Annotated in this window: 101 protein-coding genes, 4 tRNA genes and 1 pseudogene (1 of these 106 only partly in view); 69 read left to right on the plus strand and 37 right to left on the minus strand. The window is 62.8% G+C overall.

Features of this window, described 5'->3' with window-relative positions:
• Positions 1-156: pseudogene (locus ACTJK4_RS15980) on the plus strand (hydrolase); the annotation flags it as partial.
• Positions 157-289: 133 nt separating this feature from the next.
• Here the strand turns inward: ACTJK4_RS15980 and ACTJK4_RS15985 are convergent.
• The 4 genes from ACTJK4_RS15985 to ACTJK4_RS16000 all read right to left on the minus strand — a co-directional run bounded on the left by ACTJK4_RS15985 (position 290) and on the right by ACTJK4_RS16000 (position 2497).
• Positions 290-583, minus strand: coding sequence for a hypothetical protein (locus ACTJK4_RS15985; protein WP_343618963.1), 294 nt, complete (start codon positions 581-583; stop codon positions 290-292).
• A 10-nt stretch (positions 584-593) separates the two neighbouring features.
• Entirely contained in the window at positions 594-932 is a 339-nt protein-coding gene (locus tag ACTJK4_RS15990; RefSeq protein WP_440818367.1) for a hypothetical protein, read from the minus strand.
• A gap of 264 nt (positions 933-1196) precedes the next feature.
• Complete coding sequence (locus tag ACTJK4_RS15995) at positions 1197-1973, minus strand: EAL domain-containing protein (RefSeq protein ID WP_440818369.1); 777 nt, start codon at positions 1971-1973, stop codon at positions 1197-1199.
• A 447-nt stretch (positions 1974-2420) separates the two neighbouring features.
• A tRNA-Pro gene (locus ACTJK4_RS16000) sits at positions 2421-2497 on the minus strand.
• Between the two features lie 164 nt (positions 2498-2661).
• On the opposite strand from ACTJK4_RS16000, the gene ACTJK4_RS16005 reads away from it, so the two are divergent.
• Both ACTJK4_RS16005 and ACTJK4_RS16010 read left to right on the plus strand, forming a co-directional pair.
• The gene (locus tag ACTJK4_RS16005; protein WP_440818370.1) at positions 2662-3087 is read left to right on the plus strand and encodes a nuclear transport factor 2 family protein; all 426 of its coding nucleotides are present in this window, start codon (positions 2662-2664) and stop codon (positions 3085-3087) included.
• Positions 3080-3535, plus strand: a complete 456-nt coding sequence (locus ACTJK4_RS16010) for a MerR family transcriptional regulator (protein ID WP_440818372.1) — start codon at positions 3080-3082, stop codon at positions 3533-3535. Before ACTJK4_RS16005 ends, ACTJK4_RS16010 begins: the two co-directional genes overlap by 8 nt.
• A gap of 25 nt (positions 3536-3560) precedes the next feature.
• Here ACTJK4_RS16010 and ACTJK4_RS16015 read toward each other — a convergent pair whose 3' ends face one another.
• A complete protein-coding gene (locus tag ACTJK4_RS16015; protein WP_440818373.1) occupies positions 3561-4475 on the minus strand; it encodes a cupin domain-containing protein in 915 nt (304 codons plus the stop codon).
• 114 nt (positions 4476-4589) lie between these two features.
• Here ACTJK4_RS16015 and ACTJK4_RS16020 point away from each other — a divergent pair, with 114 nt between their 5' ends.
• The gene (locus ACTJK4_RS16020) at positions 4590-4925 is read left to right on the plus strand and encodes a carboxymuconolactone decarboxylase family protein (RefSeq protein ID WP_232042960.1); all 336 of its coding nucleotides are present in this window, start codon (positions 4590-4592) and stop codon (positions 4923-4925) included.
• A gap of 9 nt (positions 4926-4934) precedes the next feature.
• Here the strand turns inward: ACTJK4_RS16020 and ACTJK4_RS16025 are convergent, their stop codons facing one another.
• A complete protein-coding gene (locus tag ACTJK4_RS16025; RefSeq protein WP_440818566.1) occupies positions 4935-5873 on the minus strand; it encodes an aldose epimerase family protein in 939 nt (312 codons plus the stop codon).
• Positions 5874-6187: 314 nt separating this feature from the next.
• Between ACTJK4_RS16025 and ACTJK4_RS16030 the strand changes: the two genes are divergently transcribed.
• From ACTJK4_RS16030 to hpaI, 11 genes are all read left to right on the plus strand, one after another.
• Positions 6188-6559: a hypothetical protein gene (locus ACTJK4_RS16030; protein WP_232042959.1), complete on the plus strand. Its 372-nt coding sequence runs from the start codon at positions 6188-6190 to the stop codon at positions 6557-6559.
• A gap of 172 nt (positions 6560-6731) precedes the next feature.
• Positions 6732-7802: a DNA polymerase IV gene (gene dinB / locus ACTJK4_RS16035; protein WP_440818374.1), complete on the plus strand. Its 1071-nt coding sequence runs from the start codon at positions 6732-6734 to the stop codon at positions 7800-7802.
• A gap of 191 nt (positions 7803-7993) precedes the next feature.
• Positions 7994-9424 (plus strand): amino acid permease, encoded by a 1431-nt coding sequence (locus ACTJK4_RS16040; RefSeq protein ID WP_440818375.1) that lies wholly within the window; start codon positions 7994-7996, stop codon positions 9422-9424.
• Between the two features lie 529 nt (positions 9425-9953).
• The gene (locus ACTJK4_RS16045; protein WP_024975517.1) at positions 9954-10244 is read left to right on the plus strand and encodes a DUF1488 family protein; all 291 of its coding nucleotides are present in this window, start codon (positions 9954-9956) and stop codon (positions 10242-10244) included.
• A 184-nt stretch (positions 10245-10428) separates the two neighbouring features.
• Positions 10429-11178, plus strand: a complete 750-nt coding sequence (locus tag ACTJK4_RS16050) for a fumarylacetoacetate hydrolase family protein (RefSeq protein WP_440818376.1) — start codon at positions 10429-10431, stop codon at positions 11176-11178.
• Complete coding sequence (locus ACTJK4_RS16055; protein ID WP_440818377.1) at positions 11175-11945, plus strand: fumarylacetoacetate hydrolase family protein; 771 nt, start codon at positions 11175-11177, stop codon at positions 11943-11945. Before ACTJK4_RS16050 ends, ACTJK4_RS16055 begins: the two co-directional genes overlap by 4 nt.
• Complete coding sequence (gene hpaE / locus ACTJK4_RS16060) at positions 11942-13423, plus strand: 5-carboxymethyl-2-hydroxymuconate semialdehyde dehydrogenase (RefSeq protein WP_440818378.1); 1482 nt, start codon at positions 11942-11944, stop codon at positions 13421-13423. Before ACTJK4_RS16055 ends, hpaE begins: the two co-directional genes overlap by 4 nt.
• 42 nt (positions 13424-13465) lie before the next feature.
• A complete protein-coding gene (gene hpaD / locus ACTJK4_RS16065) occupies positions 13466-14335 on the plus strand; it encodes a 3,4-dihydroxyphenylacetate 2,3-dioxygenase (RefSeq protein WP_440818379.1) in 870 nt (289 codons plus the stop codon).
• Positions 14336-14345: 10 nt separating this feature from the next.
• Positions 14346-14735, plus strand: coding sequence for a 5-carboxymethyl-2-hydroxymuconate Delta-isomerase (locus ACTJK4_RS16070; RefSeq protein ID WP_440818380.1), 390 nt, complete (start codon positions 14346-14348; stop codon positions 14733-14735).
• A gap of 3 nt (positions 14736-14738) precedes the next feature.
• Entirely contained in the window at positions 14739-15542 is an 804-nt protein-coding gene (hpaH, locus tag ACTJK4_RS16075) for a 2-oxo-hept-4-ene-1,7-dioate hydratase (protein ID WP_440818381.1), read from the plus strand.
• A 36-nt stretch (positions 15543-15578) separates the two neighbouring features.
• Complete coding sequence (hpaI, locus tag ACTJK4_RS16080) at positions 15579-16385, plus strand: 4-hydroxy-2-oxoheptanedioate aldolase (RefSeq protein ID WP_440818382.1); 807 nt, start codon at positions 15579-15581, stop codon at positions 16383-16385.
• Positions 16386-16391: 6 nt separating this feature from the next.
• On the opposite strand, the gene hpaR is transcribed toward hpaI, so the two are convergent.
• The 6 genes from hpaR to ACTJK4_RS16110 form a co-directional block, all read right to left on the minus strand.
• Positions 16392-16856, minus strand: coding sequence for a homoprotocatechuate degradation operon regulator HpaR (gene hpaR, locus ACTJK4_RS16085; protein ID WP_147214547.1), 465 nt, complete (start codon positions 16854-16856; stop codon positions 16392-16394).
• Positions 16857-16868: 12 nt separating this feature from the next.
• A complete protein-coding gene (gene xth, locus ACTJK4_RS16090) occupies positions 16869-17678 on the minus strand; it encodes an exodeoxyribonuclease III (protein WP_260802371.1) in 810 nt (269 codons plus the stop codon).
• A 149-nt stretch (positions 17679-17827) separates the two neighbouring features.
• The gene (locus ACTJK4_RS16095) at positions 17828-19942 is read right to left on the minus strand and encodes a M3 family metallopeptidase (RefSeq protein WP_440818383.1); all 2115 of its coding nucleotides are present in this window, start codon (positions 19940-19942) and stop codon (positions 17828-17830) included.
• 94 nt (positions 19943-20036) lie between these two features.
• Entirely contained in the window at positions 20037-20906 is an 870-nt protein-coding gene (gene folD, locus ACTJK4_RS16100) for a bifunctional methylenetetrahydrofolate dehydrogenase/methenyltetrahydrofolate cyclohydrolase FolD (protein ID WP_260802373.1), read from the minus strand.
• Positions 20907-21000: 94 nt separating this feature from the next.
• Entirely contained in the window at positions 21001-21636 is a 636-nt protein-coding gene (locus ACTJK4_RS16105; protein WP_024975528.1) for a response regulator transcription factor, read from the minus strand.
• Between the two features lie 40 nt (positions 21637-21676).
• Positions 21677-24205 (minus strand): PAS domain S-box protein, encoded by a 2529-nt coding sequence (locus tag ACTJK4_RS16110; protein ID WP_232042948.1) that lies wholly within the window; start codon positions 24203-24205, stop codon positions 21677-21679.
• 362 nt (positions 24206-24567) lie between these two features.
• Here ACTJK4_RS16110 and aceE point away from each other — a divergent pair, with 362 nt between their 5' ends.
• The 4 genes from aceE to lpdA all read left to right on the plus strand — a co-directional run bounded on the left by aceE (position 24568) and on the right by lpdA (position 31614).
• Positions 24568-27258: a pyruvate dehydrogenase (acetyl-transferring), homodimeric type gene (aceE, locus tag ACTJK4_RS16115; RefSeq protein ID WP_316871183.1), complete on the plus strand. Its 2691-nt coding sequence runs from the start codon at positions 24568-24570 to the stop codon at positions 27256-27258.
• Between the two features lie 152 nt (positions 27259-27410).
• Positions 27411-29096, plus strand: a complete 1686-nt coding sequence (gene aceF / locus ACTJK4_RS16120; protein WP_440818384.1) for a dihydrolipoyllysine-residue acetyltransferase — start codon at positions 27411-27413, stop codon at positions 29094-29096.
• A gap of 105 nt (positions 29097-29201) precedes the next feature.
• Positions 29202-29774: an MFS transporter gene (locus ACTJK4_RS16125; RefSeq protein ID WP_004635945.1), complete on the plus strand. Its 573-nt coding sequence runs from the start codon at positions 29202-29204 to the stop codon at positions 29772-29774.
• A gap of 58 nt (positions 29775-29832) precedes the next feature.
• On the plus strand, positions 29833-31614 hold the full coding sequence (lpdA, locus tag ACTJK4_RS16130) for a dihydrolipoyl dehydrogenase (protein ID WP_440818385.1): 1782 nt from the start codon (positions 29833-29835) through the stop codon (positions 31612-31614).
• A 112-nt stretch (positions 31615-31726) separates the two neighbouring features.
• Here lpdA and ACTJK4_RS16135 read toward each other — a convergent pair whose 3' ends face one another.
• Entirely contained in the window at positions 31727-32287 is a 561-nt protein-coding gene (locus ACTJK4_RS16135) for a hypothetical protein (protein WP_440818386.1), read from the minus strand.
• Between the two features lie 338 nt (positions 32288-32625).
• Positions 32626-33207, minus strand: coding sequence for a phasin family protein (locus ACTJK4_RS16140; RefSeq protein ID WP_024975535.1), 582 nt, complete (start codon positions 33205-33207; stop codon positions 32626-32628).
• Positions 33208-33564: 357 nt separating this feature from the next.
• Here ACTJK4_RS16140 and ACTJK4_RS16145 point away from each other — a divergent pair, with 357 nt between their 5' ends.
• The 5 genes from ACTJK4_RS16145 (at position 33565) to pbpG (ending at position 38348) form a co-directional block, all read left to right on the plus strand.
• Entirely contained in the window at positions 33565-34572 is a 1008-nt protein-coding gene (locus ACTJK4_RS16145; RefSeq protein ID WP_440818387.1) for a histone deacetylase family protein, read from the plus strand.
• Entirely contained in the window at positions 34569-35486 is a 918-nt protein-coding gene (locus tag ACTJK4_RS16150) for a DMT family transporter (RefSeq protein WP_260802378.1), read from the plus strand. Before ACTJK4_RS16145 ends, ACTJK4_RS16150 begins: the two co-directional genes overlap by 4 nt.
• A gap of 58 nt (positions 35487-35544) precedes the next feature.
• The gene (locus ACTJK4_RS16155; RefSeq protein ID WP_232042940.1) at positions 35545-35988 is read left to right on the plus strand and encodes an acyl-CoA thioesterase; all 444 of its coding nucleotides are present in this window, start codon (positions 35545-35547) and stop codon (positions 35986-35988) included.
• Between the two features lie 15 nt (positions 35989-36003).
• The gene (locus ACTJK4_RS16160; protein ID WP_232042939.1) at positions 36004-36711 is read left to right on the plus strand and encodes a nitroreductase; all 708 of its coding nucleotides are present in this window, start codon (positions 36004-36006) and stop codon (positions 36709-36711) included.
• Between the two features lie 440 nt (positions 36712-37151).
• Entirely contained in the window at positions 37152-38348 is a 1197-nt protein-coding gene (gene pbpG / locus ACTJK4_RS16165) for a D-alanyl-D-alanine endopeptidase (protein ID WP_232042938.1), read from the plus strand.
• Between the two features lie 57 nt (positions 38349-38405).
• Here pbpG and ACTJK4_RS16170 read toward each other — a convergent pair whose 3' ends face one another.
• Positions 38406-39203 carry an IclR family transcriptional regulator gene (locus ACTJK4_RS16170; RefSeq protein WP_232042937.1) on the minus strand — a complete coding sequence of 266 codons (798 nt, stop codon included), beginning with the start codon at positions 39201-39203 and terminating at the stop codon, positions 38406-38408.
• A 239-nt stretch (positions 39204-39442) separates the two neighbouring features.
• Here ACTJK4_RS16170 and ACTJK4_RS16175 point away from each other — a divergent pair, with 239 nt between their 5' ends.
• From ACTJK4_RS16175 to ACTJK4_RS16195, 5 genes are all read left to right on the plus strand, one after another.
• Positions 39443-40168 (plus strand): (Fe-S)-binding protein, encoded by a 726-nt coding sequence (locus ACTJK4_RS16175; RefSeq protein WP_440818388.1) that lies wholly within the window; start codon positions 39443-39445, stop codon positions 40166-40168.
• Positions 40169-40206: 38 nt separating this feature from the next.
• A complete protein-coding gene (locus tag ACTJK4_RS16180) occupies positions 40207-41616 on the plus strand; it encodes a LutB/LldF family L-lactate oxidation iron-sulfur protein (protein ID WP_440818389.1) in 1410 nt (469 codons plus the stop codon).
• Positions 41613-41894 carry a hypothetical protein gene (locus tag ACTJK4_RS16185; RefSeq protein WP_232042934.1) on the plus strand — a complete coding sequence of 94 codons (282 nt, stop codon included), beginning with the start codon at positions 41613-41615 and terminating at the stop codon, positions 41892-41894. Before ACTJK4_RS16180 ends, ACTJK4_RS16185 begins: the two co-directional genes overlap by 4 nt.
• Before the next feature lie 69 nt (positions 41895-41963).
• The gene (locus ACTJK4_RS16190) at positions 41964-42278 is read left to right on the plus strand and encodes a TM2 domain-containing protein (RefSeq protein ID WP_232042933.1); all 315 of its coding nucleotides are present in this window, start codon (positions 41964-41966) and stop codon (positions 42276-42278) included.
• Positions 42279-42291: 13 nt separating this feature from the next.
• On the plus strand, positions 42292-42459 hold the full coding sequence (locus tag ACTJK4_RS16195; protein WP_232042932.1) for a hypothetical protein: 168 nt from the start codon (positions 42292-42294) through the stop codon (positions 42457-42459).
• Between the two features lie 3 nt (positions 42460-42462).
• On the opposite strand, the gene ACTJK4_RS16200 is transcribed toward ACTJK4_RS16195, so the two are convergent.
• From ACTJK4_RS16200 to ACTJK4_RS16220, 5 genes are all read right to left on the minus strand, one after another.
• Positions 42463-43227, minus strand: a complete 765-nt coding sequence (locus ACTJK4_RS16200) for an arginyltransferase (protein ID WP_414560704.1) — start codon at positions 43225-43227, stop codon at positions 42463-42465.
• Positions 43214-43960 (minus strand): leucyl/phenylalanyl-tRNA--protein transferase, encoded by a 747-nt coding sequence (gene aat / locus ACTJK4_RS16205; RefSeq protein WP_440818390.1) that lies wholly within the window; start codon positions 43958-43960, stop codon positions 43214-43216. The genes ACTJK4_RS16200 and aat overlap by 14 nt, the downstream gene beginning before the upstream one ends.
• A gap of 24 nt (positions 43961-43984) precedes the next feature.
• Positions 43985-44572, minus strand: a complete 588-nt coding sequence (locus tag ACTJK4_RS16210; RefSeq protein ID WP_092970156.1) for an NUDIX hydrolase — start codon at positions 44570-44572, stop codon at positions 43985-43987.
• A gap of 192 nt (positions 44573-44764) precedes the next feature.
• Positions 44765-44841 (minus strand) — tRNA-Met (locus ACTJK4_RS16215).
• Positions 44842-44869: 28 nt separating this feature from the next.
• Positions 44870-44946: transfer RNA gene (locus tag ACTJK4_RS16220), tRNA-Met, on the minus strand.
• 229 nt (positions 44947-45175) lie between these two features.
• Between ACTJK4_RS16220 and ACTJK4_RS16225 the strand changes: the two genes are divergently transcribed.
• Positions 45176-46210 carry a quinone-dependent dihydroorotate dehydrogenase gene (locus ACTJK4_RS16225; protein WP_440476555.1) on the plus strand — a complete coding sequence of 345 codons (1035 nt, stop codon included), beginning with the start codon at positions 45176-45178 and terminating at the stop codon, positions 46208-46210.
• 12 nt (positions 46211-46222) lie between these two features.
• On the opposite strand, the gene ACTJK4_RS16230 is transcribed toward ACTJK4_RS16225, so the two are convergent.
• Positions 46223-46462 (minus strand): hypothetical protein, encoded by a 240-nt coding sequence (locus ACTJK4_RS16230; RefSeq protein WP_440818391.1) that lies wholly within the window; start codon positions 46460-46462, stop codon positions 46223-46225.
• A 392-nt stretch (positions 46463-46854) separates the two neighbouring features.
• Between ACTJK4_RS16230 and ACTJK4_RS16235 the strand changes: the two genes are divergently transcribed.
• Complete coding sequence (locus ACTJK4_RS16235) at positions 46855-48756, plus strand: potassium transporter Kup (RefSeq protein ID WP_440818392.1); 1902 nt, start codon at positions 46855-46857, stop codon at positions 48754-48756.
• Between the two features lie 82 nt (positions 48757-48838).
• Here ACTJK4_RS16235 and ACTJK4_RS16240 read toward each other — a convergent pair whose 3' ends face one another.
• Both ACTJK4_RS16240 and ACTJK4_RS16245 read right to left on the minus strand, forming a co-directional pair.
• Positions 48839-49297, minus strand: coding sequence for a hypothetical protein (locus ACTJK4_RS16240; protein ID WP_440818393.1), 459 nt, complete (start codon positions 49295-49297; stop codon positions 48839-48841).
• Positions 49298-49484: 187 nt separating this feature from the next.
• Entirely contained in the window at positions 49485-51818 is a 2334-nt protein-coding gene (locus tag ACTJK4_RS16245; protein WP_440818394.1) for a Tex family protein, read from the minus strand.
• A gap of 110 nt (positions 51819-51928) precedes the next feature.
• Here ACTJK4_RS16245 and ACTJK4_RS16250 point away from each other — a divergent pair, with 110 nt between their 5' ends.
• From ACTJK4_RS16250 to ACTJK4_RS16260, 3 genes are all read left to right on the plus strand, one after another.
• Entirely contained in the window at positions 51929-52693 is a 765-nt protein-coding gene (locus ACTJK4_RS16250) for a hypothetical protein (protein ID WP_232042924.1), read from the plus strand.
• Positions 52694-52727: 34 nt separating this feature from the next.
• The gene (locus tag ACTJK4_RS16255) at positions 52728-52931 is read left to right on the plus strand and encodes a DUF465 domain-containing protein (protein WP_232042923.1); all 204 of its coding nucleotides are present in this window, start codon (positions 52728-52730) and stop codon (positions 52929-52931) included.
• Between the two features lie 84 nt (positions 52932-53015).
• Positions 53016-55160 carry an ATP-dependent DNA helicase gene (locus ACTJK4_RS16260; RefSeq protein ID WP_440818395.1) on the plus strand — a complete coding sequence of 715 codons (2145 nt, stop codon included), beginning with the start codon at positions 53016-53018 and terminating at the stop codon, positions 55158-55160.
• Between the two features lie 66 nt (positions 55161-55226).
• Here the strand turns inward: ACTJK4_RS16260 and ACTJK4_RS16265 are convergent, their stop codons facing one another.
• Positions 55227-56096, minus strand: coding sequence for an outer membrane protein assembly factor BamD (locus ACTJK4_RS16265; protein ID WP_313903694.1), 870 nt, complete (start codon positions 56094-56096; stop codon positions 55227-55229).
• A 15-nt stretch (positions 56097-56111) separates the two neighbouring features.
• Here ACTJK4_RS16265 and ACTJK4_RS16270 point away from each other — a divergent pair, with 15 nt between their 5' ends.
• A complete protein-coding gene (locus ACTJK4_RS16270) occupies positions 56112-57224 on the plus strand; it encodes an RluA family pseudouridine synthase (protein ID WP_440818396.1) in 1113 nt (370 codons plus the stop codon).
• Complete coding sequence (pgeF, locus tag ACTJK4_RS16275) at positions 57208-58017, plus strand: peptidoglycan editing factor PgeF (protein ID WP_440818397.1); 810 nt, start codon at positions 57208-57210, stop codon at positions 58015-58017. Before ACTJK4_RS16270 ends, pgeF begins: the two co-directional genes overlap by 17 nt.
• Before the next feature lie 4 nt (positions 58018-58021).
• Here the strand turns inward: pgeF and ACTJK4_RS16280 are convergent, their stop codons facing one another.
• Entirely contained in the window at positions 58022-58258 is a 237-nt protein-coding gene (locus ACTJK4_RS16280; RefSeq protein ID WP_316871202.1) for a hypothetical protein, read from the minus strand.
• Positions 58259-58528: 270 nt separating this feature from the next.
• On the opposite strand from ACTJK4_RS16280, the gene phaC reads away from it, so the two are divergent.
• The 9 genes from phaC (at position 58529) to ACTJK4_RS16325 (ending at position 69268) form a co-directional block, all read left to right on the plus strand.
• Complete coding sequence (gene phaC / locus ACTJK4_RS16285; RefSeq protein WP_433864467.1) at positions 58529-60322, plus strand: class I poly(R)-hydroxyalkanoic acid synthase; 1794 nt, start codon at positions 58529-58531, stop codon at positions 60320-60322.
• 89 nt (positions 60323-60411) lie between these two features.
• Positions 60412-61593 (plus strand): acetyl-CoA C-acetyltransferase, encoded by a 1182-nt coding sequence (locus ACTJK4_RS16290; protein WP_232042917.1) that lies wholly within the window; start codon positions 60412-60414, stop codon positions 61591-61593.
• Positions 61594-61715: 122 nt separating this feature from the next.
• Positions 61716-62456, plus strand: a complete 741-nt coding sequence (locus tag ACTJK4_RS16295; RefSeq protein WP_440818398.1) for a 3-ketoacyl-ACP reductase — start codon at positions 61716-61718, stop codon at positions 62454-62456.
• 407 nt (positions 62457-62863) lie between these two features.
• Positions 62864-63418, plus strand: coding sequence for a polyhydroxyalkanoate synthesis repressor PhaR (gene phaR / locus ACTJK4_RS16300; protein WP_024975563.1), 555 nt, complete (start codon positions 62864-62866; stop codon positions 63416-63418).
• Between the two features lie 198 nt (positions 63419-63616).
• Entirely contained in the window at positions 63617-64597 is a 981-nt protein-coding gene (locus ACTJK4_RS16305) for a tRNA dihydrouridine synthase (RefSeq protein WP_440818399.1), read from the plus strand.
• Positions 64598-64663: 66 nt separating this feature from the next.
• The gene (gene rimO, locus ACTJK4_RS16310) at positions 64664-66025 is read left to right on the plus strand and encodes a 30S ribosomal protein S12 methylthiotransferase RimO (protein WP_009240757.1); all 1362 of its coding nucleotides are present in this window, start codon (positions 64664-64666) and stop codon (positions 66023-66025) included.
• 87 nt (positions 66026-66112) lie between these two features.
• Positions 66113-67297 carry a beta-ketothiolase BktB gene (gene bktB / locus ACTJK4_RS16315; protein WP_440818400.1) on the plus strand — a complete coding sequence of 395 codons (1185 nt, stop codon included), beginning with the start codon at positions 66113-66115 and terminating at the stop codon, positions 67295-67297.
• The gene (locus ACTJK4_RS16320; RefSeq protein ID WP_440818401.1) at positions 67272-68015 is read left to right on the plus strand and encodes a hypothetical protein; all 744 of its coding nucleotides are present in this window, start codon (positions 67272-67274) and stop codon (positions 68013-68015) included. Before bktB ends, ACTJK4_RS16320 begins: the two co-directional genes overlap by 26 nt.
• 41 nt (positions 68016-68056) lie before the next feature.
• Complete coding sequence (locus ACTJK4_RS16325) at positions 68057-69268, plus strand: cystathionine beta-lyase (protein ID WP_440818402.1); 1212 nt, start codon at positions 68057-68059, stop codon at positions 69266-69268.
• Positions 69269-69342: 74 nt separating this feature from the next.
• On the opposite strand, the gene ACTJK4_RS16330 is transcribed toward ACTJK4_RS16325, so the two are convergent.
• The 4 genes from ACTJK4_RS16330 to mfd form a co-directional block, all read right to left on the minus strand.
• Complete coding sequence (locus ACTJK4_RS16330; RefSeq protein ID WP_440818403.1) at positions 69343-70404, minus strand: PDDEXK nuclease domain-containing protein; 1062 nt, start codon at positions 70402-70404, stop codon at positions 69343-69345.
• A gap of 6 nt (positions 70405-70410) precedes the next feature.
• Positions 70411-71268 carry a phosphoserine phosphatase SerB gene (gene serB / locus ACTJK4_RS16335; protein WP_232042911.1) on the minus strand — a complete coding sequence of 286 codons (858 nt, stop codon included), beginning with the start codon at positions 71266-71268 and terminating at the stop codon, positions 70411-70413.
• A 114-nt stretch (positions 71269-71382) separates the two neighbouring features.
• On the minus strand, positions 71383-72576 hold the full coding sequence (argE, locus tag ACTJK4_RS16340; RefSeq protein WP_322016768.1) for an acetylornithine deacetylase: 1194 nt from the start codon (positions 72574-72576) through the stop codon (positions 71383-71385).
• 37 nt (positions 72577-72613) lie between these two features.
• Positions 72614-76045: a transcription-repair coupling factor gene (mfd, locus tag ACTJK4_RS16345; RefSeq protein ID WP_440818404.1), complete on the minus strand. Its 3432-nt coding sequence runs from the start codon at positions 76043-76045 to the stop codon at positions 72614-72616.
• A gap of 173 nt (positions 76046-76218) precedes the next feature.
• Here mfd and ispD point away from each other — a divergent pair, with 173 nt between their 5' ends.
• Positions 76219-76977: a 2-C-methyl-D-erythritol 4-phosphate cytidylyltransferase gene (gene ispD, locus ACTJK4_RS16350; protein WP_433867520.1), complete on the plus strand. Its 759-nt coding sequence runs from the start codon at positions 76219-76221 to the stop codon at positions 76975-76977.
• Positions 76974-77480 carry a 2-C-methyl-D-erythritol 2,4-cyclodiphosphate synthase gene (ispF, locus tag ACTJK4_RS16355; protein ID WP_440818405.1) on the plus strand — a complete coding sequence of 169 codons (507 nt, stop codon included), beginning with the start codon at positions 76974-76976 and terminating at the stop codon, positions 77478-77480. The genes ispD and ispF overlap by 4 nt, the downstream gene beginning before the upstream one ends.
• A gap of 81 nt (positions 77481-77561) precedes the next feature.
• Here ispF and ACTJK4_RS16360 read toward each other — a convergent pair whose 3' ends face one another.
• The 4 genes from ACTJK4_RS16360 to ompR form a co-directional block, all read right to left on the minus strand.
• Complete coding sequence (locus ACTJK4_RS16360) at positions 77562-78083, minus strand: carboxymuconolactone decarboxylase family protein (RefSeq protein WP_440818406.1); 522 nt, start codon at positions 78081-78083, stop codon at positions 77562-77564.
• A 76-nt stretch (positions 78084-78159) separates the two neighbouring features.
• Complete coding sequence (locus ACTJK4_RS16365) at positions 78160-78708, minus strand: peroxiredoxin (RefSeq protein WP_440476566.1); 549 nt, start codon at positions 78706-78708, stop codon at positions 78160-78162.
• A gap of 283 nt (positions 78709-78991) precedes the next feature.
• On the minus strand, positions 78992-80353 hold the full coding sequence (locus ACTJK4_RS16370; RefSeq protein ID WP_232042906.1) for an ATP-binding protein: 1362 nt from the start codon (positions 80351-80353) through the stop codon (positions 78992-78994).
• Between the two features lie 33 nt (positions 80354-80386).
• Positions 80387-81109 carry an osmolarity response regulator transcription factor OmpR gene (gene ompR, locus ACTJK4_RS16375; protein ID WP_004627064.1) on the minus strand — a complete coding sequence of 241 codons (723 nt, stop codon included), beginning with the start codon at positions 81107-81109 and terminating at the stop codon, positions 80387-80389.
• A gap of 190 nt (positions 81110-81299) precedes the next feature.
• Between ompR and ACTJK4_RS16380 the strand changes: the two genes are divergently transcribed.
• The 4 genes from ACTJK4_RS16380 (at position 81300) to ACTJK4_RS16395 (ending at position 87016) form a co-directional block, all read left to right on the plus strand.
• On the plus strand, positions 81300-81746 hold the full coding sequence (locus tag ACTJK4_RS16380; protein WP_232042905.1) for a hypothetical protein: 447 nt from the start codon (positions 81300-81302) through the stop codon (positions 81744-81746).
• A 69-nt stretch (positions 81747-81815) separates the two neighbouring features.
• On the plus strand, positions 81816-83441 hold the full coding sequence (locus tag ACTJK4_RS16385; protein ID WP_440818407.1) for a DUF1800 domain-containing protein: 1626 nt from the start codon (positions 81816-81818) through the stop codon (positions 83439-83441).
• A 25-nt stretch (positions 83442-83466) separates the two neighbouring features.
• The gene (locus tag ACTJK4_RS16390) at positions 83467-84651 is read left to right on the plus strand and encodes a DUF1501 domain-containing protein (protein WP_414560687.1); all 1185 of its coding nucleotides are present in this window, start codon (positions 83467-83469) and stop codon (positions 84649-84651) included.
• Positions 84652-84874: 223 nt separating this feature from the next.
• The gene (locus ACTJK4_RS16395) at positions 84875-87016 is read left to right on the plus strand and encodes a glycoside hydrolase family 28 protein (protein ID WP_440818567.1); all 2142 of its coding nucleotides are present in this window, start codon (positions 84875-84877) and stop codon (positions 87014-87016) included.
• Positions 87017-87022: 6 nt separating this feature from the next.
• Here the strand turns inward: ACTJK4_RS16395 and hpnD are convergent, their stop codons facing one another.
• Positions 87023-87856 (minus strand): presqualene diphosphate synthase HpnD, encoded by an 834-nt coding sequence (hpnD, locus tag ACTJK4_RS16400; RefSeq protein ID WP_440818408.1) that lies wholly within the window; start codon positions 87854-87856, stop codon positions 87023-87025.
• Positions 87857-88042: 186 nt separating this feature from the next.
• On the opposite strand from hpnD, the gene ACTJK4_RS16405 reads away from it, so the two are divergent.
• From ACTJK4_RS16405 to ACTJK4_RS16420, 4 genes are all read left to right on the plus strand, one after another.
• Positions 88043-89251 carry an efflux RND transporter periplasmic adaptor subunit gene (locus tag ACTJK4_RS16405; protein ID WP_440818409.1) on the plus strand — a complete coding sequence of 403 codons (1209 nt, stop codon included), beginning with the start codon at positions 88043-88045 and terminating at the stop codon, positions 89249-89251.
• 42 nt (positions 89252-89293) lie between these two features.
• Positions 89294-92413: an efflux RND transporter permease subunit gene (locus ACTJK4_RS16410; protein ID WP_414560685.1), complete on the plus strand. Its 3120-nt coding sequence runs from the start codon at positions 89294-89296 to the stop codon at positions 92411-92413.
• Between the two features lie 150 nt (positions 92414-92563).
• A tRNA-Leu gene (locus ACTJK4_RS16415) sits at positions 92564-92650 on the plus strand.
• 229 nt (positions 92651-92879) lie between these two features.
• Positions 92880-93284, plus strand: a complete 405-nt coding sequence (locus ACTJK4_RS16420; RefSeq protein ID WP_440818410.1) for a VOC family protein — start codon at positions 92880-92882, stop codon at positions 93282-93284.
• A 137-nt stretch (positions 93285-93421) separates the two neighbouring features.
• Here ACTJK4_RS16420 and ACTJK4_RS16425 read toward each other — a convergent pair whose 3' ends face one another.
• Entirely contained in the window at positions 93422-93610 is a 189-nt protein-coding gene (locus ACTJK4_RS16425) for a CsbD family protein (RefSeq protein WP_232042898.1), read from the minus strand.
• 219 nt (positions 93611-93829) lie between these two features.
• Positions 93830-95149, minus strand: a complete 1320-nt coding sequence (locus tag ACTJK4_RS16430; RefSeq protein WP_232042897.1) for an MFS transporter — start codon at positions 95147-95149, stop codon at positions 93830-93832.
• A 160-nt stretch (positions 95150-95309) separates the two neighbouring features.
• Between ACTJK4_RS16430 and cyoA the strand changes: the two genes are divergently transcribed.
• The 5 genes from cyoA to ACTJK4_RS16455 all read left to right on the plus strand — a co-directional run bounded on the left by cyoA (position 95310) and on the right by ACTJK4_RS16455 (position 100003).
• Positions 95310-96362, plus strand: coding sequence for a ubiquinol oxidase subunit II (cyoA, locus tag ACTJK4_RS16435; protein WP_322016754.1), 1053 nt, complete (start codon positions 95310-95312; stop codon positions 96360-96362).
• A 115-nt stretch (positions 96363-96477) separates the two neighbouring features.
• Positions 96478-98481: a cytochrome o ubiquinol oxidase subunit I gene (gene cyoB / locus ACTJK4_RS16440; RefSeq protein WP_440818411.1), complete on the plus strand. Its 2004-nt coding sequence runs from the start codon at positions 96478-96480 to the stop codon at positions 98479-98481.
• Complete coding sequence (gene cyoC, locus ACTJK4_RS16445) at positions 98474-99139, plus strand: cytochrome o ubiquinol oxidase subunit III (RefSeq protein WP_440818412.1); 666 nt, start codon at positions 98474-98476, stop codon at positions 99137-99139. The genes cyoB and cyoC overlap by 8 nt, the downstream gene beginning before the upstream one ends.
• A complete protein-coding gene (gene cyoD / locus ACTJK4_RS16450; RefSeq protein ID WP_232042893.1) occupies positions 99136-99561 on the plus strand; it encodes a cytochrome o ubiquinol oxidase subunit IV in 426 nt (141 codons plus the stop codon). Before cyoC ends, cyoD begins: the two co-directional genes overlap by 4 nt.
• Before the next feature lie 16 nt (positions 99562-99577).
• Positions 99578-100003, plus strand: a complete 426-nt coding sequence (locus ACTJK4_RS16455) for a GNAT family N-acetyltransferase (protein WP_440818413.1) — start codon at positions 99578-99580, stop codon at positions 100001-100003.
• A gap of 9 nt (positions 100004-100012) precedes the next feature.
• Here the strand turns inward: ACTJK4_RS16455 and ACTJK4_RS16460 are convergent, their stop codons facing one another.
• Positions 100013-100909 (minus strand): LysR family transcriptional regulator, encoded by an 897-nt coding sequence (locus tag ACTJK4_RS16460; RefSeq protein ID WP_316871221.1) that lies wholly within the window; start codon positions 100907-100909, stop codon positions 100013-100015.
• 117 nt (positions 100910-101026) lie between these two features.
• Between ACTJK4_RS16460 and ACTJK4_RS16465 the strand changes: the two genes are divergently transcribed.
• The 9 genes from ACTJK4_RS16465 to lon form a co-directional block, all read left to right on the plus strand.
• Positions 101027-102790 carry an acyl-CoA dehydrogenase family protein gene (locus ACTJK4_RS16465; protein ID WP_440818414.1) on the plus strand — a complete coding sequence of 588 codons (1764 nt, stop codon included), beginning with the start codon at positions 101027-101029 and terminating at the stop codon, positions 102788-102790.
• The gene (locus tag ACTJK4_RS16470) at positions 102787-103974 is read left to right on the plus strand and encodes a CaiB/BaiF CoA transferase family protein (RefSeq protein ID WP_440818415.1); all 1188 of its coding nucleotides are present in this window, start codon (positions 102787-102789) and stop codon (positions 103972-103974) included. The genes ACTJK4_RS16465 and ACTJK4_RS16470 overlap by 4 nt, the downstream gene beginning before the upstream one ends.
• Before the next feature lie 80 nt (positions 103975-104054).
• Positions 104055-105461 carry an MFS transporter gene (locus ACTJK4_RS16475; RefSeq protein ID WP_440818416.1) on the plus strand — a complete coding sequence of 469 codons (1407 nt, stop codon included), beginning with the start codon at positions 104055-104057 and terminating at the stop codon, positions 105459-105461.
• 101 nt (positions 105462-105562) lie between these two features.
• Entirely contained in the window at positions 105563-105757 is a 195-nt protein-coding gene (locus ACTJK4_RS16480; protein WP_316871226.1) for a hypothetical protein, read from the plus strand.
• A 294-nt stretch (positions 105758-106051) separates the two neighbouring features.
• Positions 106052-108070 carry a bifunctional tRNA (5-methylaminomethyl-2-thiouridine)(34)-methyltransferase MnmD/FAD-dependent 5-carboxymethylaminomethyl-2-thiouridine(34) oxidoreductase MnmC gene (gene mnmC, locus ACTJK4_RS16485; RefSeq protein WP_440818417.1) on the plus strand — a complete coding sequence of 673 codons (2019 nt, stop codon included), beginning with the start codon at positions 106052-106054 and terminating at the stop codon, positions 108068-108070.
• 244 nt (positions 108071-108314) lie between these two features.
• Positions 108315-109658, plus strand: a complete 1344-nt coding sequence (gene tig, locus ACTJK4_RS16490) for a trigger factor (RefSeq protein ID WP_092970246.1) — start codon at positions 108315-108317, stop codon at positions 109656-109658.
• Between the two features lie 41 nt (positions 109659-109699).
• On the plus strand, positions 109700-110347 hold the full coding sequence (clpP, locus tag ACTJK4_RS16495; protein WP_024975598.1) for an ATP-dependent Clp endopeptidase proteolytic subunit ClpP: 648 nt from the start codon (positions 109700-109702) through the stop codon (positions 110345-110347).
• 197 nt (positions 110348-110544) lie between these two features.
• Positions 110545-111819: an ATP-dependent Clp protease ATP-binding subunit ClpX gene (gene clpX, locus ACTJK4_RS16500; RefSeq protein ID WP_009238059.1), complete on the plus strand. Its 1275-nt coding sequence runs from the start codon at positions 110545-110547 to the stop codon at positions 111817-111819.
• A gap of 170 nt (positions 111820-111989) precedes the next feature.
• Positions 111990-113677 carry the 5' portion of an endopeptidase La gene (gene lon / locus ACTJK4_RS16505; RefSeq protein ID WP_232042883.1) on the plus strand. Its footprint extends 727 nt past the window's final position, so 1688 of the gene's 2415 nt are visible here — the first part of the coding sequence; it begins with the start codon at positions 111990-111992; the stop codon falls past the right edge of the window.

Genomic DNA, 113677 nt, shown 5'->3' on the forward strand with positions numbered 1-113677 from the left:
GCCGGTGCGCAACTGATGACGTGGTTCGGCGTTGCATGCGAACTGCATCGTGATTGGCGCAACGATATCGAAGGTTTGGGCTCGCTTTTTTCGAACCACATTCCCGATTACCGCAACCTGATCACGAGCTTCACTGCGCTGACGGCGTCGAAATAACGCTGGATAGCAGCTCGAACCCACGCTCTGCTGAGTCGAGGAGCGCGGGCTTCGGAAAAAGCAGGCGTCGAAAGGCGTCTGCCAATCGTTCGACATCGTGCACCCCAGGCATCGGGATACGCCGCATGGCGGCTTACCAACCGTCGCTAGGGCCGCGCTTGCCTCTGACCTTGTCGATCATCTCTGACAGCCAGCTCTCTTGTCGCAGCACCGCCCGCAAGGCTAAAAGCGCGGCGCCGAGCGGGTTGTCGGGGTAGACAAAATACTCTTCCGCTTCTACGCGCCAGGCGTGGTAGCCGACGTTGTGGAGCGCGCGGATCTCCCAGAGGAGCCGCATCACGGTTTCGTTGTCGCGGTGTTCTTCGGCCAGCTTGTGAAGCTCGGCCAGGGTGAGCGCGGGAAAGCGCTCGCGGATGTATTTCGCCATGGGTGCACCGTCACCATTTGCGAGCGTTGCGCATGGCTCGGCGGTCATGCGGGGAGGGCTCGGCGGCGAGGGACGCGCGGTATGCCTCATTGCGCGCAACGTCCTCGTGGAACCATGTCTCCGCCGCGAGCTCTTCGTGCAGCGCTGCGACGGCAATGCCAAACGCGTCTGTTCGTCCGCCGGGGCCTGCGGCCTGAGCGACCTGGTGCACGCGGAAGACGAGGTTGCGCAGGGCCTGCACTTCCATGACCAGCCGCCGCACGACGGGGTCGTGGCCATAGCGGTCGCCGATGGCCGTCAGTTGCTCGGTGCTGAGCGCGGGGTATTGGATGCGTAGGGGGTAGGGCATGGCGCAAATACTGTATGGATATACAGTATCGTAGGCCGGGTGCTAGGCGTCAATGTAGACAATGCAGACGTGAGCTATGCGCCATCCAGAGCTGCGTGTCCCTCTTACCGTCGTCTGTACGCCACGTTTGTACACAAAAAAATGTATCTAACTTAATACATTCGGCATTGATGCTGATACATTTGCCTTGAGAGCTCGCTCTCCCCACAGCCTTCAAGGCGGTCCACTTCTCTCCGGACCGCCTTTATTTTTTGCCCCGTCCAGTCAGCCAGCGTTTGATATCACTGGCATTACTTTGAACGCTGGCTTGGCGAACAGGTAGCCTTGCATCAGCGTGACACCCGCGGCAGAGAGGAAGTCGCGTTCCGGTGCGGTCTCGACACCTTCGGCGATGACGCGAATCCCGAGGTCGCTGCAGATGCGGAGCACGCCGCACACAATGCGTTGGCGCACCACATCTGAATCGATTCCTCGGATAAGTGCCATATCCAGTTTCACCAGGTCGGGCTGGAAATCGGCGAGTAGGGTGAGCCCGGAGTGGCCCGCACCGAAATCGTCAATCGCGGTTTGGAAGCCGAACGACTGGTACGCCCGGAAGATCTCCAGAAGGTGGGGGCGGTTGATGATGTCTTCGCCCTCGATGGTTTCGAAAATGATCCGGTTGATCGGAAAGCCGAATTTTTCGGCCGCATCAAACGTTGTACGGATACACGCGGCAGGCTGATACACCGCATTGGGCATGAAATTGATGGACAGGAAGGTGTCCATGCCAATCGCCGCTGCCTGCTCGATAGCAGTGGTGCGGCACCGCTGGTCAAACCGGTAGCGGTTTGCTTCGTCCACTTGCGCCAGCACCGATGCAGCAGGCTCGCCGTTCAGTCCACGTACCAGCGCTTCGTGTGCGTAGGCGTCGCCCGTGCTCAGATCAACGATCGGCTGAAATGCGAACGCCATCTCGATAGAGGTGCCGTCATCGGAACTGCATCCGGAGCAGCGGTTGTTGGGTTCCGATGGTCGGCTTGCGCCATGGATTGGAATCATCTTGGCACTCGAAGAGCAGTCCAGCGCGACTAGGGGTCGAGGCGAGCTAACTTTGCGCACATGGCGGGTGAGGGGGCACTTGGATCATAGATCAATATACCCCTTCCTCGCGGTGCGCCCTTAGGCGGCACAGAGGGGGGCGCCCCTACTAGCCGCAGCACGCTTGGTTTGACGGCAAGTTTCAGGGACGCGTTCGGAGTCATCGAGCGCCGCGCGTGGCTCGATGGTGTTTTTGTCGTGCTGGTTGAATGCGAACGTGCGCCGCTGAAAAGAAGCTACTCGTACGAGCCGCACGGGCGCGAGACGGGCGTGGAATAGTGAAGGTGCGGCAAGGGTTGACGGGTCAGGGCGCTCGAATATTGGACACTGTCAAATATTCGGCCCCCACCGCGCGGCGCGGGGAAATAGAAAAGCCAGTGTAATCGCTTGATTACACTGGCTTTTGTTTGGTCGGGGCGAGAGGATTTGAACCTCCGACCACCTGCACCCCATGCAGGTACGCTACCAGGCTGCGCTACGCCCCGAAGCTTGAAAGTATAACAGAGGCGTGGCGCCGATGACTAGTAGTTCGCTCACAGTTCGAGCACTTGCCGTGTGGTCGTGTTCCGTATGGCTGCGGCAAAGAAAGTCCTTGCGCTAGAGTGCGCTCTAGCACCTGTAATCGGAGCATTCACACTAGGAGGCTCCCATGAACGCGCTCGAGAACAAGCAGATCTTGCAGGCCGCTTTTGCCGAACTGGCTGTGAGCAACGCCAAGCCATTCGTTGATCTCATGACGGATGATTTCTGCTGGGTTTGCACCGGTACGACGCAGTGGTCTCGTCGCTATGCCGGTAAGCAGACGGTGCTGGATGAGCTGTTCGCGCCGCTGCGCGCGAAGCTCGGTCGCATCACGACGGTTGCCAATCGCTTTATTGCCGATGGCGATACCGTGGTCGTAGAGGCGCAAGGTCGCAACACGACGCGCGATGGCGTTGCCTATAACAATCAGTACTGCTTCGTCATCCACATTCAGGAGGGCAAGATGCGCGAACTGATCGAATACTTCGACACCGATCTCGTCAACCGGGCGCTTGGCCATCCGGCAGCTGTCTCCACCGAGTTCCATGGCTGAGCGCGATTCGGCTCGGTTGCTGATCGGTGCCTTGGCTGAGCGCACGGGCCGCAGCATTTATACGATCCGCTGGTACGAGGCGCAGGGGTTGATTCCTGGCGTTGCGCGCGATGCAACGGGCCGACGTATTTACACCGAGCAGCATGTCAACTGGCTCGAGTTGATGGAGCGCCTGCGCAACACAGGGATGTCCGTCGCGCAGATGCGCGAATACACGGCGCTGGTGTGCGAGGGCCGTAGTACCTTGAAAGCTCGACATGCGTTGCTGGTGGCACATCGCGCGCAGGTGACGCGGATGATCGCGGAGTGGACGCGCTCGCTTGCGCTGATCGACGGCAAGATCGATTTCTACGGCGAATGGGTGGCCACGGGAACGCGGCCCGCACGCGAGCCTAGCCTGTCGCAAAGCACCACGAAAACGCGCACGCATCGCAAGCCCAAGCGCTAGCGATGGCGGGGACGTTGGCGGATGATCAACCCGGCGCGCGCCGATACCGCGCCGGCGTCATTCCCAGTTGCTGCTTGAACGCCTTGCCGAATGCCGCCTCGGATTGATAGCCGACGCGCGCCCCGATTTCTCCTGCACTGAGCCGCGTATGGACCAACGCGTCGCACGCGAGCGTCATGCGCACGCGCGTGAGAAAGTCCCACACCGTCATGTCGGCGCGCGCCTTGAAGTGCCGCGCGTAGGTGGCGCGCGACATGGCTGCCAGATCGGCGAGGGTGTCGATGGTCCACGCACGCTCTGGCGCGCTGAGCATGGCTTGTACGGATGGTCCGAGGCGCGCGTCTGACAGCAGCGTCAGCGTGCCGGGGCTCGCGTTTTCCTGCTGGCCATACACGCGCAGTGCCATTGTCAGCAACGCTTGGCTCAACGAGGTAACGATCGCCAGCGCGCCGGGCGCGCGGGTTTCGGCTTCGTCGCGCATCAGTGCGATGAGCGCCTGCAGTGCCGGATACGACGCGCTATCACTCAATGACACGTGCAGCGGATCAGGCAGCGTACGCACCAGCAACGTGGTCGAGCCGTGCTCGTGAACGAAGCGGCCGCAAAGCAGGTCGACGTCGGCGGCACCCCGGCCGGTTTGGCGAAGCGGCAGCATGCCGTCATGCGAGTTGCGGGGTTTCCGGGTGGGTGCGTCGGCAGCGCTGAGGTCGTGAATGGTGTGTGCCGCGCCACGCGGGAACAGGATGAAATCGCCTTCGCGCAGCGTGAGCGTGCCGCCGCCAGCGTCGACCAGGCAACTGCCCGACAGCACCAGGTGGAACAGCACTTGCCCATTCGGCTCCGGATCATGCGGGATCGAGAAGGGCCCTTGGAACAGGCAGCGCAAATCGAGGCTGGCCTGCGGCCGGGTGAGTTGAATGAATTGGCTGAGCGCATCCATTGAGACGATTTCGATAGAAATTGCGTTTATCAAGTATTCAACGGATCGCACGTCAAGGCAATACTCTTCCCAACGGCGCGGCATCGGGCCAGCGCCACACCACCGGAGCACATCATGCTGAACTGGGTCGAGTATCGGAAGGAATTGCTGGGTCGCATTGGCGAGATCGGTCGGATCACGCCGGATACGGTCAAGGGCTACAAGACGCTGTCGGCGGCCACGACGGGCAGCCTGGACGCGAAGACCCGCGAACTGATCGCGCTGGCCGTGGCGGTGACCGCGCGTTGCGATGGCTGTATCACCGTGCACACCGCCGAGGCGGTCAAGCATGGTGCAACGCATGAGGAGATTGCCGACGCGCTGAGCGTGGCGATTTCGCTCAATGCCGGGGCCGCGTTGGTTTACTCGGCGCGCGTGATGGATGCGGTGCAGGCCTACGAGAAGGCCTGACCACGTCCGCTACCGAGCGATCCGCAGGCGGCAGGTTGCCTGTCGGGTCCCGCCGGGGGAGAGCAGGTGCAAGCCTTCGCCGTGGTGGATCGCATTCGGCAGGCCCATCCAAGGTTCGACGCAGTAGAAGTCCGACGTGGCGTTTTCCGTCCACGTGGTGATGGCGTGCCAGGGCACCGGTGCGCCGTCGACCTCGAAACGAATGCGCCGGCCGAGCGGTGCTTCTGCATGCGGCGGGATGACGAGCGTGGCCGCGCCGGCGTCATCGAGCAGGTGATAGCGATCTTGGAGCGCCGGGTCGTCGAGCTGGTAGGTCCTGCGCCCTGGCTCGGGTCTGTCCAGACTGCCATCGGGCAGTTGGCGCGACAGCCGCGCCGGCGGCATCGACAGCTCGGTTGCGCCACGCAGCGCGTGCGGTAGCGCCAGGTAGAAATGATGGCCCGCGTAAAAGGGCATCGGCGCATGCGCGTCGCCTTCGTCCAGATGCTTCACGGAGAAGGTCGCCTCCAACCCGTCGTCAATCAGCCGGTACGTCACGCGAAATTCGAAGGCGAACGGATAGCCTTGGCGCGTTTGAGGGCTGTCACGCAGCAGCATGACGATGTGTGCGTCGCTTGCGTCTTCCACCTCGAACGGCATGTCGCGAGCAAAGCCGTGTTGCGGTAGCGCGTGAAGTTGTCCGCGCGCGTCGCGCCAGCGGCCGACTTCGCCATCTACAAAATGCCGGCCGATGAAGGGAAATAGCAGCGGATTGCCGCCGCGCACTTTGGCCGGATTCGACCAGTCGGCTGTTTCGGGCCAGAAGAGGATGTCTTCACCGCGATGGCGCCAGCGCACCAGCCGACCGCCGGCTTCCGGTGCGAGCAGCAGCATGGAGCCATCGGCGCGCGTGTCACCGATGCGGATGAGCGTGCGATCCTGAAAGCGGGCGGTGGGCAGGTCGTGCATGGGTTGGGCGGAGTGACTTGTTGGCATGGGAATCGCATACTAGATTGTCAATGCGTTTTGCCCGGAGGGAAACCATGTCCGTCAATTGCGTGCTGCCCGCTCATACCGTTCCCCCGCCCGACGAGCCTTCGCCGCCGGGAATCCCGCCCGATCTGCCATCTCCCGATGAACCGCCGCCGCCAGTCGAGCCACCGGAGCTGTCGCGGAAGTAATCTGCTGTTACCAATCGTCACAGCTTTGCGTGAAGCGGTTCGTAAGATAGCGCCAGTTCTCGCGCGACTGCGCGTTTCTACAACCACAATACGAGCCAAATCATGTCGATTCTTCCGCGTCTGACCCTGTGCGCAGTGCTGGCGGCCTCCCTGGCCGGTTGTGTCGTGGCGCCACCGCAGCCCACGCGCACGGTGGTGGTGCGTGAGCCGGTTCCCGTTGCGGCGCCGGTGGACCCGCGCGCGCGCTTTGACCAAATCCAGGGCCGCCTCGCGGAAGAATTCCACCGTATCGACGTTCGCCAATCGCAGGGCTACATCGATCCGTACCGCGCTGACGGCCTGCGCGACCGCCTGCGCCGCATCCGCCAGGAAGCCAACGACATGGCCAGTCAGCATCGCGGCGGTTTGTCCGGCGATGAGCAGCACGCGCTGAACGACGAACTCGGTGCCGTGGCGCACGATATCGGCCGCTAAGCCGCATTCTTCCGGTCTCCTCATTCGCCGATGTTGCGTTGCAATATCGGCGAAATGCATTGTTGCGCGGCGTTGCGTGCGCAGCCGGCGGAAGCTGATACGCTTGCGTTCCTCCTGAACGAGCAAGCCCGACACCGACGCGGCTTCCAGCGGCCGGTTCTGGCCTTGTGCCGTGCGAAAGATCATCCACTGCGACTGCGATTGTTTTTACGCTGCCATCGAAATGCGCGACGCCCCGCGCCTGGTGGGCAAGCCGCTGGCCGTCGGTGGGCGACCGGAGCGGCGCGGTGTAGTCGCAACCTGCAACTACGAGGCGCGCAAGTTCGGCATCCATTCGGCCATGCCCATGGCGCAGGCCGTAAAGCGTTGCCCGGACTTGCTGATCGTGCCGCCATCCATGGAAAAGTACCGCCAGGTTGCGCGCCAGATCTTCGCCATTTATCACAGCTATACGCCGCTGGTGGAGCCGCTTTCGCTGGACGAGGCATACCTGGACGTGACCGACAGCCCGATGCTGGCGGGCAGTGGCACCCGCATCGCTGAAGACATCCGCCGCCGGGTGCGCGAAGAGATCGGCATTACCGTGTCGGCCGGCGTTGCGCCCAACAAGTTCATCGCCAAGATCGCCAGCGACTGGAACAAGCCTGACGGCCTGTTCGTCGTGCGGCCGGAGCAGATCGACGCGTTTGTGGCGGAGCTGCCGGTCGATCGCCTGTTCGGCGTGGGGAAGGTGACCGCTGCCAAGCTGCGCCGCCTGGGTGCGGAAACCTGTGGTGATTTACGCGGCTGGGGCACCGATCGCTTGCAGCAGCATTTCGGCGTGTTCGGTTTTCGGCTTCACGACCTTTGTCGCGGCATCGACCACCGGCAGGTGCAACCTTCGCAGATCCGCAAGTCGGTCAGTGTGGAAGAGACCTACGCCACCGATCTGCGCACGCTCGATGACTGCCAGCGCGAGTTGATCATCCTCGTCGAGCAGTTGGCCGCCCGCGTCGAGCGCGCCCGCGCAGGCAACATGATCCACAAAACCTACGTCAAGCTGCGTTTTGCCGATTTTCGTGGCACGACGGTGGAGTGCATCTCGCCGCAGGTGTCCTTGCCGGTGTTCTCCAAGCTGCTGGCGCAGGGGTTTGAGCGCCGCGGCATCCCCGTGAGATTGCTTGGCGTGGGTGTGCGGCTGTATGAATCGGATGCGCATGCGCGCCAGCAACCGCTGTTTGCGGAAGACCCCGCCGCCGGGTGAAATTGAGCCCATCGACCCGGCAATTGGGTACGAATTGTCCTATTTTCCTGTCTGCACTACGGCGATAGAAGGGCGGAATGTCGCCTGCGGGTAGAATGCCCGCTTTTTTGCATAATCCGCCGCCGCGCATCACACGTGCGCGACAGTGCATGCCGTCACATTCGGCAGCGCGCAGACAGGAGACGCAGTCAATGAGTTTGTTTCGTACCAAAAACGTCGATCACATGATCCGCACGGGCCACAGCAATACGGGCCTGAAGAAAGTCCTCGGACCCCTCGACCTGACCTTTCTGGGTGTTGGCGCCATCATCGGTACCGGCATCTTCGTTTTGACCGGCACCGGCGCGCTCACAGCTGGGCCGGCGCTAACGTTGTCCTTCATATTCGCCGCGCTCGCCTGCGGGTTTGCCGCGCTGTGTTACGCCGAATTCGCCTCGACCATCCCCGTGTCGGGCTCCATCTATACGTACGCCTACGCCACGATGGGCGAACTGGTCGCCTGGATCATCGGCTGGGATCTGATGCTTGAATATGGCCTGGCCACGTCCGCTGTTTCAGTGGGGTGGTCCGGCTATTTCCAATCGCTGCTGTCGGGTTTCGGCCTCCATCTGCCTGTGGCGCTCACCGCTGCGCCGGGCGCTATTCCGGGCGTGCAGACGCTGTTCAACCTGCCGGCGCTGGTGATCATGCTGCTGATCACGACGCTGCTGTCGTTCGGCATTCGCGAGTCGGCGCGCGCCAACAACATCATGGTCGCCATCAAGGTGACGGTGGTGCTGCTGTTCATCGTCGTGGGCGTGCGCCACGTGCAGCCCGCCAACTGGCAACCGTTCATGCCGTTCGGCATGGAGGGCGTGTTCGGCGCGGCGGCCATCGTGTTCTTTGCTTTCATCGGTTTCGATGCGGTCACCTCGGCCGCCGAAGAGGTGCGCAACCCCAAACGCGACTTGCCGATCGGCATCATCGGTTCGCTGGCGGTGTGCACGATTCTTTACGTGCTCGTGGCCGCCATCATGACGGGCATCGTGCCGTTCGCGAAGTTTGCGGGCGTGGATCACCCCGTGTCGCTGGCATTGCAGATGGCCGGTGAAGGCTGGGTGGCGGGTTTTGTCGATCTCGGTGCCATCATCGGCATGACGACCGTGATCCTGGTGATGGCGTATGGCCAGACACGCATCATCTTCGCCATGTCGCGCGACGGGCTGCTGCCTAAGCGTCTGTCGCACATTCATCCGCGCTATGCGACGCCGTTTCTGAATACCTGGGTGGTCGGCATAGTCTTCGCGGTGATCGCTGCATTCGTCCCGCTGAATGTATTGGCGGAGCTGATCAACATTGGCACGCTGGCGGCGTTCTCGCTGATTGCCATTGCCGTGCTGGTGCTGCGTCGTACGCGCCCGGACCTGCATCGCGGCTTCCGCTGCCCCGGCGTGCCGGTGGTGCCGCTGCTGGCCATCGGCATGTGTCTGTTCCTGATGAGCCATCTTCAAAGGGTTACCTGGATCGCCTTTGTGGTGTGGGTAGCGATCGGCTTGCTGGTGTACTTCGGCTATGCGCGCCGTCGTTCGCTGCTGCACACGTCGGAACATGGCGCTGCGCCAGCTTCCGAAACGGTCCACTGATCGATAACGCGCGTCCATTCCCTGACGACATGGCTGCCACGCGGCCAACACTGTCGTTCAGATCGCCGGCTGAGGTGGTTTTCCCTCAGTCGGCGCGCAACTATTACAACGCCGATGTATTGCGTTCAACCGCCGCTCTTTTTTTGCGACGGTTCCAGCGCATCCGGCGCTGACATCAACGTGTCGCAAACCATGTGGTTGCATGAGCAGGCACAGTTTGGCTTCACGTCCGGCACGCGCCTTGCATGTGGCTTTCGCTTTGCTCAAACGAGCAAGTGCTCAACCCTGACAAAAAAGCATAGCTGCGACGAAGGGCGCGCGAAGCCTGATGCCGCCTGGGGTGGCGGCCGCAAGCCACCATTCACCGGCAGCGATGCTGCAAATGACGCTCGCACGTGCATCGCAAGCTGTGGTTAAAATGATCTGTGCAGCCAGACACAATGTCTGACGAAACCTTGCCGGCCCCCCCGCAAAGTTTCCACGCAACAGCGTGTGCGTTGTTGTCCATTGCAATCGGAGGGCTTTGACGATGGAAATCAAGTTCGAAAAGAAAGAGGCGTACGACATCAACAACGAAGGCCTGCTGTTCGACGCACTGGTCGACGGTGAAAAGGTGACTTGCGTGGCAACGCGCGAGGCGCTTTGGGAAGGGCTGGAAGGTGATCAGGTGTTGTCGCTTCAGGCAGCCTTCGAGGCTGGCCAAGAGCGGATCCAGGATGCCGCCCGTGTGCTTATTGCAGACTGCGTGCAGCGATCTCATGGATTAGATGACTTGCCGCAACCGATCGTGGTCAAGCGCGCGCATATTGCGGTGATCTGAGTCTGATCGATTGCCTGCGTAGACATCGGCGTGCCCGATGCTCTGCATGGCGGACACATCGTCCGCCGACTGAAAAGCCGGTCCGCGTGGCCGGCTTTTTCATTGCGCCGCAGTTTCCCCACTTGACATGGCTGCAATCCGATCAGATGATTAACATGTTAATTATATGGGGGCGGGAGACGCCATGCTGCGAGGCAGAGTGGTATTGCCGGAAGGTCAAGTCGTGGAGACGGTGTTTGCATCCGCCGCGGAGTGTGCCAGTTCGTTTCGTTGGCTGCCGCCGGTCGAAGGTACCGTCGTCGGCGCGTTACTGAACTACCGCGACGAACTGGATGCGCTTGGCAACGCGCTATCTGCGCCGCCTTACCAAGCGCCGCCTAAGGCGCCAATCCTCTATCTCAAACCGGCAAACACGCGCATTGGTCATGGCCACGATGTCGTGCTTCCGGCAGACGTCGACGGCGTTTGGGCCGGTGCCTGCCTGGGCGTGGTGATCAGTCGTACAGCCACGCGCGTGCCGGTGTTGCGCGCCGCGGATTTCATCGCCGGCTACACGATCGTCAATGACCTGACCGTGCCGCATGCGAGCTACTACCGCCCGGCGATACGCCACAAGTGCCGCGATGGCTTTTGTCCGATGGGGCCATGGACAGTCGATCGCGATGATGTGCCTGATGCTGATGCGCTCGATATCACCGTGCGCATTAACGGTGAGATCAAACAGCGCGCAAATACATCGACGCTGGTGCGGCCCGTCGTACAACTGCTTGCCGACGTGACGGCATTCATGACGCTTGAAGCGGGCGATGTGCTGCTCGTTGGCATGCCGGAGAATCCGCCGCTGGCGCGCGCAGGGGATCGCATCGATATCGACATCGCCCGCATTGGCACACTGACGACCACGTTGATCTGCCAATCGGAGGTTTCGCGATGAAACACGCGCGTATTGCCTATGACGGCGCGATCCGTCACGTCACGGCCATGCCCGGCGACGACACCCGCCTCAGACTGGCCGACGGCCGCGTCTTGCACGAAACCGAAGTCGTCTGGTTACCGCCGCTCCAGCCACGCACGGTCTTCGCGCTGGGCCTGAACTACGCCGACCATGCCAAGGAATTGGCCTTCAAAGCGCCCGAGGAGCCGCTCGCGTTCCTGAAAGGGCCAAATACGCTGATTGGCCATCGCGCCCACACCGTGCGCCCGCTTGGCGTCACGTTCATGCATTACGAATGCGAGCTGGTCGTGGTGATCGGCAAGACCGCGCGCAATGTGCCGCGCGAGCACGCCTATGAATACGTGGCTGGATATACGGTGGCCAACGATTACGCCATCCGCGATTACCTCGAGAACTACTACCGCCCGAACCTGCGCGTGAAAAGCCGCGATACCTGCACGCCTATCGGGCCATGGCTCGTCGACCGCGACGATGTGCCCGATCCGATGCAACTCGCGCTGCGTACCACCGTCAACGGCCGTGTCACGCAAGAGGGCAACACGCGCGACATGATTTTCGACGTTCCGGCGCTGATAGCGTGGTTCTCCAGCTTCATGACGCTCAGCCCCGGCGACATGATCCTGACCGGCACGCCCGAGGGTTTGGCCGATACGCAACCCGGCGACGAAGTCATCACCGAAATTGAAGGCATCGGCCGGCTGGTGAGCACCATCGTTGCCGAAGAACCGAACAAGGAGCCCGCATGAGCCGCGTCAACATGGACCCTGTCAAGCATTGGATCGACGGTCGCCAGGTCGACAGCGTCGAGCGTTTCGTCACGACCAATCCGGCGACGGGCGAGGCCATAGCCGAGGTCGCATCGGGCGGTGAGGCGGAGATCAACGCGGCGGTAGCGGCGGCCAAGGCTGCATTCCCGGCCTGGGCCAACACGCCGGCCAAGCAGCGCGCCAAGCTGATGCGCCGCTTGGGCGAGTTGATCGAGCAGAACGTGCCGCACCTGGCTGCGCTGGAAACGATGGACACCGGTCTGCCGATCGCGCAGACGAGCAAGCAGCTCATTCCGCGCGCTTCCGAGAACTTCCATTTCTTCGCCGAGGTGTGCACGCAGGTCAACGGCCGCACATATCCGGTCGATGACCAGATGCTGAACTACACGCTGTATCAGCCGGTGGGCGTTTGCGCGTTGATCTCGCCGTGGAACGTGCCGTTCATGACAGCCACCTGGAAGGTCGCGCCGTGCCTGGCGCTTGGCAATACGGCGGTGCTGAAGATGTCGGAGCTGTCGCCGCTGACAGCGGATCAACTCGGCCGCCTGGCGCTGGAAGCCGGTGTTCCGCCGGGCGTGCTGAACGTGGTGCAAGGCTATGGCGCCACGGCCGGCGACGCTCTGGTGCGCCATCCGGATGTGCGGGTGGTGTCGTTCACCGGCGGCACGACCACCGGCAAGCGCATCATGGAGCGCGCTGGCCTGAAGAAATTCTCGATGGAGCTGGGCGGCAAATCGCCCGTGCTCGTCTTCGACGATGCGGACCTGGATCGCGCGCTGGATGCGTCGCTGTTCACCATCTTCTCGATCAACGGCGAGCGCTGCACAGCCGGCTCGCGCATCTTCGTGCAAGAGAGCATCTACGACGATTTCGTACGCAAGTTTGCCGAGCGTGCCAAGCGGCTTGTGGTGGGCGACCCAGCGGATGAAAAGACCCATGTTGGCTCGATGATCACGCGCGCGCATTGGGAGAAGGTCACGAGCTACATCCGCCTGGGCGAACAGGAAGGCGCGAAGATTCTGGCCGGCGGTGCAGAGAAGCCCGCAGACCTGCCCGACCACCTGAAGAACGGCAACTTCGTCGCGCCCACGGTGCTGGCTAACGTCGATAACCGCATGCGAGTCGCCCAGGAGGAAATCTTTGGCCCTGTGGCCTGCCTGATCCCCTTCCAGGATGAAGCCGATGGCCTGAAGCTCGCCAATGACGTGGAATACGGTCTGGCCTCGTACATCTGGACGCAGGATGTTGGCAAGGTGCACCGCGTGGCACGCGGTATCGAGGCCGGCATGGTATTCGTCAACAGCCAGAACGTGCGCGATCTGCGTCAGCCTTTTGGCGGCGTCAAAGCATCCGGCACCGGGCGCGAGGGCGGCGAGTACAGTCTGGAGGTGTTTGCCGAGATCAAGAACGTCTGTATCTCGATGGGTAGCCACCACATTCCGCGCTGGGGCGTTTGACGCACCGCCGGAGACACCACAACAAGGGCGGAAGGAGACACCATGGGCAAGCTGGCTTTGGCCGCGAAGATCACCCACGTGCCGTCGATGTACCTATCGGAGCTGCCGGGCAAGCATCATGGCTGCCGCGAGGCGGCCATCGAGGGCCACCGCATCATCGGACAGCGTTGCCGCGACTTGGGGGTGGACACCATCGTCGTGTCCGACGTGCACTGGCTCGTCAACGCCGGCTATCACGTCAACTGCAACGCGCGCTTCGAAGGCGTTTACACGAGCAACGAGCTGCCGCATTTCATCAAGGACATGCGGTATGCGTATCCGGGCAACCCGGCGCTTGGCCGATTGATTGCAGAGACGGCAACGGCGCGCGGTGTGTTCACGCGTGCGCACGAAATCGACAGCCTTGAGCTGGAGTACGGCACGCTGGTACCGATGCGATACATGAACAGCGACCAGCACTTCAAGGTTGTGTCGATCGCGGGCTGGTGCGCGTGGCACAAACTGGATGAAAGCCGCCACTTCGGCGCCGCGCTGCTCGAAGCCATCGAGGCGAGCGACAGCACCGTCGCGTTCCTCGCCAGCGGATCGCTCTCGCACCGCTTCAACGATAACGGCAGCCCCGAAGAATCCATCCACCAGATCAGCCGCGAATTCTTCAAGCAGGTTGATCTGCGTGTGGTCGAGCTTTGGAAGCAGGGCGACTGGAAGACCTTCTGCGCGATGCTGCCCGAATACGCGTCGCTGTGCGAAGGCGAGGGCGGCATGCACGACACGGCCATGCTGCTCGGCCTGCTTGGCTGGGATGCCTATGACCGGGGCGTCGAAGTCGTCACCGAGTATTTCGCCAGTTCTGGCACGGGGCAGATCAACGCGATCTTTCCGTTGCCCACGCGTGGTCAAACTGGAGTTTGAGGAGGTCGCCATGCCGCATGTGATCGTCGAATACACCAACAACCTGGGCGACGACGCCCGTATCCCGCAATTGCTGCAGACGGTAAACGAGACGCTGATGGCGCAGAACGGCGTGTTTCCGACCGGGGGTATCCGTTCGCGCGCCATCAAGCTGACCGACTACCGCGTGGCCGACGGCAAGGAGGACGACGCCTTCGTCCACGTCACGCTCAAGATCGCAGCGGGCCGTACGCCCGAGGTCAAGAAAGCCGCGTGCGATGCGCTGTTCGAGGCAATCAAGGCGCATTTTTCGGAAGCCTTCGCGCGCCGCTATCTGGCGCTGTCGATGGAGCTGACCGAGTTCGACGAGGGCGGCAGCTACAAGCACAACAACATCCACGCGCGTTTTCGCAAGGCTTGACGCATGCTCGACGCCACGACCATCCAGGCCATCGCGCGCCGCTTGCACCAGGCCGAGATCGACCGCAAGCAGATCCGCCAGGTTTCGCTTGACCACCCCGACATCACCATCGACGACGCCTACGCCATTCAGCGCGAATGGGTCGCGATGAAGCTTGCAGAGGGGCGGCGCCTGAAGGGCCACAAGATCGGATTGACGTCGCGCGCCATGCAGCAGTCTTCACAGATCGACGAGCCGGACTACGGCGCGCTGCTTGACGACATGTTCTTTGCCGAGGGCAGTGAGATCCCCGCCAGCCGCTTCATCGTGCCGCGCGTGGAGGTGGAGCTTGCCTTCGTGCTCGGCAAGCGGCTGGAAGGGCCGGAGGTGACGCTGTTCGATGTGTACGACGCGGTGGACCACGTGATACCGGCGCTGGAGATTATCGACGCGCGTTCCCAATCGATCGATCCGGACAGCGGGCGTCCGCGCAAGGTGTTCGACACAATCGCCGACAACGCCGCCAATGCCGGCGTCGTGATGGGCGGCCGACCCATCCGTATACGCGATGTGGACCTGCGCTGGGTCAGTGCGATCTTTTCACGCAATGCCGTCATCGAAGAGACGGGCGTGGCGGCCGGCGTACTGAACCACCCGGCCAACGGTGTCGTGTGGCTGGCCAACAAGCTGGCGCCGCACGGCGGGGCGCTGGAACCGGGCCAGGTGATCCTTGGCGGATCGTTCACGCGGCCAGTGCCGGCGCGGCCGGGTGATACATTTCATTGCGATTACGGTCCACTTGGCAGCATCGCCTGCCATTTTGTCTGACCGTCAACCGTCTAACGCTCAAAGGATGTCTTCGCGATGCAGCTCCCGGTGAACAACTTCAAGCGTGCGTTGGCAGAACGCCGGCCACAGATTGGCCTGTGGCTCGCAATGACGCATCCGTACCCGGCAGAGATCGTGGCCGGTGCCGGCTTCGACTGGCTGCTGATCGACAACGAGCATGCGCCCAATCAGCTGCAATCGACACTCGCGCAATTGCAGGCGGTTGCGCCGTATGCATCGCATCCCATTGTGCGGCCCGCGTGGAACGATCCGGTCGAGATCAAGCGCCTGCTCGATATCGGCGCGCAGACCCTGCTCGTGCCGATGGTCCAGAACGCCGACGAGGCGCGTGCCGCCGTCGAAGCGATGCGCTATCCCCCGAACGGTATTCGCGGCGTTGGCAGTGCGCTGGCCCGTGCTTCACGCTGGAACCGGGTGGATGATTACCTGCACCAGGCCGACGCGCAGATGTGCACGCTGATTCAGGTCGAAACTGCTGAGAGCCTGGAGCATCTCGACGCAATTCTTGCCGTGCAAGGCGTCGACGGCGTCTTCATTGGCCCTGGTGATCTCGCGGCATCCATGGGGCACCTCGGCGCGCCGGGGCATCCGGAAGTCCGCAACGCGATCGACGGCGCGATTCAACGCATCGTCGCGTCCGGTAAGGCGGCGGGCATTCTGTCGACCGACCAGGCGCAGGCGAAGCACTACCTGTCGCTCGGTGCGACCTTCGTGGCGGTGGGGACGGATGTCACGCTGCTGGCGCGTAGCGCCGAACAGTTGGCCCAGGCATTCAGGGGGGAGGACGCTGCCAAGCCGCAGGCGGGCGGCAGCGTGTATTGATGGGCGTTACTCGTCGCCAGTGAAACGCCCCATCGGCGTGTGCGTTTCCATGACGTGGATCGATTCGTCGATGGCGGCGTAGAGCGCGTCCAGCCGTGCGCGGCCCAACTGCGCTTCGATGCGTGCGTATTCCGCATCCACTTGCGGCTCCACATCGGCCAGGAACTGGCGGCTCTTGGGCGTGAGCGAAATCACCTGCCGGCGCTGGTCTACCGACGACTTTGTCCGCACGATCATCTCGGACTGTTCCATTGCGGCCAACATACGCGTCAGGCTCGGACTCAGGATCAGACATGCATCGGCGAGCTGGTTGGGCTCCATGTCGCCGGTATCGTTGAGCGTACGCAGCACGCGCCATTGCTGCTCGGTGATGCCGTGCTCGCGCAGGATCGGCCGAAAGCGCGCCATGAAGGTCTCACGGGCGCGCAGCAGGAGATGCGGAAGATTGCGGTGCTTGAAAGCAGAAGCCATGCGGGGCGCTCCTTATGCGCGGCGCAAGGCGGCGACGACGGGGGTGTGGTCTGAGGGCTGCTCCCACGTGCGCGGCACGCGGTCGATATGGCACGACTCGCACAGCTTGGCGAGCTCAGGGGACAGCATGATGTGGTCGATCCGCAGGCCGGCATTGCGCTTGAAGCCGAACATGCGGTAATCCCACCATGAGAACAGCTTGTCTTCCTGCTCGAACATGCGGAAGGCATCGACCAGCCCGGCGCCTTGCATCGCACGAAACGCCGCGCGTTCTTCCGGCGACACCAGGTTCTGGCCCTCCCACTTTTTCGGGTCGTGCACATCGCGGTCTTCGGGGGCGATGTTGAAATCTCCCAGCAACATCAGCCGTGGGTTTGCCGCCATCTCGCTCGTCAGCCACGCCTGCAGTGCTTCCAGCCAGCGCAGCTTGTAGACGAACTTGTCGGAGTCGAGCGCCTGCCCGTTCGGAATGTAGGCAGAAATCACGCGGACCGGCCCACCGTCCACGTCATACGTGGCGGCCACGATGCGCTGCTGATCGTCGGCAAAACCGGGGATGTTCTTCACCACATCGCGGCCTTCAGGCACCGACGCCTTGCGCGCGAGGATGGCGACACCGTTGTACGTCTTCTGACCTGTGAACAACGATGAATAGCCGGCGGCGTCCAGCTCGGCCAGCGGATAGCGATCGTCGGGCAGCTTGAGTTCCTGCAGGCAGAGCAGGTCGATGGGCGTTGCGTCGGCTTCGCGCTCGGCCAGCCATTGCAGCACGTGCGGTAGGCGGACCTTCAAAGAGTTAACGTTCCAGGTTGCGACACGCATGAGGGCTCGGTCCTTGCAAATGGCGACGGCGCACAGTTTGGCGCCGTTCAGGGGTGCGATATTGTGCCATCAAGCGCTGCGGGCTCGAATGAAAACGCCGCTTCGGCGTTAGCACGAAGCGGCGTTTTCATGGCTGGCATAACAGACCGTTACGCGGCTTCCGCCATCATGCCGCCATGGCGCAACAGTGCGTCGATGCTGGGTGCGCGACCGCGGAAGGCCGTAAACGATTCGATGGCCGGGCGGCTGCCACCAACGGCCAGCACTTCACGGCGATAGCGTGCGCCGGTTTCCGCATCGAGCACCGAGCCGCCCAGCTTGCTGGCCTCTTCAAAAGCCGCATAGGCATCTGCTGACAGCACCTCGGCCCACTTGTAGCTGTAATAGCCCGCCGCATAGCCGCCCGCAAAGATGTGGCTGAACGTGTTCGGCCAGCGCGACAGCTCTGCCTGCGGCACCACGTGGAAGCGATTGTTGATCTGACGCGACAGATCTAGCACTGACGTCGCGCCCTTCGGATCGAAGTCCGTGTGCAGGTGCATGTCGAACGTCGAGAACACGATCTGGCGCAGCGTCGCCATGCCGTTCTGGAAGTTCTTCGCGGCCAGCATGCTGTCGTACAGCTTGCGTGGCAGAGGTTCGCCGGAATTCACGTGGCGCGTCATGCGCGAGAGCACCTCCCATTCCCAGCAGAAGTTCTCCATGAACTGCGACGGCAGCTCCACTGCATCCCATTCCACGCCGTTGATGCCCGACACGCCCAGCTCATCCACTTGCGTGAGCATGTGGTGCAGGCCGTGACCGAACTCGTGGAAGAGGGTGATGACCTCGTCGTGGGTGAACAGCGCGGGCTTGTTGCCAACCGGGCCCGAGAAGTTGCAGGTGAGGTAAGCCACCGGGGTTTGCACGCCCGCTTCGCCCAGCAGCTTGCGGCCACGTGCGTCGTCCATCCACGCGCCACCACGCTTGCCTTCGCGCGCGTACAGGTCGATGTAGAACTGCGCCAGCAACTCGCCCTGTGCCGATTCGACGCGGAAGAAGCGTACGTCCGGGTGCCATACTTCAGCCGCCTCTGGCTGGATCTTCACCGAGAACAGCGTCTGCACGACGTTGAACAGGCCATCCAGCACGGCGGGTTCCGGGAAGTACTGCTTCACCTCCTGCTCGGAGAATGCGTAACGTGCCTCGCGCAGCTTTTCCGACGCATAGGCCATGTCCCATGGTTCGAGCTTGTCGATGCCGAGCGTGGTCTTGGCGAAGGCCTGCAACTCTTCCCAATCCTTCTCCGCGAACGGACGGGCGCGGTCGGCCAGCTCACCCAGAAAGCGCAGCACGTCTTCGGGCGAGTCGGCCATCTTCGGCACGAGCGACACCTCGCCGAAATTGCGATAGCCGAGCATGTGCGCTTCTTCGGTGCGCAGCGTGAGCTGTTCGGCCATGTTGGCGGTGTTGTCCCACTCGGCCTTGCCGCCGCCGTACTGCGCGCCCAGTTCGGACGCACGCGTGACGTTGGCTTCGTACATCGTGCGGCGCAATGCGCGATCGTCTGCGTATTGCAGCACCGGAAAGTACGACGGGAAGTGCAGCGAGAACTTCCAGCCGGTCGCTCCCGGATTGTCGCGGCGAGCCGCTTCCTGTGCTGCCTGCTTGGCGTCGTCGGGCAAGCCGGCCAGGCGGGCTTCGTCGTTGATGATGAGTGCGTAGGCGTTGGTGGCATCCAGGACGTGGTCGCTGAAAGCCTTGGTCAGTTGCGCCTGCTGTTCCTGAATGGCCGCAAAGCGCGGCTTCTGGTCTTCGGGCAGTTCTGCGCCGCCAAGGCGGAAGCCGCGCAGTTCGTTCTCAAGCAGCTTCTTGCGTGCGGGCGACAGCGTGGCGTATTCGGCGCTGTCGGCAATCGCCTTGTACTTCTCGAACAGCTCCAGATCCTGACCCAGGCCCGACCAGAACTCGGTCACACGCGGCAGATTGGCGGCATGGGCTTCGCGCAGTTCCGGCGTGTCGGCGACGGCGCTCAGATGGCTGACGATGCCCCAGGCGCGGCCCAACGGCTCGGTCGCCTCTTCCAATGCGGTGACGACGGTGTTCCAGCTGACAGGCGTGGCGGGGTCCTTGACCTGCGCCACCGCCGATGCGGCACGCTCAAGCAGTACGTCGACGGCCGGCGTGATGTGTTCGGGACGGATGTCCGCAAAGCGCGGCAGACCAGAAAAATCGAGCAGCGGATTGTTGGCCGGGGTAGCAACCTTGGGCGAAATGTCGGTCATGGCGGGCTCGGTAGAGAAATTCGGGGGACAAAAAAAGCGTCCGATCCAACAGGTGGGGACGCTTTTTCCGTTTCCAACTGGATCAGGGTGAAGCTTACGCCGCCAGGGCGGCTCCTTGGGCAGCGCGCTCGGCGGCTTCCAGGGTGTTGATCAGCAGCATCGTGATCGTCATCGGGCCGACACCACCCGGCACGGGCGTGATGTAGCCGGCGACTTCCTTGACACCGGCAAAGTCGACGTCGCCGCACAGCTTGCCGGCATCGTCGCGGTTCATGCCCACGTCGATGACGACTGCGCCGGGCTTGACCATGTCGGCGGTGATGATGTTGCGGCGGCCCACGGCGGCCACGATGATGTCGGCCTCACGTGTGTGCGCGGCCAAGTCGCGCGTCTTGCTGTTGCAGATGGTGATGGTGGCACCGGCTTGCAGCAGCAGCATCGCCATGGGCTTGCCGACGATGTTCGAGGCGCCGACCACCACCGCATTGGCGCCGCGCACCGGGTAGTTGATCGATTCCAGCATCTTCATGCAGCCGTACGGCGTGCACGGACGGAACAGCGGGGCGCCGGTCATCAGGGCGCCGGCATTGGCCACGTGGAAACCGTCCACGTCCTTCTCGGGCGCGATGGCTTCGAGCACCTTGTGGCTGTCGATGTGCTTGGGCAGCGGCAGTTGGACCAGGATGCCGTGGATGCGCGGGTCGCGGTTCAGCGCGTCGATGCGGCCGAGCAGGTCGGCTTCGGACAGGTCAGCGGGGTAGCGGTCGAAGCTTGACAGGAAGCCGTTGTCTTCGCACGCCTTGATCTTGTTGCGCACATAGACCTGGCTGGCCGGGTCTTCGCCGACGAGGATCACGGCGAGGCCGGGCTGGTGGCCGCGCGCGGTCAGGGCGGCGGCGCGTTGTGCGGCCTCGGCGCGGAGTTGTTTGGCAAGCGCGTTGCCGTCAATGAGTTGGGCGGTCATGGCTGGGCGGAGGAGGGAGAGGGCAAACCACGATTATAAATCGCCGCCTTCCTTCCAGCCGCCCAGATGAGCACTTGGTCGTGCCTGCGGCCTATCAGGCGTTGCGCGACAAAGCCAGACGCAGCAGGTCTGCCACGGTGTTCACGTTGAGCTTTTCCATGATGTTGGCGCGGTGCGCTTCCACCGTCTTGATGGAAATGCCCAGGTCGTCGGCGATCTGCTTGTTCAGGCGGCCGGCGACGATGCGCTCCAGCACTTGCTGCTCGCGTGTGGTCAGGCGGCCGAGAAGGTCCTTGGCAGCTTTTTGCTCGCGGGCGACCGAGTCTTCGCTGCGGGCCTTGCTGAGCATGCGTTCAACCAGCTCGCGCAGTTCGGATTCGTCGAACGGTTTTTCGATGAAGTCGACCGCACCTTTCTTCATGGTCGACACCGCCATCGGCACGTCGCCGTGGCCCGTGACGAAGACGATCGGCATGCGGCTGTTTTCGGCCAGCAGGCGATCTTGCAGCTCGGGGCCGCTCATGCCTTGCATGCGCACGTCGAGGATCAGACAGCCGACGCCTTCGCCACGCTTGTCGTCGACCAGGAATTCTTCGGCACTGCGGTAGGTGCGGACGGTGTAGCCGTTGCCTTCGAGCAGCCACGTCAACGAGTCACGCATGGCTTCATCGTCATCGACGACGAACACGGTTTCGTTGCGCGGCGCAACTGCGGCGGGCGTTGTGCTCATGGAGGAGTCCTCGGTCTACGTTCTATGTTTTAAAAACGATCTACAGCGGATTCAGCGGCAGGATGATTTTAAACGTACAGCCGATGCCATCGGCGTTGTTTTCTACCCAGAGCCTGCCGAGGTGGGATTCTATGATGGAGCGGCAGATATTCAGCCCCATGCCCATGCCGTCGGATTTTGTACTGAAGAACGGCTCGAACAGCCGCTCCTTGGTGCTGTCGTCTACGCCCGGGCCCTGGTCGATCACCTCGATCAGCACAGAGTTTTCGGGGTCGTTGATCAGGTTGGCGTGCAGGCGCAGGACGCTGGCGGCGCGCAGGCGCGGGTGGGCGGCCATGGCTTCTGCAGCGTTCTTGAGCAGATTGACAAGCACCTGCTCGATCAGCACCGGATCGACGTACAGATGGGGCAGGTCGCCCGGCAGGCGGGTCAGGATGGTGATGCCGCGCCGGGTGGCCTCCAGTTCGGCCAGGCCCACGGCGTCGGCGACGATGTCGCGCAGGTCGGATTCGCGCCGCTGCGGCTGACTGCGTTTCACAAAGCCGCGGATGCGCTGGATGATGGTGCCGGCACGCACGGCCTGGGCGGAGGTCTTTTCCAGCACCGGGATCAGCTCTTCCGGCGTGCTGCGCCCGGACTTCAGACGGCCGACGGCGCCCATGCAGTAGTTGTTGATGGCAGCCAGCGGCTGGTTCAGCTCGTGTGCCAGCGACGAGGCCATCTCGCCCATCGTCGTCAGTCGGCTGGTGAACTGCAGGCGTTCTTCGTGCTGGCGGGTCATTTCTTCAGCGGCCTTGCGCACGGTGATGTCGGTGGCGATCTGCATCTGCGCAAGGTGGCCGTCCACCCACTGGATGTAGCGGCGCCGGACTTCAAACCACTTCTGCATCGACGGCACGTAGATTTCCCGCGCATCTGCAGCGTGAGGCGTCAGTTCGGAGGCGGGCAGGCCGGCGTAGGCGTCCACAAGGTCCAGTGCATCGCTGGAAACGTCTTCGGTGTTGACGTCGTTGCCCGAGAGCTGCAGATGGCCGAACGCTTCCCAGCCGAAAAGCTGGCGGTAGTAGCGGTTGGCGAACAGCAGCTCGGCCTTGTCGGTCGAGAGCACCGACACGGCCGCGTCCAGGCTCTCGAGCACCGTGGTGAAGCGGTCGTGCGCGGCGGCCAGATCTTCGCGGGCGCGCTTGGGCTCGGTGATGTCCGTGATTGAGCTCATCCACCCCGTGTGCCGGCCGCGTGCGTCGATCAGCGGCGAGACGTACATCCGCGCATAGAAGCTCGTGCCGTCGCGGCGCATCATGCGCAGCTCCATGCCGTTGGCGGGGGCCTTGCCACGCAGAGTCAGCTCGATGTGCTTCTGCATCTCGCCGATCTCGTTGGGCGGCCAGTATGGGAACGGCGGCATGCGGCCGACCAGCTCAGCCTCCGTCCAACCGATCATGCGGCAGAACGCCGGGTTCACGTAGGTGATGCGGCCGTTGAGGTCGAGCGAGCGCATGCCGATCACCATGGAGTTCTCCATGGCGCGGCGGAATGACGTTTCCGCCAGCAGTGCGCGCTGTGCTTCCGAACGGCGGCTGGTGTGGCGCCACACGCTCCACAGGCTCCAGATCACGAAACACGACAGGCCCGCCACCAGCCACATCAGCATGTTGTTGGGCAGGTTGGACGGCGCGGGATACGCCTCGGCCCGCAACGACAGCGAATGCCCCGGCGGGTCGAGCAGGACCTCGTACGATGCGGCCGCCTTGGGCACCGGCCGCAACGACGTGCTCGCGCGGATCACGTTGTTCTTGTCGACCAGCGAGAAGCGGTAGCGGTCCGTCAGCTCGCCCGGCAGCAATTGCGTGAGGATGCCCGTGACCGAATACATGGCGCCCACCGTGCCCAGGAATTCGTTGTCGCGCACGATCGGCACTTCCATGAGCATGAAGCTCTCGCCCCGCTCGTTCTGGATGGGGCGCGAATAGACGGCGCGCTGCGTCTCACGGGCGGCGTCGTAGGCGGACTGGATTTCGGGCTCAAGCGGATGGTCGCGCGTTTCGCGCACGCGCGCGGTGAACTCGGAGGTGGACGGGAACGCCCAGCGCGGGCGGCGCGTGGCGTCCAGCCAATTGATGAAGACCAGCTCGGGGTTCTCGCGCAGGAGCTGGCGGGCGGCATCGCGGTAGGCGCTCGGATCAAGCTGCGCGGCACCGATATCGCGCGCCAGGGCGGCCACTTGATCCTGATTGCTTTGCAGTGACAGGCGCACCTTCTGCTCGGCCCAGGCGGCATCGCGGTAGAGCGCGTCGCGCTGCTGCTGTACCTCCGTGGCGTGCAACTGGTACAGGATGAAAATCATCGCGCCGGCAAACAGGACGATCGCCACCAGCGGGATGAACATGAACCAGTTGGTCGACCACAGCCGGGCCAGGCGCGTCAGCCACAGGCGGCGAGGCATGTTCGGGCGCACGATTTCGTCTGATGGCAGTTCAGACGCGTTTGCGGAAATGGGCGCAGGCGCAGCAGGCGTTGGCGGCTCGGACTTGGCGGCCGGGTCCTGTGAAGCGTGGGAGGGGGCAAGCATGATGGGCGGACGGACGCCGGAATTCTGCGGAGGTAAAGGAGTGGGCATCTGTGCAACTGCGCAAAACCAAGTGTAACGGCAATCAACTTGCGGGTCGCTTGGGGAAACCGATTGGTGAGCTGTCTTGTTCGCTCAGAAAATGCTGCACTGCAATGTCAAAAGTGATTTGTTTTGCGTTGCGGCAATATTCCGCATTATAAAAAACCATATCGCAATTTGAAAATTCCGCTTGTGCTGCGTTTGTGGGTGCCCATAGAATCAGCGCAAAAGTCGGGGTGGCCCTTGCGTGCGTGCAAACGCGTGTAGCAGTGGGGCACCTCACAAGAGACGCAACTATCGTTACTGCTACCAAGGAGACCGCCATGTCGGCCGTACCAGAACAAGTCCTGGGTGCCACGAGCGCCAGCGACGTTGATCCCCAGGAAACCAAGGAATGGCTGGAGGCGCTGCAAGGCGTCATCGGCGCGGAAGGCCCGCAACGTGCGGCGTTCCTCCTCGACAAGCAGATCGAATACGCACGCATTAACGGCGTGACGTCTCCGCTGCACGCAGAAACCCCCTATATCAATACGATCCCGGTTGAGAACCAGGACCGCATTCCTGGCAACCAGGAAATCGAGCACCGCATCCGCTCGTACACGCGCTGGAACGCCATGGCGATGGTGCTGCGTGCGAACAAGGACACGAACGTCGGCGGTCATATCTCGTCGTTCGCTTCGGCGGCCACGCTGTATGACGTCGGCTACAACCACTTCTGGCACGCCCCGTCTGACAAGCACGGTGGCGACATGGTGTTCGTGCAGGGCCACTCGGCGCCGGGCGTGTACTCGCGCGCTTTCCTGCTGGGCCGTCTGAGCGAAGAGCAACTCGACAGCTTCCGCCAGGAAGTCGACGGCAAGGGCATCTCGTCGTACCCGCACCCGTGGCTGATGCCGGATTTCTGGCAATTTCCGACCGTGTCGATGGGCCTGGGCCCGATCATGGCGATCTACCAGGCGCGCTTCACCAAGTACCTGGCTAGCCGCGGCCTGATCCAGAACTGGGAAAACCGCAAGGTCTGGGCTTTCCTGGGCGATGGCGAAACCGACGAGCCGGAATCACTGGGCGCGATCGGCATGGCTGGCCGTGAAAAGCTGGACAACCTCGTCTTCGTGATCAACTGCAACCTGCAGCGCCTGGATGGTCCGGTGCGCGGCAACGGCAAGATCATCCAAGAACTGGAATCGGAATTCCGCGGCGCCGGCTGGAACGTCATCAAGGTCATCTGGGGCAGCCGCTGGGATCAACTGCTTGCCCGCGATACGAAGGGCCTGCTGATGAGCCGCATGATGGAATGCGTCGACGGCGAGTACCAGACCTTCAAGTCGAAGAGCGGCGCTTATGTGCGCGAGTTCTTCTTCAACACGCCGGAACTGAAGGCCATGGTGGCCGACTGGTCCGACGACGACATCTGGGCGCTGAACCGCGGCGGCCATGATCCGCACAAGATCTACGCGGCATTCCAGTCGGCAAGCAACCACAAGGGCCAGCCGACCGTCATTCTCGCCAAGACCATCAAGGGCTACGGCATGGGCGAAGCCGGCGAGGCGATGAACATCGCCCACCAGCAGAAGAAGATGCCGGTGGACGCCATCCGCAAGCTGCGCGATCGCTTCAACATCCCGGTTGCCGACGATCAGCTCGAGCACGTTCCGTACGTCAAGTTCGAAGAAGGCTCGAAGGAACTCGAATACATGCGCAAGGCGCGCATGGACCTGGGCGGCTACCTGCCGGCCCGTCGCCAGAAGGCCGACCCGCTGCAGATTCCGGCGCTGGCCGCGTTCGACGCATTGCTCAAGGCCACCGGCGAAGGCCGTGAAGTGTCCACGACGATGGCGTTCGTGCGCATTCTGAACATCCTGCTGAAGGACAAGAACATCGGTAAGCACGTCGTGCCCATCGTGCCCGATGAGTCGCGCACGTTCGGCATGGAAGGCCTGTTCCGCCAGGTTGGTATCTGGAACCAGGAAGGCCAGAAGTACGTGCCGCAGGATCACGACCAACTGATGTTCTACAAGGAATCGCAGACGGGTCAGGTGCTGCAGGAAGGCATTAACGAAGCCGGCGCCATGTGCGACTGGATTGCCGCCGCCACGTCGTATTCGACGCATGGCGTGGCGATGATCCCGTTCTACATCTACTACTCGATGTTCGGCATCCAGCGTATCGGCGACCTCTGCTGGGCCGCTGGCGACATGCGTTCGCGCGGCTTCCTGCTGGGCGGCACCGCAGGCCGTACCACGCTGAACGGCGAAGGCCTGCAGCACGAAGACGGCCACTCGCACGTGTACCACGCAGCTATCCCGAACTGCATTTCGTATGACCCGACCTTCCAGTACGAACTGGCGGTGGTGATGCAAGACGGCCTGCGTCGCATGTATGTCGAGCAGGAAGACGTCTATTACTACTTGACGGTGATGAACGAAAACTACGAGCACCCGGAAATGCCGGCGGGTGTCGAGGCGGACATCATCAAGGGGATGTATCAGTTCAAGAAGGGCGTCGAGAACAGCAACGCACCGCGCGTGCAACTGCTGGGCTCGGGCACGATCTTCCGTGAAGTGATTGCTGCGGCCGAGTTGCTGAAGAAGGACTGGGGCGTCGAATCCGACCTGTGGGGCTGCCCGAGCTTTACCGAGCTGGCCCGCGAAGGCAACGCCACCGCACGCTGGAACCTGCTCAACCCGACGGCTCCGCAACGCGAGTCGCACGTCGAGAAGCTGCTCAAGAACGCACGCGGTCCGGTCATCGCATCGACCGACTATGTTCGTACCTTCGCCGAGCAGATCCGCGCCTTTGTGCCGCGTCGCTACGTGGTGCTGGGCACCGACGGCTTCGGCCGCTCGGATACCCGCGAGAAGCTGCGTCACTTCTTCGAGGTGGACCGCTACTGGGTGACGGTCGCGTCGCTCAAGGCGCTCGCCGACGAAGGCGTGCTGCCGCGCGAAAAGGTGGCCGAGGCACTGAAGAAGTACAACCTCGATCCGAACAAGCCCAACCCGATGACCGTATAACGGAGCCGCCGGGCGCGTGGGTTGCGTCCCGGCCGGGCACCGTCCCGACAGACTTCCCGCAACGTGCATTTGCCTGCACGATGCGGTAGCCTGCGGGGCAACGCGTGTCCGCCGCCGGATGCTCTCGCCGCCAGACCTCTGGAGACAGAAGAATGAGTCAAGTCGTAGAAATCAAGGTGCCGGACATCGGCGACTACAAAGACGTCCCGGTGATCGAAGTGCTGGTCAAGGCGGGCGATACCGTCAACGCCGAGGATTCGCTGGTCACGCTGGAATCGGACAAGGCGACCATGGACGTGCCCTCGCCCAAGAGCGGCGTCGTCAAGGAAGTGAAGATCAAGGTTGGCGACACCGTGTCGGAAGGCTCGCTGGTGCTGCTGCTCGAAGAGCAGGGCGCTGCTGCCGTGCCGGCCCCGGCGCCCCAAGCTGCACCCGCGCCGGCTCCGGCCGCTGCTGTGCCGGCGCCCGCACCTGCCGCACAAGCGCCTACCCCTGCGCCGGCTGCCGCAGGTGGCGGCGCCGTTGAAGTGAAGGTGCCGGACATTGGCGACTACACCGACGTGCCGGTCATCGAGATCAGCGTGAAGGTGGGCGACAAGGTGGAAGCCGAGCAATCGCTGATCACGCTCGAGTCGGACAAGGCCACGATGGATGTGCCTTCGCCGGCCGCTGGTGTCGTCAAGGAAATCCGCGTGAAGGTTGGCGATGCCGTGTCGCAAGGCACGCTGATCGTCGTGCTGGAAGGCGCAGGCGGCGCTGCCGCTGCACCGGCACCTGCACCTGCACCTGCACAAGCTCCGGCCCCGGCCCCGGTTGCCGCTGCACCGAGCCCGGCCCCTGCGGCTGCGCCCGCAGCCGCTCCGGCCGCAGCGCCCGCTACGTACACCGCGGATACGGTTGGTACGGTGGGCAAGGCCGCGCACGCCAGCCCGTCGGTGCGCAAGTATGCGCGTGAGCTGGGCGTGGACGTCCACCTCGTTGGCGGCACGGGCCCGAAAAACCGCATCACGCAGGAAGACGTGCAGCGCTACGTCAAGGGCGTGATGAGTGGCCAGGCCGCGGCGCCTGGCAAGGCTGCGGCGGGTGCGCCGGCCGGCGGTGGCGAGCTGAACCTGCTGCCGTGGCCGAAGGTCGACTTCACCAAGTTTGGCCCGATCGATCCGAAGCCGCTGTCGCGCATCAAGAAGATTTCCGGTGCGAACCTGCACCGCAACTGGGTCATGATCCCGCACGTCACCAACAACGACGAAGCGGACATCACCGAGCTGGAAGCCTTCCGCGTGCAGATGAACAAGGACCACGAAAAGGCCGGCGTGAAGTTCACGATGCTGGCGTTCGTGATCAAGGCAGTCGTTGGTGCGCTCAAGAAATTCCCGACCTTCAACGCTAGCCTGGACGGCGACAACCTCGTCTTCAAGCAGTATTTCCACATCGGCTTTGCGGCCGATACGCCCAACGGGCTGGTGGTGCCGGTGATCCGCGATGCGGACAAGAAGGGCCTGATCGACATCGCCAAGGAAATGGCGGACCTGTCGAAGGCTGCCCGCGAAGGCAAGCTCAAGCCGGACCAGATGCAGGGCGGCTGCTTCTCGATCTCTTCGCTGGGTGGTATTGGCGGCACGAACTTCACGCCGATCATCAACGCACCGGAAGTGGCCATCCTGGGCCTGTCGCGCGGCTATCAGAAGCCGGTTTGGGACGGCAAGCAATTCGTGCCGCGCCTGACGTTGCCGCTGTCGCTGTCGTACGATCACCGCGTGATCGACGGCGCGGAGGCTGCGCGCTTCAACGCGTATCTGGCCAGCGTGCTGGCGGACTTCCGCCGCGTCAGCCTGTAAGCCCACGCGGGCTCGGCACGCATCTGGCTTCGAGCCTGTGCGTGCCGGCCCGCATGGGTTTGCAGCGGTCGGCGGACTGGTCAGTAGACTGATGGCGAGGACGACATGACGACGTGCGTGGTGGTCAAGAAAGACGGCGAAGTGGCGATTGCGGCCGATTCACTCGTGACGTTCGGCGATACGCGCCTGGCGCGCGGCTACGAGCAGAACCAGAAGATCTTCCAGGTGGGCGATTCGCTGATCGCGCTGGCGGGCACGACGGCCCACTTTCCGGTCATGCGGAGCCTGCTGGCGGGGCTGGCCGATGAGTGCCGCCTCGGCACGCGCGACGACGTCTTCCGAACCTTCCTCAAGGTGCACGAAAAGCTCAAGGACGAGTATTTCGTCAACACCAAGGAAGACGACGACGACCCGTACGAGTCGTCGCAGATCACCTGCCTGATCGCCAACGCAACCGGCATCTACGGCGTCTATTCGTACCGCGAGGTGTTTTCGTTCGACCGCTTCTGGGGCATTGGCTCGGGGCGCAACTTTGCGCTGGGTGCGATGTCGGCGGTGTTCGATATGCCGGGCAAGTCGGCGGCGGACGTTGCACAGGTGGGCGTGTCGGCAGGCGTGGAGTTCGACAAGAGTTCGGGCGGCCCGATCGAAGTGCACACAGTCCGTCTGCAGGATTGAAAAGCGTCAGCGGGCCCGGGCGATGCCGGGTGCCGACGACAAGAACAAGGAGTCAGGAATGAGCGTGGTGGAAATCAAGGTGCCGGACATCGGCGATTTCGATGCGGTGGAAGTCATCGAAGTGCTGATCAAGGCGGGCGATACCGTGGCGCCCGAGCAGTCGCTGATCGTGCTGGAATCCGACAAGGCCAGCATGGAAGTGCCGTCGGACGTGGCCGGCAAGATTGTCGACGTGAAGGTCAAGGTGGGCGACAAGGTTAGCAAGGGCACGGTGATCGCGACGGCGGAAGCCGGCGCTGCTGCTGCTCCGGCGCCTGCTCAAGCTCCGGCTCCGGTGGCGGCGCCTGCTGCCGCACCGGCAGCATCGGCCCCCGCACCGCAAGCGGCCAAGCACGCCGGCGGCGCTGACATCGAGTGCGACATGCTCGTCCTCGGCTCCGGCCCGGGCGGTTACTCGGCAGCCTTCCGCAGCGCCGATCTGGGCATGAACACCGTGCTGGTCGAGCGTTTCTCCACGCTGGGCGGTGTCTGCCTGAACGTGGGCTGCATCCCGTCGAAGGCGCTGCTGCACACGGCCGCCGTGATGGACGAAGTCAAGGCCATGGCCGCACACGGCATTGTCTACAGCGAGCCCACGGTTGATATCAACCAACTGCGCAAGCACAAGGAATCCGTCATCGGCAAGCTGACGGGCGGGCTGGCCGGCATGGCCAAGGCGCGCAAGGTGCAAGTCGTGCGCGGCGTCGGTACGTTCCTCGATCCGAACCATCTGGAAGTCCAGCTGACCGATGGCGCCGGCAAAGCGGCCACCGGTGAGAAGAAGGTCATCCGCTTTGCCAAGGCGATCATCGCTGCAGGTAGCGAGGCCGTGAAGCTGCCGTTCATCCCCGAAGATCCGCGCATCGTCGATTCGACCGGCGCGCTGGAGCTGCGCGAGGTGCCGGCCAAGATGCTCGTCATCGGCGGCGGCATCATCGGCCTGGAAATGGCCACGGTGTACAGCACGCTGGGCGCTCGCATCGACGTAGTGGAAATGCTCGACGGCCTGATGCAGGGCGCTGATCGCGACCTCGTCAAGGTGTGGGACAAGATGAATAAGGGTCGCTTCGACAAGGTCATGCTCAAGACCAAGACGGTCGGGGTGGAAGCCAAACCGGACGGTATCTACGTCAAGTTCGAAGGCGAAGCCGCACCGGCCGAGCCGCAGCGCTATGACATGGTGCTGGTGGCCGTGGGCCGCGCGCCAAACGGCAAGCGCATCGGCGCGGAAAAGGCCGGCGTGGCCGTGACCGACCGCGGCTTCATCGACGTGGACAAGCAGCAGCGCACGAATGTGCCGCACATCTTTGCGATCGGCGACATCGTCGGGCAGCCGATGCTGGCACACAAGGCCGTGCACGAGGGCCATGTGGCGGCCGAGGCCGCACATGGCGAGAAGGCGTATTTCGATGCCAAGCAGATTCCGTCGGTCGCCTATACCGATCCGGAAGTGGCCTGGGCAGGCCTGACCGAAGACCAGTGCAAGGCGCAGGGCATCAAGTATGGCAAGGGCGTTTTCCCGTGGGCTGCGTCGGGCCGCGCAATTGCCAACGGCCGCGACGAGGGCTTCACCAAGCTCATCTTCGACGAGGAAACCCACCGCATCATCGGTGGCGGCATCGTCGGCACGCATGCGGGCGACCTTATCGGCGAGGTTTGCCTGGCCATCGAGATGGGCGCGGATGCTGTGGATATCGGTAAGACCATCCACCCGCACCCGACGCTGGGTGAGTCGGTAGGTATGGCTGCAGAAATCTATGAGGGCGTTTGCACGGACGTGCCGCCGGCTCGCAAGCGTTGAACTGCAATTAACTGCCAGAATTCGGAGACAACTTCGAAATCTAGCTGACAAATCGAAGGGGAAGGGCCGCTCAATTGGGCGGCCCTTTGCCTTTGGAGTGACCGTTGGCCGGTCAGTGTCGAGGTTCGGCTCGGCGCCGATGGCGGCGCAGCAGGCGCACCGCTGCGATCAGGCGGCGCCACATCTGTTGCATTAGCCCATGCCGCCGGGCGCGCCAGACGGCGATTCGAACCTGAAGGGCTTGCCAGGTCGGCGTTGCCTGCAGGGCGGCAATCATGCGCTGCTTCCATGCCAGAAACGCGGATTCCCAGCGCGCATACCACGCGATCGTGTGCAACTGTGGCCGAACGGCGGAATAAATGCGCACGCCCAGCCCGGTACTGACGATTTTCGCCACAACCAGAACCAAGGCGCCTGCAATGAGATGGCCCCGCGCCAGGACGTAGACGGCCGCAAGCTTGAACGGCAGCAATGCGAGCATGGGAAGGGCAAAGGCGCAGAGGGCTTCGATCGGCTCCAGCTGCGCCAACTTCCGCTCCGCCGCTTGGACCCAAGGGAGCGCCGCCAGACGGGCGGTTGCCTGCTGCATGACGTTCCATATCCACTCTTCTAACAGCAGGATAAGCGCAGCCGCGACGATCAGACTTCGCTTGGCGAGGGATTCGCGAGACATTGGGCAGGGGAGGAGGGCGGTGAGCCGCAATACAGGATGGAGCGTCGGCTGCGTGCAAAAGTTCGCAATTTGAAGAGCGAGACGTTTCAGGCGCACACAAAAAACCCGGCCGAAGCCGGGCTAAAGGTACCCACTGATCACCACTGAGGACAGGTTTCGGTAGCGGGACCGGGGAGACAATCGAACGAACACGGTGGAATGGACCACCACCCGCGCATTTGGGTTCCGCGCAAATGCACGCAAACGACGTGTTTGGAAGAATGGCTCGACGGCCAAAACAAAACGGGCCTCCCGGAGGAGGCCCGCTTGAACAAGCAGGTAGTGCAGCAGCTTAGCGCTTAGGCAGCGGTCGTTGCCGACTTCTTGCCGGTAGCAGCGCGCGCTTGGGCGGATGCTTGGGCGGTTGCCTTGCTGGCAGCGTTGGCAGCAGCGTGGAAGTTGCTTTCAGCCAGTTCCACAGCTTGCTTGGTAGCCTTCTGCACCGAGTCGTACGCGTTGTTGGCGGCCGACAGAGCCGACTTCACCAGGGCAACTGCCGATTCCGAACCGGCCGGAGCGTTCTTCGACACGTTGTCGACGAGCGCTTGCAGCTTGCGGCTGTTTTCAGCGATTTGCACTTCAGCTGCCTTGCTGAATTCGGTTTGCGTGTCCGAAGCGATTTCGTACAGGTGACGGCTGTAAGCGAGAACCTTTTCAGCCAGGGGTTGCACGGCGGCGGTTTGCACCGACAGTAGCTCTTGGGCGTCCTTGGCGGTCAGTGCCTTCTTGGCATGTTCGACGTTCTCGGCCAGGGTAGCCTTGACGACCTGCAGGTTCAGTTCGACCAGCTTTTCGACGCCTTCAAATGCCTTGTTGGTCAGGCCGAAGAAGGTTTCCAGGTTGGCCTTGTGCGCCGCAGCGATCTGTTCCTGAGTCAGCATGTTGTCTCTCCAAATACAAAGGTGGGTCGGGGAATCAAAATGAAAATTTAGATCGCCCAGATGTACAAAGCATGACGGTCTGCGTCGGGCCTTCCAGGCGACATCGCGATCAAATTAGGGATGGTGCATCGCAACAATTTCATTGTTGTTGAATGTTCAACCAGTGTCAAGCGCCATTTGTGCATCGCACAAAAATCAAAAATCGTTGATTTTTTATGCACAGGAATTGCGCCGCAAACCGTTTGGCGGGATTTTTTGTGGCAGAAAAATGCGTGTCTGTGGTGCAGGCGAAATGCATTTGACCACTTCCGGCGGTAAATCCGTCTCAAAAAACACACGAGTGCAGCGTAGGTTAGGATGCGCCCGAGTGCCATTTTTGTTGCGTTGCGATTTCTGATTCACATGCGGGCGTTCTATACCGACCATTTTGTCTTGCCGCTGCCGCCTGGCCATCGGTTTCCGATGCGCAAGTACAGCGACCTGCGTGCACGGGTGTTGGCCGATGTGCCGGGGCTGTCCATGCATGAGGCGCCGCGCGCCGAGGACGACGCGTTGCTGCTAGCGCACACGACCGAATATGTTGAGGCCGTAAGCGCCGGTCGGCTTGACCCGGCGCGCCAGCGCGAGATCGGGTTTCCTTGGTCGCCGGAAATGGTGGAGCGCAGCCGCCGTTCGGCGGGTGCAACGATGGCCGCAAGCGCAGCCGCGTTGGCGGATGGGATTGCCGTCAACCTGGCGGGCGGGACTCACCATGCCTATGCGGACAAGGGCGGCGGCTTCTGTGTATTTAATGACGCAGCCATCGCCTCGCGCTGGATGCAGCGCCAATCAGGCAGGTCGGCGGCGGATTTCCCGGTCGCCATCATCGATCTGGACGTGCATCAGGGCAACGGCACGGCGTCGATCCTGCGCGATGACGCCACCGTTTTCACCTTGTCGCTGCACGGCGAGAAGAACTACCCGTTCCGTAAGGAGGCGTCGGATCTGGACATCGGCCTGCACGATGGCTGTGGCGACGAGGACTATCTGCAGGCGCTGACTGGCGCACTCGACATCCTGGCCGGGCGCTTCAAGCCGCAGTTGATCATCTATCTGGCCGGCGCGGATCCCCATGAAGGGGATCGCCTCGGCCGGCTCAAATTGACCCTGCAGGGTCTGGCCCGGCGCGATCAGGAAGTCTTCGACTTCGCCTATCAGCGTCGCATACCGATTGCCGTTACCATGGCGGGCGGCTACGGCAACAATATCGACGATACCGTGGCCGTCCACGCGCAAACCATCGCGCTGGCTGCCCGGCACGCACAGCGTTGGGCGGCTCGCCACGAGGCTGCCGCCGCATCGAACTTTCTTCCGCTTTCCGCATGACCCCAGCGTCTTCCGTCGCGCCAGCCTCAGCGCGCGGCTCCCTGTTTGTCGTCGCCATGCCCTGGCTATTCGTGCTGATCTGGAGCACGGGCTTTATCGTGGCCAAGTACGGAATGCCGTACGCCGAGCCGATCACGTTCCTGTTTTTCCGCTTCGTTGGCGTGCTGGTGTGCTTGCTGCCGCTGGTATGGCTGGCGCGCGTGCCGCTGCCGCGCCGCGCCGGCACGGCCGAGACCGATTGGGTGACGGTCGGTCACATCGCGGTGGCTGGTCTGCTGATGCAGTGGGGCTATCTGGCAGGTGTATGGGCGGCGGTCAAGCTGGGCATGCCGGCAGGCATGACGGCGCTGATCGTCGGCATGCAGCCGATTCTGACGGCCCTGTATGTCTCGATGCGCGGGGAGCGTGTGTCGCGCCGCCAATGGGCGGGTCTACTGTGCGGCATCGCAGGTGTAGGCCTCGTGGTAGCGAATAAGCTGCATCTGGCGGGCGTTGGCGCGACGACGCTTGCACTTTGCGTGGGCGCGTTGCTCTCGATCACCGTAGGCACGCTGTATCAAAAGCGCCATTGCCCGGTGTTTGATCTGCGGATGGGCGCGTGCATCCAGTTCGGGGCGTCGGCGCTGCTGTGTCTGCCGTTCATGTTTCTGTTCGAGACGCGCGAGGTGCATTGGACGCTGCCGATGATCGGGTCGCTGGTGTGGTCGGTTCTCGCGTTGTCAATTGGCGCGATCTCGCTGCTGTTTGTGCTGATCCGCAAGGGCGCGGCCACCAAGGTGACGTCGCTCTTGTATCTCACGCCGCCGACGACTGCCGTGATGGCGTGGGCGCTGTTCGGCGAGCGTTTTCCGCCGCTGGCAGCGCTCGGCATGGTGATTGCCGCTTGTGGTGTGGCGCTCGTTATCCGCAAGTGACCGAGGTTCGGGGGCTGGCGTATCCTGATCACTTTCCATTGCCACCCGCCTGCTGCCCATGAGTACGCCACGCCAGACGCGCGACGACTACCGCCACTTCCACACCATCACCACGCGCTGGATGGATAACGACGTCTACGGCCACGTCAACAACGTCGTCTATTACAGCTACTTCGACACCGTGGTGAACGCCTACCTGATCCAGCAGGGCGTGCTGGATCCGGAGCATAGCGACACCATCGGCCTTGTCATCGAGACGCAATGTAATTACTTCGCGCCGCTGTCGTTTCCCGACCCGGTCGTGGCAGGCCTGCGGGTTGCGCGCCTGGGCAACACGAGCGTGCGCTATGAGGTGGGCCTGTTCCGCGGCGACGCGCAAGAGGCCGCAGCGCAGGGCCATTTCGTGCACGTCTATGTCGACCGCGAAACGCGTCGACCGGTGCCGCTGCCCGATGCGCTGCGTGCCGTGCTTGAGCCGCTTGCATCCAATATCACCGCTTGAATGTTGCGCATCGCCATGACCGACCGACGTCCCGTCTCCGCAGAAGTCGAACTCGTGGATCAGGCAATCACTTCGCGCCGGTCCGTGCGCGCGTTCCTGCCGACGCCCGTTGCTCGCGAAGACATCGAAGCGATCCTCGACGTGGCGCGCCGTGCGCCGTCCGGCAGCAATACGCAGCCGTGGAAGGTCTATGTGCTGACGGGTGAATCCAAGGCGCGCTTGTCCGAGTCCGTGTTGGCGGCGTATGACCATCCGGAGGTCGATACGCTGCATCGCGAGGAGTATCCGTACTACCCGCGCACGTGGATTGATCCGTACCAGAGCCGGCGCCGCAAGGTCGGCTGGGATCTCTATGGCTTGCTCGGTATCGAGCGCGCCGACAAGGAACGCATGCACGCGCAGCACGCGCGCAACTTCCGCTTCTTCGATGCGCCGGTTGGCATCATCTTTACGATCGACCGCGTGATGGAGCAGGGCAGTTGGCTCGATTACGGCATGTTTCTAGAGGCCGTAATGGTGGCGGCGCGTGCTCGCGGCATCGATACGTGTCCACAGGCCGCTTTCACGCAGTTCCATCGGATCATCGCTGAGCATCTCGCGCTGACCGAAGATGAGATGGTCGTCTGCGGTATGTCGATGGGTTATGCGAACCTCGCTGCCATCGAGAACACGCTCATCACCGAGCGCGCACCTGTCTCCGACTTCACTCGCTTTCTCGATTGACGTCGTCATCGCGCGACCGCCTGCTCGCTACAGCGCACATCTTCGTGCAAAGCGAGAATTGGCGGAGAAAAGTCGTCGAATTATGTCAACAGATACGGCCGATCCGTCGTTAGACTTTGGTCTGCGACTCAGCGTGCGACGTGCGCGTGTTGTGAGGAGGTGTTGGAGCGAGTTGTATACCGTGATTGTCGGCATGCACGACGGAGTTCACGGGCTACGCTCTCAAATTCCGGTGCTGATTCCGCACTGCCGCTCATGTGCAGCTTGCGCAACTTTCTTCACGATTGGGATTCTGCTGCGGCAGACAATTGCGTCGAAATGATGACCGAATGATAAGGCTCCCGAGGTCAAACTTTAAGGCCGTGAGCTAAGTCCTTCATCTTGCTAAGAATTTTGTTTTTGCCTACACTTGCGCCATCTCACGCGCGGGTGATCGAACCATGTCACGGTCTGTTTCCTCATTTTTTCGACGTCTCGGCTTCGTTTCGCTGATGACCGTCGCGCTCGCTGCCGTCTCCGTCGCTACCGTGGCCAACGCTGCCACGACCGACAAAAAGCCCGCTGCCAGCAAGAAAGCCAAAGTCAAATCCAAGGGTAAGACCGTCGTCAATCGCAAGGCCAGCGCCAAAGTCGCGGCTGCGAGCAGCGATGAGGTCGCCTCCACCAAAGTCCGCAAGGTTGTTACCGTCAAAGGCAAGCGCCGCGTGATCATGGTCGAGCGCGGTGCGCGTCCGGTGCGTGCGTCGTTCGTGCCGGCATCCCCGACGCTTGGTGAAGCGATGGGTTTGCGTTCGACGCCCGATGCGTTGGCGCTGCGTTCCTCCGTCGCCCTGGTGATGGACCAGAACAACGGCGAAGTGCTGTTCCAGAAGAATTCGTCGGCTGTGTTGCCGATTGCGTCGATCACCAAGCTGATGACGGCGCTGGTCGTGACCGATGCACATCAGCCGATGGACGAGCTGCTTGAAATCACCGATGAGGATCGTGACTACGAGCGCAACACCGGCTCGCGCCTGCGCTTCGGCACGATGCTCACGCGTGAAGACCTGCTGCTGCTGGCGCTGATGTCGTCGGAAAACCGTGCAGCCTCGGCGCTGGGTCGCAACTATCCGGGCGGTCGTCCTGCATTCGTTGCCGCCATGAACCGCAAGGCGCATGAGCTGGGCATGAACGACACGCACTATGTGGATTCGAACGGCCTGTCGAGCAGCAACGTGTCGAGCGCGCAGGACCTCGCCAAGATCGTGATGGCTGCCTACAAGGTGCCGCTCATTCGTCAATTCACCACCACCCCTGAACATACGGTCAACGCCAACGGCCGCACGCTGCACTACGTCAACACCAACCGTCTGGTGCGTGGCGGCGAGTGGGATATCGGTCTGCAGAAGACCGGCTTCATCAACGAAGCTGGCCGCTGCCTGGTGATGCAGGCCAACGTGCATGGCCGCAACGTCGTGATGGTGTTCCTGGATTCGGCTGGCAACCTCACGCGCTTTGCAGACGCCACACGCGTGCGCAATTGGCTGGAGCGCAACCCGCACATCGAGCCGGCCACGCAAGCTGCTGCGCCGTTGCGGAATGTACCTGTGTCGACCCAGCCGGCAACCGTGCTGGCCTCGGAGCAGCACGGCGCCTGAGCCGCGGCATCGNAGCGCGTCATCGAACGCGCTTTTTTGTTGGGCGAAACCAGCGGCTCACTCTGCGCGCACGGCGTCCCCTTCGTATGTGTAGCCCATGCCTTTGGAGATCTGTAGCGCGGTGTCCTTGAGGTTGTCGAGCCAACTCTCCTGCAACCGGTCTGCCGGCGCAGACAGCGACAGACCTGCTACCAGCCGCCGCGAATCATCGTAGATTCCGGCAGCGATACAGCGCACGCCGAGTTCCAGTTCTTCGTTGTCACGTGCGTAGCCATTCGTGCGTACCCAGTTGAGTTCGCGTTCGAGCTTGGGCAGGTCCGTGATCGAGGTGCGAGTGTGGCCTGACAAACCGGTACGCGTGGCATAGGCTCGCACACGGCCGACTTCGTCTGCAGCCAGGAATAGCTTCCCGACCGAAGTCAGATGCAGCGGTGCGCGGCCACCGATGGCGCGCACCACCTGCATGCCCGAGCGCTCGGAATATGCGCGCTCGATGTAGACGATTTCATCGCCCTGGCGCACCGAAAGATTGACGGTCTGGCCGGTCAGGCGATGCAAGGCGCGCATCGGAGCGAGGGCCGCTTCACGCACCGAGAGGCGTGCCTTGACGAGGTTGCCCAGCTCCAGCAGACGCATGCCCAGACGGTAGCTGCCCGGGTCGGAGCGATCGACGAAGCGGCAAGCCACCATGTCGTTCAGGATGCGGTGCGCGGTAGACGGGTGCAGGCCGGTGCTGGCGGAGAGCGCCTTCAGGCTGACCGGATCTGCGTGGTCGGCAAGCGCGTCGAGCAGCATCATCATGCGTTCGATGACCTGAATGGACGTCTTGCCGGGGTCCTTGTCTGCTTCTGCCATGGGTGCAGTGGGTTGCGGATGCGATGCAAAATTCTATCCCACGATGTGAAAATGCGCACCATCCCGACGCATGATTCCCGGTATTTTTGAGGAATTTCTCGGTCGGCCGGCTACTGTGCTTGACGGGCCCCGTGAAGCGCACTCACGACTGGCATGAAGAAGTTCTGTGCCTTGAGGGCCGCGCCGGACATGGCAGCGGGCGCATAATGGCGGCTTCCCGCAGAACACAAGAGACTCCCATGCGCGTAGGTTTGTTCGTCACTTGCCTCATTGATCTGATGCGGCCCGACATCGGGTTTTCGGTGCTTAAGCTGCTGGAAAAGGCCGGCTACGACGTCGTCGTGCCGCCCGCGCAGACCTGCTGCGGCCAGCCCGCCTACAACTCCGGCGATCGGCCGCTGGCGCGCGATCTGGCGGAGAAAACGCTCAAGGAATTCGAGCAGTTCGACTACGTCGTCATCCCGTCTGGCTCGTGCGGCGGCATGATCCGTAAGGGCTACGCCGATCTCTTTCGAGATGATCCGGAGCTCGCGGGCCGCTACGAGCGCCTGGCGCCGCGTGTGTACGAATTGACGGACTTTCTCGTCAACGTGGCCCGTGTCGAGACGCTCGATTCCCAATTTCACGGCCACGTGACGTACCACGATTCGTGCTCCGGGCTGCGCGAGCTGGACGTGAAAACACAGCCGCGAGAGCTGCTCGGCAAACTGGAGGGTGTGCAATTGACCGAGATGCCCGCCTGCGAAGCGTGCTGCGGCTTCGGCGGCACGTTCTCGATCAAGTACGGCGATATCTCCACCGCCATTGCGGATGAGAAATGCGCCAACATCAAGGCCAGTGGCGCCGATGCCGTCGTGCTCGGGGATGTGGGCTGCATGCTCAACATCGAGGGCCGGCTGCGCCGTACGGGCGACACGCAAACGCGTGTGCTCCACATCGCGCAAGTCCTTGCCGGCGACGCGTAAATCGCAACTGCCCTAGAACACGACGGAGACGCAATCGCATGCAAGTCCGCAGCATGGAATTCAAGGCGCGCGCCGGGCAGAAGCTCGCCGACAAGCGCCTGCAGCAGAACCTCACCAAGCTCTCGACCAAGTTCGTCACCGCGCGCGCGGCGGCCATCCAGGACATCGATTTTCCAGCCACGCGTGAAGCGCTGAAGGAGCGCCGCAACCGCGCGCTGGAGAACCTCGATGTCTGGCTCGCCACGTTCGAGGCGGAGGCCACGCGCCGTGGCGCCAAGGTCCTGTTTGCGGAAACCACGGCAGATGCCGCGCGCCTGGTCGCAGAAATTGCCCGCAAGCACGAGGTGAAAAAGGTCATCAAGAGCAAGTCGATGGTGACCGAAGAGATGCGCCTGAACCAGGTGCTCGGCGAGATGGGCGTGCAGAGCATCGAGACCGATCTTGGCGAGTACATCCTGCAGATCAACGACAGCGAGCCGCCGTCGCACATCATTGCGCCGGTGGTGCACAAGGACAAGGAGGAGATTGCTGATCTCTTCGCCAAGACGCACAACAAGCCGCGCCTGACCGATATTCCCGAGATGACGCGCGAGGCGCGCGAAGTGCTGCGGCCCGAGTTTCTGTCCGCTGACATGGGCGTGACGGGCGGTAACTTCATCATTGCCGAGACGGGTTCCGTTGCCGTCGTCACCAACGAGGGCAACGAAGGCATGTGCACGATCATGCCGCGCGTGCACGTTGCCGTGACGGGTATCGAGAAGGTATTGCCGACGCTTGAAGATTTGGCGACCGTCATGCGTTTGTTGCCGCGATCGGCCACCGGCCAGGCGATCTCGAACTATTTCTCGCTGCTGACGGGGCCGCGCGCGCCCGGCGAGAAGGATGGCCCTGAGCATATGTACTTCGTCATCGTCGACGGCGGCCGCAGCGGTCTGATCGGCGGTGAATTCCAGGAGATGCTGCGCTGTATCCGATGCGGCGCGTGCATGAACCATTGCCCGGTCTATCAGAAGATCGGCGGTCATGCGTATGGCTGGGTGTATCCGGGCCCGATGGGTAGCGTGCTGACGCCTAGCTACGTTGGGCTGTCGAACGCGTTGGACCTTCCGCAGGCGGCCACGCTGTGCGGTGAATGCAATCGCGTGTGCCCTGCGTCCATCCCGTTGTCGGATCTGCTGCGCACGCTGCGCGAGAAACAAATGGAGCGCGAACTGCGCCCGCAAGCTGAGCGCTTTGGCTTGCGCGTGTGGGGCTTCGTAGCACGGCGACCGGCGTTGTACTCGGCTGGCACGTGGGTCGCAGCACGCGTGCTGCGCTGGATGGGCGGTGACAAGAAACTGATCCACTCGCTGCCAGTCGGCAAAGGTTGGACCGATACGCGCGACATGCCGGCTCCAGCAGGCAAAACGTTCCGCGAGTTGTACCGTGAAAAGAAAGCTCGAGCATGACTACTGCTGAATCTCTCCAGACGCTGCGCGCCGCGCTCGATCGTCACGCCAAGTCGCCTGACCTGCCGCGCCTGCTCAACCAGTGGCGCGACGATGCAGTGCTCGCGCCGTTGGCGGTCTTGCCGCCGGCGTACGACCAGGTGCGGCGTTCCTTGCTGCAGCGGCTGGACATGGCGGTGTCGTTTGGCGAGGAAAGCTGCTCGTTCTCGCCATCGTCGTTGCTGGCCGAAATGCGTTTGTGGACGGACAAGGCTGAGGCCAAGCTCGGCAGCATGTAATCGTGGGGCGACATGGAACGCGGGATGCGTGCTAGTGTCTGACAGGTTATTCCCGTGTCAGCCCATGCCATGAATCAGACCGCTCGCGAAATCATGCTGTACGACGCCCAGAAGAAGAGTTCGGGCGTAGCCTATCTCTGGTGGTTTCTGTTGGGCTTTCTTGGGGCACATCGCTTCTATCTGAAGCGGCCGGGCAGCGGTATTGCACAGGCCATTGCCAACATCGGGGGCACATGGCTGGCGTTTCGTGACATGGGTAACACCGCAGGCTGGGTGCTGGCCGTCATCGGGGGGCTGTGGGTGCTGGTGGACATGTTCCTGATCCCGGGGATGGTCCGCGCATACAACACGGTCCTCGCCGAGCGGCTGTCGACCGCCCCCTGAAAGGAATCGACCTATGAGCAAAATGACTTTGTGGAAGCGCGTCGCGCTGTGGGCGGCAGGTTTGGCTTGCGTGGGCGGCGCCTTGGCAGGTTGTACGACTTCGCGAGATCAATACAGCCAGAGTTCCAACATCAGCACGTACGGCGTAGTCGACGTCGGGATCGAGCGCACGTCGCGCTGATCGTCATTTCGTGGCTGGTGGCGCTACGTCTTTAAACTGCCGCCACTCGCCATTGACGAGCAGTTCCAACGGCTGGAACAGCGCCTTATAGGCCATCTTCCGGCTCTGCTCTATCCAGTAGCCGAGATAAACGTAGGGCAGGTCCAGCGCCTGCGCCTGGGCGATCTGCCACAGCACGTTGTAGGTTCCGTAGCTCGCCTTCAGTTCGATCGGGTCGTAGAACGTGTAGACCGACGATAGCCCGTCTTCCAGCACGTCGATCATGCTCACCATGCGCAGCTTGCCCGCCGATGGCGATTCGGGTGGCTCTCGAAACTCCACCAGACGCGAATTCACGCGGCTCTGTAGCAGGAACTGCTCGTATTGATCGCGGCTGTCGTGGTCCATGCCGCCGCCCGCGTGACGGACGGACTGGTACAGGAGATAGAGCTGATAGTGCTCTTCGACATAGGTAAGCGGTGCAACCAGCGCCTCAAGCCCTTGATGCCGCTCGGCGGCACGCCGTTGCGCACGCGATGGCGCATATCGATCAACGACGACGCGGCATGGCGTGCATGCATGGCAGTCGTCGCAATGCGGGCGGTAGGTGAAGATGCCGCTACGCCGGAAGCCGGCGCGCACGAGCTTTGAATAGACGTCGGCATTGATCAGGTGCGCCGGCGTGGCGACCTGCGAGCGCGCCAAGCGGCCATCGAGATAGCTACATGCGTAAGGCGCGGTGGCATAGAACTGCAATGCCGAGAGGGGGAGTTCCTTAAGCTTGCTCATTGCGCACGGTCCACCGGCGGAGCACCGATTTGTCGAAGTGCCACGGCACAATGGCCGGCGCGTTGGCCGCTTCCCGCACATGTGCGAGAAACGCCGCGCGAGGCACCGGGGCACCGCCCAGCGACGCCAGATGCTCGGTCTCCTGCTGGCAGTCTATCATCGCGACGCCCTGACCGCCGAGGAAGGCACAGAGCGCCGCGAGCGCGATTTTCGAGGCATCGGTACGGCGGGCAAACATCGATTCGCCGTAGAACATGCGGCCGAGCGCCACCCCATACAAGCCACCCACGCGTTGGCCGGCGTGCCACGTCTCGACGCTATGCGCGTAGCCGCGGCGGTGCAGGGCGGTATAGGCCTGAATGACGTCTTCAGTGATCCACGTGCCGTGCTGCCCAGGGCGCGCTGTGGTGGCACACGCGACCATCGTTTCGCGGAAGGCGTGGTCGATGCGGATTTCCCAGGCTGGGTCGTCAAGCACACGGCGCAGCGTCTTGCGAAAGGTGGTTGAGACGCGAAAATCCTCGGGGCGAAGCACCATGCGCGGGTCTGTGCTCCACCACAGCACCGGCTGGCCCTGGGCATACCACGGAAAAATGCCTTGCCGATACGCGATCAGCAGCCGCTGCGGCGATAGCTCCGCGCTGGCGGCCAGTAGCCCCGGCGCTTCGGATTCCGGCCCGAGCGCGCGATCGACCGGCGGGAAGGAATCGTGCGGATCCAGCCAGGCGATCATGATGCAGACAACGTGAGGTAGGCGTTACGGCGTCGTGGCCGGCGTGTCGATCGCGGCCGAGCGCATCGGCTTGTAGATGTCGAGCGTGTGGAGGCGGAAGCTGCCGTCGGCAAGCTTGCCAGCCGCGCGATCGGCGAAGAAGCAACGCAGCGTGTGGATGACGGTCGGGAAGGCCAGATCATCCCACGGGATGTCGGCTTCATTGAAGAGCGCGACTTCAAGGCTTTCTTCGCCCGGCGCGAAATCCAGATCGTTCAGCTTGGCTAGGTAGAACAAGTGCACTTGATGCACGTGCGGCACGTTGAGTACCGAATACAGCTCGCCGATTTCGACGTTGGCGCCGGCTTCTTCCTGGGTTTCGCGGTTGGCGGCCTGGGCGGTGGTCTCCCCGATTTCCATGAAGCCTGCGGGCAAGGTCCAGAAGCCGTAGCGCGGTTCAATGGCGCGCTTGCACAGGAGAATCTGATCGTTCCAAACGGGCACGGTGCCGACCACGTTGCGCGGATTCACATAGTGAATCGTATTGCAATGGTCGCAAACGTCGCGCAGTCGGTTGTCACCGGCGGGAATGCGCGAGACGACTGACTGGCCGCAGTTGGAACAGAATTTCATGGGGAATCGTCGCGGGTGGAATATCTCAGTGTATCACCGCAGCGAGGCGGCCCCGCGCAGCGCGGGGTGGGACGGCAGTATCGACTGAGTTGCCCGCAAAACGGTGCGTGGAAACGTAGAAAAGCAAAAAGCCCGCTGTGTGCGGGCTTGATGATTTGGCTCAGGTCTTGGAGCGAGCCGTTCTACTTTGGCTGGTTGCGGGGGCAGGATTTGAACCTGCGACCTTCGGGTTATGAGCCCGACGAGCTGCCAGACTGCTCCACCCCGCGTCCGTAGAAACGCATTCGACTTTCTGGCTGGTTGCGGGGGCAGGATTTGAACCTGCGACCTTCGGGTTATGAGCCCGACGAGCTGCCAGACTGCTCCACCCCGCGTCCGTCGAATAAAAAATTATAGCGACATCTGTGCGGCGATGCAACACTTTTCTCGTCTGCATGCATTTTGATGGTGCGTATTGCCCCTGTAACGGGCCCGCGAAGTCAGGCGAGGACTGGCCTTTGGACACTTCGTGCCTAGCCGCGTTCGAAAGCGGCGCGCACGGTGCATTGCGGCGTGCCGGCCGTTTACAATGCCGCCTTTCGCGTTCTTCTCTTGATTCCGATCGTGCTCAACGCCCTGTACCCGTTTGCCCGCCCGCTGCTGTTTTCGATGGATCCCGAAGACGCGCATCACTTCACGCTGAACCAGCTCAAGCGGGCACACGCGATGGGGCTCTCAGGCTGCATCGGTGCACGCGTAGCCCCGCAGCCGCGCACGGTGATGGGCGTTAAGTTTCCTAACCCGGTTGGGCTGGCGGCTGGCTTGGACAAGGACGGTGCGTATATCGATGCACTCGGCGCGCTCGGCTTCGGTTTTATTGAAGTCGGCACGGTCACTCCGCGCGCGCAGCCAGGCAACCCGCGCCCCCGCATGTTCCGCTTGCCGGCGGCCAATGCGCTCATCAACCGCATGGGTTTCAACAATGGCGGTGTCGATGCATTCATCAATAACGTGAAGGCATCGAAATGGCGTGAGGCGGGCGGCGTGCTCGGCCTGAACATCGGCAAGAACGCAGACACGCCGATCGAGCGTGCTGTCGACGATTACCTGCATTGCCTTGAGCGTGTGTATCCGCACGCGAGCTACGTGACGGTGAACATTTCATCGCCGAACACGAAGAACCTGCGTCAGCTCCAGGGCGCGAGCGAGCTGGATAGCCTGCTCGGTACGCTGCGCGATGCACAACAGCGTCTTGCAGACCAGCATAAGCGCTACGTGCCGGTGGCACTGAAGATTGCGCCAGACCTGGACGACGACCAGATTGCCAACGTTGCCGACGCGCTGCTGCGCCACAAGATGGACGGCGTGATTGCAACCAACACGACGATCAGCCGCGAGGCTGTCGCCGGTCTGGCACATGCGGAAGAGGCGGGCGGACTGTCGGGTCAGCCTGTGCGTGAAGCCTCGACGCGGGTGATTCGCGCATTGCATGGTTTGCTGGGCGATGCGGTGCCCATCATTGGTGTGGGCGGCATCCTCGCCGGGGAGCATGCACGCGAGAAGATCGACGCTGGCGCGCAGTTGGTACAGCTGTATACGGGGTTGATCTATCGCGGGCCGGCGCTTGTGGCGGAATGCGCCCGCGCACTGGCGCGTTGAAGGCGGCCGCGCTCAGCGGCGAAGCAGGAAGAGGATGAGCGCGCTGGTGGCCACCACGGCGGCTGCCAGGTCGTACGGCCCAGCGTAATCGGCCCACACAGTTGGGTCGAGCCGCTGCATGAAAGCCGGTTGTGCCAACGGCAGGATCATGCGCGGGATCGCAAACAATAGGGCGGCCACGACCAGCAGCACAATCAATGCGGTCAGCGAAGGCTTGGAGCGCCCCAAGATGCGGATGAATGATTGGGGCAAGGCCGTCCCCGTTTTGGAAGCGTCGGGCAGCTGATTGCCAGCTGCTCAACAAAAATTTGCAATGAACGTTTGTCAGGCATTTTCCTACAAAGTTCTGTCGGTTGCAGTCCTACTTTCGGCTACGTGTAGCAGAGCCTACATAATGTGTTGCCCTTGAACCGAGGTGGCCGACCCGCGCTGCACAATGTGCTTTATTCGGGAGTTTGTGTGCCAGGGCAACGTTATTTCGGCCCTACAGAACGCTTTATTTGCATGGCTGTGCATCGTGATGCACCGCGGCAACGAATGCCCGTCTGAGGGGTTGGCGTGGCGGAGGCGGGGAGTACAATCCGCCCTCATTGTGCAATGCACGATTTTTTGAGCGGCCAGCCATTCGGCCGATTTCCAAGTTCATGAGTCAAGCTCTCACAGCAACCGGGTCGCCCCAGACCAACGTGAACCTGCGCGCTATGGTGATCGGCGCCGTGGGTGTGGTGTTCGGAGACATCGGCACCAGCCCCCTGTATTCGCTCAAGGAGTGCTTCAGCCCCGATCACGGCATTCCTTTCTCCAGCGGTGCTGTGCTCGGCATCATCTCCATGCTGTTCTGGGCGATGGTGATCGTGGTGTCGCTCAAGTATGTGCTGTTCGTCATGCGCGCCGACAACAACGGCGAGGGCGGCATTCTTGCGCTGATGGCACTGTCGCTGCGTACGGCCAATACCAATTCCAAGCGCATGTCGCTGCTGATGATGCTGGGCGTCTTCGGTGCCTGCATGTTCTATGGCGATGCGGTGATCACGCCGGCCATCTCGGTCCTGTCGGCCATGGAAGGTCTTGAAATTGCCGCGCCCGCATTGACGCCGTTCGTCTTGCCCATCACGCTCGTGATTCTGGCGGTGCTGTTCTTCATCCAGCGAAGCGGCACGTCGGTGGTCGGCAAGTTGTTCGGGCCGGTAATGCTGCTGTGGTTTGCCGCGCTGGCCGCGCTGGGCATGATGAATCTGGTGAAGGCGCCGCAGATCCTGGTGGCCGTCAACCCGATGTATGCGATTTCGTTCCTGCACGACCATGCGCTGCAGGCGTTCATCGTGTTGGGTTCGGTGTTCCTGGTGCTGACTGGCGCTGAGGCGCTGTACGCCGACATGGGCCACTTCGGCGCCCGTCCGATCCGCTGGGCGTGGTTCTTTATCGTGGCGCCCAGCCTGCTGCTGAACTACTTCGGCCAAGGGGCGATGTTGCTGACTGACCCAAGCACCATCGAAAACCCGTTCTATCGTTCGGTGCCCGAAGCACTGCAACTCCCGATGGTGGTGTTGGCTGCGGCGGCTACCGTCATTGCCTCGCAAGCTGTGATTTCGGGCGCGTTCTCGCTGACGAGCCAGGCGATCCAGCTGGGTTTTGTGCCGCGCATGCGCATTCGCTACACCTCAGAAGCCGAGATCGGCCAGATCTATGTGCCGATGGTCAACTGGATGCTGCTGATCCTGGTGGTTGGCGTTGTGCTGGCGTTCAAGAAGTCCGACAACCTGGCCGCCGCCTACGGCATTGCCGTGACCACAACGATGGTCATCACCACGGTGCTTGCGGCAGTGGTGATGCGCTCGGTCTGGCGTTGGCACCCAGCGCTGGTGACGCTCGTGAGCCTCTGTTTCCTGGTGGTCGACATGGCGTTCTTCTCGGCCAACCTCTTGAAGATTCGCGATGGCGGTTGGTTCCCGTTGACGCTGGGCGCCGGTGTGTTCTTCCTGCTGATGACCTGGTACAAGGGCAAGAAGCTTTTGCGGGCTCGCAGCCTGGAGGATGGCATTCCGCTCGAGCCGTTCCTGGCGGGGTTGCTGGCGCATCCGCCGCATCGTGTCGAGGGCACGGCCGTTTTCCTCACCGGCAATACTGAATTCGTGCCGGTGTCGTTGCTGCATAACCTCAAGCACAACCGCGTGCTCCACGAGCGCGTGATCTTCATCAGCTTCGTCACGCGCGATATTCCCTACGTGGACGACAAGCAACGCGTGTCCGTGCGCGATCTGGGCAGCGGCATCTACATCGTCAAGGCGGAGTACGGCTTTAAGGAAACGCCGGACGTGTACCGCGTGCTCGAACTGGGGCAGCCGCAGATCGGCATGCGCTGCGAGCTGATGGATACGTCGTTCTTCATCGCGCGCGAATCGGTGGTGCCGTCCAAGCTGCCGGGCATGTCGATGTGGCGTGAGCGTCTGTTTGCGTGGATGCATCAGAATGGCGCCAAGCCCTCGGACTTCTTCCACATCCCAGCGAACCGCGTGGTGGAGTTGGGTACGAAGGTCGAAATCTGACAGACTGTACCGCTGCATAACAAACGGCCCGTGCGAGAGAAACGCACGGGCCGTTTTGTTTGGGTGTCAGGCGATGTTCGGGTTAGATCTTCGAGGCGTCGTGGTCGCGTTTGTGCACTTCATGGTTGCGCGCGTGTACGTCGTGGTTGCGATCCTTGACGTCGGCGTGCAGGTCCTTGCGGTCCTGGTGCAAATCACGGCGATCGGCATTGACCTGATGCTGATCTTGAGCGCGTTGCTTGCTCCAGTATTCGGCACCCTTGACGTTGCCGTTCGCCAGGTCGCGATCTTCGCGGCGTTGCGCGGTATTGCGCTCAGCGCGTTCGTCAGTCAGCGCGGCCTTGTCGTTGCCGATATCGGCACGGTCGTGGCGGATGTCGCGGTTGTCGTGGCGGATGTCACGGTTGTCCTGATGGATCTTCTGATTGTCTTGCTGGACTTGGGTAACAGGCGACACAGGAGCCGGCGGCGTGGTCTGCGCGAAAGCGGCGGTACCGGCAACAGCAAGCAGGGCAGCGATCAGGGTGTGGCTCGTCTTCATGGAGTTTCTCCTCGTGGGTGCCAGGCGGTGTGTGCCTGTGTCTCCATAACGGGCCGAAAAGACACGGCGACGACGCGCGAGTGTTAGGAAAGATCCATGCGCGTAAGGACTTGTAACGACCGAGCTCAGCCATGAAAAAACCCGCCGAGTCCGAAAACCGGGCGGGTTCCGATAAACAGGGTCTGCTTTAGCGCTTGAGCTTGGCGAATGCTTCGGCCATGGCGCCGGATGGTTCCGGCGCGCGACGTTGCTGGCCGCCGTGGCGACTGCCGCCGCTGCTCGGCCGGTCGCCGCCTCCGGTGCGCGGGGCCGCCTGACCCGGCTCATCCGACAGGCGCATCGTCAGGCCGATGCGGTTGCGCTTCACGTCCACTTCCATCACCTTGACCTTGACGATCTGGCCGGGCTTGACCACCTCGTGCGGGTCGCGAACGAATTTGGTCGACAGCGCCGACACGTGTACCAGACCATCCTGATGCACGCCGATGTCGATGAACGCGCCAAACGCCGCCACGTTTGTCACTACGCCTTCGAGCACCATGCCGGGCTGCAGGTCCTTGATGTCTTCCACGCCGTCCTGGAATGTCGCCGTCTTGAACTCTGGGCGCGGGTCGCGGCCGGGCTTTTCCAGTTCAGAAAGAATGTCGACCACGGTCGGCAGGCCGAACTTCTCGTCGGTGAAGTCGCGAGCGGTCAGGCCGCGCAGCGCCTCGCGGTTGCCGAGCACGTCCCCGATGCCCTTCTTGATGCTGTCCAGGATGCGCTTGACCACCGGATACGCTTCCGGGTGCACCGACGAGCGATCGAGCGGATTGTCGCCGTCATTGATGCGCAGGAAGCCGGCGGCCTGCTCGAAAGTCTTGTCGCCCAGGCGCGGCACTTTCTTGAGCGCGTCGCGGTTGGCGAACGCGCCGTTGGCATCGCGGTACTCGACGATGTTCTTGGCGAGGATCGAATTCAGCCCTGACACACGCGCCAGCAGCGGGGCAGAGGCCGTGTTCACATCCACGCCGACTGCGTTCACGCAATCCTCGACGATGGCGTCCAGCGCGCGGGCCAGCTCGCGCTGGTTGACGTCGTGCTGATACTGGCCAACGCCGATCGACTTCGGGTCGATCTTCACGAGTTCGGCCAGCGGGTCTTGCAGGCGTCGTGCGATCGAAACCGCGCCACGCAGCGACACGTCCAGCTCCGGGAATTCCTTGGCCGCCAGCTCCGACGCCGAATACACCGACGCGCCGGCCTCGCTCACCACGATCTTGGTCAGCTTCAGCTCCGGCGCGTTGCGCATCAGGTCTTGCACCAACTTATCGGTCTCGCGGCTGGCTGTGCCGTTGCCGATGGAAACCAGTGCCACGCCGTGTTGTTTCGCCAGCCGCGCGAGCGTGGCGAGCGAGCCGTTCCAGTCGCGACGCGGCTCGTGCGGGTAGATCGTGGCCGTTTCCAGCAGCTTGCCGGTGTGGTCGACCACGGCGATCTTGCAGCCCGTGCGGATGCCTGGGTCGATACCCATCACCGCCTTGGCGCCAGCCGGCGCCGCCAGCAGCAGATCGTGCAGATTGCGACCGAAGATCTTGATGGCTTCGGCCTCGGCGGATTCGCGCAGCTGCGTGAGCAACTCGGTTTCGATATGCGGCTGGACCTTTACGCGCCAGCACCAGCGGCATACATCCGACAGCCACTTGTCAGCCGCGCGGCCCTTGTTTTCGATGCCGACGTGGCGCGCGATCATGATTTCGCACGGGTGCGGGTTCAGCGCGTCCTGTTCTTCGCCCAAACCGAGCTTCACAAACAGCACGCCCGCGTTGCGGCCGCGGAACAGTGCCAGCGCGCGGTGCGACGGCACGTTCCGGATCGGCTCGCTGTATGCGTAGTAATCGCGGAATTTTTCTTCTTCGGCGGTTTCCTTGCCTTCCACCACGGTCGACGAGACCTGCCCCTGATTCCAAAGGTGGTCGCGCACCTTGCCAAGCAGCTCCGCCGTCTCGCCAAATTGCTCGGAGAGGATGTCGCGCGCGCCGTCCAGCGCTGCCTTCACGTCCGGCACGCCACCATCGGCAGTCGGGTTGCCGTTGACGAACTTGGCGGCTTCCGTTTGAGGATCGAGCGTCGGGTCGGCCAGCAGGGCCTGGGCCAGCGGCTCCAGGCCGCATTCGCGGGCGATCTGGGCGCGCGTGCGGCGCTTGGGCTTGTAGGGCAGGTAGAGATCTTCCAGCACCTGCTTGGTTTCGGCCGCCTCGATGGCGGTGCGCAGGGCATCGGTCAGCTTGCCTTGCTCTTCAATGGAAGCCAGGATGGCCGCGCGGCGGTCTTCCAGTTCGCGCAGGTACAGCAGGCGCTCTTCCAGATTGCGCAGTTGCGTGTCGTCCAGGTTGTCCGTCACTTCCTTTCGGTAACGTGCAATGAAGGGCACGGTGGCGCCTTCGTCCAACAGTTGCACGGCGGCGGCAACCTGCTGCGGCCGGACCGCCAGTTCAATGGCGATGCGGGAGACGATCTTCTGCAACACGGAATCAGTCATTGCTTCCAGAGAGTGCGATGGAAAGCCGCGCATTTTGCCACAACGCGAACCCTGTTCCTGAGCTGAAATCCGTGGCCGCGCGGCGTTTGCCGCACAGGCGCGGTGATAAAATGCGCGTTATGCCTACGCTCCTGTTTTCTGCCCGTCGCCGCGCAGCTGCGCGCCGCGCCTCCCGTCTGGTTCTGCCGGCGTCCATGCTCAGTGTTGCGCTGCTTGCCGCGCCCGCATGGAGCCAGTCTTCGCCGGCCTCCGCGCCAGCCGCGGCGGTGCCCGCCACGCAGCCCGATTTCGGCGCCGAGCACGATCGCATTACCAGCGCCAAAGCCTGGGCGGAATACCGCTACGCCCAGGCCGAGCGCGCTTGCTACGACAAATTCCTCGTCACGCGCTGCATCGACAAGGCCAAGGATGTGCGTCGCACGGAGCTCCACACCATCCGCGAACGCGAGCTTGCACTGGACGAAGCCGAACGTGCCGACCGCGCTGCCCGCCGCGACCAGGAGCGTGCCATCCGCGAGGCTCAGTACAACGCCGAGCGCCCCCAGCGCGAAGCCGCCGAGCAGAAGAATCGCACCGATTTCGCGAACAAGCAGGAGCAGCAGCGTCTGAATGAAGCGCAGCGCCAGGCCGAAGCGCCGCAGCGCGCCGCCAATGCGCAGGCTGCGGCCAAGAAGCAAGCCGATTACGACGCCAGGCTGAAGGCGGCGCAGGAGCAGGGCGCCGCCAATGCCGCCAAGCGTGCGGAAAACGTCAAGCAATTCCAGGAAAAGCAGCAAGACGCGGCCAAGCGCCAGAAGGAACTGGAAGAGCGCCGCGAACAAAGCAAGCACCGCAAAGAGCAAAACCAGAACAACACCAGTCCGCTGGGGTTCTAAACTTCAGCCAAGGCCGGGTTTCCGGAGGAGAGCGATGGACAGCGATCTGAATACGATCTCGCGTCGCATCATTGAATTGCAGATCGAGCACCGCGATCTCGATTTCCTGATCGACCGGCTGGCAGCGACCGTCGGTCACGACGAATTGCAGTTGCGCCGCCTCAAGAAGCGCCGTCTGAAACTCAAGGACACCATCACCCTGCTACAGTTGCAGGTTGAGCCGGACGTGCCGGCTTAACGCCTGCCCAAAGCGGGTTCGACTCTCATCCCGAGAGGCCGCAATCACGTGCGGCCTCCGTCATTTGACCCCACGGATTCCGCGTTGACTTCGCTTTCCCCGCTGGCCGAGCCGTCGGCTGATTCCGACGCCGATACCAGCGACGCTTCGGCTCCCGCTGCCTCTGTCCCTGCCGATGCCCATCATGCCGAGCTGGCGACGCTGTTCGCCGACGAAGGCACGCTGGCCAAGGGTATCGATGGCTATCGGCCCCGCAGTGCCCAACTAACGATGGCGCAGGCCGTGGCCAACGCCATCGAGGCCGCCGATTCGATCATCGTCGAGGCTGGCACGGGCACCGGTAAAACCTACGCTTATCTGGTCCCGGCGATGCTCTGGGGCGGCAAGGTGATCCTGTCGACCGGGACGAAAAACCTGCAGGACCAGCTTTTCCTGCGCGACATCCCGACCGTGCGCAAGGCGCTGAATGCGCCGGTGTCGGTGGCGCTGCTCAAAGGGCGCGCCAACTACGTTTGCCATTACCACGTAGAGCGCACGTCGCAGAACGGGCGCCTTTCTTCGCGCCAGGACGCCGCGTGGCTGCGCCAGATCAATCTGTTCCTGAAGACCACGAAAACGGGCGACAAAGCTGAACTTGCGAGCGTGCCCGAGAACGCACCGGTGTGGAGTCTCGTCACGTCCACGCGCGACAATTGCCTGGGTTCGGACTGCGCGTATTACAAGGACTGCTTCGTCATGCGCGCCCGCAAGGAGGCGCAGCAGGCTGACGTGGTGGTGGTCAACCATCACCTGTTCTTCGCGGATGTGATGTTGAAGGACACCGGCATGGCTGAACTGCTGCCCGCCGCCAACACGATCATCTTCGACGAAGCCCATCAGCTGCCCGAAACCGCCACGTTGTTCTTTGGCGAGACGATCTCTACGAACCAGATTCTCGAGCTTGCGCGCGACAGCGTGGCCGAAGGTCTTTCGCACGCTCGCGATGCGGTGGATTGGGTCGCGATTGCGGCACCGCTTGAGCGTGCCGCGCGTGATCTGCGCTTGGTTTTCCGTCAGGACGGCTCACGCCTGTCGATCAAGCAGATTGACAATGATGCAGCGCTCGCCAAGCCGTTCTACGAGGTGCTGCCCAAGCTGGAGCAGGCGCTTTCCGACTTTACCGGCGCGCTGGAAGCCCAGGCCGAACGCGCCGAGACCATCGAGCAATGCCATCGCCGTGCGGTTGCGCTGTGCGAGAAGCTTGAAGCGTGGGCCGATCCCAAACCGCCCAAGGCGCCCAAGAAAGAAGGGGATGCTGCGGGCGCGGACAGTGAGAGTGCGGGCCCCGTTGACGAGCGTGTGCGCTGGGTCGAGGTGTTTGCCAATTCCGTGCAATTGCACCTGACACCGTTGTCGATCGCGCCAATCTTTTCGCGCCAGCGTGCCGGTCAGCCGCGGGCGTGGGTCTTCACCTCGGCCACGCTTTCGGTGCGCGGCAACTTCACGCATTACGCCGCGCAACTGGGCCTGGATCGTGATCGCTCAATGACGCTCGACAGCCCGTTCGATTACGCAGCACAAGGTTTGCTGTATGTGCCGCGCGATCTGCCGCAGCCGAGCGATCCGCGCTTTACCGATGCGGTGCTCGACGCCACCTTGCCCCTCATCGAGGCGGCGGGCGGCAAGACGTTCCTGCTATGCACAACGCTGCGCGCAGTGAATCGCGCCGCCGAGCGGTTGTCAGATGAATTCGCTCAACGCGGCTGGGATTTCCCGCTGCTCGTGCAGGGCCAGGCCAGCCGTACGGAATTGCTGGACCGTTTCCGCGCGCTCGGCAACGCCGTGCTGATCGGCAGCCAAAGCTTCTGGGAGGGCGTGGACGTACGCGGCGAGGCGCTCTCGCTGGTCGTCATCGACAAATTGCCGTTTGCCCCGCCCGACGATCCGGTGCTGAGCGCCCGCATGGAAGCGCTGGAGAAAAAGGGGCTGAGCCCGTTTGCCGTCCACCAATTGCCGCACGCGGTGATCACGCTCAAGCAGGGCGCAGGGCGGTTGATTCGCTCCGAGACCGATCGCGGCGTGCTGATGATCTGCGACCCGCGGCTCGTTGAGAAGAACTATGGTCGCCAGATCTGGCAGAGCCTACCGCCGTTCAAGCGTACGCGCGAGGCGCAGACGGCTGCCGAATTCCTGCGTTCGCTGCGGCCGGAGAGTTCGGGGGATCTGCCTGCCGGTAACACTGAAGACTGATTCGCACGCACAAACAAAAAGCCCGGCCAATCGACCGGGCTTTTTGCTGTGCTATTCAAGCCTTGTTTACCACCACTGGTACCAGGGCTTGTCTTTCTTGCGCTGGCCGTAGGCGAGGAAGTCGCTCTTCGGGTAGTTCTGCTTGATGATGCGCTCGGTGTCGTCGCGCATGTCTTTCATGCCCAGCGCCTCGTACGACTTCATCATGATGTACAGCGCTTCTTCCACAGCGGGGGCGCGGTCGTAATCCTTGATGGCGTCTTGCGCGCGGTTCACGGCCGCGAGGTACGCCCCACGGCGATAGTAGTAGCGCGCGGCGCCCACTTCATGCTCGGCCATCGCGTTCACGATGTACTGCATGCGTTGCGTGGCGTCCGGCGTGTACTTGCTGTTCGGGAAACGCGTGATCAGCGTCTTGAACGCGTCATAGGCAGCACGCGCGGCCTTCGGGTCGCGCTCGCTCAAGTCCTGGTTCGAGAAGCGGCCGAGCCAGCCCAGGTTGTCGTTGAAGTTGATCAGGCCCTTGAGGTAATAGGCGTAATCGACGCTGGGATGATTTGGGTGCAGCTGAATGAAGCGATCCACCGCGGCCAGCGCGGCAGCCGTCTCGCCATCCTTGTAGTTGGCGTAGGCGGTTTCGATCTGGGCTTGTTGGGCGTACGGGCCGAATGGATAGCGGCTTTCGAGCTTTTCGTAGTACTTGACCGCCTTGGCGTAGTCGCCGCCGTCGAGCGAGTCCTTCGCTTCCGAATATAATTTGTTGGCTGACCAGCCGGCAGTTTCGTCTTGCTGCTCCGGCAGGATGCCGCAGGCCGAGATAGCCAAGCATGCAACGCCTGCCACCAACACTGCTCCGATTTGTGCGCGGATCCGACTGCCGATTCGGCTGCCGATTCGATTACCAATACGCGCCTGCTTTACGCTCGTGACCGACATGGGCACCTTTTCTGAATGAAAAATCGCATCAAGCATTATAGCCCAAGCCCTGTGTCAGACGACGCAGCAGCTGACGTTTCCCTCACTGTGCAGGAGACGGAAGACGCCCTCGATGATGAGGCGCTCGATTTGCCTACGGCCGGTGCGGCCCAGGCCGCCGAGCCGATCATCGTGGAGATCCCTGAAGCCATGCACGGCGAGCGCCTGGACAAGGCGCTTGCCAAGCTGCTGCCCGACTATTCGCGCAGCCGTCTCCAGCAATGGATTGATGCCGGGGCGGTGCGCCTGCATGGTGAGGTGGTGCGCCCGCGTGCGGCCATCTCCGGCGGTGACCGCATCGAAGTCGTCCCGCAACGCGCGGCCGACGAAAACGCCTTCGTTGCCGAGCCTATCGATCTGGATGTGGTGTACGAAGACGACACGCTGCTCGTCATCAACAAGCCGGCCGGGCTGGTGGTGCATCCCGCTGCTGGCAACTGGAGCGGCACGGTGCTCAACGGCCTGTTGCACCGCTATCCCGATGCCGCGGAGTTGCCGCGTGCCGGCATCGTCCACCGCCTCGACAAGGACACGTCCGGCCTGATGGTGGTCGCCCGTACGCTGCCAGCGCAAACCGATCTCGTGCGCCAACTGCAGGCACGTACCGTCAAGCGTACTTATCTCGCGCTCGTGTGGGGCGAAACGCCGGAAGAGGCCACCATTGACGCCCCGATCGGCCGTGACCCGCGTGACCGCACGCGCATGGCCATCATCGAGACGGCCAGCGGCAAGCCGGCGCGCACGCATTTCAAGACGCTGGACGTGGTAGGCCTCGGCCGAGCGCAGGTATCGCTGGTGCGCTGTCAGCTCGAGACTGGCCGTACACACCAGATCCGTGTGCATTTTGAATCGGAGGGGCATCCGCTGCTTGGTGATCCGGTGTACACGCGCAATTTCCGTCGTGGCCAGCCACAGACGATCAAGGCACCGCTGCCGGTGCCCTTTACGCGGCAGGCGCTGCACGCGGTGCGCCTCGGGCTCGTGCATCCCGCCTCGGGCAAATCGGTGCATTGGGAGGCAGGTGTACCCGACGATTTCGCCGCTCTGCTGGAAGCCCTCGACCTGGATCCCGATGCCGACATCAACTGACTGGATCGTTCCCGACTGGCCCGCGCATCCGCGTGTCAAAGCGATTGCCACGACTCGCCCGGGTGGCGTCAGCGCCGGGCCGTACGGGTTGGCTGGCGGGTTGCCCGGTGGCCTGAACCTTGGCCTGCACGTCGGGGATGCGCCGGAAGCCGTTGAACAGAACCGCCGCATCCTGCGTGCAGCGCTGCCGGCTGAGCCGACGTGGATGGAACAAGTGCATGGCACCGGTGTCGCTGATCTTGATCAACTTGTCGGTACGTCGGCGCCTGTAGTGGCCGATGCTGCGGTGGCTTCCTGGCGGGATCGGGTCTGCGTGGTCATGACGGCAGATTGCCTGCCTGTCTTGCTGAGTGACGCTCGCGGCGTCACGGTGGGTGCGGCGCATGCGGGCTGGCGTGGGCTATGCGGCGGCGTGATCGAGCGCACGCTGGATGCGATGACGCAACGATTGCGCGCCAGCGGCCAGGAAGCCGATCCAACGTGGTTGGCATGGCTGGGGCCGGCCATCGGGCCGACATGCTTTGAAGTGGGTGCCGAGGTGCGCCAGGCCTTCATCGAGGCGGCCCAGCCCGGCGAATTACCGGCCACCCAGGCGGCCTTCGTGGAAGGCGCACCCGCCGACAAGTTCTTCGCTGATCTGTATGCGCTGGCCCGGCTGCGGCTGGCACGCGTCGGCTGTACTGACGTGTACGGCGGCGGCCTGTGCACGATGACAGACGCCGAGCGCTTCTATTCGTACCGCCGGGAGCGCACCACGGGCCGCATGGCCACGCTGATCTGGCGCGCAGAGTGAGCGTTCAGACGGCGCCATCGCCTCCATCGCTGCTCAGTGTGGGGGCGGTGTCCGCCTGGTCCTGCGCGGCTTCCTGAGCCTTGCGGCGGCGCCTGCGTGCCGGCGTGCCGACAATCCAGAGGAAGAGCGATAGCGGTGCCACGCCGTAGAAGACAAATGTGCCGATGCCGGCAATCCAAGATTGCTCAGTCAAGGACATCATCAGCACGACGTAGAGCCAGGCGATGGCGACGATATACATGGGAAAAAGCGGTGCCCGGCATTGGCGCAATGCGGCAGTCTCGCACGAAATTGCGCAAATTGGACCATAGCCCCGGTTCTGCGCTTAACCATTTGGTCGGAGCCGTTTTCGGTGAATGTGGCAAAACCCGCGCTGGCTCTACGTTTCCGGCCGATCATTAACTAACTCCGATTGACAGCCTTGAAACGGCAAGGCAACAATGCCCCGCAATACTACGAGTTGCGCCGCCGTTCCAACCGGAGCGGCGCATATCGTCGGATCGAGGGCACTATGGCATCGCGTCAATCGACATCATCCAAAGCATCTAGCGCCCACACTCAAGCTCCCTGGCAGGGCTTGTCGGACCCTACGCAGTGGGCAGAGCAGTTCAAGCAATGGCAAGCCTTTGCGGGCACCTTTGCACAACCCGGTGCGGCGGCGCCTGGTCTTGGCCAGTTCAACGGCGCAGCGATGGGCGAAGGCGCGGCTCCTTTCGCGCTGATCCCGCACGAGCGCCTGGCCGAAATCCAACAGAAATATCTCGAAGAGTGGCTCCAGATCTGGCGCCACATGAGCACCGGCGAAAGCGCCGAGGCCGTGGCGCCGTCTGATCGCCGTTTCTCGAACGACGCCTGGCGCAAGAGCCCGCTCTACGGCTACGCCGCTGCGTTCTACGTGCTCAACGCCCGCACGCTGATGGAAATGGCGGACGCCGTGCAAGCGGACGCCAAGACCCGCGAGCGCGTGCGTTTTGCCGTATCGCAATGGACGGCCGCCATGTCGCCGTCCAACTTCCTTGCGACCAACCCAGAGGCACAGAAGCATCTGATTGAATCGCGTGGCGAATCCCTGCGCACCGGCATCCTGAACATGCTGCAGGACATGGAGCGCGGCAAGATCTCGCAGACGGACGAAACGGCATTCGAGATCGGCCGCAATGTCGCCAACAGCGAAGGCGCCGTCGTCTTCGAGAACGACTATTTCCAGCTCATCCAGTACAAGCCGCTGACGGCCAAGGTGCATGCGCGCCCGCTGCTGCTGGTGCCGCCGTGCATCAACAAGTTCTACATCCTGGATCTGCAGCCGGCCAATTCGCTCGTGCGCTATGCGGTGGAGCAGGGCAATACCGTGTTTCTGGTGTCCTGGCGCAATCCGGACGCGAGCATGGCTTCCCGCACGTGGGACGACTACATCGAAGGCGGCGCGATCGAGGCCATTCGTGTCGCACGCGAGATTTCTGCGCAGGACCAGATCAACGTGCTGGGTTTCTGCGTGGGCGGGACGATCCTTTCCACTGCCTTGGCGGTACTGGCGGAGCGCGGCGAGCATCCGGCCGCAAGCTTGACGCTGCTGACCACGCTGCTCGACTTTACGGACACCGGCATTCTCGACGTGTTCGTCGATCAAGCCCAGGTGGAAATGCGGGAGAAGACCATCGGCAGCAATGCTCCGACCGGCCCGGGGCTGCTGCGTGGCGTGGAGCTGGCAAATACGTTCTCGTTCCTTCGACCGAACGATCTGGTCTGGAACTACGTTGTCGAGAATTATTTGAAGGGCAAGACGCCCGCCCCGTTCGACCTGCTGTACTGGAATGGCGACTCGACCAATCTTCCAGGCCCGTGGTACTGCTGGTACCTGCGCCATACGTATCTGCAGAACGACCTCAAAACGCCGGGCAAGCTGAAGGTGAACGGGACGCCGGTGGATCTGGGCAAGATCGACGTGCCGGTCTACATCTACGGCTCGCGTGAAGACCACATCGTCCCGTGGAAGTCCGCTTATGGCTCGGTGCCGCTGCTCAAGGGCAAGCGGCGTTTCGTGCTCGGTGCCTCGGGACATATCGCAGGCGTGATCAACCCGCCCGCGGCCAATAAGCGTTCGCACTGGATCAATGCCAAGCTGCCCGATACGGCTGATGCGTGGTTCGAGGGTGCCAAGGAGCATCCGGGCAGCTGGTGGCCGGATTGGTCTACCTGGCTGGCATCGCACGCAGGCGCGCAGAAGGCTGCACCCAAGAGCTACGGCAATGCGGACTACCCGGCCATCGAGCCGGCGCCTGGCCGCTACGTCAAACAGAAAGCGTAAGATCGCGCGCATGAATCCCCGTTGCCGTCGCGGCTTCGGCCGCTGACGGTGTCCAACGACCCTCTCTTTCGACAGTGGAAGGTAAGCAAATGACCGATGTTGTGATCGTATCGGCGGTACGCACCGCCGTGGGCAAGTTTGGTGGCTCGCTGGCGAAGATCGCTGCGCCTGAGCTTGGCGCAACCGTGATCCGCGAAGCTCTGGCGCGCGCCAAGGTGGCGCCGGACCAAGTGAGCGAAGTCATCATGGGCCAGGTGCTGACTGCCGGCTCGGGCCAGAACCCGGCGCGCCAGGCTGTCATCAAGGCGGGGCTGCCGAACATGGTGCCCGGCCTGACCATCAACAAGGTGTGCGGCTCGGGCCTGAAAGCCGTGATGCTGGCCGCCAACGCCATCATGGCGGGCGATGCAGAGATCGTCGTGGCCGGCGGCCAGGAAAACATGTCCGCCGCGCCGCACGTGCTGCCGGGCTCGCGCGATGGTTTTCGCATGGGCGATGCCAAGCTGATCGATTCGATGATTGTGGATGGGCTGTGGGACGTCTACAACCAGTACCACATGGGCATCACGGCCGAGAACGTCGCCAAGGAATACGGCATCACGCGTGAAGCGCAGGACGAGTTTGCCGTGGCTTCGCAGAACAAGGCGGAAGCCGCGCAAAAGTCGGGCCGCTTCAATGATGAAATCGTTCCGATCCTGATCCCGCAGCGCAAGGGCGATCCGATTGCCTTCGCACAGGATGAGTTCGTTCGCCATGGCGCCACGCTCGAATCGATGGCTGGGCTGAAGCCTGCTTTTGACAAGGCCGGCACGGTGACGGCGGCCAACGCCTCGGGCTTGAACGATGGTGCCGCCGCTGTCGTCGTGATGTCCGCCGCCAAGGCCAAAGAACTGGGCCTGACGCCGCTGGCTACGATCCGTGCATACGCGAGCGCCGGCCTGGACCCGAAGGTCATGGGCATGGGGCCGGTACCGGCATCGAAACGTTGCCTGTCGCGTGCCGGCTGGTCCGTGGGCGATCTGGACCTGATGGAGATCAACGAGGCGTTTGCCGCTCAGGCGCTGGCCGTGCATCAGCAGATGGGCTGGGATACGTCCAAGGTCAACGTCAATGGTGGTGCGATTGCGATCGGTCACCCGATCGGCGCGTCGGGCTGCCGCATCCTGGTCACGCTGCTGCACGAAATGCAGAAGCGCGATGCGAAGAAGGGCCTGGCCTCGCTGTGTATCGGCGGCGGCATGGGCGTGGCGCTGGCGGTTGAGCGTCCGTAAGTTTTTTGCAGTGGGATTGGCGTGGGGTGGAACGAATACCGCACACGCCAATCCGAGACACCTGAGCATCCGCTGCCGGGCAAGAGGCCAGGCAGTTCTAACAACAAGGACTAGGAGTGGACATGACCAAACGCATTGCATACGTCACCGGTGGCATGGGCGGTATCGGAACGGCGATTTGCCAGCGCTTGGCGCGCGACGGTTTCACCGTGGTCGCGGGCTGCGGCCCGAACTCGCCGCGCAAGGCAAAATGGCTCGAACAACAAAAGGCGCTGGGGTTCGATTTCGTGCCGTCCGAGGGCAACGTCGGTGATTGGGAGTCGACCAAGGCCGCGTTTGACAAGGTGAAGGCCGAAGTGGGCGAGGTGGATGTCCTGATCAACAACGCCGGTATCACGCGCGACGTGGTGTTTCGCAAGATGACCCGCGCCGACTGGGATGCGGTGATCGATACCAACCTGACGTCGCTGTTCAACGTGACCAAGCAGGTCATCGACGGCATGGCGGATCACGGCTGGGGCCGCATCATCAACATCTCGTCGGTGAATGGCCAGAAAGGTCAGTTTGGCCAGACCAACTACTCGACGGCCAAGGCTGGCTTGCATGGCTTCACGATGGCGCTGGCGCAGGAAGTTGCTACCAAGGGCGTCACGGTCAACACGGTGTCGCCGGGCTATATCGCCACCGACATGGTGAAAGCGATTCGTCAGGATGTGCTCGACAAGATCATTGGCACGATCCCGGTCAAGCGCCTGGGCGAGCCGACCGAGATTGCGTCGATCTGCGCATGGTTGGCGTCTGAAGAGTCTGGCTTCTCCACCGGCGCGGACTTCTCCCTCAACGGCGGCCTGCACATGGGCTGACGCTCCCACGCCCATGCTGCGGCGATGCTGCAGCATGGGTGCAGCAATTTTCCCCCTTGCTTTGCCCTGCATGCTGCGATGCTCGATTGCATTGCAGCAGGCCTGTTGCCGCCTTTCCAGGCAACTGCCCGTGTGCATGAGCCGCATCAAAATGCTGCGGGTTTTTACCGGGGGAGGTCGCCTTTTCTTTGCAGGGCGATCCGCATAGAATCCAATCACGGAGGCGCTCCGCAGGGAGACACGGGGCGTCCGATCATAACCGGATGCATCTGCGCTGCTATTGAATGCAGCATTCGCGCGCAGATCGGAATAGCCGGGCAACCGCGTAATTTGCTGCATCGCTCGGTGCAGTCATTTCGCACTGCATCGGCTGCACCGCAGCAGCATCGCCAACACGGAAAGGCACGATGGCCACCAGCAAGAAGGGCACCGAACGGCTGATCAAGAAATATCCCAACCGCCGGCTGTACGATACCCAAACCAGCACATACATCACGCTCGCAGACGTCAAGCAACTCGTGATGGAAACCGAAGAGTTTCGCGTCGTCGATGCGAAATCCGGTGAAGACCTGACCCGCAGCATCCTGCTGCAGATCATCCTCGAAGAGGAAACCGGCGGCGTGCCGATGTTCTCCGGCGCGATGCTCGCTCAGATCATCCGTTTCTATGGCAACGCCATGCAGGGCATGATGGGCACGTACCTGGAAAAGAACATCCAGGCGTTTGTCGACATCCAGAGCAAGCTGGCTGAAAACTCAAAGGATCTGTACAGCGGCAACTCCTTCAACCCCGACATGTGGTCGCAGTTCATGAACATGCAGGGGCCGATGATGCAAGGGATGATGAGCAACTACATCGAACAGAGCAAAAACCTGTTCGTGCAGATGCAGGAACAAATGCAGAGTCAAGCCAAGAACATGTTCGGGACCTTCCCGTTCAATCAGCCGCCCGAGAAGAAGTAAGTTCGGCGGGCTGGCAAAACAAGGCGAATCGCAGGGCGGTTCGCCTTTTTTGTTAGGCGCACGCCGCAGAGGACGGCAAGGTAAAATGCCGGTCTTTCAGGTGAGGTGGGCGCCTCACCGACGATCACGTTTCCCGCTCCCGTCTCCCATGTTTGATGTTCGCTTCCGGCCCATGCGCCGGCCGTCCTCCCTTTTCGCATGAGCCGTCTTTTGCTTGCCCCAATGGAGGGCGTCGCGGATTACGTCATGCGAGACGTGCTGACCCGGGCCGGTGGCTACGACGGATGCGTTTCTGAGTTCGTCCGGGTGACGGGCTCGCTGCTGCCAGCGCGCACATACGAACGTGAGACGCCCGAGATCCGCAACGGCGGCTATACGGCTAGCGGCACGCCGATGACCATCCAGCTCCTCGGCAGCGATCCGGAATGGCTGGCCCGCAATGCAGCGTACGCGGCAACCCTCACGCCGCATGGCATCGACCTCAACTTCGGCTGCCCGGCCAAGGTCGTGAACCGCCACGGCGGCGGCGCCATGCTGCTCGCTACGCCGGAAGTGCTGTACGACATCCTCCACGCCGTGCGGGCCGCGGTGCCGGCCAATATTTCGGTGACGGCCAAGATGCGGCTCGGCGTTTCCGATACGTCCCGCGCGATTGACTGTGCAACGGCGCTGGCGGAAGGCGGTGCCGAATCGCTCGTCGTGCATGCCCGCACGCGTGACCACGGCTACCGTCCGCCCGCTCACTGGGACTGGATCGCGCGCATCGCCGACGCCGTGCGCATTCCGGTCACCGCCAACGGCGAAGTCTGGACCGTGGCCGACTGGGAGCGCTGCCGGGCCGTCAGTGGCTGTAGTGACGTGATGATTGGGCGTGGTGCCGTGTCTGATCCGTTCCTGGCCCAGCGCATTCGCGGGCAGATGAACGAGGCGCCGTCCGCGGCGGAATGGCCGGTTGTGCTGGGCCATCTCGCCGATTATCTGAAGAAGCTGCATGCGCGCATCTCGGCCAAGCATGAGCATGGCCGGGTCAAACTGTGGCTGAGCTATCTGAAGCGGACGTGGCCGCAGGCCGCAGAACTGCACGATGCTATTCGCAGGCTGCAGGACGCGCTGGAAATCGAGCGCGTGATTGAACAGATGCAGCTTCGGCTTGGTCGCCCAAACGCGGCGAACGGTTAAAATACGCAACCGCGCGGCACACCCCACGTGCGCAGCGCAAATCCTCTCCCACATCAGGTTGTTCCCATGTCCGACGTCAGTACCCAGAGCCCCAAGGTGGGGTTCGTCAGTCTCGGTTGTCCCAAGGCCTTGGTCGATTCCGAGCAGATCATCACCCAACTGCGCGCGGAGGGGTATGAGATCTCCGGCACGTACGGCGGGGCGGACCTGGTGGTCGTCAACACCTGCGGCTTCATCGACGAGGCCGTGCAGGAAAGCCTGGATGCGATTGGCGAGGCGCTGGCCGAGAACGGCAAGGTGATCGTCACCGGCTGCCTGGGCGCCAAGAAGGACGCGGCGGGCCAGGACATCATCACCAGCGTGCACCCGAAGGTGCTGGCTGTGACGGGCCCTCACGCGCTGGGCGAGGTGATGGAAGCGGTGCACACGCACCTGCCCAAGCCGCACGACCCGTTCATCGATCTGGTGCCGCCGCAGGGCATCAAGCTCACGCCCAAGCACTACGCGTATCTGAAGATTTCCGAGGGCTGCAACCACCGTTGCAGCTTCTGCATCATCCCGTCGATGCGCGGTGATCTCGTCTCGCGCCCGGTGGCCGAAGTGATGCTGGAGGCGGAAAACCTGCTGAAGGCCGGCGTCAAGGAGCTGCTCGTCATTTCGCAGGACACCAGCGCTTATGGCGTCGACGTCAAATTCCGCATGGGCTTCTGGAACGGCCGCCCGCTTAAAACGCGCATGACCGAGCTGGTCGGTGCGCTGGGCGAGCTGGCGTCGCAGTACGGTGCCTGGGTGCGCCTGCACTACGTCTATCCATACCCGAGCGTGGATGAGGTGATGCCGCTGATGGCCGAAGGCAAGGTCCTTCCGTATCTGGACGTGCCCCTGCAGCACGCTCACCCCGACGTGCTCAAGCGCATGAAGCGCCCCGCCAACGCCGAGAAGACGCTAGACCGCATCCGCGCCTGGCGCGAGGTGTGCCCGGAGCTGACCATCCGCAGCACATTCATCGCCGGCTTCCCCGGTGAAACGGAAGAAGAGTTCCAAACGCTGCTCGACTTCATCGCCGAAGCCGAACTGGACCGCGTGGGCTGCTTTGCCTATTCGCCGGTCGAGGGCGCCACCGCCAACGACCTGCCGGGCGCATTGCCCGACGAGGTGCGCGAGGAGCGCCGCGCGCGCTTCATGGAAGTCGCCGAGCGCGTGTCCGCCCGCCGCCTGCAGCGCAAGGTGGGCAAGTCGCTGCGCGTGCTGGTGGATGAGGTGAATCAGGACGGTGGCATCGGCCGTTCGTCGGCGGATGCGCCGGAGATTGACGGCCTGGTTTATATCGCACCGCCGTCGAAGCCGTACAAGCGCTACAAGGCGGGCGATTTCGTGTCGGTCAAAATTACCGGCGCCGATGGCCACGACCTCTGGGGCGAGGTCTGATCCCCTTAGGTAGTCGTACCTAAATTTTGCGAACGGTCGTGCGTTTATACTGGCCGCCATCCAATTTCGATGGCACAGGAGACAGCAATGGCACGTGAAGTGGTGGTGGTCAGCGGCGTTCGTACCGCAATCGGGACGTTTGGCGGCAGCCTGAAGGATGTGGCGCCGTGCGAGCTGGGTGCGCTCGTCGTGCGCGAGGCGCTGGCCCGTGCCAGCGTGAAGGGCGAAGAAGTCGGTCACGTGGTGTTTGGCCACGTGATCAACACCGAGCCGCGCGACATGTATCTCTCACGCGTGGCCGCTGTGAACGGTGGTGTGTCGGCCGAAACGCCCGCATTCAACGTCAACCGCCTGTGCGGTTCGGGCCTGCAGGCTGTGGTGAGCGCGGCGCAGACCATCCTGCTCGGCGATGCCGATGTCGCCATCGCCGGCGGCGCCGAAAGCATGAGCCGTGCGCCGTACCTTGCGCCCGCGGCCCGCTGGGGTTCGCGCATGGGCGACGCCAAGATGGTCGACATGATGCTGGGCGCGCTGCACGACCCGTTCCACACGATCCATATGGGTGTGACGGCAGAAAACGTCGCCCGCGAATTCGGCATCAGCCGCGAGCAGCAGGACCAGACCGCGCTCGAATCCCACCAGCGTGCCTCGCGTGCCATCCAGGCCGGGTACTTCAAGGATCAGATCGTTCCGGTGACGATCAAGTCGCGCAAGGGCGACATCCAGTTCGATACCGATGAGCACGTCCGCCACGACGCAACCATCGACGACATGACCAAGCTCAAGCCGGTCTTCGCGAAAGAGAACGGCACGGTCACGGCTGGCAATGCCTCGGGCCTGAACGATGCGGGCGCGGCACTGGTGCTGATGGAGCGTTCGGTGGCCGAGAAGCGCGGCCTGAAGCCGCTGGCACGCCTGGTGTCATACGGCCATGCCGGCGTGGATCCGAAGATCATGGGCATCGGCCCGGTGCCGGCTACGCGCAAGGCGCTGGAGCGCGCTGGCCTGTCGGTCAAGGATCTGGACGTAATCGAAGCCAACGAGGCGTTCGCCGCCCAGGCCTGCGCGGTGACGAAGGAACTCGGTCTGGACCCAGCCAAGGTCAATCCGAACGGCTCGGGTATTTCGCTTGGCCACCCGATCGGCGCAACGGGTGCGCTCATCACGGTCAAGGCGTTGCACGAGTTGCAGCGCATCGGCGGTCGCTACGCGCTGGTGACCATGTGTATTGGTGGAGGACAAGGCATTGCGGCGGTGTTCGAACGCATCTGAACGCATTTTCTCGATTGAACGCCTGATTCGGCCCGTCGGCGCGCTGCTCGCGCTGATGCTGGCCGTAGGCGTGGCGCCAGCGTCTGCCCAGACGCGGGCCGCCAACAACGGCTACGACGTGTCGACCGGCAGCGCCAACGTGCAGCCGGGTGACCTTGGCCTGAACCGCGCCATTGCCGATGGCGACAAGCGCCGCGCTCAGGCCAGGAAGGGCGACAACGGGTTCTCTGCACAGACTGCGCCGCCGCCTGTGCTGCAACCGCAACCCGACTACGCGAAATATCCCATCTATACCGGTGTGATCGGCGACATGCCGATCCGCATGCGTCTTGGCCGTAAGGCCGGTGAAATCGATAGCGTCCACGGCGAATACGTCGCCGGCAACGCGGCAGGCGTGCGCTTGGTGACCGGCGAATACGAAAACGGCGGCTTCCTCATGGAGGAGTCCGATGACGGTACGCACGTCACCGGCACTTGGGAAGGCGCCATTGACGGTCACGGCGTCGTGCGCGGCACGTGGACGGACGTCGGCCACGACGGTCATACGCTGCCGTTTGTCCTGCGGCCCGTCGCGGTGGTGGTGATGCCGCCATACGATGCCGCAGCCAACAGCAATGCCGCAGTGCCCGCAACGCCAATGACGCCGCTGGTGCCCGCTGCGCCGGGTCAGATTGCGCCACCGTCCAGCAATCCAACGCGATCAAGCGCGCACTGGTAAATGGCCGGCAATCGCTCATACGCCATCAAACAGGAAACCTCGTGAACGACGACACCAAGCTCCCGCCCATGTTTCCCGCGACCCAGGCTGTGCATCCGGAACTGCGGATTCCGCCGGGCTTCACGGCGTTCTCGCATGCCACGCATCGTGCGTCCACGGTGGTGTTCAAGAACCTCGCCGACATGCGCGCCTTCGGTAGCGGCAGCGTGGTGCACTGGCGCTACGGCCTGCATGCCACGCCGACCTCCGACACGCTGTGCCAAGCGCTGGCACAAATCGAAGGCGGCTCGCACGCGCTGCTGCTGCCCTCGGGACTGGCAGCGATTTCGCTGGTGTATTTCTCGCTGATCAAATCCGGCGACGACGTGCTGATTCCGGACAACGCCTACGGCCCGAACCGTGACCACGGCGAGTGGATGGCGCGCCAGTTCGGCATTACCGTGCGTTACTACGACCCGATGATCGGCGCCGGCATTGCCGACCTGATGCGCCACAACACGAAGCTCGTGTGGCTCGAAGCGCCCGGTTCGGTGACGATGGAAGTGCCCGACTGCACAGCCATCGCCGAGGTGGCGCGCAAGGCCGGCGCCATCACCGCCATCGACAATACCTGGAGCGGCGGCGTGTATTACCAGCCGTTCGAGCACGGCATCGACATCTCCGTACAGGCGCTGACCAAGTACCAATCGGGAGGCAGCGATGTGCTGATGGGCGCGGCTATCACCAACGATGAAGCGTTGCATCACAAGCTGCTTGCCACGCGCATGCGCATGGGCTGGGGTGTGTCCGCGGACGACTGCTACTTTGTGCTGCGCGGCCTGCCGAGCCTGCCGACGCGTCTGGCTGCGCACGACGCGCACGCCCGCGAAGTGGCCGAATGGCTAGCAGACCGACCCGAAGTCGTGCGCGTGCTGCACCCGGCGCTGCCCGATTGTCCGGGCCATGAAAACTGGAAGCGCGACTTTACCGGCGCAAGCGGGTTGTTCTCGATCGTGTTGCACGAACGCTATTCGCAGGCGCAGATCGACGCCTTTATCGAAGGCCTGCGCTACTTTGCGATCGGCTTTTCGTGGGGCGGGGCGCACAGCCTGGCGCTGCCATACAACATTCCGTCGATGCGCACGGCGACTGCCTGGCCGCCGGCCGATTGGGAGAACGCGGGCGGTTTTGTGCGGTTGTATATCGGTCTGGAAGACCCGCGTGATTTGATTGCGGATTTGAAGCAGGCGATGGAGACGCACCTGCAGGCTTGACCTTTCAAGCTTTGGCGGGCGGCGATGGCGGGGCGTGCGAGTCAATCGCATCGCCCCGTTTTTAATGGCCGCGGCTACAGTGTTTCAAGCAGGCGCGCAATGATTTCAGGCGAAGGCAACTGGTCCTGCAACTCCTTCGGCAGGCTCTTGGTGATGGCGTAAGTCGCGACGCCAATCGGTTTTCTTGCATCGCGCAGAGCGTATTCGACGATGGTGCGCTTCTTTTCCTTGCACAGGATGATGCCGATGGACGGGTTCTCGTCGTCCTGGCGAACCTGCTCGTCGAGGGCTGCGAGGTAGAACTGCATCTTGCCGACAAACTCAGGTTCGAATTTACCGATTTTCAGTTCGATGGCGACCAGCGAGCGCAAGCGGCGGTGGAACAGGAGCAGATCGATGAAATACTCGTCGCCATCCACTTCAAGCCGGTACTGGCTACCCAGGAAGGCAAACATGCCGCCCATTGCGCGCAGGAAATCTTCGATGCGGGTGATCAGCGCGCGCTCCAGCTCCCGTTCGCTATGCTGGTCGCCGAGCTCGAGAAAATCAAAGGCGTATTCGTCTTTTACCGCCAGCTTGGCTTGCGCGCGCAGGGTTGGCGTCAGCGCCTTGTCGAAATTGGTCTGGCCCAGGAGTGATTTTTCGTAGCTCTGGTTATCGATCTGATGGGCGAGAACGTTCTTTGACCAACCGAATTTGCGCGTCATGCGCAGGTAAAACTCGCGCTCTTGAGCGTCTTTGCAGCGCTCAAGGATAAGCAGGTTATGGCTCCAACCGATTTCTCGCACCAGTGGTGCGAGTTTTGCCGCGCCGCGGTAGGTCTCGAAGAAACCCTTCATCCGCCACAGGTTGGATGCTGAAAAACCGCCCGTGCCTGGAAAGCTCGCCTGCAGGTCTGCGGCGAGTTGCTGTACGACGGCTTTACCCCACCCTTCGGTTTGCTGCCGCGCCACGATCAGTTGTCCGATGTCCCAATACAGGCCCACCAGCTCTTTGTTGACCGCCCGTAAGGCCGCGTATTGCGCAGCGTGAATGCGCGCCCTGACCTCGGTGAGCAGGGCTGCGTAATCCCGCGCATCTACCGTTTCTCGCACCACCGGTGCGAGTTTTCTGCGGGCGGGTTGGCGAGTCGCCATCGTGGCTTACTGCTGCGGGAACAGATTCAACAGCCCATCCAGGCCGACAACATTGAACGCCACGTCGGCCTGCGCCTGCACGATGGGCTTGGCGCGGAACGCGACCGACAAACCGGCCACCCCCATCATCTTGAGATCGTTCGAGCCGTCGCCCATGGCGATGGCGTTGTGTGGCGATACGCCCAGATCCTGGCAAAACGCCTTGAGCGTCTGCGCCTTCACATCCGCATTGACGATCTCGCCGAGCACCCGGCCGGTGAGCTTACCGTCGACGATCTCCAGGGTGTTGGCGCGCGTGCGGTCAAGGCCCAGACGCTCCTGCAGGCGCGAGGTAAAGAACTCGAAGCCGCCCGATACCAGCAGCGTGCGGATGCCCAGTGCCTGCACGGCCTTGAGCATCTTTTCTGCGCCCAGGGAGAGCTGCAGGCGCTCGGCATAGACGCGCTCCAGCACGCTCGCATCCAGGCCCTTGAGCAGTTCGACGCGCCGCGTCAGGCTTTCGTTGAAATCCTTGATTTCGCCGCGCATCGACGCTTCGGTGATGGCCGCCACTTGCGGCTTGAGCCCGCAGAAATCCGCAATCTCGTCGATGCACTCAATCGTGATGAGCGTCGAATCCATATCCATCGCCAGCACGCGAAAATCGCCGAACGTCCATTCGTCCGGAATCCACGCGTAGTCCATCTTCAGGTTGGCACAGATGGCATCAAGCTGGACGCGCAATTCGCTGGGCAGTTCGTGCACCCACTCGATGGCGGCAACGTTGGGGGCGCGCAGCTCGTAGGTGGCGCTGCCGAACAGGCTGCGGACGGATTCAATGTCGCCAGAGGACAGCGGCGACGGGCTTTGCAGGATGACGGGCATGGAGTGACAGGAGCGGGGGAGCGGGCAGTTCGACGCCGAAGGAAGCCCACTATTGTAGCGAACGCCCCGGGCAGAACGCGCCCCACCAAAAGGTGAGGCGTTGCTGTGTAAGCATCAGGCGGACGCGGTTTCGACCATCAGGCTGCGCGCCACCTTGGCGAGGAAGCGGTCGCACGCGTCGAGCTGGGCGAGTTCGACATATTCGTTGGCCTTGTGCGCCTGTTCGATGTTGCCCGGGCCGCACAGCACGGCAGGAATGCCGGCGCGCTGGAAGAGCCCCGCTTCAGTGCCGTAGGCGACCTTGCGTTTGTCGTTGTCTTCAGTCAGCACGCGCACAAGCTGCGTGATGGCGGCTTGCTCAGAGGCGTCCAGCGACGGCGCGGCGGCAATCTCGTCCAGTTCGATGCGGGCGTCCGGGTGTTCGCGCCGCATGGCGGGCTCGATGGTTTCGCGCACGTAATGCTCGACGCGCGCGCGGATGGCCGGCGCATCCACGCCCGGCAGGTTGCGGAATTCAAACACCAGCTCGCACAGCGCAGGGATCGTGTTCAGCGCAATACCGCCGTTGATGAGGCCGGTCGATGCCGTGGTGAAGGGCACGTCAAATGCATCGTCGAACGGGCCCTTGGCGCGGAATTCATCGGCCAAGTCGCGCACGAAACAGATGATGCGCGCGGCGTATTCGATGGCGTTGACGCCCTGCGGCGTGAGCGACGAATGCGCAGCGCGGCCGTGCACGCGGCAGCGGTAGGCGTTGATGCCCTTGTGCGCGACGATCGGGCGCATGGAGGTGGGCTCGCCGACGATGCAGCCGGCGGGCTTGATGCCGCGGGCGACCAGGTCTTCGATCATGCGCGGGGCGCCCACGCAGCCGACTTCCTCGTCATATGACAGCGCGAGGTGCACAGGCTCGCGCAGCCGGGCCTGCAGCAGCGACGGCACCAGCGCCAGCGACGAAGCGATGAAGCCCTTCATGTCGCACGTGCCGCGCCCGTAGAGCTTGCCGTCGCGCACTTCCGGTGCAAACGGGTTGCTGTCCCACTTCTGGCCATCCACCGGCACCACATCGGTATGGCCTGACAGAACGATGCCGCCTTGCACGCTGCCGTCCGCTGCCGGGATCGTGGCGAACAGATTCGCCTTGTTGCCATCGTCGTTGTGCGAGAGGTGCGATTCAAGACCGACGCCGCGCAGGTAGTCGCGCACGGTTTCGATCAGCGCCAGGTTGGAGCCGCGGCTGGTGGTGTCGAAGCTGACGAGCTTGTTCGTCCAGTCGAGGGTGGAGAACGGTGTGGGGGCGGTGCTCATGATGGTTTCCTTGTTCTGATTGGCCGATCCTACTGGATCACGTCAATTGCCGCATGGCGTGGCGAATGGTCTGCGCCAGCGCGCCGAATTCGGCCGGAATGTTTTCGATACGCAGACGATCTTGCCCCGCCAGCTTGATCTGCCGGTTCTTCTGCACGAGATCAATGATCTTGATGGCGTCGACAGGCGGGTTCGGTATGAACTGCAGCGTGACGGCGTTCGTGCCCGTGTCGATCTTGCGGATGCCCAGCGGCGCGGCGGCAATGCGCAGCCGGTGCGTTTCGATGAGCGATTGCGCCTGAGGCGGCAGCTTGCCGAAACGGTCGATCAGCTCTTCCTGGATGTTGTCGATCGTCTCGCCGCTTTCGCAGTTGGCCAGGCGCTTGTACAGCGACAGGCGCTCCTGCACATCGCCGCAATAGTCTTGCGGCAACAGGGCGGGCGTGCCGAGGTTGATCTCGGTTGTGGCCGCAAGCGGCGCCATCAGATCGGGTTCCTTGCCGGCCTTGAGCGACTTCACCGCCTGGTTGAGCATGTCGGTGTAGAGCTGGAAGCCGATCTCGGAAATCTCGCCCGATTGCTTGTCACCCAGCACCTCGCCGGCGCCACGGATTTCCAGATCGTGCATCGCCAAGTAGAAGCCTGCGCCGAGCTCTTCCATCTGCTGAATGGCTTCAAGGCGGCGTTGTGCTTGCTTGGTCAGACCGTCGACGTCATGCACCAGCAGATACGCATACGCTTGGTGGTGCGAGCGCCCGACGCGACCGCGCAATTGATGCAGTTGCGCCAGGCCGAACTTGTCGGCGCGGTGGATCAGGATCGTGTTGGCGGTCGGCACGTCAATGCCGGTCTCGATGATCGTCGTGCACAGCAGGATGTTGGCGCGCTGCGCCACGAAATCACGCATCACACGTTCCAGTTCGCGCTCGTGCATCTGGCCGTGGGCAACCACCACGCGCGCTTCCGGAATCAGCTCTTCGAGTTTGGCGCGCTTGTTCTCGATGGTCTCGACTTCGTTGTGCAGGAAATAGACCTGGCCGCCGCGCTTCAATTCGCGCAGGATGGCTTCGCGCAGCACGCCGTCTTCCTCGCGGCGCAGGAATGTCTTGATGGCCAGGCGCTTTTGCGGCGCGGTTGCGATCACCGAGAAATCGCGCAGGCCTTCCAGCGCCATGCCCAGCGTGCGCGGGATCGGCGTAGCGGTGAGCGTAAGCACGTCCACCTCGGCGCGCAGCGTCTTGAGCGCTTCCTTCTGGCGCACGCCAAAGCGATGCTCCTCGTCGATGATGACGAGCCCCAGCCGGTCGAATTTCACGTCCGGCGAAAGCAGCTTGTGCGTGCCGATCACGATGTCGATCGTGCCGGCGTTGATGGCTTCGATCGCGGCGTCGATCTCTTTCTTGTTCTTGAAACGCGAAATCTCGGCAATGCGCACCGGCCAGTCGGCAAAGCGGTCGACCAGCGTCTGGTAGTGCTGCTCGGCCAGCAGCGTGGTCGGCGCCAGGATGGCCACCTGCTTGCCGCCCATCACCGCAACAAATGCGGCACGCAGGGCGACTTCCGTTTTGCCGAAGCCGACGTCGCCGCAGACCAGGCGGTCCATCGGCTTGCCCGACGTCATGTCGGCGATCACGGCGGCGATGGCGGCGGCCTGGTCGGGCGTTTCTTCAAAGCCGAAGCTCTCGGCGAATGTGGTGTAGTCCTCCGGCGTGAGCGGGAACGCAAAGCCCTGGCGCAAAGCACGTCGCGCGTACAGGTTCAGCAGTTCGGCGGCCGTATCGCGAATCTGCTGCGCCGCCTTGCGCTTGGCTTTTTCCCACTGGCCGGAGCCGAGCGAATGCAGCGGCGCGGTTTCCGGATCGGCGCCCGAGTAGCGCGAGATCACATGCAACTGGTGCACCGGCACGTACAGCTTGCTGCCCTTGTCGTAGTCGAGGTGCAGGAATTCTTCCTCGCCGTTGCCCATGTCGATGGAGACCAGCCCCTGGTAGCGCCCGATGCCGTGTTCGCTGTGCACCACCGGATCACCGATCTTCAGCTCGGCCAGATCGCGCACCATCGAATCGACGGCGGTGGCCTGTTCCTGCTTGCGGCGACCGGCGCGGCGCACGGTCTGCGCGTACAGCTCGGTTTCGGTGATGAGTGCGATGCGTTCGTCGCCGAGGATGAACCCCTGGTACAGCGGTGCCACGCCCAGCACGAACTTGGCATCGCCGCGCATCAGATCGGCGAAGTCCGCGACGCCCTCGGGGTGCAGGCCGCTGGTGGCAAGCATTTGCGCAAGCGTCTCGCGGCGGCCTGCGGATTCGGCGCAGATCATCACACGGCAATTGCTGCGCATGAGGAACGATTCGAGATTGACCAGCGGGTCTTCTGCGCGGCGGTTGACGGCCACGTTCGGCAACGGCAGCGAAAGCGGTGCATCACCCGGCTCGGCGCGCAACACCAATCGCGCGTGCGGCTTGGCCGCGACGAAGAACGCCTCTTCATCCAGATACAGCGTGGAAGGCTGCAGCAGCGGCCGCTCGCGGTCGTGGCGCATGAAGTTGTAGCGCTGCGTGGTGTCGGCCCAGAAGCGGCGCACCGCGCCTTCGATGTCGCCAACAAAGGCGAGATGCGTGGCGCCCGGCAGGTAGTCGAACAGCGTCGCGGTCTCTTCAAAGAACAGCGGCAGGTAATACTCGATGCCGGCACTCGGCACGCCGTTGCCGATGTCCTTGTAGATGGGCGAGCGCGTCGGGTCACCTTCGAACACCTCACGCCAGCGACCGCGGAAGGCCGTGCGCGAGGCTTCGTCCATCGGAAATTCGCGGCCCGGCAGCAGGCGGACTTCGTTCACCGGGTAGAGACTGCGCTGCGTGTCCGGGTCGAACGAACGGATGGTCTCGATTTCGTCGCCAAACAGGTCGAGCCGATATGGCAGCGGTGAGCCCATCGGGAACAAGTCGATCAGACCCCCGCGCACGGAGTATTCGCCCGGGCGCATCACGGCGCTGACGTGCTCGTAGCCGGCCAGCGTGAACTGCGCTTTGAGCGCAGCTTCGTCCAGCTTTTCGCCCTTTTTGAAGAAGAACGTGTAGGCGGCCAGGAATGATGGCGGCGCCACGCGTTGCAGCGCCGTGGAGGCCGGCACGAGGAGGATGTCGCACGCACCGTTCTGCAGGTCATGCAGCGTCGCCAGCCGCTCGGAGATCAAATCCTGGTGCGGCGAGAAATTGTCGTACGGCAGCGTTTCCCAGTCCGGTAGCAGCTTCACGCGCGCCTGCGGGGCAAACCATCGCAGCTCTTCCGCCAGGCGCTGGGCATCGACGGCATTGGCGCAAACCACCGCCAGCATCGGCACGGCGGCGCGATGCTGCTCCAGGTAGCGCGCAAGCAGCAGGGCGTCGGCCGCGCCCTGCAGGCCGCTGAAGACGAAGCGCGAGCCCGGTTTGACGGCGGGCAGGGCGGAGAGCGAAAAATCGGACATGAGGTGTCAGGTTTTGTGGGGCAAGACTGCAAGACAAAGCACGACACCCCGCCGGCATGTGCAGGCGGGGTGTCGTGGCGCAGACCGCTATTATAAAATCCGCGGCAGTCGCGCGCTTGGCGAGGGCCAAAAACCACGCAAATGCCGCGCCCACGTTCACATTCCCGCCTGCCATGTCGATTTCCTTCCCCGGCCGACGCCGTTTTGCGCTGATTCCCTCGGCGGGCACCGGCTCGCGTGCCGGCGGTGACCTGCCCAAGCAATATCAGGTGATCGCCGGGCGGCCGATGCTGTGGCACACGGCGCAGGCGTTCCTGGCCAGCCCCGAAATCGACTCCGTGCTTGTGGTGACAACGCCCGGCGCACAACCGCTGGTGCAGCGATTTCCCGACGGTGGTTTTGACGCGCCCGAGCTGGTGGAGGTCGATTGCGGTGGCGATTCGCGCCACGCATCTGTCGCCCACGGGTTGGCGGCGTTGCGAGGTTTGGGTGCGCACGACGACGATTGGGTGCTGGTACATGACGCGGCGCGCCCGGGCCTGACACCGGCCCTGATCGCGCGTTTGGTCGCGGCGGTAGAGGCCGAAGGCACGCAAGCTGCGGGGGGCATCCTTGCACTGCCCGTGGCTGACACGCTCAAACGTGCCGATGCAGCACAGCACATCGGCGCGACCGTGCCGCGCGATGGACTGTGGCAAGCGCAGACGCCGCAGATGTTTCCGCTTGGCCTGCTGGAGCGCGCCTTGCGGGAAGCGCTGTCGCAACATCGCATCGTCACCGATGAAGCCAGCGCGATTGAAGCCGCCGGTCACTCGCCGCTGCTTGTGCCGGGGGCGCTGCGCAACTTCAAGGTGACGTATCCCGACGATTTCGCGCTCGCCGAGGCCATCCTCGGGCAGAACGCACAACCCAACGAGGCATCGCAAGCATGAACTGGATGGACATCCGCATTGGCCAGGGCTACGACGTGCACGCGCTGGTGGAGGGCCGCAAGCTGATCCTGGGTGGCGTGGAGATCCCGCACACGCGCGGCCTGCTCGGCCACTCCGATGCTGACGCGCTGCTGCATGCGATTACCGATGCGCTGTTCGGCGCCGCCGGCCTGGGCGACATCGGCCGGCACTTTCCCGACACCGATCCGGCTTTTGCCGGTGCCGACAGCCGCGTGCTGCTGCGCGAAGCTGTGCGCCGCGTGCACAAGGCCGGCTATGCGGTCGGCAATGTCGACGCCACCGTCATCGCGCAGAAGCCGAGACTCGCGCCACACGTGCCAGGCATGGTGGCCAACCTTGCCGAAGACTTGGGCATTGCGCCTGAGCGGTGCAACGTCAAGGCCAAGACCAACGAGAAGCTCGGCTTCGAAGGCAAGGAAGAAGGCATCGTTGCGCAGGCGGTGGTGTTGATCTATCGCGCAGAAGCCGCCGAGCAGGACTGAGTTCGGGGCGCCATCACGCCAAGGCAGACGGCAGCACCGGAGCGAACCGGGCTGCCGTTTTCGTTTGTGCAATCGGTGCGATTATTCGGCCGCAATGACCTGCGCCGCCGCATTGATGGCCGCCGCAATGCGGCCGACGTCGCGCAATTGCTGCGCGCTCATGCCCTGGTGATTCTTCAGCAGTTCGTAGTGCGATTTGATGCAGAAATGACATTTGCCGATGATGGAAGCGGCCAGCGCGTACATCTCGAACCGGCGCTTGTCGACGCCGCCGTTGTTGGCGTAGGCATTCATGCGCAATTCCGCCTTCTGCTGCGCAAGGTCGGAGTCATCAGCCATCTCGACGTACGGATACCAGACGTTGTTCATGCCCATGAGGGCAGCGGCGGTCAGTGCCCCGGTCACCTCCTCGGGCGAGAGCACTCCCGCGTTGCGGATGGCGTCGGTCAGCACCTTGCTCTTCGTGGCAAACGCGGCCGCCAGCGCGACGCCCACCGCGTCATTGCCCTCTAGCGACGAGCGCGCGATCGTGCTGTCCAGGTTTAGGCGGATGTCTTTGGCGTAGTCGGGAATCCGGCCCTTGATCGTCTGCAGAAATTCCATCGATTCCTCCTGTCAGCGGGCACTGAAAACGAAAGCCCGCGGCAAGGGCGGGCTTCGGCTGAGCGCTGCGCGGCCGTTACAGCGTCGAGCCGCCAACCGCGCGGTTGCACGGGCACAGCTCATCTGTCTGCAGGCCGTCGAGAATGCGCAGCACTTCGTCCGGGTTGCGACCCACGTTCAGGTTGTTGACCGACACGTGCTGGATCACGTTGTCCGGGTCGACGATGAAGGTCGCGCGCAACGCAACGCCGGCCTCGTGCTCGCGTACGCCAAGCTGGTCGACCAGCGCACCCGTGGAGTCTGCAAATGACCACTGATTCAGCTTGTTCAGGTCTTTGTGCTCGCGGCGCCATGCAAGCTTGACGAATTCGTTGTCGGTCGAGCCGCCAAGCACGATCGTGTCGCGGTCGGCAAAGTCATCGTTCAGTTTGGCGAAGGCGACGATTTCGGTCGGGCAGACGAAGGTGAAGTCTTTCGGATAGAAGAAGATGACTTTCCATTTGCCTGGGAACGAGGTCTCGGTGATGTCTTCGAACGCCGACGCGCCGTTCTCCTCGTGATTGTTGAACCCGGGCTTGACGCCGACGACCTTGAACGGTTCGAGCTTGTCACCAATGGTCTTCATGAGCTTCTCCTGGAGTTGTGTGGCAATGGGTAAGTAACCCAAAGGGGACTGGCAGACACACGCTCACCGGCCGCCCGGTCAGGCTGGGGCATCCGGACGGATACGAAGAACGCGCAGGCGTGCAGCCTGGCGGCTGGAGTATTGGCGATGAATTGAAAACCGGCCAATTGATATTCTCAACGCCGGCCATAGCGCCGCCCGCCGCCGCACCTTATCGGCGACGCATGAAAGTGGTGGGAAGCAGGGGGTGTGCCCGGACGCGCCGGCCAGACGGTGTGCCTGATCAGGCGCGTGCGTAGCAGGCGCTGACGAGCAGTCCCGTTTCGGGCGGAGTGCGGTTCTCGAGCACAAGGCGGCCGCCGCTGCGCTGCAGGATGCGATTGACGATCGACATACCCAGCCCGGCGCCCTTGGCTTCGCTGCGCGCCGATTCAAGGCGGTAGAACGGTCTGGTGAGCAACGCAAGCTGATCCGTCGGCACACCCGCACCGCGATCGGCCACGCACAATACAACCTCGTTGCCTTGCAGGAACGTGCTGACGGTAATCTCGGCGCGGTTCGTGCCTGGGGTCTTGCCGTAGCGCCGTGCGTTTTCGATCAGGTTGTCGAGAATGCGCTGCGTTTCCATGCGGTTGCAGCGGGCGATGGCCTCGGGCGCGAGCTTGAGCGTGAGGTCGATATCGTCGTGTGCCGAGTAGACGGGCGCCGTGTCGCGCACGAGTTCGGTCAGGTCCACGTCTTCGAGCATTTCGCCGCTGGGGCGCGCGTAGTCGAGGAACTGACCAATGATTGCGTCCATCTGTTCGATGTCGGCGACCATCAGTTCGCGCGTTTGCTCGTCGACGGGGCTCATTTCCGTTTCCAAGCGCAGGCGCGTGAGCGGCGTGCGCAGGTCGTGCGAGATGCCGGCTAGCATGACAGCGCGATCAGCCTCAAGCTGTTTGAGGTCGCGCACCATCTGGTTGAAGCTGTGATTCGCCTGCGCCACTTCGGTGCCGCCGCCCTCGGGCAGCGCCTTCGGATCGTCTCCGGCACTGATGGCGCGCGCCGTATCAGCGAGGCGTTTGAGCGGCTGGTTCACGCGTGACGTAATGAACGCCGCGCCCAGCACCGACAGCACCAGCGCCGCCATCGACCACCACAGCCATTGCAACCCCGGCACGTGCTCAAACCGGTCGGGGCTGATGGCGACCCAGTAGTCGTCGCCCTCGATCTGGAAGCTCACCCACACGCCCGGGATGTCATTGACGGCCGTGGCGATTACCGCGTCGGCACCGAGCCGGTTGCGGATTTCCTGCTGGACAAGCTGCGTCAGGTACGGATTGGTGTGCGGTTCGCGGTATTCGTCTTCCTTCTCGCGCGGGTAGACCTTGATGCCCTCGTTCTGCACGAGATCGAGCAGCAGGAAGCGGCGTCGCGACGGATCCGAATACAGCAGCGCCGCCCGCGTGAGCTTGACCACGCTGACCACCTGCATGGCGATCTGCTGCGCGCGCGGCTCACGCTCGAAAATACGGAAGCTCTGGAACCACACGCCCAGAGAGATCGCGATCAGCAATGCGATCAGCATGAAGGTTCGCCAGAACAGCGAACCAAACACACTGATCAGCAGACGCCGCAACGCGGCCGGACGCGGAATGCGCAAGTCGGATGCGGAAAATAAGGGTTGCTCGGATGCTTACTTGGCGCCGTCGGGAATGAACACGTAGCCCAAGCCCCACACGGTTTGGATGAAGCGGGGATTGCTGGCGTCCGGTTCGATCAGCTTGCGCAGGCGGGAAATCTGCACGTCCAGGCTGCGGTCGAACACTTCGTATTCACGGCCGCGCGCCATTTCCATCAGCTTTTCGCGCGATAGGGGTTGGCGCGGATGGCGCGCAAACACCTTGAGCACGGAGAATTCGCCCGTCGTGAGGGTGATCTCTTCGTCGTTTTTCTTGAGTGTGCGCGTGGCCAGGTTGAGTACGAAATCGCCAAACGCGAAGGTTTCGGGCGTCTCTGACGGAGCACCGGGGATTTCGGCCGGCCCGCGGCGGCGCAACACGGCGTGAATGCGCGCGATCAGCTCGCGGGGGTTGAAGGGCTTGGGCAGGTAATCGTCCGCGCCCATTTCGAGGCCGACAATGCGGTCGACGTCTTCGCCCTTGGCGGTGAGCATGATGATCGGCGTCTGATCGTTTGCGCCGCGCAGGCGACGGCAGATCGACAGGCCGTCTTCACCCGGCATCATCAGGTCGAGCACGAGCAGGTCGAAGCGCTCGCGCAGCCAGAGTTTGTTCATGGCCGTGGCGTTTTCTGCCACCAGCACGGTGAAGCCCTGTTCCCCGAGGTAACGGCGCAGCAGATCGCGCAGGCGAGGGTCGTCGTCGACGACGAGAATCTTTTGACCGGAATTTTCCATGGCGCTAATGGTAACGACAAAAACATGGGCCCAATGGACAACAGAAGGCAGTAAAAGCCCAATTGAAACAGACGGTTACATTATTTACCGAGTCACGCGAACAGTCTGTAGGACGCGCAGCTACACTGCTCTGGCAGTTCCTCGCAACGGTTTGGGGTCTGTCGACCCCCGCGGAGGGGACTGGCGTGCAATGCGGTTGCCTGTTATCGATTGTCGCGCAATGATGCATGGCGCATCGGTTTCCAGCAACAAAGACGTGGCTTCTCAACTTCCTTTTTCGAATCGCTCGGTGATGTCTCGGCGGCGCGCGGCGCTGTTGACCTGTGTTCTTGCCCTCTGTGCGGCCGGCTCGCAGGCGCACGCGCGCGGTGAACGCGGTGGCTTTGGCGGATTCGGCGGCTTTTTCGGCGGCGGGCATGCGATGCACGCCGGCGCGCCTGATAAGAAGGGTGGACAGGGTCCGGCGCGCGGCCGTGGGGGCGAGGAACGTAGCCGCCGCGCCGCTGCGATGGAGAACCGCCGTGGAGAGAATGCCGATCGTGGGGCTCCGCAACGCAAGCTGTCTCCGGAAGAGCGCAGGCAATTGCGTCAGAACATCTATGACGTCACGCGGGATATCTACCACCGTGGCGGCTAGGTAGGGGCCGAGGAAAGGCGCGCGAGTCGCTGCCCCGGCAAAGCAGTAGGGTCGTCTCGGGGGACCGACATGCGAATCCGTAGCACCACCATCTTCTTGGCGCTGGCAGCCGCCGGCGCGCTTTCACTGCAGACCGCGCATGCGGCAACGCAGAACACGCCACATCGCCATACCGCGCAGGCCAAGGCGTCCGCCGCCGACGAGCAGCGCCTGGACCGCGACGATGCGCGCTATTTCCTCACCCGCATCGGCTTTGCGCCTTCCGAGAGTGAGCTCGACGCCTACGCCGGGCTCACGCACCGCGAAGCTGTCGACCGCGTCCTTGCTCAAACGGGCACTGTTGCCACGCAGGCGCCGCCCGCTTGGGTGAGCGATCCGATCATCCCGTACAACAAGCTCCCGGACGAAGACGCCCGCAAGGCGGCACGCCAGAAGAACGGTGCGCACGAGCTGGAACTGCGCGCATGGTGGATGGGCGAGATGATCAAGACGCCGTCGCCGCTGACAGAGCGCATGACGCTGTTCTGGCACAACCATTTCGTTTCCAGTTCGCAGAAGGTGCAGTTCGCACAGTTGATGTACCGGCAGAACGTGCTGCTGCGCCAGAACGCAGTCGGCAATTTCGGCACGATGCTGCACGCCATCGGCAAAGACCCGGCGATGCTGATTTACCTGGACGGCGCCGAGAGCCGCAAGGGCAAGCCGAACGAGAATTTCGCACGTGAGGTGATGGAGCTGTTCACGCTCGGCGAGGGCCATTACACCGAGCAGGACATCAAGGAAGCGGCGCGCACCTATACCGGCTGGAGCATCGATCGCGAGCACGATTTCGCCTACATCTGGCGGCCGCAGATTCACGACACGGGCGTGAAGACGGTGTTCGGCCAGAGCGGCGATTACGACGGCGACCAGATGCTCGACATCCTGCTGTCTCGCCCAGAGACGGCGAACTTTATCGTCACCAAGCTCTGGCACGAGTTCGTTTCGCCGGACGTGGATGTGGCACAGGCCCAGCGGGTGGCCGATGCGTTTCGGGCAAGCGGCTACGACATCAAGGTGGCGCTGCGCGGGCTGTTCTTGACGCCGGCGTTCTGGGCTCCGCAATCGCGCGCGACGCTGGTGAAGTCGCCGGTAGAGATGATTGTCGGCACGCTCAAGCAGTTCAACGTGCAGTACACCGACCCCACGCCGTTTGCGATCAAGTCCGCGCAGCTCGGGCAGAACCTGCTGGCACCGCCCAACGTCAAGGGCTGGCCCGGCGGCGATGCCTGGATCAACTCGAACACCCTGCTGGGGCGCAAGCAGTTTCTCGATCAACTATTCCGCTCCACCGAGATGAAGGCCCCGCCGGCCAAGCAACAGGCGCAACAGCAGAAGCCCGGCATGATGATGGCCGCCATGCGGGAAGACCTGAAACAGGGAGGCTCCGTGCAGGGCCTGGGCCTGGCGCTCAAGGGCATGGGGCGGGAAGGCCGCTTCAAGCTGGCGCAGTCGCAGACGATGGTGTCGTTCAACTCGGACAAGTGGCTGGCGCAGTTCGGCGCGGACGGAGACGACCCGCCGCAACTGGCGCCGCGCATCTCGATCCAGCGCGCGGTGTTGCCGATCGAGCCGACCGCGCCCATTCCCGTCAAGCTGGCCGGTACGGCATACCTGCGCACGCTGATGATGGACCCGGCTTATCAGTTGAAGTAACGCCACCGCTGCGGGAGCACACATCATGGAACGTCGCGATTTTCTGAAGGCCGGTGCCATGCTCGGCGTGGGTGGCGCAGTGCCGGGGGTTGTCTTTGCGCAAGGGCAGGACAAGCGCAAGGGCTACGGCAACCTGCTCATCCTCATTGAACTCAAAGGCGGCAACGACGGGCTGAACACCGTGGTGCCGTATACGAGCGCGCAGTACTACGCGCTGCGCCCGCGCATCGCCATCAAGCGGGAGCAGGTGCTGCAACTGGACGACCGCTACGGCTTGCATCCGTCTTTGCAGGCGATGATGCCGCTGTGGCAGGCGGGTGAATTGTCGGTGGTGCAGGGGCTGTCGTATCCGCAGCCGAATCTTTCGCACTTCCGCTCGATCGAGATCTGGGACACGGCCTCGCGCTCAGACCAATACCTGCGCGAAGGCTGGCTGACGCGTGCGTTTGCCGCAAAGCCCGTGCCGTCATCGTTCGGCGCCGACGGCGTGATCATCGGCAGTGCCGATCTCGGCCCACTCGACGGCGGCGCACGCGCGGTCGCGCTGGCCAATCCCGATGCGTTCCTCAACGAAGCCAAGCTCGCGATGCCTTCCCATGCGATGGGCAACGCCACGCTCGCACATGTGCTGAAGGTCGAGGCGGACATTGTCAAAGCCGCCGACGGCCTGCGCCCGAAGTCTGGCAAGTTTGCGTTCCAGACGCACTTTCCTGACGGCGGGTTCGGCAATTCGATCAAGGCGGCGATGCAGGTGGTGGCTGCGCCAGGCCATGGCGGTGCGGACGTAGCCGTGGTGTGCCTGTCGCTCGGCAGCTTCGATACGCATACCAACCAGCCGGGCACGCAGGCGAACTTGCTGCGCCAGTTGGGTGAGGGCATGGCTTCGCTCAAGAGCGCGTTGACGGAGCTGGGCCGCTGGAACGACACGCTGATCGTCACGTATTCGGAGTTCGGCCGCCGCCCGCGCGAGAACCTGAACAACGGTACGGATCACGGCACGGCTGCCGCGCATTTCGTGGCTGGTGGCCGCGTAAAGGGCGGACTGGCCGGGCAGGGGCCGGTGCTGGAACGCTTGGACGGCGGCGGCAATCTCGACCCGTCGGTCGATTTCCGCTCGCTTTACGCCACGGTGCTGGAGCGCTGGTGGGGGATGGATTCCCAATCCGTGCTGGCGGGCCGGTTTGCGCCGCTGGATCTCATCAAAGCCTGAGTTACGCCTATCGGGCGGGCAGATTGCCTCTGCAGGCGTTAAGCCCGCCCAACTCCATCGATCTTCTCTGACAGGTTTCGCGCTTGCCATGGCGATGCACGGGAAAACCCTGCCTTGACCATTGATATATCAATAAATAGATTCTGATATATCAAAAAGGCGTGTGCCGACCCGATTGGCGGACCACAACAATGAGGAGACCTTCGTGAGTGCATTGCAGACAATGAAAAAGCGGCACCGACAATCGGCTGGCTTGATTGCGATGCTGATTGCAGCGGCAATCGGGCTGGCGGCATGCGGCGGCGGCGATGCGACATCGTCGAACACATCGGGCACTGGCACTGGCACCGGCAGCCCGGCAGCCGCCGTCTTTCAGGTCGGCACAGCCACCACTGACGCAAACCTGCCACCCGAGCCAACGCTGCCGACCGACGCACAGGTCTGTGCGACGCTGCAGGCGAGCAATTCACTGGTGAGCCGACCGGACGGTGCGCTGCCGCCGGAAGCTGATCCGTCGACAGTTGGTGTGGGTGTTGCAGTGACGACAGCCAAGGCGAACCCAGACCAGGCGCGCATCCAGGCCGCGCTCGATGCGTGCGGTGCGTCGGTTGACGCGGAAGTCGGTGCAACCATCGCCGCGGCGGACGCGACTGCCACGGCTGCTCAGACTGCGGCTGCAGTCCCCAATGTCAACATCGCCGGTGCGACTGGCGAAGAGCTTGCGAAATCGCAGTACCGTGCGTCCAAGTTTGCCGTGCGTCTTGTTGTGAACCCGAGCGGCCCGGGCAACGCGTTCATTAGCGGCCCGCTGACATTGCCCTCTGGCGTGACGCTTTGGATCGACAAGGGCGTCACGCTGTATGCATCGCGCGATGTCATGGCCTATTCGCCCAACGCGGCAGGGCCGTACTGCGGCAACACGGCCGTCAGCGCGACAAAGGCTGGCAGTTCCAGCAACTGCACGGCGCTGATCACCGGTACGAACATCGTCAACTCCGCCGTGGTTGGCGATGGGCGGATCGATGGCCGTGGCTACGCAGAAATCGTCACGTCAAATGCCAAGTACCCGCTGATGAAGGTCGACCTGACCTGTTCGAACACCTACGCCGCGTACAAAACCGGCACTGTAGCGGCTGACGGTACGCCTTGCGACAACGGCGGCACGGTGGTCGATTCGAAATCGCCGGCGCGCAACATGACGTGGTGGGATCTGGCCTATCTCGGCAACATGGTCGACAACGGCACGACGGGCGTCGGTTCGCAGTCGAACTTCCGGCTGATGGTGTTCAACTATGCGAAGAACCTCACGCTGTATCGCGTCACGCTGAGCAATAGCCCGAACTTTCATGTCGTGCCCAGCGGCGTCGATGGCCTCACCGTCTGGGGTGTGAAGGTGCAGACGCCCAACCTTGCCGCGTTTGCGAACCCGGCAGGCAACGGCAATCCGCTGTACACCGGTGCGACGTTCACGCGCGACAACGTGAAGAACACGGACGCGTTTGATCCGGGTTCTGCCTCGAAGGCGATCTCGGGCAAGTTGTCGACCGGCAGCACGACCACATCGGCCGGGCCCATTTCGTTTGATGGCTATCTGAAGAACTTCGTGTTTGCCTACAACTACGTCAGCACAGGCGACGACGACATCGCGCTCAAGGGGAGCGCCAACCCGTCGCCGGCCGGCTCGGGCCTGTTCGGGGTGGATGGCAACCGTGGCGTGCGATCCGACCGCAAATACGGCATCGTGATCGCGCACAACCATATCTACTGGGGTCACGGCATCTCGATCGGCAGCGAAACGAATGCGGGCGTGACGAACGTGCAGGTCTACGACAACGCGTTCTGGAATTCGGAAGAGGGCCTGCGCATCAAATCGGATTACGCGCGCGGCGGCGAAGTCAGCAACATTCAATACGCCAACATCTGCATTCGCGATGCGACGAACGCGCTGCTGTTCACGCCGTACTACAGCACGAAGGCCGTGCCGTCGGGTGGGCCGCTGTATCCGAATTTCCACGATATTTCGCTGAACAACGTGGTCATCCAGGGCAGCGCCGGGGTGAAGCTGCAGGGCTTTGAAGCGAACACCGGTGGATACGGGGAGCCGGCATTCCCGCTCGGGATGTCGTTGACCAACGTGATTGCCGATAGGCCAGCCAGCATCGCGGTGACGTCGTCGGACGCCAACCTGACGCTCAACAACACGAACCTGCCGCTGTTCCCGTCGACGGCAAATCGCGTGGCATTGATGGGCAGCCCAACGCAGTCGATCGATCCGACCCAGTACCTTGATTGCTCGAAGGCGTTTGTTGACTTTCCTGGGATCGATCAGTCGAGCATTTTCGGTACGACCTGGGCTTCGCAATAAGACGCGTCAGGCGCGGATCTGCGTCTTCCAGGCCAGCCACAGCTTGCGCAGCGGCGTCAGGTCCGTGCGCTGCGTAAGCACCTGGAAGCCGTCGGCTTCCACCTCGTCGAGCAGGCGCATGGCCAGCACGCCGCGAATCAGCGCCGAGCGCTGGGCGCGGCGATCTTCTGCCGGCAGCGCGGCCAGTGCTTCCTTGTACGTTGCGCGGGCGCGCTCGGCCTGAAATGCCATCAACGGCTTGAAGCCCTCGGCATACCGGCGGTTGAACAGATCGGCAGCCGGTACGTTGAAGCGCTGCAGTTCGTCGACGGGGATGTAGACGCGGTTGTGGCGCACGTCTTCGCCCAGGTTCCGGACGAAATGCACGAGCTGCTCGGCCAGCGCCATCAGCCGTGCGAATTCCAGCGTGCGTGCATGCGTCTGTCCGGCAATGCGGGCCGTCAGCCGACCTGCCACGCCAGCCACTTGATCGCCGTGGCGGCGCAGGTTGGGCCAATCCAGATAGCGGTTCTGCATGGCATCGGCCTCGACGCCGGCCAGCAATTCGCCCAGATGCACGGCGCCGATATCGTAGGGAGCCAGATGTGGCTGCAATGCCTTGGCCGCCGGGTGCTCGGGGCGGCCGTCAAACAGCCGCGCCAGTTCTTGTCGCCACCACTGCAGCTTCGATTGCACGACCGCCGGATCGCTCGCATCGCGCACGGCGTCTTCCAGCGCACGGCGCACGGCTTCCAGGGCGATGGTCGCGCGGCGGCGTTCGGGTGCCAGAAACAATACGCTGTAGTACACGTCGCTGCCGGGCGGGGCGGCCTTGTCGGCGCAGTAATCGTCGGGGGTCACGGAAAGGGCCGTCGTGGTGAGGTTTGAAGCGGGGCGGCCATTCTACAGCGCGTTGCAGCGCAGCATGCCGCAAAGCCTTGCTTGAACAGCTACCAAGAAAAGTCAATCAGACGCGGCCGTGTCGTTGACCCTGCGCATTGCCGTGGGTATATTACTGACCGGTCAGTTATTTACTGAGAGCGTGTCATGCCAGCGTTGCGTTTGCCGTACCCGCATTCCGACTTCACCGGTTTCTCCGACACGCGGTCTCGGCCGCGCAGGCGTTCATTGCCGATGACGACATCGGCCGCCTTGTTGATCGGCGCGGCGCTGCTGGCCGGATGCAGCAAGGAGGCGCCCAAGGTGCCCGAAGTGCGCCCCGTGCGCACCATGACCGTCACCAGCGAGCAGGGCGCCGGCACGGCCGAGTTCTCAGGCGACGTACGCCCACGCATTGAATCGCGCCTGGGCTTCCGTGTGCCGGGCAAAATCATCGCCCGCCTGGTGGACGTGGGCGCCACCGTCAAGAAAGGCCAGGTGCTCGCACGGCTGGACCCGACCGATCTCGCCCTCGCTCAGCAATCGTCCCAGGCTCAGTTGTCCGCCGCCAAGACCGACCGCGATCTGGCCGCGGCGGATCTCAAACGCTATTCCGAACTGTTCGCCAAGGGTTTCATCAGCGCGGCCGAGCAGCAACGCCATCAAGCCAACTATGACGCCGCACAAGCCCGCTACGAGCAAGCCGGAGCCGGTTATCGCAACCAGGTGAATCAAGCCGGATATGCCACGCTGGAAGCCGGCGCCGATGGCGTGGTGACGGGCGTCGATGCCGAAGTCGGGCAGGTGGTTTCGGCCGGACAGCCGGTCGTGCGCGTGGCGCAGACGGCAGAGAAGGAAGTCGTGGTCGGCATTCCCGAAGACCAGGTCGATACGCTGCGCAAATCGCCCGAGGTGAGCGTCAAGTTGTGGGCGGATCAGTCGCGCAGCATTCCGGCCAAGGTACGCGAGATTGCACCGGCGGCCGACCCGCTCACGCGCACGTACACCGTGAAGATTTCGGTACCGAATCCGCCGCCTGAACTGAGGCTCGGCATGACGGCAGTGGCCACGTTTGTGCGGCCCGGCGGTGGCGCAGACAGCGGCGGCATGGGCGTACGCGTGCCGATCAGCGCGCTGCTGCAGGACCAGGGCAAGAACGTGGTGTGGCTGTACGACGCCGCATCGCAAACGGTAAAACCCGTGCCGGTGACGGTAGGCGCGCCGCGCGACAACGTGCTGCTGGTGACGAGCGGCCTGCAACCCGGCCAAACCATCGTGACCGCTGGCGTGCACCTGCTCAAGGCCGGCCAGAAAGTGATGCCGATGGCGCCGGCCGATCAGCCGTCGGCGCAGTCCGCCATCACGCCGCGCCGGTAAGCCACACCCGGCTTCCGCCCCAACACGCCAACCTTCGCGCGTATGGAACATTCCCGTTTCAACCTGTCACGCTGGGCGCTTGAACATCAGCCGCTCACGCGCTTCTTGCTGGTGGCGCTGTTGCTCGGCGGCATCTTTGCGTATTCCAAGCTGGGGCAGGATGAAGATCCGCCCTTCACCTTCCGCGCGATGGTCGTGCAGGCCTTCTGGCCCGGCGCCACGGCCGAGCAGATGTCGCGCCAGGTGACCGACAAGATCGAGAAGGCGCTGCAGGAAGTGCCGTACGCCTGGAAGATCCGCAGCTACTCCAAGCCCGGCGAAACGCTCGTGACCTTCCAACTGGCCGACACGTCGCCCGCCAAGGAAACGCAGCAGCTCTGGTACACCGTGCGCAAGAAGGTGGGCGATATCGCGCCCACGCTGCCTCAGGGTGTGCGCGGACCATACTTCAACGACGATTTCGGCGACGTGTATGGCTCGATCTATGCGTTGTCAGCCGATGGCTTTACATACCGCCAGCTCAACGACTACGCCGATGCGATCCGCCAGCAATTGCTGCGCGTACCCAATGTCGCCAAGGTCGAGCTGCTGGGCGACCAGGACGAAAAGATCTACATCGAGTTCCAGCAGGCCAAGCTGGCGCAGATGGGGCTCGATATCAACAGCATCGCCACGCAGATCAGCCAGCAGAACAACATCGGCCCCAGCGGTGTGCTGGTCACCCCGACCGATAACGTGCAGATTCGCCTCTCAGGCCAGTTCTCGGACATCCGCGATCTGGAAAACCTGACGCTGCGCGGCCCCGGCGGCACGACGAACATCCGCCTGGGCGATATCGCCACCGTCAAGCACGGCTACGTGGATCCGCCGCACGCCAAGATGCGCTTCAACGGCAAGGAGGTGATCGGCCTGGGCATCTCGATGACCAAGGGCGGCGACATCATCCAGCTTGGCAAGGACTTGCGCGCGACGGTCGACAAGATCCGCGCGAAGCTGCCCGTGGGCGTTGAGATGGAGCAGGTGCAGAACCAGCCGAAATCGGTGCAGAGCTCCGTGGGCGAATTCGTGCATGTGCTGATCGAGGCGGTGGTGATCGTGCTGGGCGTGAGTTTTCTTTCGCTGGGTCTGCACACCAAGCCGAAGTTGCGCATTGACGTGTGGCCGGGCCTGGTGGTGGGCCTGACGATCCCGCTGGTGCTGGCGGTGACGTTCCTGTTCATGAATATCTTCGACATCGGGCTGCACAAGATTTCGCTCGGTGCGCTGATCATCGCGCTGGGTCTGCTGGTGGACGACGCGATCATCGCGGTCGAAATGATGGTGCGCAAGCTGGAAGAGGGCTTCTCCAAGATGGAAGCGGCCACCTTCGCGTACACCTCGACCGCCATGCCGATGCTGACCGGCACGCTGATCACCGCCACGGGTTTCCTGCCGGTGGGGCTCGCGCGCTCGACGGTGGGTGAATACACGTTCGGCATCTTTGCGGTGACGGCGCTGGCGCTGGTGCTGTCGTGGTTTGCGGCAGTGGTGTTTGTGCCGTATCTGGGCTTCCTGCTGCTGCGGACCAAATCGCATGTGGAAGGCGGCGGGCACCATGAGCTGTTCGACACGCCGTTCTACAACCGCTTTCGCGGCTGGGTGAATTGGTGCGTGGAGTACCGCAAGACGGTGATCGTCATCACGCTGGTGGCGTTTGGGCTGGGCGTGTTCGGCTTCAAGTATGTCGAGAAACAGTTCTTCCCCGATTCCAGTCGCCCTGAGCTGATGGTGGAGCTGTGGTTGCCGGAAGGCTCGAGCTTCAACCAGACCGAAACCGAAGCCAAACGCTTTGAAGCACTGATGCGCAAGGAGCAGAACGTCGATAGCGTGACGCTGTTCATCGGCTCCGGCGCGCCGCGCTTCTATCTGCCGCTGGACCAGATTCTTCCGCAGACCAATGTGGCGCAGGCCATCGTGATGCCCACCTCGCTGGAGGCGCGCGAGGGGGTTCGGCAACACGTCATCGGGCTGCTCAAGTCGCAATTCCCGCATTTGCGTGGCCGTGTGAAGCTGCTGCCGAACGGACCGCCCGTGCCGTATCCGGTGCAGTTCCGCGTGATGGGCCCGGACATTGGCGGGGTGCGCAAGATTGCCGATCAGGTCAAGGCCATCATGAGCGCCAACCCGAACACCGTGGGCGTGAACGACAACTGGAACGAGAACGTCAAGGTGCTGCGCCTGGACATCGACCAGGACAAGGCGCGCGCCCTGGGCGTGTCGACCGGTTCCATCTCGCAGGTCACGCAGACGGTGATGTCTGGCGCGCCCATTGCCCAGTACCGCGACGGCGACAAGCTGCTCGACATCGTGATGCGTCCGCAGGAAGACGAGCGCAACACGCTCGACGCCCTGCAGCGCGTGCAAGTCCCGACCAGCAGTGGCCGCACGGTGCCGCTGACCCAGGTGGCGCGCGTTGGTTTTGCGTGGGAACCTGGCGTGATCTGGCGCGAGAACCGCGACTACGGCATCACCGTGCAGTCCGACGTGGTGGACGGTGTGCAGGGCCCGACCGTGACGGCGCAGATCAACCCGCTGCTCGACAAGATTCGCGCTGACTTGCCGCCGGACTATCAGATCAAGATTGCTGGCGCGGAAGAGGAGAGTGCCAACGCAGGTGCATCGATTGCCGCGCAGATGCCGCTGTGCATCTTCATCATTTTCTTGTTGCTGATGCTCCAGCTGCATAGCTTCTCGCGTTCTGTGATGGTGTTCCTGACGGGGCCGCTGGGCCTGATTGGGGCTGCGGCGACGCTGCTGCTATTGCGCGCGCCGATGGGCTTCGTTGCGCAGCTTGGCATCACGGCGCTGATCGGCATGATCATCCGCAACTCGGTCATTCTGGTCGACCAGATCGAGCAGGACGTGGCGGCCGGCGTGCCGACCTGGACGGCTATCGTCGAAGCGGCCGTGCGGCGTTTCCGCCCCATCATCCTGACCGCGGCCGCGGCGGTCCTGGCAATGATTCCGCTGTCGCGCAGCGTGTTCTGGGGCCCGATGGCCGCCGCCATCATGGGTGGCCTGATCATCGCCACGGTGTTGACGCTGCTGTTCCTGCCGGCACTGTATGCGGCGTGGTTCCGCGTCAAGCGGCCCGATGCGGAGGCGGCGGCGCCGGCTGTCTGACGTTTGCGTTCCTGGGGCAGGTGCGAGGGAGGGGACTCGAACCCCTCCACCAAGCCATGCAGCGCGGGGGATGGAAACCCCCGAGCGACTGCGATATAATCGCGGGCTTCCTTTCCGGCGCTCCTACTCAGGGGCGCCGCGATCCATCCGGCGAGGGTGGCGAAATTGGTAGACGCACCAGGTTTAGGTCCTGACGCCAGCAATGGTGTAGGGGTTCGAGTCCCCTCCCTCGCACCAAAATTCCCATTGAAGATCAATGGCTTAGATTTTCAAATTATTGAAAATCCAGCCGTTCTCCCGCATCCGGCTTTCCGGTCGGCTTGCCTGCGCTCAGTCGTCGAGGACGGCGGAGGCTTGCAGACGCCGTGGTTCTCTAGCGATCCGCACCCGTCTGGGAGCACACTTTGCTGAAGGCTCTCAGGTCGCCTGAACCCGGCGCCCACTTGGCATTGTTCGGAGATATTCCATGCTCAAAGACAGCGACGTATCAACTCGGATTCCGGCGCAGGACCTCGCACGAGCCCGGCAGTTCTATTCGTCAAAGCTGGGGCTGGAGCCGATTGAAGAGCGGCCCGGTGGCTTACGTTACAAGTGCGGGAATGGCTATTTCACGTTATTTCAGTCGGCCGGAACGGCGTCTGGTGCCCATACGCAAATGGGTTGGGACGTCCATGACATCGAGGCGACCGTTAGTGAGCTGAAACGGCGAGGCGTTGCCTTTGCGGAATACGACTTCCCCGGCCTCAAGACCGTGAACGGCATTGCACGCATTGAAGGAAATTACCCGTCCAGGGTCGGGGCGGCAGAAAAGGGCGCGTGGTTTCGAGACAGCGAAGGCAATCTTCTGGCCATCGGACAAACTGTTTTTTGAGCGCGACGGGGGCGGTCGCATCGTGCAGTGGCGACATATCTGGTCCGCTGTGCATGGAAAAAAGGGCGACCGGTTGGTCGCCCTTTTTCCGGGTCATGGGCATCCTCGCCAGGCGGCTGCACCCATACGTGCGCCCGTTAGCGGGATTTCTTCGCGATGTCCTTCGCTGCTTCCTTGACGTCTCCCGCATCCTTGCGGGCTTGGCCGCCGGCTTGCTGGAGGTCGCCCTTCAGCTCACGCGCGGGATTGTTCGTCGCTTTGCCCATGGCCTCGTTGACCTTGCCCTTCATCTTCTCGACAGTCCCTTTCACTTGGTCCTTGTTCATGATCCGCTCCTTTGAAAATGCGCCCTTGCGCACAGGAACGGAATAGCAGGCGACGTGCCTGCGGACGACTTGATCGGATCGCGCGATGGAGCCCTGCGAGACACGATCGCAGGAAATTGAATCGGGGTGAGCACGCTTCAGCCATGGTTTCCCCGCCGGCACACGGCTCTACGCCGAAGCGTAGACATCGAGGTCCGGCGGACTCTATGGGCAACTGCACTACGCGTCCGGCGTCCCGAGCGCCTTATTGATCCGCAGCGCTACCAGCGTCCCCACCACGCCTGAGAGCAGATACAGGCTCACCGCACCGAGCCCGAACAGCGAGGACAAACCTAACGCCACGAGCGGCGCGAATGCCGCACCGAACAGCCATCCAAAATCGGTCGTCAGCGCAGCCCCGGTATAGCGGAATCGGCTTTCGAAGTTGGACGTGACCACGCCGGCTGCCTGGCCGTAAGACAGCCCCAGCAGACCGAAGCCGATCAGGATGAACGCGTCCTGGCCCGCAACACCGCCATCGAGCAGCCACGGCGCGGCCAGGCTGAAGATGCCAATCAGCACGGCCATGGCCGCCAAGGTGGTGCGTCGGCCGAAACGGTCTGCGATCAGGCCGGAGACCAGCGTACCCACAAACGCAATCGCAGCGCCGATGATCTGGACGGTCAGCACGGCAGGCACAGTCTGTGTCTTGCGCAGCGACACCCATGACAGGGGAAACACGGTGACCAGATGGAATAGCGCGTAGCTTGCCAGCGCGGCGAAGGCGCCCAGGAAGATGTTGAAACCTTGCGCATTCACCATCTGCAGGGTGCTGATGGGCTCCAGCTCTTCTTCCTCAAGCAGTTGCGTGTATTCGTGCGTGACCACCAGCCGCAGCCGCGCAAACAGCGCCACCACGTTGATGGCAAACGCGACATAGAACGGATAACGCCAGCCCCAATCGATAAATTCCTGAAACGTCAGGCTGGTGTAGAGGAACAGGAACAGCGCGCCAGCAATGATGAAGCCGGTGGGTGCGCCCAGTTGTCCGACCATGGCGTACCAGCCGCGCTTGTTTTCCGGCGCATTCAATGCCAGCAGCGATGGCAGACCGTCCCACGAACCGCCAAACGCGATGCCCTGCATGAAGCGGAACAGCGCCAGCAAATAGATTGCCGAGTGGCCGATCGATGCATACGACGGCAAGAACGCAATGCCCACCGTGGCCGTGCCAAGCAGGAATAACGACGCTGTCAGCTTGGTGCTGCGCCCCCATCGGCGCTGGATGCGCATGAACAGCGCCGTGCCGAAGGGGCGGCCGATAAAGGCGAACGAGAAGACCGTGAAGCTGAACAAGAGCCCAGCGAGTTCACTCGCAAACGGAAAATAGACCGTCGGGAACACCAGCACCGACGCGATGCCGTAGACGAAAAAGTCGAAGTACTCCGACGCTCGCCCGATCACGACGCCTATGGCGATCTCTGCCGGAGCAACTTCATGGTGTCCTGGTGCCGGAGGTGCAGTGGGCGACGCGCGATGCTGGTGGGTCAGACTTGCCATCGTGGAGTCTCCATCGAGATTTCGGGGGAGGGGGTGTCGTACGGCGATCAAAAAAAGTCCGTCATCACAAGACCAGAATAGCGCCTAAACTGCAACGACAAGTCGAAAGATCGTTGGGCCATCCCAGCGCGACGTTAACCAAACGCCACTTCCGAGACCCATGCCACGCTTCAATGCAGTAGTGACACCCCTTGGAATTACGGGAAGGTCGCTTTGGCGAGGTGCAGCAATTGCCTTGTTGGTGACCCTTGCTGGTTGTAGCAACGCCGTGCTGTTGTCGCCGGCTGGCGACATGGCGGTGCGACAGCGGGACTTGATCATCATTGCAACGTGCCTGATGTTGCTGATCATCGTGCCCGTGATTTTTCTTACGCTGCTGTTTGCGTGGCGATATCGGGAGAGCGCCGAAAACGCGCCCTACAACCCCGATTGGGACCATTCCACCGTGCTGGAGCTGGCCATCTGGGCTGCGCCGCTGCTCATCATCATCACGCTGGGCGCCATCACCTGGGTCAGCACCCATCAGTTGGATCCGTATCGGCCGCTGACGCGGCTTGATCAGAATCGCCCGGTGCCTGCCGAGACCAAGCCACTCACCGTGGAAGTGGTGGCGATGGACTGGAAATGGCTGTTCGTCTATCCCGAGCAAGGCATTGCGACTGTCAACGAGTTGGCCGCTCCTGTTGACCGCCCGATTTCGTTCCGTATCACGGCGACCACGGTCATGAACGCGTTCTTCGTGCCGTCGCTGGCAGGCATGGTCTATGCGATGCCGGGCATGGAAACCAAGCTTCATGCGGTGATCAACCGGCCCGGCGTTTATGACGGGTTCTCGTCCAACTACAGCGGCGCGGGCTTCTCGCACATGCGGTTCAAATTCCATGGTCTGTCGAACGAAGAGTTTGACCGGTGGGTCCAGCAGGTCAAGTCGTCTGGCACGGCGCTGTCCAAGGACACCTATCTGAAGCTGGCCACGCCCAGCGAGAGCGAACCGGTGCAGCGCTACGCCAGCGTGGCGCCAGACCTGTATGACCGCATCCTGAACCGCTGTGTGGATAGCCAGGCATGCCTGGCGGACACCATGGCGAGCAACCGCAACGTCAGGCGCTTCGACCCTACGGCGGAAATCTGTACCGCCAGCAATACGGCCGATGCCATGCCGATGTTTGCGCCAGATGCCGCCATCAACGACGGTCGAAGGCTGTTGCGGTAGCCGAGGGCCTTGCGTCGTTCCGGTCCTTTCCGCTTTTCAGCTCTTTCAGTCCCTTTGACGTTTTTCGCCAACATTGATCGGCCAGAATTGGTCAATACAGGCACAGGTGACATCCATGCCCGAGCGTTCCGAACTCGCCAACATGATCTTTGGCCGCCTGACGTGGGAGGCCATTCCGTATCACGAGCCCATCCTGCTCGCTACCTTCGCGGTCGTCGCGCTTGGCGGCCTTGTGGTGGTCGGGGCGCTGACGTACTTCCGGCTCTGGGGTTACCTCTGGCGTGAGTGGTTCACGAGCATCGACCACAAGAAGATCGGCATCATGTATGTCGTGCTCGGCATCGTGATGCTGCTGCGCGGCTTTGCCGATGCTGTCATGATGCGCATCCAGCAGGCGGTGGCCTTTGGCGACAACCTTGGCTACTTGCCGCCGCATCACTACGACCAGATCTTCACCGCACACGGCGTGATCATGATCTTCTTCGTCGCCATGCCGCTGGTGACGGGGCTGATGAACTTCGTCATGCCGCTGCAGATTGGCGCGCGCGACGTGGCGTTCCCATTCCTCAACAACTTCAGCTTCTGGATGACCACGGGCGGCGCCGTCCTGGTGATGATGTCGTTGTTCGTGGGCGAATTCGCGCGCACCGGCTGGCTGGCCTATCCGCCGCTATCGGGCATCCTTGCAAGCCCGGATGTGGGCGTCGATTACTACATATGGGCGTTGCAGATAGCGGGGGTCGGTACCGTGCTATCGGGCATCAATCTGCTGGTGACCATCGTCAAGATGCGCGCGCCGGGCATGACGCTGATGCGCATGCCGATCTTCACGTGGACGGCACTGTGCACCAACGCGCTCATCGTTGCAGCGTTTCCGGTGCTGACGGCCGCCGTGACCCTGCTCGCTTTGGACCGCTACGTCGGCACCCATTTCTTTACGGTCGAGCAGGGCGGCAGCGCGATGATGTATGTGAACCTGATCTGGATCTGGGGCCATCCCGAGGTCTACATCCTGGTGCTGCCGGCGTTCGGCATCTTCTCGGAAGTGGTCGCCACGTTCTGCCGCAAGCGCCTGTTCGGCTACGCGTCAATGGTCTACGCAACGGTCGTGATCACCGTGCTGTCTTACCTGGTGTGGCTCCATCACTTCTTCACCATGGGGTCTGGCGCCAGCGTCAACTCGTTCTTCGGGATCACTACGATGATCATCTCGATCCCGACGGGCGCCAAGATCTTCAACTGGCTGTTCACGATGTACCACGGCAAGATCCGCTTCGAGCCGCCGATGCTATGGACGATCGGGTTCATGGTCACGTTCGTGGTGGGCGGCATGACCGGCGTGCTGCTGGCGGTGCCGCCGGCAGACTTCTCGCTGCACAACAGCCTGTTCCTGATCGCACACTTCCACAACGTGATCATTGGGGGCGTGCTGTTCGGCCTCATGGCAGGCATCACCTACTGGTTCCCCAAAGCGTTTGGGTACCGCCTCGTATCGTCGTGGGGCAAGGCTTCGTTCTGGTTCTGGTTTGTCGGCTTCTACTTTGCGTTCATGCCGCTGTACTGGCTGGGCATGCTTGGGGTGACACGCCGCATGAACCATTTCGATGATCCCTCCTTGCAAATCTGGTTCCAGATCGCCGCGTTTGGTGCGCTGCTGATCGCCATCGGGATTGCCTGCTTCCTGATCCAGCTCGTGGTCAGCTTCCGGCGCCGCGAGGAACTGCGCGATACGACAGGCGACCCGTGGAACGGCCGCACGCTGGAATGGTCAACGTCGTCGCCGCCGCCGCAGTACAACTTCGCATTCACGCCGCTCGTCCATGACGCCGATGCCTGGTGGCAAATGAAGCAGTACGGCTACCGGCGTCCGCAGGAGGGCTTCAAGCCGATTCACATGCCCAAGGGCACCGCTGCCGGCATCGTGCTCGCAGGGCTCTCGACGGTGTGTGGCTTTGCGCTGATCTGGCATATCTGGTGGCTTGCCATCGTGTCGTTCGCGGCCACGATCGTCTCGGCAATCGTTCACACCTTCAACTACAAGCGCGATTACTACATTCCGGCCGAAGATGTGGTCCGGACCGAAGCATCGCGCACCCAACTGATGGCAGGCCATGGCTGAAACGACCACATCCCTGCAAGTGACCGGCCCCACGGGTACCACCACGGTGGATGACGTACCGCCGGGCGGGTATCAGTTCCACGTCACCGAAGAACCTCACGTACCAAACGGCACGCTGCTCGGGTTCTGGCTGTACCTGATGAGCGATTGCCTGATCTTCGCGTGCCTGTTTGCCGCTTACGGCGTGCTCGGCCGCGAGTACGCAGGCGGGCCCACCGGGGCGGAACTCTTCGAGCTGCCGCTGGTGGCGCTCAACACATCGTTCCTGTTGCTGTCGTCCATTACCTATGGCTTTGCGATGCTGCAGATGCAGCAGAACAAGGTCTCGGCCATGCAGATCTGGCTGGCCATCACGTGGGTCTTAGGCGCTGCGTTTCTTGCGGTGGAGCTTTACGAATTCGCGCACCTGATACACGAGGGCGCGGGGCCCACGCGCAGCGCGTTCCTGACCTCGTTCTTCTCGCTGGTCGGCACGCACGGGCTGCACGTAACGTTTGGCCTGATCTGGTTGATCGTGCTGATGCTGCAAGTGTCGAGGCACGGGCTGATCACAGCCAACAAGCGCCGGCTGATGTGCCTATCGATGTTCTGGCACTTTCTGGACGTTGTCTGGATCGGCGTCTTTACCTTCGTCTACCTGATGGGAACGCTGCCATGAGCGCGCAAGATCAAACGATGAACGGACACGGTGGTGCCCACGATGCGCATCATCACGAAGAAGAGATCGGACCGCACGCCACGCTGGGCGGCTACCTGACAGGTTTCGTGCTGTCTGTCTTCCTGACGGCGATTCCGTTCTGGCTGGTGATGGCGAATGTGTTCGACAGATCGTCGACCACGGCGGTGGCGATCCTGCTCATCGGCGCGGTACAGATCGTGGTGCACATGATTTATTTCCTGCACATGAACGCCAAGTCCGAAGGCGGCTGGAACATGCTGTCGCTGATGTTCACGCTCGTGCTGGTGGTCATTACGCTCAGCGGTTCGCTGTGGGTGATGTACCACCTGAATACAAACATGATGCCGCACATGCGGCCGGCGCAGACGACACCCGCCGTCCTGCCGGCCCGAACGCAATAGAGGCAATAAGGTTTGCATGCAGGCTCCGGAAATCATCGTCACCGACGCGGCGGATGACGAATCGATCCAGATCATCGGCAACGGGCTGAACCACTTCAACGATCAGCACGTCGGCTACGGCGATCGCCAACCGTTGGCGGTCCTGGTCCGCGATCCTCAGAGCGGCGAGGTGGTCGGTGGCGCGAGCGGGCGGACGTCGTTGGGGATGTTGTTTCTGGATCTGTTCCATCTACCCGAGACGTTGCGCGGCATGGGCATCGGCACCGAGGTGTTGCACAGGTTCGAAGAAGAAGGGCGCCGACGGGGCTGTCGCTCGGCAGTGCTTTATACGATCAGCTTTCAGGCGCCGGAGTTTTACGAACGCAACGGCTGGGTGCGGTTTGGAGAGGTCCCTTGCGATCCGCCCGGTACGAGCCGGATCTTCCTCAGCAAAATGCTGTGAGTTGAGCCATCAAGGTTTCACGTTCTCGTGCGCAGCGGCTTCTAGGTACTCGAGAAAGCGGCTTGCTACCGGCTCTGCATCACCCGTGCGTCGTAATGACAGCACGGGCGATTCTTTTTTGCCACCGGCCAGCGGCACGAAGCTCACGCGCGCATCGCCAGCGTGTTGCAGCGTCTTGGGCACCAACGCCACGCCCATGCCGAACCCCACCATCGTCACCACGGTTTGCCAAAGCCGTGCCTCGTGGCGGATCACCGGGCTGAACCCCGCATCCACGCACAGCGCGATGATCAGGTCGTGATAGTGCGGTGACACCGTGCGTGGGAAGAGGATGAACGGCTCTTGTGCGAGCGCATCCAGCCCCAGGCTCTTGCGGCGCGCCAGCGCGTGGCCGGCGGGCAGGCAGGCGACGAAGGGCTCCGAGAAGATCGGCGTGGAAACGACGTCGGCGGGAAACGTACCCCAGTATGCGCAGCCCAGGTCGATCTGCTGACGCTGGATGGCCTGGACCTGCTCACCGGTGTTCATTTCGCGCAGGATGATTTCCACGGCGGGGTGATCGGCCTCGAAGCGCTCCACCGCGCGCGGCAGGCCGCGATACAGCATCGAATTGACGAAGGCGACGCGCAGCCGGCCCGCCAGCCCGTGCGCAGAGCGCTGCGTGATGCGCTCGACCTCTGCCGCTTGCTGCAACAGCTTGCGGGCCTCGTCCAACAACACCTGACCGGCGTTGGTAAGCGCCACGCTCTTGTTGGTGCGCGCGAGCAATTGCACGCCCAGCTGGTCTTCGAATTTGCGGATGTCGAAACTCAGCGCCGGCTGGGAGATGAACAGCCGTTGTGCCGCACGCCCGAAGTGCAGTTCTTCCGCCACGGCAACGAAATAGCGCAGTTGCTTCAAGTCCATTGCGGGCGTGATCGTCGATAAGGGATTCTTATCGTACAGGACAAAACCTGTATTGGACGATTATCGATAGCGTTTCTATGCTGGCCGGACAAAACAGGAGACAGCGAGGCCACCCGCATGAACGACATCGCCCGCGAGCCGCTTACGACCCATCCCGGCGGCCATCAAAATATCCCCGACAGCCTGGGCATCAATTTCTTTCACGTCGATCCGGACCTCGGGCGCCTCTTGCGGCTATACCTGGGCGACGCCCGATACCGCGAGCTGGAGCCCCAGCTCAAGTCGCTCGGCCAGCGCGCCTCGGACGAACTCGACGCCTGGGCCCTCAGCGCCGATCACAACCCGCCCCAGCTACGCCACCGCACCCGTCGCGGCGAGCCCGTGCAGAGCATCGACAAGCACCCCGATTACGTTGCGCTGGAGCGCGTGGCCTATGCCGAGCTAGGTCTCGCATCCATGAGCCATGTCGGCAACGCACCGCCGCCGCTGGTCAAATACGCGCTCACCTATCTGTTCGTGCAGGCGGAGTTCGGCTTGTGCTGCCCGGTCAGCATGACGGATTCGCTCACGCGCACGCTGCGCAAGTTTGGCGATCCTGCAGTCGTGGCGCGCTACCTGCCGATGCTGGCTTCGCGCGACTTTGATGTGCTGTACCAGGGCGCGATGTTCATGACCGAGCAGGCGGCCGGGTCGGACGTCGCCCGAATCGCCACGCGCGCCGCCTTGGAAACCGCCCCCAACGGCACGCAAACCTGGCGGCTGTACGGTGACAAATGGTTCTGCTCCAACGCCGATGCCGATCTCGCCATGGTGCTCGCCCGACCGGACGGTGCGCCATCCGGCATCAACGGTCTGGCGCTGTTCCTGTTGCCCAAGGCGCTGCCCGACGGCTCGCGCAACCACTACCGCATCGTCCGCCTGAAAGACAAACTGGGCACTCGTTCGATGGCCAGCGGCGAGATCGTGCTCGAGGGCGCCGCCGCATACCTGATCGGCGAGATCGGCCGAGGCTTCCACCAGATGGCCGACATGATCAACATGTCGCGGCTGTCGAACGGCGTGCGCGCTGCCGGCCTGATGCGCCGCGCCACGACCGAAGCGTTGCACATTGCGCGCAACCGTGAAGCCTTCGGCCGCAAGCTGATCGACATGCCGCTGATGCAGCGCCAGCTTCTGAAGATGTTGCTGCCGACGGAGCAGGCGCGCTCGATGTTCATGCAGATCGCGCAACGGCTGCCGCTGGCAGATGCAGGTGATGCGCAGGCCGCCAAATGCGTGCGCATCCTGACACCGCTCATCAAGTTCCGCGCTTGCCGCGACGCGCGCCGCGTAACCGGAGACGCGATGGAAGTACGCGGTGGTACCGGCTACATCGAAGAGTGGAGCGATGCGCGCCTCGTGCGTGACGCACATCTGGGCTCCATCTGGGAGGGTACGAGCAACATCGTCGCGCTTGACATTGCACGCGCTGTGAAGCGCGAAGGCGCGTTGGAGCCGTTGCGCGCCTATCTCATCGGCATGCTCGATGGCGTCACGCTGCCGCCGCAGAGCGATGCGTTGCTGCGCGCCACGCTCGACCGCGTATGCGGTGGAATTGCCAAGGTGGCTGAAGACGGCAGCGACGAACTGGTGCGTCAGGCCGGCTCTGCGCTGTATCACATCACCACGGCCATCTTCATGGCGGTGGAAGGCGTGCGTCTGGCGCCGGACCATCGCCGGCTGGCGCTTGCGCATCTGGTGCTGCGTCACAAGCTGCTGCCGGTCGATCCGCTGGCCTTGCCCGAGAACGATGATGCGCTGCTGTGTGATGCGCTCGTCAAACAGCGCGAGGTGTCATTTGCCCTGGCCATGCAGGCGTTGCCGACCGGAGACGTGCAATGAGCACAATCCACGGCGCATTGCACGGCCTGAAGGTCATCGACCTGAGCCGCGTGCTCGGCGGTCCGTATTGCACGCAGGCACTCGCCGATCACGGCGCGCAGGTCATCAAGCTGGAGCCGCCCGTTGGCGATGAAACCCGCACCTGGGGCCCGCCGTTCGACGAGAGCGATACCGCCTGGTACTTCAACGGCGTCAACCGCAACAAGTCCGGTATCTCGGTCGACCTGTCGAACGAAGAGGGCCGCGCCGTGCTCTGGCAATTGCTGGAAGACGCCGATGTGCTGGTCGAGAATTTCAAGCCTGGCACGCTCGCCCGCTGGGGCATGGATTTCGAGCGCGACCTGCAACCGCGCTTTCCGCGCTTGATCCACTGCGCCGTTTCCGGCTTTGGCCCTGACGGCCCGCTCGGTGGGTTGCCCGGCTACGACGCCGCCATCCAGGCCATGGCTGGCCTGATGAGCGTCAATGGCGAGCGCGATGGCGGCCCGATGCGTGTCGGCCTGCCGATCGTCGACATGGTGACGGGGCTCAACGCGCTCGCAGGCATCCTGCTCGCGTTGGCGGAGCGTGAAAAGAGCGGGCATGGCCAATCCATCGACATTGCATTGTATGACTGCGGCGTATCGCTGCTGCATCCGCATCTGCCGAACTACTTCGGTTCGGGCAAGGTGCCGCAGCGCAGCGGCAATGCGCACCCGAACATTGCCCCGTACGACAGCTACCAGACCGGCACCGCGCCGATTTTTCTGGCGGTGGGCAACGATCGCCAGTTCGCCAAGCTGTGCGCGCATATCGGCGCGCCGGAATTGGCGCACGACGCGCGCTTCGCAGACAACCGCAGCCGCTGCGCGCATCGCCCGGAGCTGAAGCACGCGCTGGAAGCACAACTGGCACGCTTCGACTGCGAGACGCTTGCACAAGACCTGATCCATGGCGGCGTACCCTGCGGGCCCGTGTTGAGCGTCGATGTGGTGGCGCGCCATCCGCATACGCTGCACCGGCAGATGGTGGTCGCACTGGGCGAGTACCGCGGGACCGGTTCGCCGATCAAGCTGTCGCGCACGCCGGCTACGTATCGCAACGCGCCGCCTGCGCTCGGCGCCGATACCGATGCCGTGCTGGCTTCGCTGGGCATTGACGCAGACACCCGGCAGCGCTTGTTTCAGGCTGGCGTTTTGAAATGAAGTAACCCAGGTTCACCACAACAAGGCAGACAGCCCAGCAGAGGCTTCGCCAAACCGGCAGTACCACCAAGGAGACCAACATGCCTCATCAGCCTGCGCCCCAGACCGACGCGGCCGCAAATCTGCAGCCGCGCCGTGCCGCGGTGGCCGCATTCATCGGCACCACCATCGAGTGGTACGACTTCTACATCTACGGCCTTGCTGCCGCGCTTGTCTTCGGCAAGGTGTTCTTCTCCAAGACGCTGGACCCGGGCATCGCCACGCTGCTGTCGTTCGTCACGTTGTGGGCGGGCTTTGCGGCGCGGCCCATCGGCGGGATCATCTTTGGCCATCTGGGCGACAAGATTGGCCGTAAGACCACACTCATCATCACGCTCATCCTGATGGGCGTGGCGACGATGGGCATTGGCCTGCTTCCGGGCTATGCGCAGATCGGCATGTGGGCGCCGGTGGGCTTGGTGGTGCTGCGCGTGATCCAGGGCGTGGCCGTGGGCGGCGAGTGGGGCGGTGCAGTGCTGATCGCCAGCGAAAGCGCACCCAAGCGCAAGAGCATTCTGTACTCGGCATTTGCGCAGCAGGGTTCGCCCACGGGCAATCTGCTTGCAACGCTGGTGTTCTTTGCGCTGAGCGCATTGCCGACACCGCAGTTCATGCTGTGGGGCTGGCGCGTGCCCTTCTTGCTGTCGGCGCTGCTGGTGATTGTCGGCATGGTCATCCGCCTGAAGCTGGACGAGTCGGATGACATGAAGCGCGTGCTGGCACAGAAGAAGACCGTCAAACTGCCACTCAAAGAAGTGGTGCGTGACCATTGGGGCCTCGTGCTGCTGGGTGCTGGCACGCTGCCGCTCATTCACGTGACGTACCTGAAGAGCAATTTCGCGCTCGCGTGGGCCACGAAGGAGCTCGGCTACGCGCAGGACACCTTCCTCGGCATCATCGCGATTGCGTTGGTGGTGCAGTTCATCATGCAGCCAATCGGTGCATGGCTGGTTTCGCGCATGGACATGCGTCGTGCGATCTGCCTGATGGTGCTGCCGGAATTCCTGCTCATGCCGGTGATGTTCTTTGCCATCGAGACCAAGGTGTATTGGATTGCGTTGCTCGGCATGTGCCTGGCAACGATTCCGCATTCGATGTTCTACGGTGCCATCGGCGGCATTCTGGCGCGCGTGTTCCCGACGCGCATTCGCTACACGGGACTGTCGCTGGCGTACCAGCTGTGTTCGCTTGTGGTGGGGGGCGGCACGCCCGTGTTTGCGCAGTGGATGCTCAACAGCAGCGGCAATATCGTGGGTGTGGCGGTGTCCTCGGCGCTGTATGCGCTGGTGTCGCTGGCATGCACGCTGGTGCTGCTCAACCGCACGGGCTATCGCGCGGACGAGCTGTCCACCGCCGAACGCGCAGATGCAATGGACCTCGGGCAAGGCGATGCCGAGATCGCTCGACCCCTCGACGGCCCCGGGCGTAAGCCGCTGCCTGCCGTTTGAGTAATGGCTGACACCGTGTCCTACACGAAACGTGCGGTGGCAGACCAGCCGGGCGTTCCCTACGATGGCAAGGCAAGCCATACGAAACGGGGAAGCGTGCCATGTCCATTTTTGACGAGAACGAGCATCGCGAGGCCTTCTGGGAAACGGTGCGCCAGGCCATTGAAGCGCGCCGCCAAGCCGATGAGGCCCGTCGCGCTGGGAGGTTGACTGGGCTGGCAATCGGCCTGTCTGTGGCCGCGCTGGCGGTTGCCTTCATGGCTTGGCAGCGCCGGTCCCCGGACGATCGGGTCTAGCGCCATCTTGCTGCTCCTCGCCAATTCCTAGCGCACCCTTCTGGATTGGCATTTATCGGACCCGGCAGAGGTATTGTCCGACGCCCTCATGTATGGACTGGCAGCGCTGTAGAGACCGGCTTGGGGGGGCAAACCGTACGCTTATCCGGCCGCGATAACCAAGCATCCAATGATCGTGCAGCCGGTGAGTCTGGCCGACCCGGCCTCCGGGGAAAGACGGTAGGCAGACTGCTTCAGATCAAGGCGCAAGGGAAGGGCGGCGTTACAATTCGCCGCTTCTTTCTAAGGTGTTTCATGCCACGCGGCCTCGTTCTCGCCACGCCTCAGCTCACGTCGGACGGCACGCCGTTCTCCGCAGAGTACGACGACGTCTATCACAGCTCCGAAGGCGGTTTGGCGCAGGCGCAGCACGTCTTCCTGGGCGGCAACCGCTTGCCGGCTGCATGGCAGGGCAAGCGCACCTTCACTATCGTCGAAACCGGCTTCGGCCAGGGCCTGAATTTCCTGGCCACGTGGGCTGCATGGCGCGACGATCCGCAGCGTTGCGCGCGGCTCGATTTCGTCTCGATCGAGAAGCATCCGTTCGATCGCGCAGGCTTGTCGACCGTGCATCCGAAAAGCGGTACGCTGGCCCCGCTGGCCGAGATGCTCCGCCAATCATGGCCGGTGCCGGTGCCCGGTGTGCATCGCCTGGAGTTCGACAGCGGTCGCGTCACCCTCACGCTGCTGTTCGGTGATGCGATGGAGACGCTGCCACAGCTGTCGTGCGCCGCCGACGCGTTCTATCTCGACGGCTTCTCACCAGCCAAGAATCCTGACCTGTGGCAGCCGCGCGTGTTCAAGCAGCTCGCGCGGGTCGCTCGTGCCGGCGCGACATTAGCCACGTACACCGCCGCAGGATTCGTGCGACGCGGCCTGCAGGAGGCTGGCTTCGAGGCGCACAAGGCGCCCGGTTTCGGCTCCAAGCGCGACATGACGGTCGCGCAGTTCCCAACCCATTGGCGCACCAGGCGCGGACCGGCTGAAGCGCCCGCCTGGAGCCAGCATCACGCCATCGTGCTCGGCGCGGGGCTTGCAGGCTGCTCTGTTGCGGAGCGGCTCGCATCGCGCGGCTGGCGCATCACCCTCATCGACGCAAACGACGGCCCCGCGCTAGGCACGTCGGCGCATCGCGCAGCGGCCATGCATCCGCATGTGTCCATCGACGACAGCGTGCTTTCGCGCCTTTCGCGCACCGGCAACCTGCTCGCACGCCGCCATTGGGACGCACTCGATCGCGCCGGCTTCGCCACAGGTTTCCAACCTACCGGCGTGCTCCAACTCGCCGAACATGCCGACGACGCTATCGAGCAGCAACGCATCGTGCAAGCGCTCGGCTATCCGACGGATTACATCGATTGGCTCGACGTGAACGAAGCCGCCCGACGTGTCGGCGCCAGCGTGCCGCAGGGCGGCTGGTGGTTTGCGCAAGCCGGCTGGGTTGCGCCGCCTGATGTTTGTCGCGCCAATCTGGCCGCTGCCGGCGCCGCAGTTGATGCGCGCTGGAATACGCACGTCGAATCGCTGCGCCAAGACGGCGATCAATGGCATGCGCTGGATTCGCAAGGCGATGTGATTGCGAGTGCGCCGGTCGTCGTTCTCGCCAACAGTCTGGGTGCCGCACGCCTGGCTCCGCTGACATCTGCGTCGCTCAAGCCGGTGCGCGGTCAACTCACTGATGTGCCCACCAGCAGCTTGGAGCCGGGTGCTGCCTGGCCGAAGGCCGTCGTTTGCGGCGATGGCTACCTGCTGCCCGCCGAAGCGGGGGCAAGGACGGTACGTACAGGCTCGTCGTTCCAGCCGGGCGAATCCGATCTGGCCGAGCGCGTCGCCGATCACGCGGCTAACCTCGATCGGCTTGGTCGATTGCAGCCAAAGCAATCGGGCGCGCTGGCGAAGCTGAATCCTGCAGAACTGCATGGATATGTTGGTGTGCGGTGCGTCTCCGCCAACCGGTTGCCGTTGATCGGTCCGCTGGTGGATGAGGCGGCGGCCAGGGCGCCCGGCTTTCGCTTGCGCGGGCCGCATGCGCAACTGCCTCGCCTCGGCGGGCTGTATGCCGCCCTTGCGTACGGCTCGCGCGGGCTCACATGGTCTGTGCTGGGCGCTGAGTTGCTGGCGGCCCAGATCGACGGCGGTCCGCTGCCGCTGGAATCGGATCTGGCCGCAGCGCTTGATCCGGGCCGTTTTATCTTGCGAGCATTGCAGCATGGACGCTCGCAAGGGCAGAGCGCTGCACCCACCCAAAACGAAGCTGCGCAACTGCTGGACTAACGCGCCGTTTGGAGGGTTTTCCAAGCATTCCGAGCCAAAAAATCAGGGCCGCCGAACGTTCCATGCCATAATATGCGTTTTGCGTTTGCCAGCCTGAACGCGCCCGTTGTGCCGTGCATTGTGCATTGAAGCGGCCCTCGCGCCGCATTCCTGCAAGCCCGGCAAGACCAAGAACTTTGAACCACGGCTGCTGCTGGCGCTGCGCCGTTCGACGCAACCATCTTCTGAATCTGGAATTACGACCATGTCGACTATCGAAAACCTCGGCAAGCTTGATCGCAAAGTGACCCTGGCTGTCCCGAAGGCCGAAGTGGAGCAAGAGAAGCAAAGCCGTCTGGCGCGTCTGTCCAAGACCGTCAAGATGTCCGGCTTCCGCCCGGGCAAGGTCCCGATGAAGATGGTCGAGAAGCAATACGGCCAACAGGTCGAATTCGAAGTCCGCTACGACAAGGCTGCCCGTCAGTTCTTCGACATCACCAACGAGCAGGGCGTGAAGGTTGCCGGCCAACCGCGCTTTGAGCTGAAGACCGAAGGCGTGGCCGATGACCAAGTCGCGTTCGACGCCACCTTCGAGGTGTATCCGGAAGTCAAGCTCGGCGATCTGGCCGGCGCAGAACTGACCCGCACCAAAACCGAAATCACCGATGCCGAGATCGACAAGACGCTCGACATCCTGCGCAAGCAACGCGTGCACTACCACCCGCGCGGCGAAGCCGGCGAGCACGGCGACGGTGGTGCAGCGGTTGCACAGGATGGCGACCGCGTAACGGTCGATTTCGTGGGTACGATCGACGGCGTGGAATTTGCCGGCGGCAAGGCTGAAGGTTTCAGCTTCGTGCTGGGCGAAGGCCGCATGCTGCCCGAGTTCGAACAAGCCACGCTGGGCCTGAAGCAAGGCGAGTCGAAGAAATTCCCCCTGGCATTCCCCGAGGACTACCACGGCAAGGACGTCGCCGGTAAGACGGCTGAGTTCACCGTTACGCTCAAGCAAGTCGAGTGGGCACACCTGCCGGAAGTCAACGAAGCCTTCGCGCAATCGCTGGGCATCGCCGACGGCAACCTCGACAAGATGCGCGCCGACATCCGCGAAAACCTCGAGCGTGAAGTCAAGCGCCGCACGCACGCGCTGCTCAAGGACCAAGTCATGGAAGCGCTGCTGAAGGTGGCAGAGCTGGACGTACCGAAGTCGCTGGTCGAGCAAGACCAGGAGCGCCTGGTTGAAATGGCCCGCCGTGACCTCGAATCGCGTGGCATGCCGAACGCCAAGAACATGCCGATCCCGGCCGAGATGTTCACGCAGCAAGCCGAGCGTCGCGTGAAGCTGGGCCTGGTGCTGGCAGAAGTCGTGAAGGCCAATGGCCTGGAAGCCAAGCCGGAGCAGATCAAGGCCGAGATCGAAGAGTTTGCCAAGAGCTACGAAGATCCGAAGGAAGTCATCCGCTGGTACTACGGCGACCAACAGCGCCTGGCCGAGATGGAAGCCTACGTGCTCGAAAACAACGTGGTAAATTTTGTGTGCGACAAGGCCAAGGTTACTGACAAGGCCGTGTCGTTCGAAGAGCTGACCGCCACGCCGGCGCAAGGCTGATTCGATCGATAGAGTTTCCGAAATAAGCACCGGAGAACCGCATGATCCGCAATGAACTGATCGACCAACTTGCCCGTACCCAGGCTTCCGCGCTCGAAACGCAGGGGCTTGGTCTGGTGCCGATGGTGGTCGAACAGTCTGGCCGCGGCGAGCGCGCCTACGACATCTACTCGCGCCTGCTCAAGGAGCGAGTGATCTTCATGGTGGGCGAGGTCAACGACCAGACTGCCAACCTCGTGGTGGCACAGTTGCTGTTCCTGGAAAGCGAGAATCCGGACAAGGACATCTCGCTGTACATCAACTCGCCGGGCGGTTCGGTATCGTCCGGTCTGGCGATGTACGACACGATGCAGTTCATCAAGCCGGATGTGTCCACGCTTTGCATGGGTATGGCGGCCAGCATGGGCGCATTCCTGCTGGCGGCCGGCGCGAAGGGCAAGCGCTTGGCCTTGCCGAACTCGCGCATCATGATTCACCAGCCGCTGGGCGGTGCACGTGGCCAGGCCTCGGACATTGAGATCCAGGCGCGCGAGATTCTGTACTTGCGTGAGCGCCTGAACACTGTGCTTTCGGAAGCGACCGGTCAACCAGTCGACAAGATCGCGCGCGACACGGATCGTGACAATTTCATGAGCAGCGAACAGGCCAAGGAATATGGCCTGATTGACCAGGTCATCGCAAAGCGCTGAAGTGTCACAGTCATGCGTCGATGTGCGCGGTAGGCGGTATTGCCGGTGCGTTCCACGGCACACCGGTTAACCGCGTCAAACATGTCAAGCGGTGTCAAAAACGAGGCCTCGCGCCTCGTTTTTGCTTTGAACAACACCTGCGGATCGTCGCCAGATAATTTGGCGTATGATGCTGCCAAGAACTACTGGTAATCGTTATGGCGGACAAGAAAGGCTCGACTGGCGAAAAGCTGCTGTATTGCTCGTTCTGCGGCAAGAGCCAGCATGAGGTCAAGAAACTGATTGCCGGCCCCTCGGTCTTCATCTGCGATGAATGTATCGACCTGTGCAACGAGATCATCCGGGACGAAGCCGCCATCTCCGAAAAGGAAGGTGGTCTGGCGGTCAAGTCCGATCTGCCCACGCCGCATGAAATTCGCCAAAGCCTGGACCAATATGTGATCGGTCAGGAGCAGGCCAAGAAGATCTTGGCGGTGGCGGTTTACAACCATTACAAGCGTTTGAAGCACCTCGGCAAGAAGGACGATGTCGAGCTGTCCAAGAGCAACATCCTGCTCATCGGGCCGACCGGCTCGGGCAAGACCCTGCTTGCTCAAACGCTGGCGCGTCTTTTGAACGTGCCGTTCGTCATCGCCGACGCCACCACACTGACCGAAGCTGGTTATGTGGGCGAGGATGTCGAAAACATCATCCAGAAGCTGCTGCAGAACTGCAATTACGAGGTAGACAAGGCCCAGCGTGGGATCGTCTACATCGACGAAATCGACAAGATTTCGCGCAAGTCTGACAACCCTTCCATCACCCGGGACGTTTCCGGGGAAGGCGTCCAGCAAGCGCTGCTCAAGCTGGTGGAAGGGACGATGGCGTCGGTGCCCCCGCAAGGTGGTCGCAAGCATCCGAACCAGGACTTCCTGCAGGTGGATACGACCAACATCCTGTTCATTTGCGGTGGGGCTTTCGATGGTCTGGAGAAGATCATCATGCAGCGCTCCGACAAGACCGGTATCGGTTTTGGGGCGGAGGTGCAGAGCAAGGAAGAACGCGACGTCAGCGAAGTGCTGCCGCAAGTGGAGCCAGAAGATCTCATCAAGTTCGGTCTGATTCCCGAGTTGATCGGCCGTCTGCCCGTGGTGGCGACGCTGGCCAAGCTCGACGAGGCTGCCTTGATGGAAATCCTGGTCGAGCCCAAGAATGCAATCGTCAAGCAGTACCAGAAGCTGCTGGCGATGGAAGGGGTGGAACTGGAAATTCGTCCGAGTGCGCTGACGGCAATTGCCCGCAAGGCAATCAAGCGCAAGACGGGGGCGCGTGGTCTGCGTTCCATTGTCGAGCACGCTCTGATGGATGTGATGTATGACCTCCCCAACCATAAGGGTGTGCAAAAAGTGGTGATCGATGAAAGTACGATCTCTGACGAAGGCAAGCCCTTGCTGATTTACGAAGAGCAACCCAAGGTTGCAGGTTCCAACTGACGCGAATGCCCGGCCGGGATGCGCCGTATGCATCCCATGCAGGAAGCCGTTCGCTCGCGAGCGGCTTTTTTTGCTTCGGGAAACCGGGTCGGCATGCGACTTGCAGCAGCGGTCTTGTAAAACCGTCGCTGTGCCCAATTTAGCCCTTACATGACTTTCTGGGGAAAATAATGTCCGGAACCCAACTTTTACCCGCTGAGCAGATTCGCCTGCCGCTGTTGCCGCTGCGTGACGTGGTGGTGTTTCCGCACATGGTGATTCCGCTGTTCGTGGGGCGCCCCAAATCCATCAAGGCGCTGGAAGCCGCGATGGAGGCGGGCAAGAGCATCATGCTCGTGGCGCAAAAGACCGCCGCCAAGGACGAGCCGACCGACAAGGACCTCTACGAGGTCGGCTGTATCGCCAACATTTTGCAGATGCTGAAGCTGCCGGACGGCACCGTGAAGGTGCTGGTCGAGGGCACGCAGCGCGCCAACATCCTTTCCGTTACCGACGACGAATCGCACTTCTTCTGCGAAGCCGTGCCCGTCGGCCCGGAACCCACTGAATCGGCAGAGACCGAGGCGCTGCGTCGCGCCATCGTGTCGCAGTTCGATCAGTACGTGAAGCTGAACAAGAAGATCCCGCCCGAGATCCTGACGTCGCTGTCGGGCATCGATGAGCCGGGTCGTCTGGCTGACACCATCGCCGCGCATCTGCCGATCAAGCTCGAGCAGAAGCAGAAGATTCTCGAGATGTTCAACGTGACCGAACGTCTGGAGAGCCTGCTTTCGCAGCTTGAAGGTGAGATCGATATCCTGCAGGTGGAAAAGCGCATCCGCGGCCGCGTCAAGCGCCAGATGGAGAAGAGCCAACGCGAGTACTACCTGAACGAGCAGGTCAAGGCCATCCAGAAGGAACTGGGCGAAGGCGAAGAGGGCGCCGATCTCGAAGAGCTGGACAAGAAGATCAAGGCCGCCCGCATGCCGAAGGAGGCCAAGAAGAAGGCCGAGTCCGAGTTCAAGAAGCTCAAGCTGATGTCGCCGATGTCGGCCGAGGCAACGGTCGTGCGCAACTACATCGACACGTTGGTCGGTCTGCCGTGGCGCAAGAAGAGCAAGGTCAACAACGACCTGTCGAACGCCGAGCAAGTGCTGGATCAAGACCACTACGGTCTGGAGAAGGTCAAGGAGCGCATCCTTGAATACCTCGCAGTGCAACAGCGTGTGGACAAGCTGAAGGCGCCGATCCTGTGCCTCGTGGGGCCGCCGGGTGTTGGCAAGACCTCGCTTGGGCAGTCGGTGGCGCGTGCAACGAACCGCAAGTTCGTGCGCATGGCGCTGGGTGGCGTGCGTGACGAGGCCGAGATTCGCGGTCACCGCCGTACGTACATCGGGTCGATGCCGGGCAAGATTCTGCAGAGCCTGACGAAGGTCGGCGTGCGCAACCCGTTGTTCCTGCTCGACGAAATCGACAAGATGGGTGCGGACTTCCGCGGCGATCCGTCGTCCGCCCTGCTCGAAGTGCTGGACCCGGAACAGAACCATACGTTCCAGGACCACTACATCGAGGTGGACTTCGATCTGTCGGACGTGATGTTCGTGGCGACGTCGAACTCGCTGAACATTCCGGCGCCGTTGCTGGACCGGATGGAAGTGATTCGCCTGTCGGGCTACACGGAAGACGAAAAGGTCAACATCGCCCGCCGCTACCTGCTGCCCAAGCAGATCAAGAACAATGGTCTGAAGGAAGGCGAGATCGAGGTGACCGAAGCCGCGTTGCGCGACATCATCCGCTACTACACGCGGGAAGCTGGTGTGCGTTCGCTGGAGCGCGAGGTCTCGAAGATCTGCCGCAAGGTCGTCAAGCAGCTGCTGCT

The sequence above is a fragment of the Ralstonia sp. 22111 genome (assembly GCF_052045895.1).
Classification (GTDB): Bacteria; Pseudomonadota; Gammaproteobacteria; order Burkholderiales; family Burkholderiaceae; genus Ralstonia; species Ralstonia wenshanensis.

What these genes read in the sequence shown, in the direction of transcription:
- ACTJK4_RS15985 (WP_343618963.1), bottom strand. Translation starts at nt 583, where the DNA reads ATGGCGAAATACATCCGCGAGCGCTTTCCCGCGCTCACCCTGGCCGAG.
- ACTJK4_RS15990 (WP_440818367.1), bottom strand. Translation starts at nt 932, where the DNA reads ATGCCCTACCCCCTACGCATCCAATACCCCGCGCTCAGCACCGAGCAA.
- ACTJK4_RS15995 (WP_440818369.1), bottom strand. Translation starts at nt 1,973, where the DNA reads ATGATTCCAATCCATGGCGCAAGCCGACCATCGGAACCCAACAACCGC.
- ACTJK4_RS16005 (WP_440818370.1), top strand. Translation starts at nt 2,662, where the DNA reads ATGAACGCGCTCGAGAACAAGCAGATCTTGCAGGCCGCTTTTGCCGAA.
- ACTJK4_RS16010 (WP_440818372.1), top strand. Translation starts at nt 3,080, where the DNA reads ATGGCTGAGCGCGATTCGGCTCGGTTGCTGATCGGTGCCTTGGCTGAG.
- ACTJK4_RS16015 (WP_440818373.1), bottom strand. Translation starts at nt 4,475, where the DNA reads ATGGATGCGCTCAGCCAATTCATTCAACTCACCCGGCCGCAGGCCAGC.
- ACTJK4_RS16020 (WP_232042960.1), top strand. Translation starts at nt 4,590, where the DNA reads ATGCTGAACTGGGTCGAGTATCGGAAGGAATTGCTGGGTCGCATTGGC.
- ACTJK4_RS16025 (WP_440818566.1), bottom strand. Translation starts at nt 5,873, where the DNA reads ATGCACGACCTGCCCACCGCCCGCTTTCAGGATCGCACGCTCATCCGC.
- ACTJK4_RS16030 (WP_232042959.1), top strand. Translation starts at nt 6,188, where the DNA reads ATGTCGATTCTTCCGCGTCTGACCCTGTGCGCAGTGCTGGCGGCCTCC.
- ACTJK4_RS16040 (WP_440818375.1), top strand. Translation starts at nt 7,994, where the DNA reads ATGAGTTTGTTTCGTACCAAAAACGTCGATCACATGATCCGCACGGGC.
- ACTJK4_RS16045 (WP_024975517.1), top strand. Translation starts at nt 9,954, where the DNA reads ATGGAAATCAAGTTCGAAAAGAAAGAGGCGTACGACATCAACAACGAA.
- ACTJK4_RS16050 (WP_440818376.1), top strand. Translation starts at nt 10,429, where the DNA reads ATGCTGCGAGGCAGAGTGGTATTGCCGGAAGGTCAAGTCGTGGAGACG.
- ACTJK4_RS16055 (WP_440818377.1), top strand. Translation starts at nt 11,175, where the DNA reads ATGAAACACGCGCGTATTGCCTATGACGGCGCGATCCGTCACGTCACG.
- hpaE (WP_440818378.1), top strand. Translation starts at nt 11,942, where the DNA reads ATGAGCCGCGTCAACATGGACCCTGTCAAGCATTGGATCGACGGTCGC.
- hpaD (WP_440818379.1), top strand. Translation starts at nt 13,466, where the DNA reads ATGGGCAAGCTGGCTTTGGCCGCGAAGATCACCCACGTGCCGTCGATG.
- ACTJK4_RS16070 (WP_440818380.1), top strand. Translation starts at nt 14,346, where the DNA reads ATGCCGCATGTGATCGTCGAATACACCAACAACCTGGGCGACGACGCC.
- hpaH (WP_440818381.1), top strand. Translation starts at nt 14,739, where the DNA reads ATGCTCGACGCCACGACCATCCAGGCCATCGCGCGCCGCTTGCACCAG.
- hpaI (WP_440818382.1), top strand. Translation starts at nt 15,579, where the DNA reads ATGCAGCTCCCGGTGAACAACTTCAAGCGTGCGTTGGCAGAACGCCGG.
- hpaR (WP_147214547.1), bottom strand. Translation starts at nt 16,856, where the DNA reads ATGGCTTCTGCTTTCAAGCACCGCAATCTTCCGCATCTCCTGCTGCGC.
- xth (WP_260802371.1), bottom strand. Translation starts at nt 17,678, where the DNA reads ATGCGTGTCGCAACCTGGAACGTTAACTCTTTGAAGGTCCGCCTACCG.
- ACTJK4_RS16095 (WP_440818383.1), bottom strand. Translation starts at nt 19,942, where the DNA reads ATGACCGACATTTCGCCCAAGGTTGCTACCCCGGCCAACAATCCGCTG.
- folD (WP_260802373.1), bottom strand. Translation starts at nt 20,906, where the DNA reads ATGACCGCCCAACTCATTGACGGCAACGCGCTTGCCAAACAACTCCGC.
- ACTJK4_RS16105 (WP_024975528.1), bottom strand. Translation starts at nt 21,636, where the DNA reads ATGAGCACAACGCCCGCCGCAGTTGCGCCGCGCAACGAAACCGTGTTC.
- ACTJK4_RS16110 (WP_232042948.1), bottom strand. Translation starts at nt 24,205, where the DNA reads ATGCTTGCCCCCTCCCACGCTTCACAGGACCCGGCCGCCAAGTCCGAG.
- aceE (WP_316871183.1), top strand. Translation starts at nt 24,568, where the DNA reads ATGTCGGCCGTACCAGAACAAGTCCTGGGTGCCACGAGCGCCAGCGAC.
- aceF (WP_440818384.1), top strand. Translation starts at nt 27,411, where the DNA reads ATGAGTCAAGTCGTAGAAATCAAGGTGCCGGACATCGGCGACTACAAA.
- ACTJK4_RS16125 (WP_004635945.1), top strand. Translation starts at nt 29,202, where the DNA reads ATGACGACGTGCGTGGTGGTCAAGAAAGACGGCGAAGTGGCGATTGCG.
- lpdA (WP_440818385.1), top strand. Translation starts at nt 29,833, where the DNA reads ATGAGCGTGGTGGAAATCAAGGTGCCGGACATCGGCGATTTCGATGCG.
- ACTJK4_RS16135 (WP_440818386.1), bottom strand. Translation starts at nt 32,287, where the DNA reads ATGTCTCGCGAATCCCTCGCCAAGCGAAGTCTGATCGTCGCGGCTGCG.
- ACTJK4_RS16140 (WP_024975535.1), bottom strand. Translation starts at nt 33,207, where the DNA reads ATGCTGACTCAGGAACAGATCGCTGCGGCGCACAAGGCCAACCTGGAA.
- ACTJK4_RS16145 (WP_440818387.1), top strand. Translation starts at nt 33,565, where the DNA reads ATGCGCCCGAGTGCCATTTTTGTTGCGTTGCGATTTCTGATTCACATG.
- ACTJK4_RS16150 (WP_260802378.1), top strand. Translation starts at nt 34,569, where the DNA reads ATGACCCCAGCGTCTTCCGTCGCGCCAGCCTCAGCGCGCGGCTCCCTG.
- ACTJK4_RS16155 (WP_232042940.1), top strand. Translation starts at nt 35,545, where the DNA reads ATGAGTACGCCACGCCAGACGCGCGACGACTACCGCCACTTCCACACC.
- ACTJK4_RS16160 (WP_232042939.1), top strand. Translation starts at nt 36,004, where the DNA reads ATGACCGACCGACGTCCCGTCTCCGCAGAAGTCGAACTCGTGGATCAG.
- pbpG (WP_232042938.1), top strand. Translation starts at nt 37,152, where the DNA reads ATGTCACGGTCTGTTTCCTCATTTTTTCGACGTCTCGGCTTCGTTTCG.
- ACTJK4_RS16170 (WP_232042937.1), bottom strand. Translation starts at nt 39,203, where the DNA reads ATGGCAGAAGCAGACAAGGACCCCGGCAAGACGTCCATTCAGGTCATC.
- ACTJK4_RS16175 (WP_440818388.1), top strand. Translation starts at nt 39,443, where the DNA reads ATGCGCGTAGGTTTGTTCGTCACTTGCCTCATTGATCTGATGCGGCCC.
- ACTJK4_RS16180 (WP_440818389.1), top strand. Translation starts at nt 40,207, where the DNA reads ATGCAAGTCCGCAGCATGGAATTCAAGGCGCGCGCCGGGCAGAAGCTC.
- ACTJK4_RS16185 (WP_232042934.1), top strand. Translation starts at nt 41,613, where the DNA reads ATGACTACTGCTGAATCTCTCCAGACGCTGCGCGCCGCGCTCGATCGT.
- ACTJK4_RS16190 (WP_232042933.1), top strand. Translation starts at nt 41,964, where the DNA reads ATGAATCAGACCGCTCGCGAAATCATGCTGTACGACGCCCAGAAGAAG.
- ACTJK4_RS16195 (WP_232042932.1), top strand. Translation starts at nt 42,292, where the DNA reads ATGAGCAAAATGACTTTGTGGAAGCGCGTCGCGCTGTGGGCGGCAGGT.
- ACTJK4_RS16200 (WP_414560704.1), bottom strand. Translation starts at nt 43,227, where the DNA reads ATGAGCAAGCTTAAGGAACTCCCCCTCTCGGCATTGCAGTTCTATGCC.
- aat (WP_440818390.1), bottom strand. Translation starts at nt 43,960, where the DNA reads ATGATCGCCTGGCTGGATCCGCACGATTCCTTCCCGCCGGTCGATCGC.
- ACTJK4_RS16210 (WP_092970156.1), bottom strand. Translation starts at nt 44,572, where the DNA reads ATGAAATTCTGTTCCAACTGCGGCCAGTCAGTCGTCTCGCGCATTCCC.
- ACTJK4_RS16235 (WP_440818392.1), top strand. Translation starts at nt 46,855, where the DNA reads ATGAGTCAAGCTCTCACAGCAACCGGGTCGCCCCAGACCAACGTGAAC.
- ACTJK4_RS16240 (WP_440818393.1), bottom strand. Translation starts at nt 49,297, where the DNA reads ATGAAGACGAGCCACACCCTGATCGCTGCCCTGCTTGCTGTTGCCGGT.
- ACTJK4_RS16245 (WP_440818394.1), bottom strand. Translation starts at nt 51,818, where the DNA reads ATGACTGATTCCGTGTTGCAGAAGATCGTCTCCCGCATCGCCATTGAA.
- ACTJK4_RS16250 (WP_232042924.1), top strand. Translation starts at nt 51,929, where the DNA reads ATGCGCGTTATGCCTACGCTCCTGTTTTCTGCCCGTCGCCGCGCAGCT.
- ACTJK4_RS16255 (WP_232042923.1), top strand. Translation starts at nt 52,728, where the DNA reads ATGGACAGCGATCTGAATACGATCTCGCGTCGCATCATTGAATTGCAG.
- ACTJK4_RS16265 (WP_313903694.1), bottom strand. Translation starts at nt 56,096, where the DNA reads ATGTCGGTCACGAGCGTAAAGCAGGCGCGTATTGGTAATCGAATCGGC.
- ACTJK4_RS16270 (WP_440818396.1), top strand. Translation starts at nt 56,112, where the DNA reads ATGAAAAATCGCATCAAGCATTATAGCCCAAGCCCTGTGTCAGACGAC.
- pgeF (WP_440818397.1), top strand. Translation starts at nt 57,208, where the DNA reads ATGCCGACATCAACTGACTGGATCGTTCCCGACTGGCCCGCGCATCCG.
- ACTJK4_RS16280 (WP_316871202.1), bottom strand. Translation starts at nt 58,258, where the DNA reads ATGTATATCGTCGCCATCGCCTGGCTCTACGTCGTGCTGATGATGTCC.
- phaC (WP_433864467.1), top strand. Translation starts at nt 58,529, where the DNA reads ATGGCATCGCGTCAATCGACATCATCCAAAGCATCTAGCGCCCACACT.
- ACTJK4_RS16290 (WP_232042917.1), top strand. Translation starts at nt 60,412, where the DNA reads ATGACCGATGTTGTGATCGTATCGGCGGTACGCACCGCCGTGGGCAAG.
- ACTJK4_RS16295 (WP_440818398.1), top strand. Translation starts at nt 61,716, where the DNA reads ATGACCAAACGCATTGCATACGTCACCGGTGGCATGGGCGGTATCGGA.
- phaR (WP_024975563.1), top strand. Translation starts at nt 62,864, where the DNA reads ATGGCCACCAGCAAGAAGGGCACCGAACGGCTGATCAAGAAATATCCC.
- ACTJK4_RS16305 (WP_440818399.1), top strand. Translation starts at nt 63,617, where the DNA reads ATGAGCCGTCTTTTGCTTGCCCCAATGGAGGGCGTCGCGGATTACGTC.
- rimO (WP_009240757.1), top strand. Translation starts at nt 64,664, where the DNA reads ATGTCCGACGTCAGTACCCAGAGCCCCAAGGTGGGGTTCGTCAGTCTC.
- bktB (WP_440818400.1), top strand. Translation starts at nt 66,113, where the DNA reads ATGGCACGTGAAGTGGTGGTGGTCAGCGGCGTTCGTACCGCAATCGGG.
- ACTJK4_RS16330 (WP_440818403.1), bottom strand. Translation starts at nt 70,404, where the DNA reads ATGGCGACTCGCCAACCCGCCCGCAGAAAACTCGCACCGGTGGTGCGA.
- serB (WP_232042911.1), bottom strand. Translation starts at nt 71,268, where the DNA reads ATGCCCGTCATCCTGCAAAGCCCGTCGCCGCTGTCCTCTGGCGACATT.
- argE (WP_322016768.1), bottom strand. Translation starts at nt 72,576, where the DNA reads ATGAGCACCGCCCCCACACCGTTCTCCACCCTCGACTGGACGAACAAG.
- mfd (WP_440818404.1), bottom strand. Translation starts at nt 76,045, where the DNA reads ATGTCCGATTTTTCGCTCTCCGCCCTGCCCGCCGTCAAACCGGGCTCG.
- ispD (WP_433867520.1), top strand. Translation starts at nt 76,219, where the DNA reads ATGTCGATTTCCTTCCCCGGCCGACGCCGTTTTGCGCTGATTCCCTCG.
- ispF (WP_440818405.1), top strand. Translation starts at nt 76,974, where the DNA reads ATGAACTGGATGGACATCCGCATTGGCCAGGGCTACGACGTGCACGCG.
- ACTJK4_RS16360 (WP_440818406.1), bottom strand. Translation starts at nt 78,083, where the DNA reads ATGGAATTTCTGCAGACGATCAAGGGCCGGATTCCCGACTACGCCAAA.
- ACTJK4_RS16365 (WP_440476566.1), bottom strand. Translation starts at nt 78,708, where the DNA reads ATGAAGACCATTGGTGACAAGCTCGAACCGTTCAAGGTCGTCGGCGTC.
- ompR (WP_004627064.1), bottom strand. Translation starts at nt 81,109, where the DNA reads ATGGAAAATTCCGGTCAAAAGATTCTCGTCGTCGACGACGACCCTCGC.
- ACTJK4_RS16380 (WP_232042905.1), top strand. Translation starts at nt 81,300, where the DNA reads ATGCGGTTGCCTGTTATCGATTGTCGCGCAATGATGCATGGCGCATCG.
- ACTJK4_RS16385 (WP_440818407.1), top strand. Translation starts at nt 81,816, where the DNA reads ATGCGAATCCGTAGCACCACCATCTTCTTGGCGCTGGCAGCCGCCGGC.
- ACTJK4_RS16390 (WP_414560687.1), top strand. Translation starts at nt 83,467, where the DNA reads ATGGAACGTCGCGATTTTCTGAAGGCCGGTGCCATGCTCGGCGTGGGT.
- ACTJK4_RS16395 (WP_440818567.1), top strand. Translation starts at nt 84,875, where the DNA reads ATGAAAAAGCGGCACCGACAATCGGCTGGCTTGATTGCGATGCTGATT.
- ACTJK4_RS16405 (WP_440818409.1), top strand. Translation starts at nt 88,043, where the DNA reads ATGCCAGCGTTGCGTTTGCCGTACCCGCATTCCGACTTCACCGGTTTC.
- ACTJK4_RS16410 (WP_414560685.1), top strand. Translation starts at nt 89,294, where the DNA reads ATGGAACATTCCCGTTTCAACCTGTCACGCTGGGCGCTTGAACATCAG.
- ACTJK4_RS16420 (WP_440818410.1), top strand. Translation starts at nt 92,880, where the DNA reads ATGCTCAAAGACAGCGACGTATCAACTCGGATTCCGGCGCAGGACCTC.
- ACTJK4_RS16425 (WP_232042898.1), bottom strand. Translation starts at nt 93,610, where the DNA reads ATGAACAAGGACCAAGTGAAAGGGACTGTCGAGAAGATGAAGGGCAAG.
- ACTJK4_RS16430 (WP_232042897.1), bottom strand. Translation starts at nt 95,149, where the DNA reads ATGGCAAGTCTGACCCACCAGCATCGCGCGTCGCCCACTGCACCTCCG.
- cyoA (WP_322016754.1), top strand. Translation starts at nt 95,310, where the DNA reads ATGCCACGCTTCAATGCAGTAGTGACACCCCTTGGAATTACGGGAAGG.
- cyoB (WP_440818411.1), top strand. Translation starts at nt 96,478, where the DNA reads ATGCCCGAGCGTTCCGAACTCGCCAACATGATCTTTGGCCGCCTGACG.
- cyoC (WP_440818412.1), top strand. Translation starts at nt 98,474, where the DNA reads ATGGCTGAAACGACCACATCCCTGCAAGTGACCGGCCCCACGGGTACC.
- cyoD (WP_232042893.1), top strand. Translation starts at nt 99,136, where the DNA reads ATGAGCGCGCAAGATCAAACGATGAACGGACACGGTGGTGCCCACGAT.
- ACTJK4_RS16455 (WP_440818413.1), top strand. Translation starts at nt 99,578, where the DNA reads ATGCAGGCTCCGGAAATCATCGTCACCGACGCGGCGGATGACGAATCG.
- ACTJK4_RS16460 (WP_316871221.1), bottom strand. Translation starts at nt 100,909, where the DNA reads ATGGACTTGAAGCAACTGCGCTATTTCGTTGCCGTGGCGGAAGAACTG.
- ACTJK4_RS16465 (WP_440818414.1), top strand. Translation starts at nt 101,027, where the DNA reads ATGAACGACATCGCCCGCGAGCCGCTTACGACCCATCCCGGCGGCCAT.
- ACTJK4_RS16470 (WP_440818415.1), top strand. Translation starts at nt 102,787, where the DNA reads ATGAGCACAATCCACGGCGCATTGCACGGCCTGAAGGTCATCGACCTG.
- ACTJK4_RS16475 (WP_440818416.1), top strand. Translation starts at nt 104,055, where the DNA reads ATGCCTCATCAGCCTGCGCCCCAGACCGACGCGGCCGCAAATCTGCAG.
- ACTJK4_RS16480 (WP_316871226.1), top strand. Translation starts at nt 105,563, where the DNA reads ATGTCCATTTTTGACGAGAACGAGCATCGCGAGGCCTTCTGGGAAACG.
- mnmC (WP_440818417.1), top strand. Translation starts at nt 106,052, where the DNA reads ATGCCACGCGGCCTCGTTCTCGCCACGCCTCAGCTCACGTCGGACGGC.
- tig (WP_092970246.1), top strand. Translation starts at nt 108,315, where the DNA reads ATGTCGACTATCGAAAACCTCGGCAAGCTTGATCGCAAAGTGACCCTG.
- clpP (WP_024975598.1), top strand. Translation starts at nt 109,700, where the DNA reads ATGATCCGCAATGAACTGATCGACCAACTTGCCCGTACCCAGGCTTCC.
- clpX (WP_009238059.1), top strand. Translation starts at nt 110,545, where the DNA reads ATGGCGGACAAGAAAGGCTCGACTGGCGAAAAGCTGCTGTATTGCTCG.